At 63.3% G+C, this 115343-nt stretch carries 107 protein-coding genes, 1 pseudogene and 1 riboswitch (1 of these 109 running past the window's edge); of the genes and pseudogenes, 31 read left to right on the top strand and 77 right to left on the bottom strand.

Going from position 1 to position 115343, the window contains the following annotated elements:
* A protein-coding gene (locus KTJ78_RS12560; RefSeq protein WP_217136319.1) for a 5'-nucleotidase C-terminal domain-containing protein crosses the window boundary here: on the bottom strand, nt 1–1956 show its 5' portion. The gene continues 351 nt to the left of window position 1, outside the view; 1956 of the gene's 2307 nt are visible here — the first part of the coding sequence; it begins with the start codon at nt 1954–1956; its stop codon lies beyond the left edge, outside the window.
* A gap of 219 nt (nt 1957–2175) precedes the next feature.
* Nucleotides 2176–2315: riboswitch (FMN riboswitch) on the top strand.
* 24 nt (nt 2316–2339) lie between these two features.
* On the opposite strand from KTJ78_RS12560, the gene ribD reads away from it, so the two are divergent.
* The 4 genes from ribD (at nt 2340) to ribH (ending at nt 6016) form a co-directional block, all read left to right on the top strand.
* Nucleotides 2340–3503 carry a bifunctional diaminohydroxyphosphoribosylaminopyrimidine deaminase/5-amino-6-(5-phosphoribosylamino)uracil reductase RibD gene (gene ribD, locus KTJ78_RS12555; protein WP_369808094.1) on the top strand — a complete coding sequence of 388 codons (1164 nt, stop codon included), beginning with the start codon at nt 2340–2342 and terminating at the stop codon, nt 3501–3503.
* Nucleotides 3503–4165, top strand: a complete 663-nt coding sequence (locus KTJ78_RS12550) for a riboflavin synthase (protein WP_217136317.1) — start codon at nt 3503–3505, stop codon at nt 4163–4165. Before ribD ends, KTJ78_RS12550 begins: the two co-directional genes overlap by 1 nt.
* Nucleotides 4162–5478 (top strand): GTP cyclohydrolase II, encoded by a 1317-nt coding sequence (gene ribA, locus KTJ78_RS12545; protein WP_217136315.1) that lies wholly within the window; start codon nt 4162–4164, stop codon nt 5476–5478. The genes KTJ78_RS12550 and ribA overlap by 4 nt, the downstream gene beginning before the upstream one ends.
* Before the next feature lie 67 nt (nt 5479–5545).
* Nucleotides 5546–6016, top strand: a complete 471-nt coding sequence (gene ribH, locus KTJ78_RS12540) for a 6,7-dimethyl-8-ribityllumazine synthase (protein ID WP_217136313.1) — start codon at nt 5546–5548, stop codon at nt 6014–6016.
* Here the strand turns inward: ribH and KTJ78_RS12535 are convergent.
* The gene (locus tag KTJ78_RS12535; protein ID WP_254259678.1) at nt 6013–6597 is read right to left on the bottom strand and encodes a GNAT family N-acetyltransferase; all 585 of its coding nucleotides are present in this window, start codon (nt 6595–6597) and stop codon (nt 6013–6015) included. The two genes, ribH and KTJ78_RS12535, sit on opposite strands and share 4 nt — an antisense overlap.
* Nucleotides 6598–6832: 235 nt before the next feature.
* On the opposite strand from KTJ78_RS12535, the gene KTJ78_RS12530 reads away from it, so the two are divergent.
* Nucleotides 6833–8779: an ABC transporter ATP-binding protein gene (locus KTJ78_RS12530; RefSeq protein ID WP_254259693.1), complete on the top strand. Its 1947-nt coding sequence runs from the start codon at nt 6833–6835 to the stop codon at nt 8777–8779.
* Nucleotides 8780–8794: 15 nt separating this feature from the next.
* Here KTJ78_RS12530 and KTJ78_RS12525 read toward each other — a convergent pair whose 3' ends face one another.
* The 7 genes from KTJ78_RS12525 to KTJ78_RS12495 are packed head-to-tail and all read right to left on the bottom strand — an operon-like array spanning nt 8795 to nt 16032.
* A complete protein-coding gene (locus KTJ78_RS12525; RefSeq protein WP_217136307.1) occupies nt 8795–9448 on the bottom strand; it encodes a bifunctional 4-hydroxy-2-oxoglutarate aldolase/2-dehydro-3-deoxy-phosphogluconate aldolase in 654 nt (217 codons plus the stop codon).
* Entirely contained in the window at nt 9445–10809 is a 1365-nt protein-coding gene (locus KTJ78_RS12520; protein WP_217136306.1) for a serine hydrolase domain-containing protein, read from the bottom strand. Before KTJ78_RS12520 ends, KTJ78_RS12525 begins: the two co-directional genes overlap by 4 nt.
* A gap of 21 nt (nt 10810–10830) precedes the next feature.
* Nucleotides 10831–11700, bottom strand: a complete 870-nt coding sequence (locus tag KTJ78_RS12515; RefSeq protein ID WP_217136304.1) for an ABC transporter permease — start codon at nt 11698–11700, stop codon at nt 10831–10833.
* Complete coding sequence (locus KTJ78_RS12510) at nt 11697–12644, bottom strand: ABC transporter permease (RefSeq protein ID WP_217136302.1); 948 nt, start codon at nt 12642–12644, stop codon at nt 11697–11699. The genes KTJ78_RS12515 and KTJ78_RS12510 overlap by 4 nt, the downstream gene beginning before the upstream one ends.
* A complete protein-coding gene (locus tag KTJ78_RS12505) occupies nt 12641–13633 on the bottom strand; it encodes an oligopeptide/dipeptide ABC transporter ATP-binding protein (RefSeq protein ID WP_217136301.1) in 993 nt (330 codons plus the stop codon). Before KTJ78_RS12505 ends, KTJ78_RS12510 begins: the two co-directional genes overlap by 4 nt.
* Complete coding sequence (locus tag KTJ78_RS12500; protein ID WP_217136299.1) at nt 13630–14436, bottom strand: ABC transporter ATP-binding protein; 807 nt, start codon at nt 14434–14436, stop codon at nt 13630–13632. Before KTJ78_RS12500 ends, KTJ78_RS12505 begins: the two co-directional genes overlap by 4 nt.
* 51 nt (nt 14437–14487) lie before the next feature.
* Entirely contained in the window at nt 14488–16032 is a 1545-nt protein-coding gene (locus tag KTJ78_RS12495; protein ID WP_217136297.1) for an ABC transporter substrate-binding protein, read from the bottom strand.
* A gap of 185 nt (nt 16033–16217) precedes the next feature.
* Between KTJ78_RS12495 and KTJ78_RS12490 the strand changes: the two genes are divergently transcribed.
* The 5 genes from KTJ78_RS12490 to KTJ78_RS12470 are packed head-to-tail and all read left to right on the top strand — an operon-like array spanning nt 16218 to nt 21312.
* Complete coding sequence (locus KTJ78_RS12490) at nt 16218–17831, top strand: N-acyl-D-amino-acid deacylase family protein (protein ID WP_217136295.1); 1614 nt, start codon at nt 16218–16220, stop codon at nt 17829–17831.
* Entirely contained in the window at nt 17828–18637 is an 810-nt protein-coding gene (locus KTJ78_RS12485) for an IclR family transcriptional regulator (protein ID WP_217136293.1), read from the top strand. The genes KTJ78_RS12490 and KTJ78_RS12485 overlap by 4 nt, the downstream gene beginning before the upstream one ends.
* Nucleotides 18634–19896, top strand: coding sequence for an alanine racemase (locus KTJ78_RS12480; RefSeq protein ID WP_217136291.1), 1263 nt, complete (start codon nt 18634–18636; stop codon nt 19894–19896). Before KTJ78_RS12485 ends, KTJ78_RS12480 begins: the two co-directional genes overlap by 4 nt.
* Nucleotides 19893–20846, top strand: a complete 954-nt coding sequence (locus KTJ78_RS12475) for a sugar kinase (RefSeq protein ID WP_217136290.1) — start codon at nt 19893–19895, stop codon at nt 20844–20846. Before KTJ78_RS12480 ends, KTJ78_RS12475 begins: the two co-directional genes overlap by 4 nt.
* Nucleotides 20847–20904: 58 nt before the next feature.
* Nucleotides 20905–21312: a RidA family protein gene (locus KTJ78_RS12470; protein WP_217136288.1), complete on the top strand. Its 408-nt coding sequence runs from the start codon at nt 20905–20907 to the stop codon at nt 21310–21312.
* Nucleotides 21313–21324: 12 nt separating this feature from the next.
* On the opposite strand, the gene gap is transcribed toward KTJ78_RS12470, so the two are convergent.
* Both gap and KTJ78_RS12460 read right to left on the bottom strand, forming a co-directional pair.
* Entirely contained in the window at nt 21325–22350 is a 1026-nt protein-coding gene (gene gap / locus KTJ78_RS12465) for a type I glyceraldehyde-3-phosphate dehydrogenase (protein WP_217136286.1), read from the bottom strand.
* Nucleotides 22351–22485: 135 nt separating this feature from the next.
* Nucleotides 22486–23442, bottom strand: coding sequence for a GlxA family transcriptional regulator (locus KTJ78_RS12460; RefSeq protein ID WP_254259677.1), 957 nt, complete (start codon nt 23440–23442; stop codon nt 22486–22488).
* 183 nt (nt 23443–23625) lie between these two features.
* Between KTJ78_RS12460 and dcd the strand changes: the two genes are divergently transcribed.
* Nucleotides 23626–24231: a dCTP deaminase gene (dcd, locus tag KTJ78_RS12455; protein ID WP_217136284.1), complete on the top strand. Its 606-nt coding sequence runs from the start codon at nt 23626–23628 to the stop codon at nt 24229–24231.
* A gap of 59 nt (nt 24232–24290) precedes the next feature.
* On the opposite strand, the gene KTJ78_RS12450 is transcribed toward dcd, so the two are convergent.
* The 5 genes from KTJ78_RS12450 to speB form a co-directional block, all read right to left on the bottom strand.
* Entirely contained in the window at nt 24291–24722 is a 432-nt protein-coding gene (locus KTJ78_RS12450) for a hypothetical protein (RefSeq protein WP_217136282.1), read from the bottom strand.
* Between the two features lie 40 nt (nt 24723–24762).
* A complete protein-coding gene (locus KTJ78_RS12445) occupies nt 24763–25386 on the bottom strand; it encodes a cyclase family protein (RefSeq protein WP_217136281.1) in 624 nt (207 codons plus the stop codon).
* Nucleotides 25387–25777: 391 nt separating this feature from the next.
* Nucleotides 25778–27091, bottom strand: a complete 1314-nt coding sequence (locus tag KTJ78_RS12440) for a purine-cytosine permease family protein (protein WP_217136405.1) — start codon at nt 27089–27091, stop codon at nt 25778–25780.
* Between the two features lie 74 nt (nt 27092–27165).
* Nucleotides 27166–27585, bottom strand: a complete 420-nt coding sequence (locus KTJ78_RS12435; protein WP_217136279.1) for a YybH family protein — start codon at nt 27583–27585, stop codon at nt 27166–27168.
* 83 nt (nt 27586–27668) lie between these two features.
* Nucleotides 27669–28634 carry an agmatinase gene (speB, locus tag KTJ78_RS12430; protein ID WP_217136277.1) on the bottom strand — a complete coding sequence of 322 codons (966 nt, stop codon included), beginning with the start codon at nt 28632–28634 and terminating at the stop codon, nt 27669–27671.
* Between the two features lie 129 nt (nt 28635–28763).
* Here speB and KTJ78_RS12425 point away from each other — a divergent pair, with 129 nt between their 5' ends.
* Complete coding sequence (locus tag KTJ78_RS12425) at nt 28764–29345, top strand: helix-turn-helix domain-containing protein (protein ID WP_217136275.1); 582 nt, start codon at nt 28764–28766, stop codon at nt 29343–29345.
* 90 nt (nt 29346–29435) lie between these two features.
* Nucleotides 29436–31451 carry an NADPH-dependent 2,4-dienoyl-CoA reductase gene (locus KTJ78_RS12420; RefSeq protein WP_217136274.1) on the top strand — a complete coding sequence of 672 codons (2016 nt, stop codon included), beginning with the start codon at nt 29436–29438 and terminating at the stop codon, nt 31449–31451.
* 9 nt (nt 31452–31460) lie between these two features.
* Here the strand turns inward: KTJ78_RS12420 and KTJ78_RS12415 are convergent, their stop codons facing one another.
* From KTJ78_RS12415 to KTJ78_RS12355, 13 genes are all read right to left on the bottom strand, one after another.
* Complete coding sequence (locus KTJ78_RS12415; RefSeq protein WP_217136272.1) at nt 31461–33455, bottom strand: bifunctional copper resistance protein CopD/cytochrome c oxidase assembly protein; 1995 nt, start codon at nt 33453–33455, stop codon at nt 31461–31463.
* Nucleotides 33456–33624: 169 nt separating this feature from the next.
* Nucleotides 33625–33903: an HU family DNA-binding protein gene (locus KTJ78_RS12410; protein ID WP_217136269.1), complete on the bottom strand. Its 279-nt coding sequence runs from the start codon at nt 33901–33903 to the stop codon at nt 33625–33627.
* A 410-nt stretch (nt 33904–34313) separates the two neighbouring features.
* The gene (gene rpsN, locus KTJ78_RS12405; protein ID WP_217136267.1) at nt 34314–34619 is read right to left on the bottom strand and encodes a 30S ribosomal protein S14; all 306 of its coding nucleotides are present in this window, start codon (nt 34617–34619) and stop codon (nt 34314–34316) included.
* A gap of 3 nt (nt 34620–34622) precedes the next feature.
* Nucleotides 34623–34790, bottom strand: a complete 168-nt coding sequence (gene rpmG, locus KTJ78_RS12400; RefSeq protein WP_217136265.1) for a 50S ribosomal protein L33 — start codon at nt 34788–34790, stop codon at nt 34623–34625.
* Complete coding sequence (gene rpmB / locus KTJ78_RS12395; protein ID WP_217136263.1) at nt 34790–35026, bottom strand: 50S ribosomal protein L28; 237 nt, start codon at nt 35024–35026, stop codon at nt 34790–34792. The genes rpmG and rpmB overlap by 1 nt, the downstream gene beginning before the upstream one ends.
* A 157-nt stretch (nt 35027–35183) precedes the next feature.
* Nucleotides 35184–36350 (bottom strand): FAD-dependent oxidoreductase, encoded by a 1167-nt coding sequence (locus tag KTJ78_RS12390; protein WP_217136261.1) that lies wholly within the window; start codon nt 36348–36350, stop codon nt 35184–35186.
* A 6-nt stretch (nt 36351–36356) separates the two neighbouring features.
* Complete coding sequence (locus KTJ78_RS12385; RefSeq protein WP_369808093.1) at nt 36357–36710, bottom strand: cupin domain-containing protein; 354 nt, start codon at nt 36708–36710, stop codon at nt 36357–36359.
* Between the two features lie 74 nt (nt 36711–36784).
* Nucleotides 36785–38155: an NAD(P)/FAD-dependent oxidoreductase gene (locus tag KTJ78_RS12380; RefSeq protein ID WP_217136401.1), complete on the bottom strand. Its 1371-nt coding sequence runs from the start codon at nt 38153–38155 to the stop codon at nt 36785–36787.
* A gap of 39 nt (nt 38156–38194) precedes the next feature.
* A complete protein-coding gene (locus tag KTJ78_RS12375) occupies nt 38195–39205 on the bottom strand; it encodes an ABC transporter ATP-binding protein (RefSeq protein WP_217136259.1) in 1011 nt (336 codons plus the stop codon).
* Nucleotides 39198–39995 (bottom strand): ABC transporter permease, encoded by a 798-nt coding sequence (locus KTJ78_RS12370; RefSeq protein WP_217136257.1) that lies wholly within the window; start codon nt 39993–39995, stop codon nt 39198–39200. The genes KTJ78_RS12375 and KTJ78_RS12370 overlap by 8 nt, the downstream gene beginning before the upstream one ends.
* Nucleotides 39995–40855: an ABC transporter permease gene (locus KTJ78_RS12365; RefSeq protein ID WP_369808092.1), complete on the bottom strand. Its 861-nt coding sequence runs from the start codon at nt 40853–40855 to the stop codon at nt 39995–39997. Before KTJ78_RS12365 ends, KTJ78_RS12370 begins: the two co-directional genes overlap by 1 nt.
* Nucleotides 40856–40896: 41 nt before the next feature.
* Nucleotides 40897–42021, bottom strand: coding sequence for an ABC transporter substrate-binding protein (locus tag KTJ78_RS12360; protein WP_217136254.1), 1125 nt, complete (start codon nt 42019–42021; stop codon nt 40897–40899).
* A gap of 57 nt (nt 42022–42078) precedes the next feature.
* Nucleotides 42079–42843: a helix-turn-helix domain-containing protein gene (locus KTJ78_RS12355; protein WP_369808091.1), complete on the bottom strand. Its 765-nt coding sequence runs from the start codon at nt 42841–42843 to the stop codon at nt 42079–42081.
* 25 nt (nt 42844–42868) lie between these two features.
* On the opposite strand from KTJ78_RS12355, the gene KTJ78_RS12350 reads away from it, so the two are divergent.
* Both KTJ78_RS12350 and KTJ78_RS12345 read left to right on the top strand, forming a co-directional pair.
* Nucleotides 42869–43750, top strand: coding sequence for an EamA family transporter (locus KTJ78_RS12350; protein ID WP_217136251.1), 882 nt, complete (start codon nt 42869–42871; stop codon nt 43748–43750).
* 39 nt (nt 43751–43789) lie between these two features.
* Nucleotides 43790–44572: an SGNH/GDSL hydrolase family protein gene (locus KTJ78_RS12345; protein WP_217136249.1), complete on the top strand. Its 783-nt coding sequence runs from the start codon at nt 43790–43792 to the stop codon at nt 44570–44572.
* Here the strand turns inward: KTJ78_RS12345 and KTJ78_RS12340 are convergent.
* The 9 genes from KTJ78_RS12340 to KTJ78_RS12300 form a co-directional block, all read right to left on the bottom strand.
* Nucleotides 44569–45399 carry an amino acid ABC transporter permease gene (locus KTJ78_RS12340; protein ID WP_217136247.1) on the bottom strand — a complete coding sequence of 277 codons (831 nt, stop codon included), beginning with the start codon at nt 45397–45399 and terminating at the stop codon, nt 44569–44571. The two genes, KTJ78_RS12345 and KTJ78_RS12340, sit on opposite strands and share 4 nt — an antisense overlap.
* On the bottom strand, nt 45396–46046 hold the full coding sequence (locus KTJ78_RS12335) for an amino acid ABC transporter permease (protein WP_217136245.1): 651 nt from the start codon (nt 46044–46046) through the stop codon (nt 45396–45398). Before KTJ78_RS12335 ends, KTJ78_RS12340 begins: the two co-directional genes overlap by 4 nt.
* 64 nt (nt 46047–46110) lie before the next feature.
* Nucleotides 46111–46977: a glutamate ABC transporter substrate-binding protein gene (locus KTJ78_RS12330; protein ID WP_217136244.1), complete on the bottom strand. Its 867-nt coding sequence runs from the start codon at nt 46975–46977 to the stop codon at nt 46111–46113.
* Between the two features lie 65 nt (nt 46978–47042).
* Nucleotides 47043–47822 carry an amino acid ABC transporter ATP-binding protein gene (locus KTJ78_RS12325; protein WP_369808090.1) on the bottom strand — a complete coding sequence of 260 codons (780 nt, stop codon included), beginning with the start codon at nt 47820–47822 and terminating at the stop codon, nt 47043–47045.
* A 206-nt stretch (nt 47823–48028) separates the two neighbouring features.
* A complete protein-coding gene (locus KTJ78_RS12320; RefSeq protein WP_217136235.1) occupies nt 48029–48430 on the bottom strand; it encodes a Fur family transcriptional regulator in 402 nt (133 codons plus the stop codon).
* 57 nt (nt 48431–48487) lie between these two features.
* Nucleotides 48488–49969: a phytoene desaturase family protein gene (locus tag KTJ78_RS12315; protein WP_217136233.1), complete on the bottom strand. Its 1482-nt coding sequence runs from the start codon at nt 49967–49969 to the stop codon at nt 48488–48490.
* A 60-nt stretch (nt 49970–50029) separates the two neighbouring features.
* Nucleotides 50030–51736, bottom strand: coding sequence for a cytochrome b/b6 domain-containing protein (locus KTJ78_RS12310; RefSeq protein ID WP_217136231.1), 1707 nt, complete (start codon nt 51734–51736; stop codon nt 50030–50032).
* Nucleotides 51737–51738: 2 nt separating this feature from the next.
* Complete coding sequence (locus KTJ78_RS12305; RefSeq protein ID WP_217136229.1) at nt 51739–52707, bottom strand: electron transfer flavoprotein subunit alpha/FixB family protein; 969 nt, start codon at nt 52705–52707, stop codon at nt 51739–51741.
* 11 nt (nt 52708–52718) lie between these two features.
* Nucleotides 52719–53495: an electron transfer flavoprotein subunit beta/FixA family protein gene (locus tag KTJ78_RS12300; RefSeq protein WP_217136227.1), complete on the bottom strand. Its 777-nt coding sequence runs from the start codon at nt 53493–53495 to the stop codon at nt 52719–52721.
* A 146-nt stretch (nt 53496–53641) separates the two neighbouring features.
* Here KTJ78_RS12300 and KTJ78_RS12295 point away from each other — a divergent pair, with 146 nt between their 5' ends.
* Complete coding sequence (locus KTJ78_RS12295; RefSeq protein WP_217136225.1) at nt 53642–54187, top strand: MarR family winged helix-turn-helix transcriptional regulator; 546 nt, start codon at nt 53642–53644, stop codon at nt 54185–54187.
* Nucleotides 54188–54206: 19 nt separating this feature from the next.
* Here the strand turns inward: KTJ78_RS12295 and mmsB are convergent.
* The 9 genes and pseudogenes from mmsB to KTJ78_RS12250 all read right to left on the bottom strand — a co-directional run.
* Nucleotides 54207–55130 (bottom strand): annotated as a pseudogene (mmsB, locus tag KTJ78_RS12290) (3-hydroxyisobutyrate dehydrogenase); the annotation flags it as partial.
* Nucleotides 55115–56284, bottom strand: coding sequence for an acyl-CoA dehydrogenase family protein (locus KTJ78_RS12285; RefSeq protein ID WP_217136222.1), 1170 nt, complete (start codon nt 56282–56284; stop codon nt 55115–55117). The pseudogene mmsB and the gene KTJ78_RS12285, both read right to left, overlap by 16 nt.
* 12 nt (nt 56285–56296) lie before the next feature.
* Nucleotides 56297–57814 (bottom strand): CoA-acylating methylmalonate-semialdehyde dehydrogenase, encoded by a 1518-nt coding sequence (locus KTJ78_RS12280; protein WP_217136220.1) that lies wholly within the window; start codon nt 57812–57814, stop codon nt 56297–56299.
* A 105-nt stretch (nt 57815–57919) separates the two neighbouring features.
* On the bottom strand, nt 57920–59305 hold the full coding sequence (locus KTJ78_RS12275) for an MFS transporter (protein ID WP_217136217.1): 1386 nt from the start codon (nt 59303–59305) through the stop codon (nt 57920–57922).
* A 3-nt stretch (nt 59306–59308) separates the two neighbouring features.
* A complete protein-coding gene (locus KTJ78_RS12270) occupies nt 59309–60961 on the bottom strand; it encodes a dipeptide ABC transporter ATP-binding protein (protein WP_217136216.1) in 1653 nt (550 codons plus the stop codon).
* A 2-nt stretch (nt 60962–60963) separates the two neighbouring features.
* Entirely contained in the window at nt 60964–61851 is an 888-nt protein-coding gene (locus KTJ78_RS12265) for an ABC transporter permease (protein WP_217136215.1), read from the bottom strand.
* Nucleotides 61848–62816 carry an ABC transporter permease gene (locus KTJ78_RS12260; protein WP_254259676.1) on the bottom strand — a complete coding sequence of 323 codons (969 nt, stop codon included), beginning with the start codon at nt 62814–62816 and terminating at the stop codon, nt 61848–61850. The genes KTJ78_RS12265 and KTJ78_RS12260 overlap by 4 nt, the downstream gene beginning before the upstream one ends.
* A gap of 67 nt (nt 62817–62883) precedes the next feature.
* Nucleotides 62884–64500, bottom strand: a complete 1617-nt coding sequence (locus KTJ78_RS12255; RefSeq protein WP_217136213.1) for an ABC transporter substrate-binding protein — start codon at nt 64498–64500, stop codon at nt 62884–62886.
* Nucleotides 64501–64541: 41 nt separating this feature from the next.
* On the bottom strand, nt 64542–65774 hold the full coding sequence (locus KTJ78_RS12250) for a metal-dependent hydrolase family protein (protein WP_217136211.1): 1233 nt from the start codon (nt 65772–65774) through the stop codon (nt 64542–64544).
* A 157-nt stretch (nt 65775–65931) separates the two neighbouring features.
* Between KTJ78_RS12250 and KTJ78_RS12245 the strand changes: the two genes are divergently transcribed.
* Nucleotides 65932–66972 carry an Lrp/AsnC family transcriptional regulator gene (locus KTJ78_RS12245; RefSeq protein WP_369808095.1) on the top strand — a complete coding sequence of 347 codons (1041 nt, stop codon included), beginning with the start codon at nt 65932–65934 and terminating at the stop codon, nt 66970–66972.
* Between the two features lie 35 nt (nt 66973–67007).
* Here the strand turns inward: KTJ78_RS12245 and KTJ78_RS12240 are convergent, their stop codons facing one another.
* From KTJ78_RS12240 to KTJ78_RS12165, 16 genes are all read right to left on the bottom strand, one after another.
* Nucleotides 67008–68207 (bottom strand): thiolase family protein, encoded by a 1200-nt coding sequence (locus tag KTJ78_RS12240; protein WP_217136207.1) that lies wholly within the window; start codon nt 68205–68207, stop codon nt 67008–67010.
* 2 nt (nt 68208–68209) lie between these two features.
* Nucleotides 68210–69400 (bottom strand): bifunctional 2-methylcitrate synthase/citrate synthase, encoded by a 1191-nt coding sequence (locus KTJ78_RS12235; RefSeq protein WP_217136205.1) that lies wholly within the window; start codon nt 69398–69400, stop codon nt 68210–68212.
* A gap of 175 nt (nt 69401–69575) precedes the next feature.
* Nucleotides 69576–70475 carry a methylisocitrate lyase gene (gene prpB, locus KTJ78_RS12230; RefSeq protein WP_217136203.1) on the bottom strand — a complete coding sequence of 300 codons (900 nt, stop codon included), beginning with the start codon at nt 70473–70475 and terminating at the stop codon, nt 69576–69578.
* Nucleotides 70475–72001: an MmgE/PrpD family protein gene (locus KTJ78_RS12225; protein ID WP_217136201.1), complete on the bottom strand. Its 1527-nt coding sequence runs from the start codon at nt 71999–72001 to the stop codon at nt 70475–70477. The genes prpB and KTJ78_RS12225 overlap by 1 nt, the downstream gene beginning before the upstream one ends.
* Nucleotides 71998–72639: a GntR family transcriptional regulator gene (locus KTJ78_RS12220; RefSeq protein ID WP_217136387.1), complete on the bottom strand. Its 642-nt coding sequence runs from the start codon at nt 72637–72639 to the stop codon at nt 71998–72000. Before KTJ78_RS12220 ends, KTJ78_RS12225 begins: the two co-directional genes overlap by 4 nt.
* Nucleotides 72640–72976: 337 nt before the next feature.
* The gene (locus KTJ78_RS12215) at nt 72977–73429 is read right to left on the bottom strand and encodes a MaoC family dehydratase (protein WP_217136199.1); all 453 of its coding nucleotides are present in this window, start codon (nt 73427–73429) and stop codon (nt 72977–72979) included.
* Nucleotides 73426–74196, bottom strand: coding sequence for a 3-oxoacyl-ACP reductase FabG (fabG, locus tag KTJ78_RS12210; RefSeq protein WP_217136196.1), 771 nt, complete (start codon nt 74194–74196; stop codon nt 73426–73428). Before fabG ends, KTJ78_RS12215 begins: the two co-directional genes overlap by 4 nt.
* Before the next feature lie 73 nt (nt 74197–74269).
* Complete coding sequence (locus KTJ78_RS12205; RefSeq protein WP_217136195.1) at nt 74270–75487, bottom strand: acetyl-CoA C-acetyltransferase; 1218 nt, start codon at nt 75485–75487, stop codon at nt 74270–74272.
* Nucleotides 75488–75497: 10 nt separating this feature from the next.
* Entirely contained in the window at nt 75498–76154 is a 657-nt protein-coding gene (locus tag KTJ78_RS12200) for a TetR/AcrR family transcriptional regulator (protein WP_217136192.1), read from the bottom strand.
* 142 nt (nt 76155–76296) lie between these two features.
* Nucleotides 76297–76827, bottom strand: coding sequence for a hypothetical protein (locus tag KTJ78_RS12195; RefSeq protein WP_217136190.1), 531 nt, complete (start codon nt 76825–76827; stop codon nt 76297–76299).
* On the bottom strand, nt 76824–77852 hold the full coding sequence (locus KTJ78_RS12190) for an SdpI family protein (RefSeq protein WP_217136188.1): 1029 nt from the start codon (nt 77850–77852) through the stop codon (nt 76824–76826). The genes KTJ78_RS12195 and KTJ78_RS12190 overlap by 4 nt, the downstream gene beginning before the upstream one ends.
* Entirely contained in the window at nt 77849–78211 is a 363-nt protein-coding gene (locus KTJ78_RS12185; protein WP_217136186.1) for a GntR family transcriptional regulator, read from the bottom strand. Before KTJ78_RS12185 ends, KTJ78_RS12190 begins: the two co-directional genes overlap by 4 nt.
* A 23-nt stretch (nt 78212–78234) precedes the next feature.
* Entirely contained in the window at nt 78235–78684 is a 450-nt protein-coding gene (locus KTJ78_RS12180; RefSeq protein ID WP_217136184.1) for an SdpI family protein, read from the bottom strand.
* Nucleotides 78681–79640: a CPBP family intramembrane glutamic endopeptidase gene (locus KTJ78_RS12175; protein WP_254259675.1), complete on the bottom strand. Its 960-nt coding sequence runs from the start codon at nt 79638–79640 to the stop codon at nt 78681–78683. Before KTJ78_RS12175 ends, KTJ78_RS12180 begins: the two co-directional genes overlap by 4 nt.
* 69 nt (nt 79641–79709) lie before the next feature.
* Nucleotides 79710–80465: an enoyl-CoA hydratase/isomerase family protein gene (locus KTJ78_RS12170; RefSeq protein ID WP_217136182.1), complete on the bottom strand. Its 756-nt coding sequence runs from the start codon at nt 80463–80465 to the stop codon at nt 79710–79712.
* Between the two features lie 129 nt (nt 80466–80594).
* The gene (locus KTJ78_RS12165) at nt 80595–82121 is read right to left on the bottom strand and encodes a peptide MFS transporter (protein WP_217136180.1); all 1527 of its coding nucleotides are present in this window, start codon (nt 82119–82121) and stop codon (nt 80595–80597) included.
* A gap of 235 nt (nt 82122–82356) precedes the next feature.
* Between KTJ78_RS12165 and KTJ78_RS12160 the strand changes: the two genes are divergently transcribed.
* Genes KTJ78_RS12160 through KTJ78_RS12150 form a run of 3 tightly spaced genes read left to right on the top strand, consistent with a single transcriptional unit; the run spans nt 82357 to nt 85608 of the window.
* On the top strand, nt 82357–83100 hold the full coding sequence (locus KTJ78_RS12160; RefSeq protein ID WP_254259674.1) for a FadR/GntR family transcriptional regulator: 744 nt from the start codon (nt 82357–82359) through the stop codon (nt 83098–83100).
* Complete coding sequence (locus tag KTJ78_RS12155; protein WP_217136178.1) at nt 83097–84761, top strand: gamma-glutamyltransferase family protein; 1665 nt, start codon at nt 83097–83099, stop codon at nt 84759–84761. Before KTJ78_RS12160 ends, KTJ78_RS12155 begins: the two co-directional genes overlap by 4 nt.
* A 58-nt stretch (nt 84762–84819) precedes the next feature.
* A complete protein-coding gene (locus KTJ78_RS12150; protein WP_217136176.1) occupies nt 84820–85608 on the top strand; it encodes a sulfite exporter TauE/SafE family protein in 789 nt (262 codons plus the stop codon).
* A 282-nt stretch (nt 85609–85890) separates the two neighbouring features.
* Here the strand turns inward: KTJ78_RS12150 and KTJ78_RS12145 are convergent, their stop codons facing one another.
* The 8 genes from KTJ78_RS12145 to KTJ78_RS14025 all read right to left on the bottom strand — a co-directional run bounded on the left by KTJ78_RS12145 (nt 85891) and on the right by KTJ78_RS14025 (nt 95474).
* Nucleotides 85891–86352 carry an acyl-CoA thioesterase gene (locus KTJ78_RS12145; RefSeq protein WP_217136174.1) on the bottom strand — a complete coding sequence of 154 codons (462 nt, stop codon included), beginning with the start codon at nt 86350–86352 and terminating at the stop codon, nt 85891–85893.
* 129 nt (nt 86353–86481) lie between these two features.
* Nucleotides 86482–87930 carry a dihydrolipoamide acetyltransferase family protein gene (locus KTJ78_RS12140; RefSeq protein WP_217136172.1) on the bottom strand — a complete coding sequence of 483 codons (1449 nt, stop codon included), beginning with the start codon at nt 87928–87930 and terminating at the stop codon, nt 86482–86484.
* A 32-nt stretch (nt 87931–87962) separates the two neighbouring features.
* Complete coding sequence (locus KTJ78_RS12135; RefSeq protein ID WP_217136170.1) at nt 87963–89012, bottom strand: alpha-ketoacid dehydrogenase subunit beta; 1050 nt, start codon at nt 89010–89012, stop codon at nt 87963–87965.
* Complete coding sequence (locus KTJ78_RS12130; RefSeq protein ID WP_217136168.1) at nt 89009–90226, bottom strand: thiamine pyrophosphate-dependent enzyme; 1218 nt, start codon at nt 90224–90226, stop codon at nt 89009–89011. Before KTJ78_RS12130 ends, KTJ78_RS12135 begins: the two co-directional genes overlap by 4 nt.
* Before the next feature lie 5 nt (nt 90227–90231).
* Nucleotides 90232–91323 carry a histidinol-phosphate transaminase gene (locus KTJ78_RS12125; protein WP_217136167.1) on the bottom strand — a complete coding sequence of 364 codons (1092 nt, stop codon included), beginning with the start codon at nt 91321–91323 and terminating at the stop codon, nt 90232–90234.
* Nucleotides 91324–91387: 64 nt separating this feature from the next.
* The gene (locus KTJ78_RS12120) at nt 91388–92245 is read right to left on the bottom strand and encodes a siderophore-interacting protein (protein WP_217136165.1); all 858 of its coding nucleotides are present in this window, start codon (nt 92243–92245) and stop codon (nt 91388–91390) included.
* A complete protein-coding gene (locus KTJ78_RS12115; RefSeq protein ID WP_217136162.1) occupies nt 92242–93843 on the bottom strand; it encodes an ATP-binding cassette domain-containing protein in 1602 nt (533 codons plus the stop codon). Before KTJ78_RS12115 ends, KTJ78_RS12120 begins: the two co-directional genes overlap by 4 nt.
* Complete coding sequence (locus KTJ78_RS14025) at nt 93840–95474, bottom strand: ATP-binding cassette domain-containing protein (protein WP_217136160.1); 1635 nt, start codon at nt 95472–95474, stop codon at nt 93840–93842. Before KTJ78_RS14025 ends, KTJ78_RS12115 begins: the two co-directional genes overlap by 4 nt.
* A gap of 54 nt (nt 95475–95528) precedes the next feature.
* On the opposite strand from KTJ78_RS14025, the gene KTJ78_RS12105 reads away from it, so the two are divergent.
* The 4 genes from KTJ78_RS12105 to KTJ78_RS12090 are packed head-to-tail and all read left to right on the top strand — an operon-like array spanning nt 95529 to nt 99190.
* On the top strand, nt 95529–96128 hold the full coding sequence (locus KTJ78_RS12105) for a TetR/AcrR family transcriptional regulator (protein ID WP_217136158.1): 600 nt from the start codon (nt 95529–95531) through the stop codon (nt 96126–96128).
* Nucleotides 96129–96156: 28 nt separating this feature from the next.
* A complete protein-coding gene (locus tag KTJ78_RS12100; protein ID WP_217136156.1) occupies nt 96157–97176 on the top strand; it encodes an ABC transporter substrate-binding protein in 1020 nt (339 codons plus the stop codon).
* On the top strand, nt 97173–98192 hold the full coding sequence (locus KTJ78_RS12095; protein ID WP_217136154.1) for a FecCD family ABC transporter permease: 1020 nt from the start codon (nt 97173–97175) through the stop codon (nt 98190–98192). Before KTJ78_RS12100 ends, KTJ78_RS12095 begins: the two co-directional genes overlap by 4 nt.
* On the top strand, nt 98189–99190 hold the full coding sequence (locus KTJ78_RS12090) for a FecCD family ABC transporter permease (RefSeq protein ID WP_217136152.1): 1002 nt from the start codon (nt 98189–98191) through the stop codon (nt 99188–99190). The genes KTJ78_RS12095 and KTJ78_RS12090 overlap by 4 nt, the downstream gene beginning before the upstream one ends.
* A gap of 301 nt (nt 99191–99491) precedes the next feature.
* Here the strand turns inward: KTJ78_RS12090 and KTJ78_RS12085 are convergent, their stop codons facing one another.
* From KTJ78_RS12085 to KTJ78_RS12070, 4 genes are all read right to left on the bottom strand, one after another.
* The gene (locus tag KTJ78_RS12085; RefSeq protein ID WP_217136150.1) at nt 99492–100766 is read right to left on the bottom strand and encodes a PucR family transcriptional regulator; all 1275 of its coding nucleotides are present in this window, start codon (nt 100764–100766) and stop codon (nt 99492–99494) included.
* A complete protein-coding gene (locus KTJ78_RS12080; protein WP_217136148.1) occupies nt 100757–102211 on the bottom strand; it encodes a phytoene desaturase family protein in 1455 nt (484 codons plus the stop codon). Before KTJ78_RS12080 ends, KTJ78_RS12085 begins: the two co-directional genes overlap by 10 nt.
* A complete protein-coding gene (locus tag KTJ78_RS12075; protein ID WP_217136146.1) occupies nt 102208–104202 on the bottom strand; it encodes a DUF3556 domain-containing protein in 1995 nt (664 codons plus the stop codon). The genes KTJ78_RS12080 and KTJ78_RS12075 overlap by 4 nt, the downstream gene beginning before the upstream one ends.
* A 129-nt stretch (nt 104203–104331) precedes the next feature.
* Complete coding sequence (locus tag KTJ78_RS12070; RefSeq protein ID WP_217136144.1) at nt 104332–105894, bottom strand: class I adenylate-forming enzyme family protein; 1563 nt, start codon at nt 105892–105894, stop codon at nt 104332–104334.
* A gap of 175 nt (nt 105895–106069) precedes the next feature.
* On the opposite strand from KTJ78_RS12070, the gene KTJ78_RS12065 reads away from it, so the two are divergent.
* Nucleotides 106070–106711, top strand: coding sequence for a maleylpyruvate isomerase family mycothiol-dependent enzyme (locus tag KTJ78_RS12065; RefSeq protein ID WP_217136142.1), 642 nt, complete (start codon nt 106070–106072; stop codon nt 106709–106711).
* Here KTJ78_RS12065 and KTJ78_RS12060 read toward each other — a convergent pair.
* Nucleotides 106689–107762, bottom strand: a complete 1074-nt coding sequence (locus KTJ78_RS12060; RefSeq protein WP_217136140.1) for a glycerate kinase family protein — start codon at nt 107760–107762, stop codon at nt 106689–106691. The two genes, KTJ78_RS12065 and KTJ78_RS12060, sit on opposite strands and share 23 nt — an antisense overlap.
* Nucleotides 107763–108090: 328 nt before the next feature.
* Entirely contained in the window at nt 108091–108741 is a 651-nt protein-coding gene (locus KTJ78_RS12055) for a GntR family transcriptional regulator (RefSeq protein WP_217136139.1), read from the bottom strand.
* Between the two features lie 245 nt (nt 108742–108986).
* Here KTJ78_RS12055 and KTJ78_RS12050 point away from each other — a divergent pair, with 245 nt between their 5' ends.
* From KTJ78_RS12050 to KTJ78_RS12025, 6 genes are read left to right on the top strand one after another with little or no spacing between them, the layout of a single operon-like run.
* The gene (locus KTJ78_RS12050; RefSeq protein WP_217136137.1) at nt 108987–109904 is read left to right on the top strand and encodes an ABC transporter substrate-binding protein; all 918 of its coding nucleotides are present in this window, start codon (nt 108987–108989) and stop codon (nt 109902–109904) included.
* Between the two features lie 2 nt (nt 109905–109906).
* On the top strand, nt 109907–110875 hold the full coding sequence (locus KTJ78_RS12045) for an amino acid ABC transporter permease (protein WP_217136135.1): 969 nt from the start codon (nt 109907–109909) through the stop codon (nt 110873–110875).
* Nucleotides 110872–111657, top strand: coding sequence for an amino acid ABC transporter ATP-binding protein (locus tag KTJ78_RS12040; RefSeq protein WP_305853344.1), 786 nt, complete (start codon nt 110872–110874; stop codon nt 111655–111657). The genes KTJ78_RS12045 and KTJ78_RS12040 overlap by 4 nt, the downstream gene beginning before the upstream one ends.
* A gap of 3 nt (nt 111658–111660) precedes the next feature.
* Nucleotides 111661–112671, top strand: a complete 1011-nt coding sequence (locus KTJ78_RS12035; protein WP_217136133.1) for a C-terminal binding protein — start codon at nt 111661–111663, stop codon at nt 112669–112671.
* A 3-nt stretch (nt 112672–112674) separates the two neighbouring features.
* The gene (locus KTJ78_RS12030; RefSeq protein ID WP_217136131.1) at nt 112675–114327 is read left to right on the top strand and encodes a thiamine pyrophosphate-binding protein; all 1653 of its coding nucleotides are present in this window, start codon (nt 112675–112677) and stop codon (nt 114325–114327) included.
* Between the two features lie 46 nt (nt 114328–114373).
* Entirely contained in the window at nt 114374–115189 is an 816-nt protein-coding gene (locus tag KTJ78_RS12025; RefSeq protein ID WP_217136129.1) for an alpha/beta fold hydrolase, read from the top strand.
* The last annotated feature ends 154 nt before the right edge of the window (nt 115190–115343 follow it).

The following is a 115343-nucleotide window of genomic DNA, read 5'->3' as shown; positions in this document are numbered from 1 at the left end:
CTCGGTGCCCGAAGCATCGCTCGGCAGCTCAAAGCTGACCGTGGCCTTGCCGAGTTCGTCGTAGGCATGCTCAGGATCTTTCTCATCTGCAGGCCATTCGACAGAGACTGGAACCGTCGCGAGGGTCTGACCATCGAGCTCAACCGAAACATCGCCAGGGGCGGGCTCGTTTGTCGTGAAAGCGAGCGATGAGAGTTGCACCGTCACCGTTTCACCCGGAACAAACTGTTCGCCCGAGGGCTCACTCACCTGCACACCGACCGCACGTTGCGCGTAATCAGGGGTCGCGGTCTCAAATTCCTTGAACCAGTCAACCATCGAGGTCATGTCTACGACGCCGGTGTCAGCCACGTTCGTGCCCTCAGCAAACGTCACGAAGTTGTCGCCACCGGCAGCAAGAAACGAGTTGGCCGCGACGATGTACTCGGCAGTGGGGTCGAGTGGCGCGCCATTGAAGGTGACCGAGGTGATGTGCTCTCCCTGAGCGGCCTCGGGATCGTACGTGTAGGTAAAGCCCTTCGAAACGCCGAGCTTCAGGAAGGGGCGACTCGCCCCCTCTGGCTGCCACTGCTCTTCGAGAATGCTCTTGATCTGCTCGCCCGTGAGGGTAAGGGTGTTCATCGTGTTGGCGAAGGGCTGCACCTCAGCCGCCTCGCGGTAGGTCACGACACCGTCGCCCTCACCCATCGGGCTTCCCGCAAAGCGAATATCGGTACGAATGCCACCCGGGTTAATGAACGCCATCTCGGCGCCGGTGGTTGCCACCTGTACATCGGCCACAAAGTTACCGATCGTTGATTCGCCACCACGGTGTTCTGAGGTACCGTCGGCCTTGCGCGCACGGTTGAAGTCGCCAGTCACTTTACCCACCGGCTGCTTGCCCAGCTCTGCCGATTGCTCGGTGGCCTCATCGACGAGCTCGGCTACACTCGGCACGGCGGCGTACAACGGCCCGCCCGCGCCATCGGTGAGCGGCTTGTTCTCATAGTCGATCGAAACGAGTTCTTTGCTCTCTGGGTCAACCTCGAGCGACATGAGCCCAAAATTTTCACCGTACTGCCCGGCCGAGACGACAAGGCGACCTTCAATCTCGTGGTTGTACACGAGGTGGGTGTGCGCTGAGACAATCGCGTCGATATCACCGTTCACGCCGTAGGCAATTTCGCCGAGGGGTGAGTCTGGGGTGATGCTCGACAGTGCCGTCGTCTCGGCACCCTCGTGCACAAGCAGCACAATCACGTCGGCCTCGCCATTGCTGTCATCGCCATCGGTCAGTTCGGCAGCGGCCGCGTTAACCGAGTCAACGATGCTGCGCACCTCAATACCATCCATTCCCGCGGGCGGCAGCATCGAGGCAAGATCTTCGGTCACTGCACCGATAAAGCCCACGCGAACCCCGTCAAACTCCTTGACCCAGTGTGATTCAAGGGCGGTCTCACCGGTGTCGGTGAGGAACACGTTTGACGAGAGGTACTCCCAGTCGGCACGGTTGACCACGCGATCGCGCAGATCGGCCCAGCCCTGGTCGAACTCGTGGTTGCCAGCAGCGCTGACCTCGAGCCCGGCGGCGTTCAACGCATCAATCGTGGGGTTGTCCTGCTGAATAAACGAGGTAAAGGTTGTCGCGCCGATGAGGTCGCCCGCAGCGGCGAAGACCGTGTTGGGGTTACTATCGCGCACCTCTTGCACGGCACCAGCGAGCACAGCCGCGCCAGCCGAGGCACCATCAGCCTCGATACGGCCGTGAAAATCGTTAATGGTGACGACGTTAATCGAGACCGTTTCGGCCGGCTCCTCGGCCGCGAACACTGGGCTCGCTGCCACTCCCGTGAACGCGAGCGACGCAATGGCCGCGACCGCAACCAGGCCTGTGTGGCGCTTGCGGTCGCGCTCCCGTGTCACGAGGGCTCCGGCTCTGACCGCCCCCGCCCCCGTTTCGCTCTGTGTAGTCAGCATCGTTGGTAATCTCCTTCGCGATATGTGGCGTTCGAGTTGTGCGGCACACCTGGCGCGAGGGCCCTAAGACGGCCACACTCTTTTGAGCCTAGCCAGCACGTGACGCCCAAGCAATGAAACCCTTGGTGAACAGGCGCCGCAAAGCGCAATCCCTGTGCTCGTCGAGTCACAGTAGGTCTCGCGCTCGACGGCTGTCAGCATTCGGGAGTATGATGTGAATCGTGCTTCCGGGGTCGGTGAGAATCCGAACCGGCGGTGAGAGTCCGCGAGCTGGGTCATTCGATCTGGCAGATCTGGTGCAATTCCAGAACCGACGGTGATGAGCGTTTTCGCTCTAGTCCGGATGAGAGGGTGCACGCAGGCGATAGCTTTGCCGTACTCGGGTGAGCCGTCTGAACCCCGGCCAACCGTACCCAGAGGTTCAGATGCAGCAAGACCCGCAGGCCGCACGCCGCGAGGCGCTCGAAGAGGCAATGCGTCGTGCGCTCACGATCGCGAGGCGTGGCCCGAGCGACACCGTGAACCCGCAGGTTGGGTGCGTCATTCTTTCGCCCGCCCCAGACTTTCGTGTCGTGGCCGAGGGCTGGCACCGCGGCGTCGGCACCATGCACGCCGAGACTGACGCGCTCGCGCACCTCCCGGCAGAGTGGGCCGACCACGCGAAAGAGCTCACGGCAGTCGTGACGCTCGAACCCTGCAACCACACGGGCCACACTGGCCCCTGCGCGCTCGCTCTCATCGAGGCCGGTATTGGACACGTCGTGCACGCACTGCCCGACCCGGGCCAGCAGTCAAGCGGAGGAGCCGAACGGCTCCGCGAGGCTGGCGTCGAGGTGATCTCTGGCGTATGCGAGGCCGAGGCTCGCACCCTGCTCGCGGGTTGGCTCGCCAGGCAGCAGCACACGAAGCGTGACGGTGAGCCCGTCGCAAGGCCCCACGTCATCGCGAAGTGGGCCCAAACGCTCGATGGCCGCGCGGCAGCTGCCGACGGAACAAGCCAGTGGATCACCGGGCCCGCAGCCCGCGAACACGTGCACGCCGAACGCGCCTTAGCCGACGCCATTGCTGTCGCGACGGGAACGCTCTACGCCGACGACCCCTCGCTCACCGCCCGCGATGCCTCGGGTGAGCTCCTCGTCGAAGCTTCGCTGCAGCCCTTTCCCGTCGTCTTCGGCCACCGGGAGGTCCCGGCCGGTGCCGCGATTCGCAGGCACCCCGCGTTGCAGGGTCAGGTGAGCGGGGCACCGATCCGCCTCACGGGCGATGATCTCACCGCCGATCTCGCGACGCTCGGGGCCTCGGGCATTCGCACGCTCTACGTCGAGGGCGGGCCGACGCTCGTGAGCTCGCTGCTCGCCGCGGGCCTCGTTGACGAGCTGCACGTGTACCTCGCGCCGAAGCTGCTCGGCGGCGAGCGCGTCGCCATTCAAGAACTTGGAATTTCAAGCATCACCGATGCGTTACACCTCACGGTAACGGGGGTTACTCGCTTAGGCGACGACCTGCTCGTGACCGCGATACCCGAAAACAGAGGAAGTGATCTGTAGTGTTTACAGGACTCATCGAAGAGATTGGTGAGATCACCGCTATCGAACCGCAAACCGAGGCGATGCGCATCACGGTGCGTGGGCCGAAGGTGGTTTCTGACGCGAGCCACGGCGATTCAATTCAGGTGTCGGGCGTGTGCCTCACCGTGATTGAACAGACCGATTCGTCGTTCACCGCCGACGTCATGGCGCAGACGCTCAAGATGTCGACGCTCGGTGGGTTCGAGGTCGGCAGTCGCGTCAATCTCGAACGCGCGGCCCGTGTCGACACTCGGCTCGGCGGCCACATCGTGCAGGGGCACGTCGACGGCGTGGCAACACTCGTCTCGGTGACCCCGGGCGAGCATTGGCGCGTGCTGCGTTTTGCGCTCGACCGCGAGCTCGCTGCGCTGCTCGTCGACAAGGGCTCGGTCACCGTCTCGGGGGTCTCGCTCACCGTCTCAGAGATCTCGGGGCCGGGCGAGGCCGAGCAGTGGTTTGAGGTATCACTCATTCCCGAGACCCTCACGGCCACAACGCTTGGCGCACTCGCCCCCGGCGACGAGGTCAATATCGAAACCGACATTATCGCGCGGCACGTTTCACGCATGCTCGCCTTTACCAACAACTCCGCCGCGGCAGCCGCGGGCACCGATACCACCACCGAAGGGAACCGCTCATGAGCCTGTCAACCATCGAAGAGGCCATCAATGCGATCAAGCTGGGCAAGCCCGTCATTGTCGCCGACAACGAGAACCGCGAGAACGAGGGCGACTTCATTCTCTCGGCCGAGCTCGCAACCCAGGAGTGGGTCGCGTGGTCGGTGAAGTACTCGAGCGGGCTCCTGTGCGCACCGATGACCAACGAGATTGCCGACCGCATGGATCTGCCCATGATGGTGAAGCGCAACGAAGACGTGCGCACGACCGCTTACACCGTCACGGTCGACGCGGCCCACGGCGTTACGACCGGCATCAGCGCAGGCGACCGCGCCACGACGCTGCGCATTCTCGCTGACCCGAATTCGGTTCCCACCGATGTCAACCGCCCCGGCCACATTTTGCCGCTGCGCGCTGTTGACGGCGGTGTGCGCGAGCGCGACGGCCACACCGAGGCAGCCGTTGAGCTCATGAAGCTCGCCGGTCTCTCGCCCGTCGCGATGATTGGTGAGGTCGTTGCCGACGACGGCGAGATGATGCGCCTCCCCGCGCTCAAAGAGCTCTCGGCGAGCGCCGGGGTTCCGGTCATCACGATCGAGCAGCTCATCGCCTACCTCAACGAGCACGACCCTCAAGGGTCAACCGAGTGCGTGAAGAGCCCCCGTCGCGTGAGCCTTCGCGCTGACACGCTCGTGCCCACGACGCACGGCGACCTGCACATGCGCGCCTACCGCGACCGCACCTACGGCATCGACCACGTCGCACTCGTGTCGCCCAAGACCGACTTCAGCGCCGACTCGGTGCTCGTGCGCGTGCACTCGGAGTGCATCACGGGCGAGGCCTTCGGCTCACTCAAATGCGAGTGCGGCCCCCAGCTCGACGCCGCGCTCAACCTCATCGCAGCCGAGGGTGGCGTCGTCGTGTACCTGCGAGGCCAGGAGGGCCGCGGCATCGGGCTCGCGAACAAGCTTCGCGCCTACCAACTGCAGGAGCAGGGCATCGACACCCTCGACGCGAACATTCAGCTCGGCCTCCCCGCCGACTCGCGCGACTACACCGCGGCTGCCGACATCTTGACCGATCTCGGCATCTCGAGCGTGCGTTTGCTCACGAACAACCCCGACAAGGTCGAGCAGCTGAGCGCTCGCGGCATCACCGTGGCCGAGCAGGTGCCGCTCGTGGTCGGCGTGACCGATAGCAACGCCGCCTACCTGAGCGTCAAGCGCGACCGCATGGGCCACACGCTGCCTGCCGACGTCGCGGTTGCCGAGGCATCGGCCGTAGCAGGAGGCGGATCAGCCGCTGGCGCCCCGGTCACGAACTCGGCCGCCGAATAGTACTCTGCCGGGCCCCTTCCGCGGGGCCCGGCGCATTCACATCGAAACGACTTTCAGGAGGATCACCATGGCGGGTTCAGGAGCCCCATCACTCGCGATCGAGGCAGAGGGCCTTCGCGTCGCCGTGCTCGCAGGCAGCTGGCACGAAGAAATCATGAACGGGCTTATCGAGGGAGCCTGCAGCACACTGCAGAGCGCGGGCGCCGAGTTCGAGCTGCACCGCGTTGCCGGCGCCTTCGAGCTTCCGGTCGCCGCTCAGGCGGCCCTCGCCGGTGAGTTCGACGCGGTCGTTTGCCTCGGCGTCATCGTGCGCGGCGGAACCCCGCACTTCGACTACGTGTGCAACGCGGTGACCGACGGGCTCACCCGCGTTGCCCTCGACACGGGCAAGGCCGTTGGCTTTGGGGTGCTCACCGTCGATACCGACGAACAGGCGTTCCAACGCTCGGGGCTGCCCGGGTCGCAGGAGTCAAAGGGCCAGGAGGCCGCTGAGGCCGCGCTCAACACGGCGCTGCTCGTGTCGCAGCTGCGCGGCTAGCGACGAGCCGCCATTGCCAGGTACTCGTCGCGCAACATGCCCATGAGTACCTGGTCGTGAAACGCCGAGCGGTGGTAGACCGCCGCTCGGCGTACTCCCTCTTCAACGAAGCCGAGCGAGGCGTAGAGCCGACGGGCGCGAGTATTGAAGTGCCACACCTGCAACTCGACCTTGTTGACCCCCATCTCTTCAAAGGCGATGCGCAGTGCGGCTAGAACCGCGTCACGGCCGTGGCCGTTGCCCTGGTGCTCGGGGCCCACGATCACCGCGAGCGTGGCAATCATCGTGGGCGGGGTCACGCCCCAGAGTGAAACGTGACCAACGAACTCTCCCTCGTGATTGATGAGCGAGTAGCCGCACGCCGAAGGCGTGTCATTCTTGTTCCACATGAGAAACATCTCGGTGAGCGTGGCGTCATCGCCGACGGGCATACGGTCGGTTTGCATGAGCGTCACCGACGGTTCGCGCCACCACTCGCTGAGCTTCTCAGTGTCGCTCTCCCGAAACTGCCGAAGCCGCACGCTGCCCTCAGTAAAGAGGCCGCCGGCCCACGCTTCAAGGCTCTCAGCGTTTTCAGTCATTCACTCAACCATCCTTCAGGCCGCAGCACACCGCACAGCGGTCACTCGACTCCGTCGTCTCCCTGGCGCGGGGCGCCCGTATTCTCTGTGCACACTAACACAGCAATCTGGCCTTCCAAGAGACCCGAGACCGCGCATTTTCACCCCGGCCACGGAGCCGCACATCAGATCTATTGCAGGCAGATGGGGTAGCGTAGCGAGAGTGAACGACGCCCCCGATATAAGCAATGCCGCGCTGTCCACCGCTCCCCCCGCAGGGACCAAGAAACGCAGTTCGCGCCCCGGCCGAAAACGCGGTCGTGAAGGCGCCGCACCCAAGGGCCCGAGAGCGACCCTTGGCGAGCTTTTGCCGTATCTCTTTGAGCAGAAAGCGCTGCTCACCGTCATCATTGTGCTGAGCTTGCTCGGGGCGATCACCTCGCTTGCACAGCCACTCATCGTTGGCCAGGTCATCACGCGGGTGGGCGACGCAGAGCCGCTCGGTTGGCTCATCTGGGGCATCGTCGTACTCGTGCTCTTCTCGGCCCTCTTCAACAGCACGCAGCACTACCTATTGCAGCGCATGGGTGAGGGCGTTGTGCTCTCGAGCCGCCGCACGCTCATAGCCAAGATTTTGCACCTGCCCATTAGCGAGTTCGATCAGCGCCGCACGGGCGACCTCGTCTCACGCATCGGCTCTGACACGACGCTCCTGCGAGCGGTGCTCACCCAGGGGCTCGTCGAGGTCGTGGGCGGCGCCCTCATGTTTATTGGCGCACTCATCGCGATGCTCATCATCGACCCCGTGCTCTTTGCAATCACCTTCGGGGTGCTGCTCGTTGCCCTGCTACTCGTACTCGCGCTCGGCTCACGCATCGGCCCCGCCGTTGCCCGTTCACAGGAAAAGGTGGGCGACCTCGCGGCGAGTGTGGATCGCGCTATCTCGTCGATCCGCACCATTCGCGCGGCCGGCGCGACCGAGCGCGAGGCAGCGACGATCACCGAGCAGGCCGAGTCGGCCTACGGCTACGGCCTCAAGGTCGCGCGCATCTCGGCGTTCATCGTTCCGGTCTCGTTTATCGCGCTGCAGGTCTCATTTCTCGCCGTGCTCGGCGCTGGTGGCTACCGCGTCGCGACGGGAACGCTCGAAATCTCGAGCCTCGTCGTCTTTCTCATTTTTCTCTTCATGCTCGTGCAGCCGCTCGGCCTCGCCTTCGGCGCCATCAATGCGGCAAACCAGGCGCTCGGCGCGCTCGGCCGTATTCAAGAGATCACTCGGCTCAGCACCGAGACCGAGCACGACGCCGAGATCGCGGCCGCGACTCCCGAGGGGCGCATCGTGCCGCTCGAGGTGCCCACGAGCGGTGACGTGCCGGCGATCGCGCTCGACAACGTACACTTCACCTACCGATCGGCCGCACCGTTCAAGCTCAGCGATGTGCCAGAGGGTTCTGGCCGGCGCGCAATGCGTGACTACGAGGCCGCACCGGCCGAGATCGTCGAAACCCGCGTGCTCAAGGGCGTGACCTTCGCGGTGCCGCGGGGAGCACGCGTTGCGCTCGTAGGCCCGTCTGGTGCCGGCAAGTCGACCGTGCTCGGCCTCATCGAGCGCTTCTACGACCCCGATGAGGGCTCGCTGTCGCTGCACGGAACCGACCTTCGCGCGCTCGACCGAAAGGCCCTTCGCGCGCAGATCGGCTACGTCGAGCAAGACACCCCCATTCTCGCCGGAACCCTGCGCGAGAACCTACTCATCGGAGCACCTGATGCGAGCGACGCGGCCTGCACCCGGGTGCTCGAGGCCGTGAACCTCGGCACCATTCTCACCCGCGACGGTTCGCAGGGGCTCGACACCCAGGTCGGCGAAGACGGCATCATGCTTTCGGGCGGCGAGAAGCAGCGCCTCGCGATTGCGCGCGCGCTGCTCACGGCTCCGCCCATTCTGCTGCTCGACGAATCGACCGCATCGCTCGACGGCGTCAACGAGCGCCTCATGCGCGAGGCCCTCGACTCGGTCGCGACCGGGCGCACGCTCGTCGTGATCGCGCACCGGCTCTCGACCGTGGTTGACTCAGACCTCATCGTCGTGCTCGACGGCGGCGAGGTCATCGGCCAGGGCACCCACGCCGAACTTGTCGAGCAGGTGCCCCTGTACCGCGAACTCGCGCAGCACCAGCTGCTCGTGCCGGCCGACGCCGAGTAAGGACGCGACCGGAGCCTAGGCTTGCCCGCGTGCTCGCGCGAGCGCCTCAGTAAAGGAGGTTGCTCGCGCTTGCAGTACTGCCGCATCGCCCTGCTCAACCGCTGCACTCGGAGCGAGGTCGCTGCCTGCGCCCACGGCCACCGCACCAGCCGAAAACCAGTCGCCGAGGTTCGCGGGGGAAACCCCTCCCGTCGGCACAATTTTGGCATCTGGAAAGGGGCCAGCCAGTGCACGAATGCCCGCGGGGCCGGCCAGGCCACCGGGAAAGAACTTCACAATATCGGCTCCGGCATCGAGCACAGCCATCACCTCACTCGCGGTAAACGCACCGATCATCGTGAGCACCTCGCTCTCGACTGCCGCGGCCGTGACCGCGGTGCTGTGCCCGGGCGAGACGAGAAACTGGGCTCCGGCAGAGATTGCGTTGTCTACGTTCGCGACGCTCGTGAGGGTGCCCGCCCCAATCACCGCTTCGGCCCCGTACTCGTCTCGCAACTCAGAGATGACCCCGCTCGCGTCAGGAACGGTATAGGTTACCTCAATTGCACGAATGCCAGATTCGATGAGTACCCGAGAGGCGAAGAGTGCTCGCTGCGATGTCGAAGCTCGAACCACGGCGATAATACCGTGGCCTGAAATCTGTTGAAGTGTCCGGTGTCGGGCGGTCATGACGCCACCTTTTTCGCTATTCTCGACCCAATTCTCAGTGCAATAGCTTCACCTGACTCATCAACAATGTACGGTACCCAGTGATCGGGGTCGCTGCTGCGTGGCTCGGCCGAGAGCACTCCGTCGGCAACGGGCAGCAGGATCGGGCTTGAGAGCGGATCGATCGTGAACGAGCCATCTTGACGGTTCGCAGGTAGCGAGATGAGTTCGAAGCCGCTTCGGTCTGCGCGAATGCGCAAATCGACCTGCCCATAGAACCCGCAGTCATACAGCCCCTCGAGAAAGGCGTAGCGCTCTGGCTCGAAGTCGGGAATGTGCGGTGCTTCTTCTGGGCCGAAAAGCCCGTCAAGAATCAGCTGTTCAAGCTCCCGCACCAGCGGCTTGCCCTTCACTGAGTTACTGAGCAACACGATTGCAACATCGGCTTCTGGCAGCACCGTGAGCCTACTTGCGTAACCGATTGTCAGGCCGTCATGCCCGAGCGTTTGGAGGCCACGCTTTTCACTCTTCATCCACGCATACCCTATTGCGAGCCTCGGCTCGTGCCCCTGCTGCAGCGTGGTCGACCATTGCGTTTGGGCGTCTTGTTCGAGAGCAAATTCAACGTACGAGAGCAGCTCAGCCGGGGTGCTCAAAACACCACCGCCCGGAACATCCCACCCTGGCAGCTGCCAGCCAAGTTGCCAGCCCTCGTTTCTCGCGATGCGCGCTACCCCGTCAGTAATATCATGCGGGGCGGCAACGCGATGCGTGATGGCTTGGTCGGCGCGGGTGAAGGTACGCCCCATTGAAGCCGGATCAAGCACGCGCTCTTGCAACACCTCATGCCACGGCTTTCCGGTGAGGCGCTCGATCACGGCACCCGCAACCATAAAACCAGGCCCCGAGTACGAATAGTTCGTTCCGGGCGCAAACATGGGCACATCTGAGGCGAAGTGAGCGATCGAAGCCTGAATGCTGTCGTCGGCCCCGTGAGCGAGCAGTTGCCTGGCATTGCCGATCATGTACTGGGCGTCAATACCGGCAGAGTGTGTGAGCAGGTGCCGCATTGTGATGCGACGATCTAGCGGCCCGAGGTCAGCGAGCAGCGGCGCAACAGGTTTATCAATGTCGAGCATTCCCTCATTAACGAGTTGTGCCGCAACCACGCCCACAAATGTTTTTGATATTGACCCAACTTGAAAAATCGTGTCACCGGTCACGGGCAGGGGGTGCTCAAGATTCGTAACCCCCACTCCCAGCGTTACGGTTTCATCGCCGACGCGCAGCCCGATACCAACCCCGGGTACCTGATGGCGCTCGAGTAGCTCGGCAGCTCGGCTCTCAATTAGAGCCTGAATGTCGCTGGGTGATGAGTGCATTTCGTACTTCATGAGATGGGGTCACGCTTTCTGAGATTTGGGGTCGAGTAAGTCACGAATCGCATCACCGGCGAGGTTAATCGCGAGAATAAAGATGACAAACACCGCGGCTGGAGGCACGATGAGCCATGCGTCGCTCCCGATGTACTGCAACGAGTCAGAGATCATCGAGCCGAAGTCAGGATCTGGAGGCCGCACACCGAAGCCAAGAAAACTCAGCGCTGCATAAGCTCCAGAAGACATCGAGAGATTGATGGCCGAGATGACGATGAGCGGCGACGTGATGTTTGGCAGCACGTGTCTCGCCATGATGCTCATCTCGCTGCGCCCACAGAGCTTAGCGGCACTAATGTAGTTGCGGCTCATTACCTCTTGCGTCGCGCTACGAACGGTTCTCGCGAAACGAGGAATGAACACGATACCGATCGCGATAGCCGCGTTCATAAGGCCTCGGCCAAGAATGGCAAGCACGAGAATGGCGAGCAGGTACTCGGGAATGGCAAAGAGAAAGTCAATGATTCTCGAGACGATGCTATCGACTTTCCCGCCCCAAAAGCCCGCTGCTATGCCCAGCAGGGTACCGAGAATGAGAGCGAACCCGGTCGCAGCGAAGGCCGCGATAACCGCAGGCCGTATCGCGGTAAGCACACGCGACAATTGGTCTCTGCCGAGCGCATCGGTGCCGAAGAGAAACTCGCCCGAAGGCCGCAGCAACCGCTCGCCGACATTGAGTTCGTTCGGCGGGTAAGGAACAACCCATGGGCCAATGACCGCGAACAGGATAAAGAGGCCAATGACGCTAAAAGCGACGAGGCCAACGGGCGATGGTAGCTTGCGCTTCGCCCGTTCAGGCAAGGTATTGACGATTGTGGCGGTGAGTTCAGTGGTCATTTTCTCGCGATCCTTCGGTCGAGAGCGGGCACGAGCAAGTCAACGACGAGGTTGGCAAGAATGAATGAACCCGCGAGCACAATTGCCTGCGCGTTGAGCTGCACAAAGTCACGCGTGCTGATCGACTGCAGAATGCCTCGTCCGAGCCCGGGCAGGCTGAAGATTTGTTCAACGATGAGCAGACCGCCGATGAGCGCGCCAAAGGTGAACCCGATAAAGGTCAAGATTGGTGGCAGCGAGGCCCGCAACGCATAGCCATACGTGACGAGACGGTTTGAAAGACCATTCACGCGAGCGGCAGCCACGAAGGGCTGGTGCAGCACCTCGATCATCGACGCTCGGGTCATTTGCATCACGAGAGGTGCGGTAGGAATACCGACGCCGAGCGCTGGCAGAATCATCGTTTGGAGATTTCCGAGCGGGCTTTGCTCAAAACGAATGTACGTTGGCGAGTAAAGGTTCGTAAAGTAGTTCGTCGCCAGAATAATGGTGATGGTAGCGGTGATGAAGCCAGGAATGGCAAAGAGCAAGATCATCGGCACACGAATACCAACGTCGATGGCACTGCCAGCACGTTTGGCCGCGATGACACCGAGCGGCACGCCCAGCACGATCGCGACGAGCAGGCTCAACGCTGCAAGCTCAAACGATACGGGAATTTGCTGCTGCAACACCTCTATGGTTTGTAACCCAGTGACGGGAGAAGTGCCAAAGTCACCTCGCACGACGCCCCACAGCCACTCACCGTATTGCACGATGATCGGACGATCGAAGCCGAGCTCGTGCTCGATCTGTGCAATGCGTTCAGGTGAGGCCTGTGATCCCGCAATCACATGAGCGGGGCTCCCGTCAACAAGGCCGCGCCCAGCGAAGAAGATGAGCAAGCTCAAGACAAACACCACGCCGAGCGAGGCGAGAACGCGCCCCAAAATATATTTCGTCATGGCTGCTGGCTCTCTTTCTCGTGCCTTCGTGTCAGTTGCAGGCTGCCAGGAAAATGGCATCGAATTGCCCGGCCCGCATCATCGCTTTCAAGCGGGGGTGCTTCTTCGAAGCAGCGCTTCTGTGCAACCGGGCAGCGCGACGCAAAACGGCACCCCACGGGTAGGTCGACTGCACTCGGCGGGTCTCCCTCGAGAATGATGCGCTCGGCCACGAAGGGATCGCCAGGAATGCTCGGCTCGGCCGAGCGAAGGGCGACCGAATACGGGTGGCGCAACTGATCGTCGAACTCGTCAGCTGGCGCAAGTTCGACGATCTGGCCAAGGTACATCACCGCGATCCAGTCACTCACACCCCTCACCGCTCGCAGATCGTGCGAAATAAAGATGAAGGCTGCACCGGTGCGTTCCTGCAGCTCACGCAGCAACTCGATGACCTGCATTTGCAACGACGCGTCAAGCGAACTCACCGCCTCATCAAGCAAGATGAGTGTGGGGTCAGAAGCAATCGCACGAGCAATGCACACGCGCTGCTGCTGACCTCCCGAGAGTTCGTGCGGGTAACGGTGCATGAGTTGTTCATCGAGATCAACGAGCCCCATGAGCTCAGCGACACGATCGTTGCGTGCACGCTGCGACAGCTTTGGTAGCGCTTCAGCGATCGAGTCGCCCACCGAGCGTCTCGGGTTGAGCGCGCTCGACGGGTCTTGAAAAACGGCCTGCACGGCGCCGGTGTGGGCAGCAGCTGGCGATCCGCCCCAGGCAATGGTTCCGGCATCGGCCTTATCAAGGCCGATGAGAACCCGGCCGAGCGTCGATTTTCCGCACCCTGACTCGCCAACGACCCCGAGAGTTTCGCCCTCGCGAACTCGAACATCGATGCCGTCGACAGCGTGCAAAAAGCGTTTGGGCGCAAAGAGTTTGTCTTGCGGAAGAGCGAAGCGGCGTTCAATGCCGGTTGCTTCAAGCGCATACGCGCGGGAGTTGGTCATGGTGTTTTCACCTGCCCTGTTGATTCTGTCGTGGCCCCTTGCATACGAGCCGCGGCAAAGAGCTGTTTCGTGTAAGGGTGCGAAGGGTTGCGCAAAAGCTCTTCGGTCGACCCGTCTTCAACGATTTGGCCGTGCCTCATGACGATAATTCGGTCGCACACCTCGGTGACGACACCGATGTCGTGGGTGATGAGCACCATCGACATGCCTCTCGTATCGAGTTCGCGCTGAATGAGGTCAAGAATTTGTGCCTGCACGGTCACGTCAAGTGCTGTCCTGGGCTCGTCGGCGATGAGAAGCGTTGGTTCGTTGACCAGCGACATCGCGATGAGCACTCGCTGTCGCATGCCACCAGAAAGCTCGTGCGGAAACGCACGGCGTTTGATGTGCGGCTCTGGAATACCGACCTCGGCGAGGGCTTCTTCAATGAGCGGAATGCAGTCTCGTTTTGACACCGAGCGGTGCGCCTGAATCACATGCCTCACCTGGTCGCCAACACGCAACACGGGGCTCAAACTTGCGAGCGGGTCCTGCGGAATGCGCGCGATCTCGACACTGCGAAGCGCGCGAAACTGTGACTCACCGAGCGAGCTGATCTCACGGCCCTGAAACGTAATTTCACCGTCGACTCGTGACCCCTGTGGCAGGGCGTGCAGAATAGCTGAGGTGAGGGTGCTCTTACCTGAGCCCGATTCACCAACGATGCCCAGTCGCTCACCCTCGGCTACCGTCAGCGAAATATTCGATACGGCTGGCCGTTTACCGGCACGGTACGTGACCGATACGTTTTTGAGTTCTAGCATGCGAAGCCTTTCTACCGTGGGCCGGGCATGGCGCCCGGCCCACGGAGCGTGCTATTTGGTGACCTGTGAAAGGAAGGTACGGCTCTGGCTGGAGGGAATGTCGATTCCCTGTACGCCCGCCTCGTAGGCGACAAACATGTCACGTGCCAGCAGCGTTATCGTGGGGTACACGATCTCGGCTTCGTGGGTCGCCACGGCGCTCAAAGCGCTCTGGTATTCCTCTTCGCTCGCAGCGTTCCATGCCTCATCGATGAGGGTTTGCAGCGACGCTGGGACCTCGCCCTGGCGGCCGGGAACAGGGGCAACGTACTGGTATGGGTTTGCGTAGTACGACTGCGCGTTCCAGCTCAGCTCATACACCCCGAGATCGCCACGGGTCGCGCTCCACACCGCGGCTTCAAGCGGCTCAAGCGTCACGTTAAACCCTGCGTCGCCAAGCTGCTTTTGCATAATTGCAAGCAGGTCGTTTGTTCCCGGGTCATAACCGTTGATATAGATAAGACTGAGATCGAGACCATCTGCGTGGCCAGCCTCGGCGAGCAGTTCTTTTGCACGCTCGCTATCTTGCGTGTGGTTTGGCAGGTCGCTCACCTTCGGCGCCCACGCCAGGCTCGGTGGCAGGTAACCACTCGGTTGAGCGGCGCCGCCGTATGCCTGGTCGGCAAGCTCCTGGCGGTCGAACGCCAGCGCCATGGCCTTCAGCACGCGCTCGTCGTCGAAGGGCGCCTTCGTGTTGTTGATCTGCAAGAAGATTGTCGAGTCGGTATGAACGTTATCGACGGTGAAACCGTCACCCTTCAGCTCTTCGACTGACCCCTGATCAGGGAAGATAATGTCGACGTTGCCGGCTTTGAGGTTGCTCACCTGCGTGCCCATATTGGGAATGTACAGCAGCGAGAGCTCTTCTGCCTTGGTCTTCTCGCCCCAGTATTCATCGTTGCGTTCGAAGGTGAGGCTCGTTTCAGGCTCGTACGCGGTCTGTGCCCACGGGCCCGTGCCGATCATTTGCGTCGCGAGGTTGTCATCGGCCGACGAAGCGCTCATGATCGAGCAACCCCATACAAGCGGGTTGCCCATGTTGTTCACGAACCCAGCGTCGGGACTATCGAGCACGAACTTCACGTTCATGTCGTCAACCTTTTCGACGTGTGAAAGCGTTGGAAAGAGTTCGGTGTCGAAGCGGTCTGGGCTCTCTGAGAGCCGTTCGAAGCTGTACACCACATCGTCGGCATCGAGTGAGTCGCCGTTGTGAAAGGTTACCCCTTCGCGAAGCGTAAACGTGTACTCGGTGCGGTCGTCAGAGAGCGTGTACTCGGTTGCAAGCCCCGGCTTCACTTCGCCCTCGGCCGTGGTTGACATGAGGCATTCGTAGCTCAGTTGCCAAGCAAAGCGATCGGCAAAAAGCCCGGAGCGCTGCGGATCGAGGGTTGATGGCGCGGTTGTTTCGGCGACCGTGAGTCGCGTAGAACCCCCGTCGCCTTCACCCCCTCGGCCATTCCCGGTGTCTGGAGGGCTGCAAGCGGTGAGTAGGGCAAGACTTGTGATGCCGATACCCGCGACAAGTGTCGAGCGCAGCGAACGGTGTAAGGCTGACATGGGTTTCCTTCCGTCATTGGAAGCGGTTGGTTGGGAAGCTGAAGTCATGTGACTTGTTGGGAAACTATCAGGAAAATTTGTGCATTGCAACATCGGAGTTTGCATTGCAAAAAAATATGAGATGTGGCACAGTTAAATCACACGACGACACCGCCGTTCTCGACACCCATTCGAAAGAGATCTCTGTGACGAATTCGCAGGCACCAGAAACCCTCATCATTCGCAATGCCCGCTTTCCAAAGCGTGGTTCTGCGCTGCTCGAAACCGCAACCGTTGTTGTGACGAATGGTGTCGTAACTGAAATCCTGCCCGCGAACAGCCCCACGCTCCATGCCACGTCAAGCGCTTCGACGCACGTGATTGAAGCCGATGGTCGCGTTGCCATGCCGGGCTTCATTGACGCGCACAGTCATGCTGAAGGTGCCCTACACCGTGATGAGGTCGAGCACGGCCTGCTGCGCCAGGGCGTGACCGGCGTCGTGATAGGCCAAGACGGCGTTTCCTTTGCACCAACAACGCCCGAATCGGCGCCGCTCAACGAACGATACTTTTCAGCGATCAACGGCCCCCTGCCCCTTGGTTACGAAAACGGCATGAGCATTGCCAATGTACTCTCACATTTTTCTCGTGCGACACGACTCAACGCGGCCATGCTCGTTCCAGCCGGCACAGTGCGCAGCGCTGTGACCGGGTTTGCACAAGACCCCCTCACCGAACGGCAGCGCGACGAGGCCGCGCAGCTCGTTCGTGACGCACTCACCGAGGGCGCCGTGGGCATTTCACTCGGTCTCGAATATGTGCCAGGGGGCTTCGCCGACCCGAAAGAGCTCGCGACCTACGCTTCGATTGCGGCCGAAGAGCAAGTACCCCTCGTGGCCCATGTTCGTGGCTACGAGCTTGCTGCACCGGGCGGCCTTGGCGAGTGCATTGATCTTGCGAAAGTAAGCGGCGCACCCCTGCACATCTCACACCTACACGCACCCGCTGATATCGCCCTACCAATCATCGATCAGGCACGACACGACGGGGTTGACATCACCTTCGACTCGTACCCGTACCACCGGGGCAACACCATTCTTGCGATGCTCGCGCTGCCACCCGAGCTGCAGCAAGGAGGGCCTCAGCGTACGCTTGATGCCCTTGCCGACCGCTCTCAACGTGCCGCGCTCATAGCCGATTGGTTCCCAACGATCGAGCCCCTCTACGAGAAGCTCACCGTCTCGGTTGCCGCACACCGCGACTGGGCCTGGGCCGAGGGAAAGCGTCTCGGGGACATAGCTGAAAAAGCAGGGCTCTCGACCGCTGAGACGATCTGCGAGATGCTCGTCGCGACCGAGCTCGGCGTCGGCGCTGTCGTTAATCACGCGGCAAACCACGACAGCGAGAACCTTCGCACGATTGCAAACCACGAAGCGCACATGGGCGGCAGCGACGGCATTTATCTCGGAAGCCACCCGCACCCCCGCGGCTGGGGCAGCTTCGCTCGGATGCTGCGCCGCCACGTCATCGATTGGAAAGACTGGAATTGGGCCGATGCGGCCGACCACCTTTCTCACCGCGCAGCTGATCGCTTTGGGTTTGGTAACCGTGGCCGAGCCGAAATAGGTTCAGTTGCCGACTTCGTTCTCGTTGACCCAGAAAGTCTGAATGATGCCGCAACGTATGAGAGCCCAACCCTGCCTGCTCACGGCATGATGGAAGTAACCGTTACTGGCACGAGTGCTCTCTCGGGGGGAAAGCTCACGCAATTCACTCCCGGTCGAGCCATTCGTCGTTCGAGCAGGAGAAGAGCGTTATGAACCCCACCCCCGCACAGGCACCCCGAAACAATTCGGCATCGCTGAGGCGCGCACTCTCGATTTTGCAGCACCTCGGCGATGACGTTCACGGTGAGGGCCAAACCATTACGCAGGTTGCTGCAGCACTCGACCTGAACAAAAGCACGGTCACGAGGCTCTTACAGCCCCTCGTTGAGATGTCGTTCGTCGAGCAGGTGCCCGTCTCGGGCGCCTACCGGCTCAGCTGGCAAACCGCGCGTCTCGGGCAAACCTACCTGGCCGGGGTACAACCGAGCAAAGACATGCACCAGTTGCTCGTCGAGTTGAGCGCAGAAACGGCCGAGACGGTGCACTTTGTGCGTTCGGCAACGCCCCACGTGGTGTATATCGACAAGGTCGATAGCCCCCACGCAGTGCGCATGTTCTCACGCATCGGCAACACCCAACCGATGTATTCGACCAGCGTTGGCAAATGCATTCTCGCGCACGCGAGCGAAGAGGCCATAGCATCAGTGCTCGCCGCAGGGATGCCCGCCCGAACCTCAACAACGATCACCAACGAGCGTGAGCTTCGCCAAGAGCTCGCGCGTGTTCGTGAGCAGGGGTGGGCTATCGACGACGTCGAGAACGAAGAGGGTATTCGTTGCGTCGCAGCGCCAGTTTTTGATGCAAGCGGTGAGTGCTCTCATGCGCTGAGCGTCTCAGGGCCGGTCACCCGCGTGCCGAGCACCCGAGTGCCTGAGCTCGTGCCACTTGTTACACACACCGCCCGTGAGATTTCTCGTCGATTGGGCGCCATCATTCACGAAGGAAAGAGCTCCCAATGATTCCACCGTTATCGCTCAGCCTCACCAAGGGGCTCGGTCCCGCTCTCAACGCCGAGGCAAACCCGCAAGATCTCATTGGTTCATCGCTCTTTGATGAAAACCGTGATTTTCCGCAGCTCAGTCTTGACCAACAGGCTATCGAGCACAATATCGAAGCAATGATGCGCTACGTACGGGCACGTGGCATTCGCTTCGCACCCCACGGCAAGACGGCAATGTCGCCGCAGCTTGCCGAAGCACAGATGGCGGCTGGTGCCTGGGCGATCACCGCCGCTACCCCCACTCAACTGCGTGTATACCGATCTTTTGGTTTTCAACGCCTCTTGCTCGCAAACCAACTCGTCGAGCCGGGCGCAATCGCTTGGTTACGTACCGAGCTCGCCCAAGACGAGACCTTCTCATGCTTCGTCTACGCCGACTCGGTCGAGGGTCTCGAACTCCTCGCCGCGCCAGCGGGTGAAGCCACCTCTCGACCAATCGAGGTTCTTCTCGAGGTCGGTCATGCAGGCGGCCGCACCGGGACCCGTGGCTTCGCCGCGCTCGAAGCACTCGCAGCGAAGGCAGCGGTAACACCGGGGGTGCGTATCGCTGGTGTCGCCGCGTACGAGGGCACCCTAGGCGGCCCAGACAGCGAGGCGGCGGCCGAGCGCGTGTTGAGTTTCGCTCGTGAACTCGGAGAGAATGTTCACCGTCTCAAGGCGGCAGGCCTCTTGCCCTCCGACGCAATCGTGAGCATCGGGGGTAGCGCGTATTTTGCCGAGGCGCTTGACGGGCTCGAGCAGGCTTCCTTTCCCGCCGACCACGTTGTGCTGCGCAGCGGTGCTTACCTCACACACGACAGCGGTTTTTATGAGGGGCTCACGCCTCTTTCTCGAGGCAAGGCAGAAACCCCTAAATTTCTCGCCGCAATTCGAGTATGGGCCCCCATCATCAGCATTCCCGAGCCCGGCTTTGCGCTGGTACTGTGCGGTCGACGTGATGTTGGCTTCGACCAAGGGCTACCCGGTGTGCTTTCAACCCGGCTGCGAGACGGCTCTTCACCGCGTGGTATGAATGCGACGGTCACCGAACTCGCCGACCAGCATGCATTCATCAGCTTCGACCCCGCGCAGTTTAACGACACGACAGCACCCCGGGTCGGCGACCTCGTCGAGCTCGGCATCTCACACCCCTGCACAACGCTCGACCGCTGGAGCCTCGTGCCGCTCGTCGATGAGCGTCACACGGTTCGCGACCTGATTCGGATGTACTTCTCATGACCCACGCACACCCCGAGGTCGTCACCATCGGCGAATCGATGGGCCTTTTCTTCCCACCCTCTGGGCGACCGATCTCATCGCGCCCACCTTTTCACCTGTCATTCGGAGGAGCCGAATCAAACGTTGCGATAGGCCTCGCTCGCCTCGGTCACCGAGTCACCTGGGTGGGCAGGCTCGGGGATGACGAACTCGGCGAGTTCATCAATCGCGAGCTCACCGCAGAAGGAGTCACGACCCCGTCACTCTTTGGCCCCTCGCACACCGGCATCATGGTGAGGGGCCCCAAGGGCCTCGGCCGAACTGCCGTGCAGTATGCAAGGTCAGGCAGCGCTGGCGCGAGCCTCACGCCCGCTGACCTTCCCGTTGCCGATATCGTTTCAGCGCGAGTACTGCACCTCACGGGCATTACTGCCGCCTTAGGGCCCGGGCCGCTCGAAACCGTATTAGCGGCTGCGGCAGTCGCACGACAGGCCGGGGTCACAGTAACGCTCGACCTGAATTACCGCGCCTCACTCTGGTCTGAAGACGTCGCGACACCGGTGCTTCGCAAGCTCACCGCATCGGCAGACGTGGTCTTTGCAACGACCGACGAGGCAGCAGTGCTTCTCGGCCACCCCGTCACCGACATCGATGACGTTGCCGTGGCACGTGAGGTGGCAGCACTCGGCCCCTCACAGGTCATCATCAAACGGGGCGCCGAGGGCGCAATTGCGCTGAACGGCACCGTATACACGCAGCACCTTACCGAGGTGACCGAATGCGACCCGGTCGGTGCCGGCGATGCCTTCGCAGCGGGATACATTCATGGCCTCTTGACGAGTCTCGGGCCCCAAGAATGCCTCGACTTTGCGGGACTCGTCGCCGCCCACTCGGTCACCGTCGTTGGCGATTGGGAGGGGCTTCCCACTCTCGACGAGCTCGGCGCCGAACACCGCGATATTTTACGCTAAGCACAGGGGTGCCTCGAGCGCTCTATTTTCAGTTTGTCCACGATCAGAGGAGATTATTTTGGCGACAACATCAGTTATCTTGACCGACCAGGCACCGGCCCCGGCGCACGTTTTTTCGCAGGGCCTTCGCAAAGGTAACATGCTGCAGGTCTCGGGCCAGGGGCCCATGGACCCAGAAACAAACACCTATATCGCTGCTGGCGATGTCTATGCCCAAACGATGCGCACCCTCGAAAACGTGCGAGCGATTCTCGAGGCGGGAGGCGCCGGGGTCGAAGACGTGCTCATGTTTCGCGTGTACCTCACCGACCAGTCACTCTTCGCACGCATGAACGACGCCTATGGCGAGTTCGTCTCCAAGCATGTGCCGGGAGGCCAGCTGCCCTGTCGCACGACGGTCTTTACCGGGTTGCCCCACCCCGAAATGCTCGTCGAAATCGACGCCCTCGCGGTGATCTCGGGGTAGGGCCCTGGGCCTTTAGGCCCCGTTCTTCGCCACCTCTGCGATAGCGAGAGCCGTCTCAAGCATGCGGTTCGAGAAACCCCACTCATTGTCGTACCACCCGACGACTTTAACGTGATTGCCCACCTGGCGAACGAGCCCCGCGTCAATCACCACCGAGTGCGGGTCACCCACGATGTCAGACGAGACGAGCGGATCATGCGATACCGCCAAGATCCCTTCGAGCCTCGCCTGCTCAGCCTCGGCATAGGCCGCGACCACCTCTTCAACGCTCACCTCGCGCGAGACGTGCGCCGTGAGTTCAATGAGTGATCCGCTGGCAACAGGAACGCGGATCGCGTCGCCCGAAAGTTTTCCGTCAAGCTCGGGAATCACAGACCCGATCGCGCGAGCAGCACCCGTCGAGGTGGGCACGAGATTGAGACCGGCTGCTCGCGCCCGGCGCAGATCAGAGTGTGGGCCGTCAACGAGCATCTGATCACCGGTGTAGGCGTGAACCGTTGTCATCATGCCCTGCTCGATCGTCGCGAGATCGTGCAGTACCCGCGCGATCGGAGCGATGGCGTTCGTCGTGCACGAGCCGTTCGAGACGATCGTTGCCTGCCGGCCCCGAAGCGTTTCGTCGTTCACCCCCATCACAATGGTCGCGTCGGCGCCCTTCGATGGCGCGCTCACGAGCACGTGCTGGGCCCCGGCACGCAGGTGAGCCCTCGCGGCCTCGGCCTTCGTGAAGAACCCTGTCGACTCAAGCACCACATCAATGTCTAGGTCGCGCCAAGGGAGCTTGGCGGGGTCACGCTCGGCAAGCAACGTGATCTCGTGGCCAGCAACCCGCAATACGTCGTCGCCCTCAACGCTCACCGGCTCGCCAAGCATGCCATACACGCTGTCAGCACGAAGCAGCCAGGCAAGCGTCTCAGCCGGCATCAGGTCGTTCACCGCGACAACCTCGATCGCCTGCCCGAGCTCTTCACGCGCGAGCCAGGCCCGCAGCATGCCGCGCCCAATTCTGCCAAAACCATTAATTGCAATGCGTACCATGACACTCCTTCGTCCTTGCACGGTGTGATGGGCCGGGTGTTCTCAGCCTTCATAACCCATGATCGTGGCGTTCACCGAGAAGCGGCAGGTCTCACACAGACAAACTTGCGCAGTTTGCAGACAGCGTGGTCTCAGCTACCCCGTAAACAAGTATCGATACTCAAGCGGGGTCATCCCGAGCACTCGTTTAAAGTGGGCACGCATGCTCGCGGGAGTTCCAAACCCGGCTTCACCAGCAATCTGGTCAACCTGATGTTCACTCGCTTCGAGCAATTCACGGGCACGGTCGACTCGGGCGCGCATGATCCACTGCATGGGTGTGTACCCGGTCTCGGCGAGAAACTTTCGCGCGAACGTACGCTCGGTTACGTGGGCATGTGCCGCGAGCTGCCCGACCGTAAGGGGGTCGCTGAGCCGTTCGAGTGCCCACTGCCTCGTCGCAGCAAACTGTTCACCCCTCGCGTCGGGTACGCTACGCTCGATGAGCTGGGCTTGGCCACCGCTGCGGTACGGGGGTGCGATAACCCGTCTGGCCGCGTGGTTCGAGGCGCTCACCCCGAGGTCGGCACGCAAGATATGCAGGCACAGGTCGAGCCCCGCCGCACCCCCCGCCGATGTCAGCACAACACCCTCGTCAACAAACAAAACGTTCTCACGAGTGTCGACCTCTGGGTAACGCTCGGCGAAAACACCCGAATAGTGCCAGTGCGTGGTTGCCCGCTTTCCATCAAGCAGTCCGGCTTCGGCGAGCACGAAAGCGCCGGTCGAGATCGCCGCGATGCGGGCTCCCCGTTCGCTCGCCCTGCGCACCGCTTCGACGAGCCCTACTCCAGGACGTACCGTGTCAGGGGCGCCAAAGCCCGGCACAAAAATGGTTTCGGCCCACTCAAGCGCTTCAAGACCGTGCGTGACCGTATAGCTGAGACCGTCAGCCCCCTGCACAGCCCCGGGTACCGCCGTGCACACGCGCACCTCATAAGGCATGCTAGCCCGCGTCGAAAACACCTGTGCCGGGACCGCAACGTCAACCGCTTTCGAACCCTCAGAAACCACGATCGCGACCCTGTGCATTTGCCGTTCACCGACCATCATTGTTTCTTCTCACTCTCAGAGCATGCCCATTCACTACCCCTCTTCGAGAGTACCCGTGCTGGGGCGTTGAAGGGTACTCGTGCTGGGGCGTTCAAGGGTACTCATGCTGGTCGAGGTTGCACGCTCCACCCGCCAGATTCACACACCCAAGCGGCGCAACCCGCGAAACGCTAAGATTACAACGTGCTTCTTTCAGATCGTGACATCAAGGCAGAGCTCGCGTCTGGCCGCATCGCGCTCACCCCGAGCGACGTATCAATGGTGCAGCCCGCGAGCATCGACGTGCGCATCGACCGCTACTTCAGGCTCTTCAATAATCACAAGTACGCGGTGATCGACCCCTCGCAAGAGCAGCCCGAGCTCACGCAGCTCGTCGAAGTAGACCCAGACGAGGGGTTCATCCTTCATCCGGGCGAGTTCGTGCTCGCCTCGACCTACGAACAGGTCACACTGCCCGACGATATCGCCGCACGCCTCGAGGGCAAGAGCTCGCTCGGCCGACTGGGACTTCTCACCCACTCAACCGCGGGCTTTATCGACCCCGGCTTTGACGGTCACGTCACCCTCGAGCTCTCGAACATGGCGACGCTGCCCATTCGCCTCTGGCCCGGCATGAAGATCGGCCAGCTGTGCTTCTTCAAGCTCTCGTCAGAGGCTGAGAACCCCTACGGCGCCGGCGCCACCCACTCTCGCTACCTCGGCCAGAAGGGCCCGACCGCCTCGCGCTCGTACCTCAACTTTCACCGCACCGACGTCACCGTGACCGACGCGGGGGCTAACGGAAACTGACGCGGGCGCTGACGGGAGCTGACGGGCCGCGGGCCCGAGTAAGACCTCTCACAAGCTGCCTAGAGCAACATGTCAATGGTCGTGCGCAGATCAAACGGTTTACCCCGTTGAACCTGGACCGTGTCAACTGCAATCGAGGCAAGCGTTACGGCGCACACGATGCCCGCCCAGTACCAGTCTCCGGTGACCCCGGTCGCGATAAACGCTGCAGCATACGCCATCGCGGTGGCGCCATACCCAACTTTTTCAGAGGTTGTGAACGGTTTCGAAATCCCCAGCGTATCGTCGCTGATCGAGGCAGGGTCAGAGGCCAAGCGTTCCTGAAACCGTGCTGCAGCCCGAGCGAGCGACCAGACGCCACCAGCCACAATACACAGATATGCAACGCACGAGAGCGCCGCTACAACCCGTCCGATCAAAGCAAAGAATACGCCGAGAGCGGCAATGGGAACGGCAGCCAACAGAACCGCCATGGTTATACGCTGACGCATGCCGCCCTCCATCTTCCAACCTAACGCTACTCGACTCACATCAAAACGCGACCGCGCGCACCGGTGCCCCGTCGACGGCACCGAGACGCAGCGGAAAGATGCCGAGGCGTTCCCGGTCGCCAAGCGAGTCGAGGCCGCGCGCGTTCTCGACGATGAGGCCGTCTTGCCCGAGCACGACCGCGTGCACCGGGAAGTCAGCCGACGGGGTCTGGTCAGGGCTCAGCGTATCGACGACGAGCACGCGCATGCCGAGCTCCCAGAGCCTCTCGGCCGCTGCTTCGTCAACGAAGGGGTGCTCGAGGTACGCGGGCGTGCCGAAGTATCGGTGCCAGCCCGTCGCGATCGCGACGATGCGCGGAACCTCGGTGAGCGCACCGAGCCCCAGCTCGCCCGCGGTCAGCGCCCGGCCTGCCACGGCAACCCCCTCGGCGTGAATGACGAGCGCCTCGCCAACGAGCTCGTCAAGCGAAACCTCGGCGAGGGTGCGCACGCCCGCAACGGTGTGTGAGGGGGCGTCAAGGTGGGTTCCACTGTGGCTGCCGAGGTGCAGCTCGCTCACGGCCACCCCGTCACGCTCGAGCGTGAGGGCGTCGGCAATCGACACCTCGGGGTCACCCGGGTACACGGGCATCGCGGTACGCAGTTCGTGGCTGAGGTCGATCATGTACTGATCCTTTCATTGCATGCTGTGTGGGAGGGCGGGCCGGGGCGAGCGCGGGCCCGCCCCCCGCGAGACTCGCGCGGCGGCGTGCGTTCTGGGCCGATCCGCCCTCGAGAACATCGTTTTGGCCGCTACTTGACGAAAAGCAGGGTGTTTTCGAAGAAACACCCTGCTTTTCGTCAAGTGAACGCGAGCTCTGCAAACACGGGGGCGGAGCGGAGGCTCGGCAGCCCCGAAACGCGACAGCGCCGAAGCGCCGCACCCGCGAGGCCCCACCCGCCGCAGCGGATCAGCCCCGGCCACCGGCCCGGAGGCAAGCGGCGCCGGGCCGACGACCGCGACGACGGGACGACGACGGGCCGACCATGACGGGACGCCCCGCCCCACCCCGCCCCTACTCGTCGGCAAGCGTCGGGATGCTCACGGTCTCGCCGAGGTGTCCCTTATCGGTACCCGCAAACCGCGCCCTCGTCGAGAGGCTCAGCACGAGGTAGAGCAAGAACGAGACGACGAAGGCGGGAATGGTCGCGCCGATGGGGCTTGGCCAGACGTAGGTGAGCAGGTACGACGCGCCTGCTCCGACGATCCACACGCCAACCGCGACCCAGTTGACGCCGCGGGTGTACCAGTAGCGGCCGCCCGAGTCGCGAAGGATGTCGTGCATGTACGAGCGGCGCTTGATCAGGTAGTAGTCAACGATCATGATGGCGAAGACGGGCACGAAGAAAGCGCCGATCATCGTCAGGAAGTCGGTGAAGTGGTCGAGCAGACCGAGCAGGGTTGAGCCCGCGATCGAGGTTCCGCCGAGCACGAGCGCGGTGGGCAAGAACTTCAGACGCAGCTGCGGGCGGGCGTTGATGACCGAGGTGACCATGCCGTAGACGACCATCGTGTTCGTTGCCATGACCGAGAAGAAGATCACGAGTGCGAGTGGCGCACCGAAGCTGCCCACGATGACGGTCGGGTCGAACTCGGCCGCGTCTTTGCCCGAGAGGATGACGTAGCTGAAGGCGACGAGGCCGAGCGTCATGGCGCACACCGTTGACAGCGTGTAGCCGATGCCCGAGCCGATCATGCCGGCCTTCGAGTTGCGCGCGAGGCGGTTGAAGTCGGCCGACAGCACCGTCCACGAGATCGCGGTCGAGATGACGATATCGAGCACCGTGATGCCGCTGAGGCCGAGGCTCTCATCGACGGGGATCGCCTGGTATTCACCGAGCGAGAAGGTAGAGAAGGCCGTGTAAAACACGTAGCCCATGATCGCGAGAATGAGCAACGCCATCCACGGCTCAACCTTCGCGATGCCCTCGTGGCCGAAGATCGCGAGGCACACCACGAGGCTCTGGCAGAGCACCGAGAAGAGAATGGGGTTCGAGAAGCCGGTGAGCTCGGCGACCAAGAAGTTGACCGTGACGCCCGCGAGCATCGCCTGCACCCAGCTCCAGCCCATGAGAATGATGACGTTCGCTGCGACCGGCAGCAGCGATCCGCGAAGGCCAAAAGCACCGCGGGTTGCGGCCATGGTGGGCAGGCCGGTGCGGGTGCCGATGTTGCCGATGAGGGTGAGCACGATCATGCCGACGAGCGTGCCCGTGAGAATCATCGAGAAGGCGGTGCCAAACGAGACGCCCGGCACGAAGAGCGTGCCCGTGAGCAGCGTGGTCACGACGAGGTTCGCCGCGAGCCAGATCATGCCAATGCGGCCCATCGAGAGGGTTCCGCGTGCGGGCCCGGCGTCGTCGTTATTGGCCTGAAGGTAGGTTTCGAGGCGGCGGTAAATGTTCACGCGCTTGCCTCCCCGGTGTATGCCGAAAGGTGCTCGTGCACGGCGATGAGTCCATCGCCCTCGACACGAAACACGATGGTCTCTTGCTCGGTGTAGCTCTCTTCGGCACCGTCAGCAAAGACGGTCGTGTCGACGACGTGCGAGAAGACCGCACCGCCAGGATAGGTCGTGACGAGTGGCTTGCTCGAGGCGCAGCTCACAACGCGCCAGCCGCCCTCGATCCAGCTCGCCCACAACGCTTCGTAGTCGGCGCGGGTGTCGAGCCTCGCGGGCTCAGGGTGAAAGATAAATGAGGTCTCGGGGGCAAACGCGGCAAAGTAGCGCTCGGTGTCGGTCGCTTCGAAAGCGGCGACGATATCGGCCGACGCGTGAAGCACCTCGGCCTCGGTCGGGGTGCGGAAGGGCTGGTCTGTCATGGTGTCTCCGTTGACTCTGGAGGGTGGGCGAAACATGGGTGTGGGCGCACCGCATTCGGCACGCCCACAGCTGATGGTGTTGGTTACGCGTCGCGCTCGGCTGCCGTGCGGCGGGCCATCGCGGTGACGAGCTCGTACACAACATGGCTTGCGGCGACGGCGGTCACCTGGGCGTGGTCGTATGCAGGGGCTACCTCGACGACGTCGGCGCCAACAATGTTGAGGTCGGCGATGCCGCGCAGGGCGCGCAGCAGCTCGCGGCTCGTCAGGCCACCAGCCTCTGGCGTTCCGGTGCCGGGGGCGTGCGAGGGGTCGAGCACGTCGATGTCGATCGAGATGTAGAGGGGCTTGTCGCCAATGCGGGCGCGCATGCGGTCGATCGCCGCCTGAATGCCGTTCTCTTCGACGTACTCGCTCGTGATGACGCTGAAGCCGAGCATCGTGTCATCTTCGAGGTCTTTCTTGCTGTACAGGGGGCCGCGAATGCCGAAGTGCATGCTCGACTCCATGTCGATGAGGCCTTCTTCTGATGCGCGACGAAACGGGGTACCGTGCGTCGTGGGAGCCCCAAAGTAGGTATCCCACGTGTCGAGGTGCGCGTCGAAGTGCAGCACAACGACCGGGCCATGCTGCTTGTACGATGAACGCAGCAGCGGCAGAGCGATCGTGTGGTCACCACCAATGGTGACGATCTTTTCAACGCTCTCGTGCAGCTCGTTTGCTGCCTCCTCGATCTGCGTCACGGCCTCGTCGAGGTTGAAGGGGTTCGCGACGATGTCGCCAGCGTCGGCGACCTGCACGAGCTCGAACGGTGACGCGTCCTGAGCCGGGTTATAGGGGCGGATCAGCCGCGAGATCTCACGCACGTGAGTCGGGCCGAAGCGAGCGCCGGGGCGAAAGCTCACACCAGTATCGAAGGGCACGCCAACGATAGCGATGTCGGTCTTTTCTACCTCATCGATACGGGGCAATTTCGCGTACGTTGCGAAGCCAGCGTAGCGCGGGGTTTTGCTCGCGTCGACGGGGCCGACGTTCTGTTCTGGAACCACGGTGTCACCTTTCTTCAAGAGTTCTCAATACGAAACTTTTGTTACCTAACAGTAAACACCATCCTTGCAATGCGCGCAACGTCAGCCGCGCAGAAGACCCATAGAATAAGGGGAGACCCAGGAGGAAGCATGCGATCGATCCACGCCCACGCGAGCGACACCGAGCTTCGCATCGGCGCAAAACTGCGCTCGGCACGCAATGCCCAGCACATGACGATCGAGCAGCTCGCGACCGCGACCGGGCTTTCGAAGAGCTTCATCAGCCGCGTCGAGAATGACTCGACCTCGCCCTCGATCACGACGCTCGTGCAGTTGTGCCAGGTGCTCTCGGTGCCCGTCGGCGAGCTCTTCACCGAGACGAAGACGACACTCGTAAAGCTCGACACCGCGCCCCTCATCAACCTCGGTGGGCAAAACGTGGTCGAACGCCTCATCTCGGGCCGCGAAGAAAACCGCGCACAGATGATCCGCTCAACCGCCGAGCCACACGCCCACGGCGGTGAACGCCTCTACACGATCTCAAGCGAGCTCGAAATGATGCACGTCGTCACGGGGCGGGTCACCGTCACCTTCGCCTCACACGAGGTCGAGATGCAGGCGGGCGACACTCTCTCATTCAACGGGCGTGAGCCCCACACCTGGCGGGCACACGAAGAGGGTGCAGAGCTCGTCTGGACGCTGATTCCAGCGGCGTGGAGCGGATCAGCCTAGCGGTTGTCGATACCCACCACACGAATCGAGGTTTGTCGTAGGCCCTTGTTATGATCGGCTCAGCTAGAGCCCCGACAGAGAGGTCATCGCATGAGCGCCTACCCACACCTCAGTTCGCCGGTTACGATCGGCAATATCACCCTGCCCAACCGCACGGTCATGGGGTCGATGCACCTGGGCCTCGAAGAACATCCGCAGGGATTCGAACGCATGGCTGCTTTCTATGCCGAACGCGTGCGCGGCGGTACCTCTCTCATCGTCACGGGCGGCATCGGGCCCAATGAGGCGGGTGCGCTGACGCAGGGCGGTGCCACCATGACCTCTGAGCAAGACGTCGAGAAGCACCGGCTCGTGACCGACGCGGTGCACGAGGCCGGCGGCCACATCATCATGCAGCTCCTGCACGGCGGGCGCTATTCGACCCACCCCGATCTCGTTGCTCCCTCGGCGCTGCAGGCGCCCATCAACTGCTTCTCACCCCGCGCCATGACGGCCGAAGAAATCGAGAGCACCATCGTCGCGTTCGGCGAGGCGGCGAAGCTTGCGCTCGAGGCCGGCTACGACGGTGTCGAGGTCATGGGCTCAGAGGGCTACCTCATCAACGAGTTTTGCTCGCCCGCGACCAACCAGCGTGATGACGAGTGGGGCGGCACCTCTGAGAAGCGGCGCGCCTTCGCTCTCGCCGTCACCGAGCAGGTGCGCTCGGCCCTCGGCCCAGATGCGCTGCTCTCGTACCGTATCTCGGTCGCCGACCTCGTGCCGCACGGCATGAGCGTTGGCGAGACGCTCGAGCTCGCCCAGCAGCTCGAGCCGCTCGGCGTCGACATGTTCGTCACCGGCATCGGCTGGCATGAGGCGCGCGTTCCGACGATCGCCACGAGCGTTCCGCGCGCAGCCTTCATTGACTTCACCGAGGCGCTGCACTCGGTCGCCACGATTCCCGTCGTCGCGACGAACCGCATCAACACCCCCGAGGTTGCCGAAGAGATTCTCAGCGCCGGCCGCGCCGACCTCGTCGCGCTCGCGAGGCCCCTGCTCGCCGACCCCGAGTTCGCTGGCAAGGCAACCCGCGGTGAGGGCGACCGCATCAACACCTGCATCGCCTGCAACCAGGCCTGCCTCGACCATATTTTTGCCGGCAAGGTCGCCTCGTGCCTCGTGAACCCGAGAGCGGGTCGTGAGACCGAGCTCGTGCTCTTGCCCACTCGAACGAAGCGCAGCGTCGCCGTCGTTGGCGGCGGTGTCGCGGGCATGGCCGCGGCTACCTCGGCGGCATCACGAGGCTTCGCCGTGACCCTCTTCGAGGCACGTGACTCGGTTGGCGGCCAGTTCGACATGGCCATGCGCATTCCCGGGAAAGAAGAATTCACCGAAACCATTCGCTACTTCCTCGGCGAGCTCGACCGGCACGGCGTCACCGTCAAGCTCGGCGCGCAAGCGACCACGAACGACCTTGAGAACTTCGACGAGGTCATCATCGCGACCGGCGTCTCACCGCGCATTCCCGCGCTGCCCGGCGTCGACCTGCCCCACGTCGCCTCGTACGCCCAGGTGCTGCGCGGCGAGCACACCGCCGGCGAACGCGTCGTGATTCTCGGCGCGGGCGGCATCGGCTTCGACACCGCAGAGTTCCTCACCCAGAAGGGGCCCTCGCACGCCCTCGACGCGGCAGCCTTTCGCGAGAGCTGGGGCATCACCGAAGACCCAACCGTTCCAGGCGCGGTCGGCAAGCCGCAGGCCGTCGAGAGCGCCCGCGCCGTGACGATGCTGCAGCGCAAAGCGACCAAGGCGGGGGCCGGCCTCGGCCTCACCACGGGCTGGATCCACCGGGCCGAAATGCAACGCCGCGGCGTGCGCACCATGGTCGGCGTTCAGTACGACGAGATCGTCGCCGAGGGCATTCGCGTCACGGTCGAGGGCGAGCAGCAGCTCATCGAGGCCGACACCGTCGTGCTGTGCACCGGCCAAGAGTCGGTCATCACCCTCGCCCACGAACTCGACGCACTCGGCCGCAGCTACCACCTCATCGGCGGCGCAAAGCTCGCTGGCGAGCTCGATGCCAAGCGAGCCATTCGCGAGGGCACCGAGGTCGCCGCGGCGCTGTAACGACGCGCGTTACGGGCGCGTGATCTTCTCGTCGCGGGCAGCCTGCTTCTGCAGCATCTCGTTGTAGGCGAGGAGCTCGGCCTCGCCTGAACGGTCGGCGGCGCGGTCCTTACGCTTCTGCACGCGATCATCGTCACGCATCCACAGAATCGCGACGGCAACGGCAAGCGCGAGGGTCGGCAGCTCACCGATGCCCCAGGCGATCGATCCGCCCTGCGATTGGTCTTCGAGTGGCGGCAGGCCCCACGTTCGACCCATCGCACCGAACCACTCGGGCAGCATCATCGTGTTCATCGACATGATCGTCACGCCGAAGAAAGCGTGCGAGGCCATCGTCGCAAAGAGAATCACGAGGCGAATCGGGTAGCTCGAGCGGTACGGAACAGGGTCGATGCCGACCATCGCGAGCGCGAAAAGGTAGCCCGAAATCAAGAAGTGAATGATCATCCACTGGTGGCCGAGGTGCTCGCGCATCGCCCAGCCAAGAATCGGCGAGAAGTAGAACACCCAGAGCGAACCGGCAAAGATGACGGCCGCGACAACCGGGTTCGTGATGAACTTCGACCACGGCGTGTGAATGGCCCACATGACCCACTCACGTGCACCCCACGAGCCGTCGTGGCGCTTCGGAACCGCGCGCAAGAGCAGCGTCACCGGGCCAGCGAGCACAAGCAGCAGCGGAATGAGCATCGTGAGCATCATGTGCCCGAGCATGTGCACGCTAAAGAGGTAGCGCTCGTAGAGGTTCAGCGCTCCGTTCGTGGTGTAAAAGAGCACCGCGAGGCCAAGCAACCACGAGATCGTGCGGCCCACCGGCCACTTGTCGCCGCGCTTGCGCAGCACCCACACGCCCGCGAGGTACAGCACGGCGCCGAAGAGCGGAACCAGGGTCCAGAGCAGGTCAAACTTCCAGCCCGTGATGTAGCCCATCGGTGTGAGCTCGGGAGGCAGCGGATCGCCCGTGAGCCACTCAGCAGGCCCAATCGCGCCGCCAGACTCTGAGGCCGCCTCGATGGGAACCGGCGTTTGCGTGCGCCCGAGCGCCGCGGCAAGACCCGACGCGATGCCCATGACCGCGAGTTCAACGACAACGACCTGACCGAAGGCGCGCATGCCGCGATCGCTCGCGCCAATCTTGGGAATCATGATGAGGCGGTGCACCGCGCCAAAAATTCCGAGGGCGACGATGGCGCCCGTCTTCAGCATGACGACCAGACCGTAGCCGGTACCAAACAGGTCTTCCATGGTGCCGATGCGCAACATTGCGCTCACGATGCCCGAGAGGGCCACCGCGATAAAGGCGAAGAGGGCCAGGAACGAGTAGCGCTCGGTGATGATCTGAATGCGCTGCCGATCGACCACCCGCGAGACGACGATGAGGGCGACCAGGCCGCCGATCCACACCGCTGCTCCGAGCATGTGAATGAAGAGTGTGTTGACCGCCTGCGCGTGACCAGCGGCTCCCTGTGCATGGCCCTGCTGCGCGAGCGGGAAGAGCGTCAGCACCGAGACAACGAAAGCCGCGAGTACCCAACGGCGGTCTTGAACGGCAAAGCACATCACCGTTGAAATGGCCCCGAGCAACATCATGAGCACCCAGAGCCTACCAAGGTCAATCTCGGTAGCGAACTGAGCGAGACTTGCGCCAAAGCTCTCGTCGAACGAGAAGTCCTGGCCGGTCATGTCGAGGTACATGAACACGAAGGCCGCGGTCGATGCAGCTGTCAGCGTTGCCGCGGCTCCCGCCGCGAGATCGAGCACGGCGCGCAGTTCGGCGCCCTCACCTTTGAGCGCCCACACGGCGAGCAGCAGCGAGCCAATGAGCACGCCACCCGAGAGGTTCACGAGCATGCGCGCGAGCGGTACCGCGTACCGTACCACGTCGCCCGGATCGAGCATTGGGCGTGGAGCGCCCGCGCCACCCACCTGCATTCCGACGAAGCAGGCGATGACGCTCACGATGATGAGGGTAGCTGGGGCAAATACCCGAAGACTTCTTGGCACCCTTCCAGACTACTGCCAGGCTGCTTGAAACGCTCTGGGGGCGGCCCGGCTCAAGAAGCACAAAAGCCCCCAGAACATTCTGAAATGATCTCCGGCATGTGCGGCTTCGAGGCCGCGGGCGGAGCCCACTTCAGAATATTCCAGGGGCGCTTCGTGAAAGGAAGCGGTGTTACTTGACCGAAGCCTTGAGCTTCGAGCCAACCGATACCTTGACGCGCTTGCCAGCAGGAATCTGGATGCTCTCGCCGGTACGGGGGTTGTGGCCGGTGCGTGCAGCGGTTGCTACAGCCTCGAATGAGAGCCAGCCGGGGATCGAAACCTTGCCGCCATCAGCGACGGTCTCTGAGATAGCAGCGAAGACGCCGTCGAGCACGCTCGAAACGGTAGCCTGGCTCTGGCCGGTCTCGGCAGCAACCTTAGCGACAAGCTCAGTCTTGTTCAGTGACATTTTCTGTCCTTCCAAGGGCCCGACATTTCTGCCTTCTTGGGCCCTAACGTTTCTTCTTGGTTTCCCTCGCACATGACGAGGCTGATCAAGTGATCGCTACGAATCTACACCAGATTTCGCTGAAACATGCCACATTTCGCCAAAAATCTCGGCCTTTCGCAAAAACTGACGCCCTTCTGCGTCACATGCCTTCACACGCGCATGAGATCACCGAGAATCGCCCGAATTTTGGCCCTTTTCAGGCGATCCATGGCTATACTATGCCGCGGATCCGGGTGGTCACGATGCCCGCTCAGCCACCGGTCGAAACCCTGCCATCGATTACCGGGTCGCACCCGCGGCAGTGCTCAAAACACAAGAGGCGGAGCCCCGAAGGGATCCGCCTCTTGAATGAAGTCTCAGACTCGCTGTTACCAGCTCGACTTGGTGATGCCGGGAAGCTCGCCACGGTGAGCCATCTCACGGAAGCGAACACGGCTGATGCCGTACTTCGTGAGCACGCCACGGGGGCGGCCGTCGATGACGTCGCGTGAGCGAACGCGTACGGGTGACGCGTTGCGGGGGAGCTTCTGGAGCCCACGACGAGCTGCCTCGCGGCTCTCGTCGGTTCCGTTGGGATCGATGAGCGCTTTCTTGAGCTCGATGCGCTTCTCAGCGTAGCGAGCAACAACTTCCTGGCGCTGCTTGTTCTTAGCGATCATGCTTTTCTTCGCCATGGATTAACGCTCCTCTCGGAATTCAACGTGCTTGCGAATAACCGGATCGTACTTCTTGAGCACGAGGCGGTCGGGGTTGTTGCGACGGTTCTTGCGGGTCACGTACGTGAACCCGGTGCCTGCCGTCGAACGCAGCTTAATAATCGGACGTACGTCTTTATCTTTAGCCATTAGAGCTTCACCCCACGCTTCTGCAGATCTGCAACCACAGCCTCGATACCGCGTGCGTCAACAACCTTGATACCCCGAGTTGACAGGGTAAGGGTTACCTTGCGGCCGAGTGAGGGCACGAAGTAAGACTTCTTCTGAATGTTCGGATCGAACCGGCGCTTGGTGCGACGGTGCGAGTGCGAAATGCTGTGACCGAAGCCTGGAGTGGCTCCCGTCACCTGGCACACTGCTGCCATAATGATTCTCCTTGAATACCGTGAGACCGTTGCCGGCCTCACCCAAGATCTCTTGTCGGCGTATGAGGCGGTTGCCCCATACACGGCGTGTGCAGGTGGAAGCTACACAGCCAATCAACAAGACTACGGGAAAACACGCCCGGATTCAACAGCGCTTCTAATGACGCCCAATAGCCCCATACTCTGCACGAGGCACGCCGTGAGAAAAACGCTCTGGCGACCAGTGCTCTTGATATTCAGCGTTGCCCTGCCCTCCCCCGACCAGATCTGCGAGATACTCGCCCATAAACGCGGCATATTTAAAGCCCTCGCCCGAGTCGCCACACGCGACCACCACCTCTGGCGAAACTCGGCCGACAATAAAATCTCCGTCACCAGAGTCGGTCCAAGTACATACCTGCACGTCAAGCACCCGCGGGGCAACCGTCGCAATCGTTGCTCGCATACGCTCGACCGACTCCCTTGTGCGCTCAGCAGAGGGGTCACGACCAAGGTCATCACCAAGCGTCGCACCATGAAGAGCACGCAGAGGTCGATCAATACCGATTTTGTACCCCTTTGCCCCGTTCGACATGGCATACATGCCGGGGGCATCTGCCCTCGGGCAATCGACCAGCCCCGGCAGCCCTGGCGCCGGCGGTTGCTGCGATGCATCACCAAAATAGACCAGTTGTTCAAGGTATGGCTGTAACGGCAATTCAAGACCGAGACCGTGCAAGAGTTCTCTCGTTCCTGGCCCGGCCGCGAGCAGAAGCTGATCTGCCTGCACCCTTGTCATGCCGTCGATGAGCACCGAGGCGATTCCCGCCGATGCAGTGACCTCAGTAACCCGAGCGGCTGGCAAGAAGGTGCCTCCCGCAGCGGTAAAACAGCGCAGCGTCTCGCGGAGGAGCACGTCGGCAAAAACCACACCGGCATCATCGAGGTATATGGCGTCGCGGCCGTCAGGAATTAGACCGGGAAAAACCTCCCCCACGTCTTCTGCCAGCACCCTCGTGTGCGGCACCTCGATCGCGCGTAAGGCCGTGGTCACAGAGTCAAGCGAAACATCGTCTCGCCATACTAAACCGGTTCGCGAAAAAAGCGGCTCACCTACCCGTTCACTCAGCCGCTGCATGGCGGGCACGGTCTCAAGAATGGACCGAGCCCGCCACACCTGCGTGTCGGCTAGACGCCACAGCCTCGTCGAGCCGGCATTCGACGCAAATGCGTTTCCGGGCACGAAGCGTTCAATGAGCGTTACCGAGTAGCCCCGGTCTTGCAGCGCGAGCGCGGCCGGAAGCCCCCAGGCGCCAGCACCAACAACAATGACCCGATCACTCATCAGACGTCACGCGTCTTGAATGATCGTGAAGTGCTTGCGGAGCGGCTCGTGCACGACCCACGTACCCTTCCACCCTGACGGCATCACGATGACATCGCCCGGCCCGAAGCGCCACGGCTTCTCACCCTCAGCTTCGAGTGTGACGCTTCCAGAAACGATGGTGCATATTTCGGTGTAACCGTCACGAAACGCAGTGAAGGCACCCTCGGTGCATTCCCAAAGCCCCGTAGAAATATTGCCCTCGCTCCAAATGGGCAGCGAGGCCTCGGTGAGGCCTTCGGTGACCGCTGTTGGTTTTGGCCCGTGTGCGCCAAGCGCAACGGTATCGGTGCTGTTCAGGCCCTGAGTGTTGTGTGTCACGATACTCCTTTGTTCGATTCGTCTTTTATACCGCCGCACCGGCCCATAAACCCGGCCGCATGCGGCAACGAGCGTCAGCTACGCCCGGTGATCACGTCGGCGATGGTCGCAATGGGCGAGGTCGTCTTGCGCCCCTTGAGCTCGCTCGAGTCGGCCACCCCATAGGCAAAGTAAAGCCCCTTCGTGGCGAGCCATCGAAGCGGTTCAGGTTCCCACTTGCGCACCACGTGGTTAACCCACGGAAGGGTCGTAATGTCGGTGTCGCGCTCAAGAATAAGGTCGGCAATCGTTCGCCCTGCAAGGTTCGTCGTGGTTACTCCCGTACCCACGTACCCACCGCCCCAGGCAATACCCGTCGCTCTGTCGATGCCGACGGTTGCGGCCCAGTCACGGGGCACACCGAGAACTCCTGACCAGAGGTGTTCGACCTCGGCACCCTGCGTTGAGGGGAAGAAGCGGTGCATGATCGCGGCGAGCGTCTCGGCAGTGCGGTTGTTCGTAACACCATCAGAGTCTGTTCCTGACGACCAACGATATGGAACCCCTCTGCCACCTATCGCGATGCGGTCGTCAGCGGTGCGCTGGGCGTACATATATACGTGGGCAAAGTCTCCGAGCACCTCCCCCTTGTTCCAACGCAATTCATCCCACACAGCCGGCGAGAGCGGCTCGGTTGCGATGAGCGACGAGTTCATGGGCAGCCACAGACGTTTCAAACCCTTGAGGTTTGCAGTAAAGCCCTCGGTTGCTCGAACGATATGTTCAGCTCGCACGGTGCCGTGGTCAGTAACCACGGCACGGGGTCGCAGCTCAAGAGCGGTGGTTTGCTCATAAATCGTCACCCCGAGACTCTCAACGACACGGGCCAGCCCCGAAACGAGCTTCGCGGGCTGGATCCTGGCGGCATGCGGGTGCCAAACGGCCGCGGCCGTGTGCTCGACCCGAATCTTAGCCATCGCTTCCGCCCGTTCTAAGAGCTGCAGGTCAGCCGACTTCCACGTTTGCTCACTCTTGGCGAAGGCCCTGATGCGTGCCTCTTGCGCAGGAGTGTACGCAACATTAAATTCGCCGCCCTTAAGTATGTCGGCGTCGATACCCTCTTGCTTCGCAACGCGAATAACCTCATCAACGGTGTCGTTCATGGCCCGCTGAAAGCGTTCGGCGGCATCTCGACCGTGTGACTTCACATACTGCTCACGCCCGCCGGTGATCGCGTTGGTCAGCCAGCCACCATTACGGCCAGACGCCCCGTACCCCGCGAAACGCTGCTCAATGATTGCGATGTTGAGTTCTGGGGCAGCCTTCTTCAGATAATACGCTGTCCAGAGCCCCGTGTAACCAGCGCCAACGATCGCGACATCAACGTTCGCATCGCCAGAAAGTGCCGGTCTCGGGGTCGGGAGCCCAACCTGCCCCCACCAGTGTGAAACGTTGCCGTTCTTCATTGTCATCTTCTTTCGTTCTTCACGCTTGGTTGAATCGATTCACAGGGCGAACTCTGGGGCCTTTTCTGGCTCCCACGTCAGCACGGCCCGCTCGTTCTCGCCGACTAACCATGGCAACGACTGGTCGGTACGAACGACCCCAGCAGTCCCGTCGGGCAAAATCACCTCATACTTCCACCCTGCCCCGAGGTAGATAGCCTGGCGAACAATCACCCCGACCGATGGTTTGCCAGGGGCAACGTCGCTTTCTGAGGCCACGAGCACAGCCCGTTCTGGGCGAATAATGGTGACTCTGTTCCGTGACTCATCAACGATCGCAGTAGATTCGCCGATAAATTCAGCGACGAAACGGGTCGCCGGTTTCTCGTAGAGTTCGGTCGCTGACCCGACCTGCTCAACGCGCCCCTGATTGAACACGGTAATTCGATCAGAGAGGGTCAACGCTTCTTCTTGGTCATGAGTGACAAAGATAAAGGTTCTACCCACCTCACGGTGCACGCGCCGGAGCTCGAGCTGGAGCTGTTCACGAAGCTTTTTATCGAGTGCGCCAAGGGGTTCATCGAGCAGCAACACCCGCGGGTCAAACACCAGGGCCCGCGCAAGCGCAACTCGCTGCTGTTGGCCCCCGGAGAGCTCCTTCGGAAAACGCGATTCGTACCCTTCCAGTCCGGCCGTTTTCAGTGATTCGAGTACCCGTGTGCGCACCTCATGCTTGCTCACCTTTCGCTGCTGCAGGGGGAACGCGACGTTATCAAACACCGAGAGATGCGGGAAGAGTGCATAGTGCTGAAACACGATACCGAGATCGCGCTTGTGCACGGGCACATCGTCTACGAGATCACCGTCGATAAAAACGTTGCCAGAGGTGATGTCAGTGAACCCTGCGATGAGGTTCAGTGTCGTCGTTTTCCCAGACCCCGAAGGGCCCAAGAACGTCATGAACTCGCCTGGCTTCACGGTCAAAGAAACATCATCAAGCGCCACCGACTTTGGGTAGTGTTTGGTCAGCCGGGCGAGTTCGATCTCTGCACCGTTCGTTACGCTATGCATTTTTCTTCCTTCCTGCCAGCAACAGTGACAGCAGAACAATCGCGGTAGTAATAATGAGAATGACGGTCGCTGCCGCCGCGAGCGTGGGGTCGGTATCGCGAGTCACACTCGCGTACATGAGCACCGGCAGGGTCTCCAAGTACGGACTCTTGATGAACAGCGAAATCATGACCTCGTCAAAAGAAGTCACAAAGGCGAAGAGCGCACCCGATACCAGTCCAGGAACGATGTTCGGCAGTGTCACCTTCATGAAGGTTTTCACCGGCGAAGCGCCGAGACTTCGCGCTGCGAGTTCAAGCCGATCATCGAAGCCCGCAAACCCGGCAGTAATCGCAATCACGGTGAACGGGAGAGCCAGCACGGTGTGTGCGAAGAGAAAACCGTGCAGCGTTCCTACCCAGCCAAGCTTCAAGAACACCGCATAGATTCCGATCGCTAGAACAACGCCAGGTACGATCATGGGGGCGAGAAGCCCCGCGGTAATTCCCGTAACCGCTTTCTTGTTCGCCATGCCGCGCATTGCCATTGCCGCAAGCAGGCCAAGCACGGTCGCAACGACCGCGACAAGCACTCCAAGAAGCAGCGAGTTTCCAAGCGCACTGAGCCACTGTTGGTTCGTAAAGAATGATTCGTACCATCGCAAAGACCAACCGGTTGGCGGGAAAACGAGCGACGCTTTGTCGGTAAAGCTCAGTGGAATCACGATGAGCGTCGGAACGACAAGCCACAAGGCAACGAGTCCAGCGAGCAGCCAAAGAACAACTCGGGTGAATGGTTTCAATGTTTGCATCACAGCACCTTTACTGCCATGCCACGTTTATTTGCGGCCTTTGCAATAATCCCGATGAGCCCCAGGATAACCAGGGTGCCCAACAACAAGACAACACCCAGCGCGCCACCGCGCCCCCAGTTCAACAGGGAGCTCACCTGCGTGTAGATCGTCTGAGAGAGCATTCCGTCTGACGGCGACCCGAGAAGTGCCGGCGTCACGTAAAAACCGAGCGCCTGAATGAACACCAGCAGACCTCCCGCTGCTACGCCTGGAAGCGAAAGCGGCACAAATACCCGAAAAAACGCCACTGCGGGTCGGGCGCCGAGCGAGCGAGCTGCGGTCACCAGCCGCTGGTCGATGCCACTCATTACGGCGTACAACGGCAAAATCATGAAGGGCATCAGCACCTGTGTCAAGCCGATCATGACCCCGGTATTAGTGCGGATCAGCTGCAGCGGGCCAATTCCGATAAGGCCCAGCAGATCGTTGATCACGCCAGAATCCTGCAGCAACACGATCCACGCGAAGGTTCGAATCATCAGTGAGGTCCAGAACGGAATCAACGCAATAACGACGAGTGCGGTTCTTGCTTTGGGCCCCACGATCGTCATGAGAAAGGCATAAGGGTAGGCGAGCAGCAGGCATATGAGCATCGCACCAAACGCATTCGCGAAGGTTCTACCGATGACCTGCAGGTTGTTCTCGTTGCCGAATACCCATGCATAGTTGTCGAGGCCAAGCTCCGGGTCAGCAAAACTTCGCCAAACACTCTCGAGCAAGGGGTATGCAAAAACACCAATCAAGAGCGCATAGGCGGGCAGAAGTAACAGAAGGTTGGTGGCCTTGACGCGCCGCTTGCCAGAAGCGGCGCGTCCCACCGGAATATTTGTGGTTGTCACGCTCAGGCTTCCTTACCGCGTTAGCCTTGCTGCAACCAGTTGGCCCAGAGCTCAGCCTGCTCGTCAAAGTTGTCTGCCCACCATTGCGGGTCAGTCGTCACCATTTGCTCGGCAATTTCTGGGCGTGCAACGTCAAACTTCTTCGCATTCTCAGAAAAGTTCGGTTTCGCATCAGCGTGAATCGGCGAGTACGAGCTCTCTTCAGCCATGATCTCTTGTGCTTTCGCGCCGAGATAGTAGTTGAGCCATGCCATTGATGCTTTGGGGTTTTTGACGCCCTTCGGCACGCCAATCGCATCATTCACCACAAAGGCCTGGTTCCACACCGGGGCGTAGGGAGCTCCGTTTTCAATCGCCCCGTAAGCACGACCTGACCAGATGTGAACCATGTCGGCTTCGCCTGACTCGACCATCTGTTGCGACTCGGCACCCGTGGTCCAGAAAATCAGGTGGTCGCGAATGGTGTCGAGCTTCGCAAGAGCCCGCTCGGCATCAAGCGGGTACAGGTCTTCTGGTTTCACGCCGTCAGCAAGCAGCGCCGCCTCAATAATTCCGGGTCCAACGTCACCGGGCTCACCATTAATCGCGCGTTTGCCGGGGTATTTTTCGACGTCGAAGAAGTCCTGCCACCCCTGTGGCTCGTCGTCATACTTGTCAGTGTTATAAACAAAGAGCGACCCGTACTGCATCGCCGGTACGAAGCAGTCACCGACAAGTTCCTGGTTCTGAATGTTCGAAATATCGACGATCGAAAGGTCGAGATCCATAAACAGGCCGTCTTCGCCGCACTGGGCAGCAGCCCAGACGATATCGGCGTCTACCACGTCCCAGTTCACGTTTGCACTATCGACCTGTGCTTTAACCTTCGAGTATTCAGTAGGCCCGTCACTGAGCAACCGCACCCCAGAATCAGCTTCAAAGCTCTCCATTGCAGCGTTCTGCGCGTCTTGGAAAACGCCGCCCCATGAAACGAACGTGAGCGTAACGCCATCGAGCGCGTCCTGCTTCACCTCGCCAGCGACGGCCGGGCCCGAGCCTAGATCAATATCGACTGCCTGGTTGCCCGAGGCCGAGCATCCGGCAAGGAGGCCGATCCCAGCGATGATCGCTGTGGCTTTCAACCCTCTAACGGTGTTCTTATTCATCCCTACGCATCTCCTTTGATGATCGTAATTTTTGCCCGTCTTCGGGCCGCTCTGTTGTTACTCTGTCGGCGCCTCTGGCGCCGCTGCCATGCGGTGGAACGCTACCTCCTCTTCGTCGGGAGAGGGTGGGCTGGTAATCCAGATCACCTCTGCCATTTCCGTTGATAGGTTTTCGGCACGGTGCGGCACGCTGCTCAAGAACTCAATCGAGTCACCTTTTGACATCTCGTAGCGTTCAGCATCGAGTTCAAAGATGATCGTGCCCTCGGTCACGATAAAAAATTCTTGCGAATTACCGTGCACGTAGCCGTGCGGCCCAGTGGTTGCACCCGGGGCAAATTCGCCGGCGTACACTTCAACATTTTTGAGTGGCAGCCGGGAGATCACATACTTTTTGCCGCCTTCGAGGGGTAGCGTCGGCCGATCTTCTGCACGCAACACACCAGTCGTATGCACTTTTCCGTCTTCAAACAACTGCCCAAGTGCAACGCCCAGCGCATCAGCAATTTTGTGCAGTGAGGCGACGCTCGCATTGGTTCGCCCATTTTCAAGCTGGCTCAGAAAGCTCGAGCTAAGCCCCGCGGCCTCGGCAAGCGCGCGCAGGCTCATTCCTCGAAACGTGCGGTACTGCGCAATGCGCTCGCCCATTTTCGATGAAATGTCTTGCGGTGTCGCATTCGACGAGCGAGGCGTCTCGTATGGCATTGGGTGAACTCCATCGTTGACTCCACTGAACAGTGTGTTCAGTATAGGTGTATTGATAAGCATACAGACGTTCAGCAGAAACTCAAGGCTTTCATTACTCAGGCCCCGAATACCCACCCAAAACGCCCGATAACATAGCCTTATGACACATGAGCAGGGCGCCCGCGCGCAGGCATCGGGGCTCGCGCTCGTCATTCTGAGCCAGCTCTCGATGCAGTTTGGCGCGGGTATCGCAACCTTTCTCTTCCCTCACGTGGGCGCCACCGGAACCGTCATACTGCGACTGTTCATGTCGACCGCTATTCTCTTCTTGGTGCTCAGGCCGCGTCTTCGCGGGCTGAGCCGCAAAGCGTTGCTCGCGGCGGCCGGCCTCGGCGTTGCGCTCGCTTCGATGAACACGCTCATCTATCTCGCGTTCGACCGCATTCCACTCGGCGCGGCCGTGACCTTCGAGATGCTCGGTCCGCTCATGCTCGCGGTCATACTCGCGCGCAGGCTCTCAAGCTGGTTTCTCGCGCTCGTCGCGGGCATTGGCGTGTGGCTCGTGAGCGGCGCCTTCCCGTTTGGCCCGGGCGCAACGGAGGCTGCGGGCCTCGATCCGCTCGGCGTCGCCCTCGCCTTGCTCGCGGGCGCAAGCTGGGCCGGGTACATCGTCTTCACCCGCGCCACCGCCTCGCTCTTTCGCGGGGCCGACGGGCTCGCGATCGCAATGCTTTTTGCGTCAGTATGCATTACCCCGTTCATGATGACGGTCGACGACCTTTCCGCTTTTCTCAGCCCAACCGTGCTGCTACTCGGCCTCGTCGTCGCGCTCCTCTCTTCTGCCCTTCCCTACGGCATCGAGCAGCTCGCCATTCGCAAGCTGCCCACCTCGCTCTTTGCGATGCTCATGAGCCTCTCACCCGTCATGGCGACGCTCGCGGGGTTTGTGTTGCTCGGCCAGTCGATGAGTTTCGTCGAGCTCGCCGGCATCACCTGCGTTGTCACCGCGACCGCGGTTGCGCTACGGGGCCAAGCGCGGTGACGCACCACTTTCGCCGCGACGAGCGATACAGTAGAGCCTATGAGCGCGTTTGAGCTGCGCCACCCGATTCGGTACGTGGCGATTGGCGACAGTTTCACCGAGGGCATGGGCGACGAACGCCCCGATGGCACGTTACGCGGTTGGGCCGATCTTGTGGCGCAGGGTTTGGCCGACGCCACGGGCAAGACCGTGCTCTATGCAAACCTCGCCGTGCGGGGCCGTCTGCTCGACGCCATCATTGACGAACAGCTCGAACCGGCGCTCTCACTCAAGCCAACGCTGCTGAGTGTGAATGGCGGCGGCAACGACATGCTCCGACCCGGAACGAATCTCGAGTCGATTCTTGAGCGCACCCGCGGCGCCCTGTCACGCGTACAGGAAGCCGGCGTACAACCGCTGCTCCTCGCGGGACCGAACCCAACAGGCGGTATTCCGAGTGGCGGCACGGTCAAAGCCAAGGGCGACGCGCTCGTGGCCGCGGTCGGCGACATCACGGGCGACCTTGAAATTGCTTATACCGACAATTGGTCTGACCCCGAGTTACCGGGCCGCCAGTACTGGTCACACGACCGGTTACACTTAGGCCCCGTGGGCCACACTCGGGTCGCACACAACGTACTCGGCACGCTCTCACTTCCCGTACCCGCCGACTGGGTGACAGTGGCCGCCCCAATGCCAAAGCCGACCCTGCGGCAAAACCTTCGCTACGGTCGCGAACACGTTTTGCCGTGGATCGGCCGCCGGCTCACCGGCCGCTCAAGCGGCGACGGGCGCACGGGAAAGCACCTCGAGTGGATCGAAGTGCCTCCCCGCACCCGCTAGCCTGCGCGTTTCGCATCGAGCGTGCGTGCCGTACGGCGCCCGATCCACGAAACCGTGAGGTTGATCGTAAGGTAAATAACCACCGCGACAACCCAGAAGGCAAACATGTAGCGGTTGCCGAAGAAGGTTTCGAGCAACTTCGACTGTCTTGCCAGCTCGTCGTAGGCAACGATGTAGCCGAGCGAGGTATCTTTCAAGAGCACCACGATCTGCGCGATGATGATCGGCAACATCTGTTTGAACGCCTGCGGAAACTCAATGAGAAAGCGCGTCGCCGTCGGGGTGAGCCCAACTGAGAGGCCAGCCTCACGCTGTCCCTTGTTGAGCGAGACGATGCCCGCACGAAGCGCCTCGCCGATGATCGCGCCATTGTAAATCGCAAGCGCGACAACGACCGCGATGAACGACGTCGTCGATGCGACGAGCAGGATGAAAAGCATCATGAGCAGAACGGGCATGCCCCTGAAAAACTCGAGTACGATCGTGACGGGAATTCTGATCCACTTCGTATCGGCCATGCGGCCAAAAACAAAGAGTACGCCGATGATGAGGGCGCCGATCGTCGCGACGGCTGCAGCTCGGAGTGTGTTGAGCGCGCCCTGACCGAGCACCTGCCACACGCGACCGTCGGCAAGCACGTCCCACCTCGTCGGGTCGAACATGCCTGGGGTCTCAGCGCCGTTGGCAGAGATGCGGGGCTGGTACAGCTGCCAGCCGACCCACGCAAGCAGGCCAACGATGAGCAGCACGCCCACGATCGAAATGAGGCGTGAACGCTTCAGCGCCTTCGGGCCAGGAGCGTCATAGAGAACTGTTGCCTGTGTCATCGCAGCACCTGTACCTTCTTTTCAATCGCCCCGGCGATCAGCCCGAGCGGAACGGTGATGAGCAGGTAGAACGCAGCGACTCCCGCGAGAATCGCGAGTACCTCATTGCCGTGACTGTTCGTGAGCTGCCTCGCCACGCCAAAGAGTTCGACCACGAAAAAGCCACCGGCAACCGACGTGTTCTTGGTCAAAGCGATGAACACGTTGATGAGCGGCGGCACAACCATGCGCAGCGCCTGCGGCAAAATCACAATGGTGAGCGTCTGCCCAAAGGTGAGACCGATCGACCGTGATGCCTCAGCCTGCCCAACGGGAACACCGTTAATACCGCTGCGAAGTGCCTCGGCAACAAACGGCGAGGTGTAGATGGCGAGTGCGATCATCGCGAGCACCTCGTACGGTGGCCGGTTCGGCGCGATGAGCGGCAAGACGAACACGAAGAACATGAACATCAGCGTTAGCGGCACATTGCGAACGAGTTCTGTGTAGCCCGCCGCGAATACCCGCAGCGAGGGCACCGGCGAAATGCGCATCGCCGCAATGAGAAGCCCAATGACCATGGCACCGGCACCCCCGACGATCAGCAGTCGCAGGGTCATCAAGAAACCCTCGAGCACCGCATCGATATTTTCGAAAAGCACACCCACTGTGTTTTTCCTTCCGTGCATCGGGGCGGAGGCCTAAGCCTCCGCCCCGTACGTTGTTGACCGTCTAGTAGCGCTCAACCGCTGGCGGGGTTGGCGTGCTCAGCACGACACCCGCGGTGTTTTCCCAAGCCTTGGCCCAACGGCCGTCGTCGTAGGCCTTCTCAAGCGTGTCATTGATGAAGTTGCGGAACTCTTCGTCATCCTTCTTCAGCCCGATACCGTACGGCTCTTCAGTGAAGGGGTTCTCAACAACCTCGAACTCACCGGGGTTCTGGTCGGCGAGACCAGCGAGAATCACGTTGTCGGTCGAAACCGCAGCGGCCTTGCCTGCGCGAAGCGGCTCGAGGCAGTTCGAGTAAGTCTCGGTCGCCATCGTGTCTTTCACACCCTCGGTCTTGAGGTTTTCAAGCGAGGTCGAGCCCGTTACCGAGCAAACCGTCTTGTCGAGCACATCATCGATGCCCTTAACGTCGTCGGTGCCAGCGAGCACGAGCAGGTCCTGACCCGCGATGTAGTACGGTCCCGCGAACGAGATGACCTCTTTACGAGTGTCGTTAATCGTGTAGGTCGCGACCACAATGTCAACCTTGCCGTTTTCAATGAACGGCTCGCGGTTTGCCGAGACGGTTTCAACCCACTCGATGTCTTTCTCGGGGTCGAGACCGAGTTCAGCCGCAACAATCTTGGCAATCTCAATGTCGAAGCCTTCGGGGCTGTCAAGGCCCTTCAGCCCGAAGAGGGGCTGATCAAACTTGGTGCCAACGGTAATCTTGCCAGCATCTTGCAGCTTGGCCATCGTTGTACCAGCTTCGAACTCAACGGCCTCGGGCTTCGGGCCCGCTTCCTCGTTGTCGCCCTTGTCAGCTGAACAACCCGTGAGCAACAGTGCTCCCGCGGCGACGAGCACCGCTGCCTTTTTCATGATCTTCATACCATCGTTCCTTTCTCAAAACGCACCGGGTTACTGGTGCGCAATCACGTTTGGCCTCGTAAGCCCTAGTGGCCCAGAATCTTCGAGAGAAAATCCTTGGCACGTGAGGTTTGTGGGTTCGTGAAGAAGTCTTCTGGCTTCGCCTCTTCAACGATCTGGCCATCGGCCATAAAAATAATGCGGTCGGCTGCACGGCGCGCGAAACCCATCTCGTGCGTCACGGCGACCATCGTCATACCTTCGTTGGCGAGTGAGATCATCGTGTCGAGCACCTCGTTAATCATCTCGGGGTCGAGCGCTGACGTAGGTTCATCGAGAAGAATGAGCTTCGGGTTCATCGCGAGTGAACGCGCAATCGCAGCGCGCTGCTGCTGCCCGCCCGAGAGCTGCGATGGGAGCTTGCCAGCCTGGTTGGCGATGCCCACGCGCTCGAGCAACTGCATCGCCAGCTCTTCAGCTTCCTTCTTCTTCATGCCGCGCACCTTGATCGGCCCAAGGGTGACGTTTTCGAGAATCGTCTTGTGGGCAAACAAGTTGAACGACTGAAAGACCATGCCAACGTCTGCACGAAGCTTTGCGAGCTCCTTGCCTTCAGCAGGCAGCGGGATACCGTCAATCGTGATCTCGCCATCGTCGATCGTCTCAAGACGGTTAATGGCTCGGCACAGCGTTGATTTACCCGAGCCTGATGGGCCGAGCACAACAACGACCTCGCCACGCCCCACCGTGGTATTGATGTTATTGAGGACGTGAAGGTCGCCATAGTGTTTATTGACGTCCTTGATGATTACCAGGGGCTCGTGCTCTGAAACTACGCGCACAGCCGTTGTGTTGCCGTTAGTCATAACCTCATAGTGCGCGCGATAGCGAGTGCTTGCAAACCATGACACCCGCATAACGGTTACGGGATACACCCGACCTTTCCCTCTCACATAGTGAGTTTTGGGCCGCTATAACCAACAAATGGCGGCAACCATCGTGCCCCAATTGTTACCAACCTCAGGCCTGGTATTCCACATGCCGAATGCCAGATATAAGCACCAAGTGTCGGCTATTGGCAGTCTTGGCAGAGCCCGAAGATATCGATCTCGTGGCTCGGCTCGGTAAAACCGTGTTCACGCGCCACTCGCTGTGACCAGTCTTCAACAATTTGGGCGTTGATCTCTTCGGTACGGCCGCAGTTACGGCAAATCAGGTGGTGGTGGTGTCCCTTCACCTCACAGGCAAAGAAGAGTGTCTCGCCCGAGGGCGAAAGAATGGTGTCGGCTTCACTCGATTCGACAAGAGACGAGAGTGCGCGGTACACCGTCGCAAGACCGATAGCCGACCCCTGGTCACGCAAATCAGCGTGCAGCTGTTGCGCTGAGACGAACCCCTCGACGTGTTCAAGTGCGTCGCGAACAGCTGCTTGCTGCCAGGTTTTGCGTCTCGGAGTCTGTGGCTGAGTGGTCATAATACCCCCAAGGTTTGGCCTTTGGCGTACCACAATGCTACCCGACCACGCCTCACACTAGGCTTTGAAACGAAGATCTGGCGCATGCAGTCCATACTGTGCGCGAAGCGCCTCTTTCGCCGCATACCAGCCAGAGAGCCCGTGCACTCCTGGGCCTGGCGGAGTGGAAGACGAGGCAAGATACAGGCCTTCGACGGGCGAGCGCCACGGCTTCGCCTGAAGCGTCGGCCTAGCAATAAGTTGCGGCAGCGAGACCGCACCCGCACTGAAGTCACCACCGTGGTAATTACGGTTATACCGGCTGAGTTCATCGGCCGTTGTCTGCTTCACAGCGACGATTCGATCCCTGAATCCCGGGGCGAAGCGCTCGATCTGCCTGATCACTCGCTCACGCATGTCTTCGTTCGAGCCCGCGGGAACGTGCGTGTAGCTCCACACCGCGTGCACCCCAGCAGGGTTACGTTCGGGGTCGAAGGCCGTAGGCTGCGCGAGCAACACGTACGGTTGCCCGGGGTGACGCCCCTTCGCTACCTGCGCCTCGGCATGGGCCCCCTGCGCTCGAGTACCGCCGAGGTGCACGGTCGGCGCCTCGTGCACCCGCTCATCGCTCCAGGGAATCGGGCCGTCGAGCACGAAGTCAACCTTCGTCGCCCCATCGCCGTACGAAAAGCGCTCAAGCGACCTCCGGTATCGCTCAGGCAATTTCCTCGCTGCGATCCGCGCAAAGCCGCGGGCTGAGGTGTCGAAGAGAACCGTCTCAAAACCGTCAAGCTGCCCGATATCGTCAATCGCGACGCTCGTTTCGATGCGCCCGCCGTGAGCCAGCAGATCGGCGGCGAGCACGTCGGCGATGCGCTGCGATCCGCCAATGGGAACCGGCCAGCCGCTCGCGTGGCCGAGCGTGCCGAGCACGACACCAACCGCGGCGGTTGCGAGGTTTGGCATTGTGCCGATGCTGTGGGCCGCGACGCCAGAGATGAGCGCGGGAGCGGCCTCTTCGCGAAACCTGAGGTTCCACAACGGTGTTCCCTGCTCCGCTGTGCGCAGACCAGTCGCGACCGTCGCGAGAAGGTTTGTGGGCAGGCGCAGCATCGATCCACCAAGTGCAAAGTCGACCACGCCGTCGATCCGCTTCAACAGTGGCTCGTAGAGCCTACGGTAAGCATCGCCGTCGCGCCCGAGTTCGGCTGCCGTGCGATTCAGGTCGCGGTAGGCGATCGCGGCACGGTCACCAGCTGCACCATCAAGCGGGTTCGCGTACGAGGCATCGGGAACGGCAAAGCCCATGCGCTTCGTGAGCTCGAACTCACGAAAGAACCCCGTGGCGAGCGCCATCGGGTGAATCGCAGAGCAGACGTCATGCAGCACCCCCGGCTGCACGACCTCCATCGTTCTCGTACCGCCACCGATCGTCTCGGCGGCTTCGTACACGGTCACGTCGAGCCCAGCCCTCGCGAGAGTGACGGCCGCGGCAAGTCCGTTCGGCCCAGAACCGACAACGGCGGCGCGGGCAGAGGGTGGTCGTCGGCTAGTCGTCATGTGTTTGAGTGTACAGCCGCTCCGCTCACGACGAGGGAGCGGCCGTACAGTGCAACCCGTTTAGCGGTTACTGACCTTGCCAAACGCGCCGGCAATCGGGGCCAGCACGAGCGGCTTGCAGGCGAACCATCCCGCGACCGTAATCGCGATTGAAAGCGCAAACAGCCAGAAGCCCGTCCAGTTAACCACGTCGGTGCCGGCAAACATGTGGTTCAGGTTGCGCAGCGCCCCCGTCGCGAAGACGAGAAAGACGTGAATGAGAATGAAGAGCACAAAGAAGAGCATCGTCGGGAAGTGCACGGCGCGAGCAAGCGGCGCCGGGAACATCTTGTTGAGCTTCTCGGCGTCCTTCGGCCACCACTCGCTCATGCGCACACCGGTAATGATGGCGATGGGCGACGCAACGAACACGACGAGGAAGTACATGATCTGCTGCAGACTGTTGTAGTTGACCCAGCCGTTTTCGACGGGCCAGTCGAGCGTCATGTACTGCAGCAACGAAGAGGCAGCGTTCGGGAACACTTCCCAGCTCGTCGGCACGATGCGCACCCAGTGGCCCGAAGCGAAGAGCAGCACCACGAAGATGAGCCCGTTCACGATCCACAGAATGTCGAGCGAGGTGTGCAGCCACAGGTTGATGCTGATCTTCTTGCCGCCCTTCTTGGGCGTCCAGAAGGCTGGCGGCTGCTGCTGCGTGCGCACGAGCAGACCAGAGCGAATGATGAGCACCATCAGGAAGATGTTGAAGAAGTGCCCCCAGCGTGCCCATGCCGGGAAGCCAGGCTCGCTCGATTCGGGCAGTTCGTACTCACCCGGGTAGCGCTCGAGCCACTCGGGAACCCCTGGAAGCGTTGTCACGCCCCTCGCCGCGAGCACGAGAATCGCAGCGGCGACGATCGCGCCAAGACCGCCGAGCACGACAACCTTGACCCACCAGGCAAGTTGTTTGCCGCGGATCATGACCGGTTCGCGCTTTGGCTTGGCCGGTGCCGCCTTGGCCGCCGGCTGCGTGGCTGGTTTCTGAGCCTGAGCCACCGGTTGGGCCTGTGCGGCGGCGGGCTGCGCCTGTGCCGCTGGCTGGACAGTGGGCTCAGCCTGTGCCGCTGGGGCTGGTGCTGGTGCTGCGACCGGGGCTGCGGGCTGCGCTGCCGGGGCCTGCGCGGCGGGTGCTGCCGCTGGGGCCGCCGGAGCAACCGGAACCGCCTGCAGCGCGACGCCCTCGGGCGGCCACGGCTCGCCACCTGCCACTCGCGGTAAGCCGCGACGCAGTGCGACCTCCCTGAGCTCAGCGGGGGCAGCGGTCGCAGCGGCAGCGGGAGCCGCGGTCGGCGTAGCTGCTGCGGGAGCCGCCTCGGCCGCCGCTGTCGCTACCGGCGCTTCTGCGGCTGGTGCTGCTGCGACAGGAGCCGCTGTGGGGGCAGCCGCCGGAGCGGCGCCGGGGGGCGTGCCACCAGCCGGCCAAGGTTCGCCACCAGCGACGCGGGGCAAGCCCTGTCGCAATACCTGAGCCGAGCCTGCCTGCGGGGCCGGGGCTACCGACTGGGCCGGGGCTTCCTGCTCGGGAGCCTGCTGCGCTACGGGCGCCTGAGCGTTCGTTTCTTGCACCGCTTGCGCCGGGGCGGGCGCCGCGACGGGAGCGTCAGCGACCGGTGCCGGGGTGGCCTGAACGGTCGCCTCGGTCGTGGCCAACACTCCGCCCGCGGGCCACGGTTCTGCGCCAGGGGTGCGCGGCAGTCCTTGCCGCACCTGGCCCGTGTACGTTGCCATGGCTACTTCTTTCGTGCTTCAAGCGCGGCGATGAGCTGCGGCACCACCTCGAAGAGATCACCAACAACGCCAAAGTCTGCCACCTCGAAGATGGGTGCGTCAGCGTCTTTGTTAATCGCAACGATGGTTTTCGCGGTCTGCATGCCAGCGCGGTGCTGAATGGCGCCCGAGATGCCGAGGGCGATGTACAGCTGTGGCGAAACCGAAACACCGGTCTGCCCCACCTGATAGGTATGGGGCACCCAGCCAGCGTCGACCGCGGCGCGTGATGCGCCCACGGCGGCACCGAGCTGATCGGCGAGCTGTTCAACGAGCGAGAACTGTTCCTGCGAGCCGAGGCCGCGGCCGCCCGAAACGACCGTTGCCGCCCCGAGCAGCTCTGGGCGAGACGACACCGCGGTCTCCTCTTCGAACGACTCGATCGTCCCGGCAGGCTTGCCCGAAGCATTGACCGTGAGCGTCTCTTGCACGAGCGTCTGTGCTGCTGCGCGAGCATCGACCGAACCCTGACGGAGCGTCACAACCGGTGCGCCAAACGTCGCCGTCGAGGTGGTGTTATAGGCACCGCCGTATACCGAGTGCGAGGCGACAACGCCGAGGTCATCGCGGGCAATGCCGATCGCATCGACCGAGATCGCGCGCTTCGTGCGCACCGCGAGGCGAGCAGCCGCGTCACGACCGTCGACCGACTGCGAAATCACGATCGCGTCGGGCTGCACGAGATCGGCAGCCTGAGCAAGTGCGTCAACGAGCGGAACCCCGAGGGCACCCTCCGGGGCCTCGGCTACGAGCACCTGTACAGCACCGAGCTCGGCGAGCGCCGCAGCGTGAGCCGCGTCACCGACGATAAGCGCAACCGGGGTGCCTACCTGTGAGGCGGCACCGATGAGTTCTGCCGCACTCTTGGCGAGCGCACCCGAGGGGGTCGTCTCAGCGAGAACGAGAATTGAGTCCTGAGCAAAATCAGCCATTGTAACGCTCCCTATACCAGTCGGTTCTCGGCCAGGAACTCGGCGAGCTTCTCGCCCGCGTCGCCCTCGTCGGTAATCTTGATGCCGGCCTCGCGAGGCGGCTTTTCAGCGACCGTGAGCATGATCGAGCGGGCAACCTCTGGGTTGTCTGCTGCGACCTCGAGATCGGCCAGTGTGAGGGTTTCAAGCGGCTTCTTCTTCGCCGCCATGATGCCCTTGAAGTTCGGGAAGCGGGGGTCGGGAAGCGTCTCGGTAATCGACACCACCGCGGGAAGCGAGGCGCTCACGCGCTGCACTCCGCCGTCAACCGGGCGCGATCCGCTGACCTTGCCATCGGCAATTTCGAGCGATGAGAGGCCCGAGAGATAAGCCGCGCCAAGATTCTCGGCGACTGCCGCTGGCACCATGCCACTCGCGCCGTCGGTCGAGACGTTGCCCGCGATGACGAGGTCAAACCCTGCACGGCGGATCGCTGCCGAGAGCGCCTCTGCCGTCAACGTCACGTCTGCGCCCAGGAGCGCCTCATCGGCGATGTGGATCGCGCTGCCGGCGCCCATCGCAAGAGCCTTGCGCACGGTCGCGACTGATCCGTCTGGTGCGAGGGCGAGAGCCACGACCTCGGTGCCCTCGTTCGCCTCTGCGTACGTGAGGGCGGCCTCCATGGCACGCTCGGTAATTTCATCGAGCACGGCGTCACTCGCCGCACGATCTGCTAGACCGGTTTCTAGGTTGAGCTTACGGTCACCGTAGGTGTCTGGCACCTCTTTGACCAAGACGATCAACTTCATCGTTTCTCCATTCAGTCTTTCCCACAATTATCTTAGCTCGTCTCATATGGAGGTATACAAATAGACCCGTTGCACAGTCACGTACAAATAATGGAATATATGCTCGCTATGGTTATTGAGAACGAAAACGAACCGAGGAGCGGCTGATGAAGCGAAACCGGCCGATGCGCATCGACCCCATTGCTGAGGCGAAACGTCAGTGGACGAACCACGGCTGGGAAGAAGCTTCACCCGGCATGGCCGCATATACCTCGATCATGAGGGTGCACCAGCTCATGCTCTCTGACGTCGAGCAGGTACTGAAGCCCCTCAGTCTTTCCTTTGCACGGTACGAGCTGCTTCGCCTGCTCGCCTTTTCCCGCGAGGGCCGCATGCCGATGTCGAGCGTTGTCTCGAGGCTGCAGGTACACCCCGCGAGCGTGACGAGCATCGTCGACCGTCTCGTGCTTGATGGCTACATGAAACGCGAGTCGCACCCCACTGACGGCAGGGCGACGATGCTCGTCATAACCCCCGCTGGCAGCGACATTTGCGACAGGGCCACCGCAGCGCTCAACCGTGAATCGTTTGAGCCCTTCGATATGCCAGAGGAAGACACCAACGCGCTCATCGGCATTCTCGCCCGTTACCGCAAGCGCGCTGGCGACTTCGAAGACCCGACGCCGAAGCCTGAGTCACTCGAAGAGTTCTAGGCCCAGGCGCCGCCAAGAGCTATGCTCCCGGTTCTTCGGCACCCTCACGAATAGCGTGAATGATGCCTGAGAAGTCGGTCGTTGCGCCATCACCCTCGGCATACGCCGCATAGATGCGCTCTGCGTGCAGCCCGAGAGCCGCCTGCATACCCGTCGTCTCAATCGCGTGGCGTGCAAGACCCAGATCTTTGGCCATGAGCGCGCCGCTAAAACCAGGCTGGTAGTCACGATTCGCCGGCGAGGTCGGGACAGGCCCTGGTACCGGGCAGTTCGTCGTGAGCGCCCAGCACTGGCCCGAGGCATTCGCCGCCACGTCAAACAGTGCCTCGTGGCTCAAACCCAGCTGCTCGCCGAGCACGAAAGCCTCGGCGACGGCGATCTGCGAGATGCCGAGAATCATGTTGTTGCACACCTTCGCGGCCTGGCCGAGCCCCGACGATCCGCAATGCACAATGCGTTTGCCCATGACCTCCAGGAGGGGCAGCGCCTCGCTAAAGTCGCGCTGCTCGCCGCCCACCATGAAGGCGAGCGTTGCCTGCTCAGCCCCAACGACACCGCCCGAAACCGGCGCATCAAGGGCACGATGGCCAGCTTCACGCACCGCATCGGCGGCCTGACGCGACTCTTCGACCGAGATGGTCGAGCAGTCAAGAAAGAGCGTGCCCGGCTTTGCCTCGGCAAGGAGCCCCGGGGCCTCTGCGCTGCCGTAGACCGCGAGCACATGCTTGCCTGCCGGCAGCATCGTGATCACGATATCGGCTTCGCGGGTTGCCTGCTCTGCCGAGTCAGCAATTTCGACTCCACGGTCACGAGCGGCGTCGCGCAGCTCAGCAACGAGGTCGAAGCCGAGCACGCGGTGCCCTGCACCGGCAAGGTTCGCGGCCATGGGTGCGCCCATGTGCCCCAGCCCTACAAAAGCGATCGTGGTCATGCGCGTTGCTCCTTTCTTTTGCCCGCCAGCATGCTCTTGCCAACGATGGTGTTCATGATTTCGTTCGTACCCTCGAGAATCTGGTGCACCCTGAGGTCGCGCACGACGCGCTCTATGCCGTACTCCTGCAGGTAGCCGTAGCCGCCGTGCAGCTGCAGTGCGCTGTTTGCCACCTCGAAGCAGGCATCAGTCGCGAAGCGCTTCGCCATGGCACAGGCCACCGCAACCTCTGGATGATCATGATCCATGTAGGCCGCCGCCCGCTGCAGCATCGCGCGCGAAGCCTGCAGCTTCGTCTCCATATCGGCGAGCACAAACACCACCGACTGCAGTTCTGAGAGCGGGGCGCCGAAGGCCTCGCGCTCCTGCACGTAGGTCAGCGCACGGTCGGCCGCCCACTGTGCACCGCCGAGTGAGCAGGCCGCAATGTTGATGCGGCCACCGTTGAGGCCGCGCATCGCGAAGGTAAAGCCCTCGCCCTCTTGCCCCAGAAGGTTCGCCACGGGAACCCGAACGTCATCGAAGATGACCTGTCTGGTCGGCTGTGCGTTCCACCCCATCTTGCGCTCGTTCGGGCCGAACGAGAGGCCCTCACTCTCTGCTGGAACGATAAACGCACTCACTCCCTTTGGCCCGGGGCCTCCGGTACGGGCCATGACGAGGTACACCTGCGTCGCCCCGGCCCCCGAGATGAACTGCTTCGTGCCGTTCAACACGTAGTGGTCGCCGTCTCGAACCGCCGACGTCGCCAACGCAGCCGCGTCAGAGCCCGCGCCAGGCTCCGTCAGGCAGTAACTGCAGAGATCGTTCATCGCGACGATGCCTGGCAGCCACTGCTCTCGTTGCTCGGCGTTGCCGAACGTATCGATCATCCACGCCACCATATTGTGAATGGAGATGTAGGCGGCGACCGCGATGTCGCCCTTCGCGAGCTCCTCAAAGATTGCGATTGCGTCACTGCGAGTGAGCCCAATGCCGTAGTCATCAGAAACGTAGAGGCCGCCGAGGCCAAGCTCGCCCGCCTGCCTCAGGGTTTCAACGGGAAAGATCTTTTCGGCGTCTCGCTCACTCGCGTAAGGCACGAGCTCTGCCTGCGTGAAGTCACGCACCGCGTCGATGATCGCGTTGCGCTCTTCATTGTCGCCTGGGGTTTGCGTCCAGTGCATGGCTGAGCCCCCTTAATCCATTGTCGGCATGACGAAACTTGCGCCACCCGAGGCTTGCTCTTTGGCACCCGATGGCCAGCGGCTCGTGACCGTCTTCGTCTTCGTGTAGAAACGGAAACCGTCGGTACCGTGCTGGTTCAAATCGCCAAAGCCAGACTTCTTCCATCCGCCGAAGGTGTAGTAGGCGATCGGCACCGGAATCGGCACGTTCACGCCAACCATGCCCACGTTGACTCGAGCGCTGAAGTCGCGTGCCGTATCACCGTCGCGGGTAAAAATCGCCACGCCGTTGCCGTACTCGTGATCGGTCGCGAGCGCGAGCGCCTCTTCGTAGTCGCCGGCACGCACAACAGCGAGCACGGGGCCGAAGATCTCTTCGCGGTAAATCGCCATATCGCGAGTGACCCTGTCAAACAGCGTGGGCCCAAGGTAGAAGCCATTCTCGTAGCCCTCGAGCGTAAATCCACGCCCGTCGACCACGAGGCTCGCGCCCTCGTCGATGCCCTGCTGAATGTAGCCCTCGACGCGTTCTTTCGCCTGGCTCGTGACGAGCGGGCCATAGTCGGCCTCCTCATCGAACGAGTGACCCACCTTGAGCTCTGCAACGCGCTCGGTCAGCTTCGCGACGAGCGCGTTCGCGGTCTCTTCGCCGACCGGAACGGCAACTGAAATCGCCATGCAGCGCTCACCGGCCGACCCGTAGCCAGCACCGAGCAGCGCATCGACGGCGTCGTCGAGATCGGCATCGGGCATGATGATGAGGTGGTTCTTCGCTCCGCCAAAGCACTGCGCACGCTTGCCGTTTGCCGCCGCCCGCTCGTAAATGTACTGCGCGATGGGGGTCGAGCCAACAAAGCCGATCGCCTGCACGCGCTCGTCGTCGAGCAAAATATCAACGGCTTCTTTATCGCCATTGATGACAGTGAAGATGCCGTCTGGCAGACCCGCCTCTTTCCAAAGCTCCGCCAGACGCAGTGGAACCGAGGGGTCACGCTCTGATGGCTTCAAGATAAAGGCATTGCCCGAAGCAATGGCTGGCCCGCACTTCCACAGGGGAATCATCGCGGGAAAGTTAAAGGGAGTAATACCGGCAACAACGCCGAGCGGCTGCCGCATCGAGAACACATCGATACCGGTGCCCGCGGCCGAGCTGTACTCGCCCTTCAACAGATGCGGTGCGCCGATCGAAAACTCGATCACCTCAGCGCCACGCTGAATATCACCCATCGAGTCAGCGACCGTCTTGCCGTGCTCACGTGAGAGGGTTCGAGCGAGCTCGGGGCTCTCGGCGTTCAGCAGTTGCAAGAACTTCATGAACACCCGGGCACGCTTCTGCGGGTTCGTCGCTGCCCACCCGGGCTGCGCGGCCTCGGCCGTCGCGATTGCGCGCTCAACCTCCTGCTTACTCGCGAGGGGCACACGTGCCTGCACCGCACCGGTGCTCGGGTTCCATACGTCACTGAATCGGCCTGATGAGCCAAACACATGCGCGCCCTGAATAAAGTGAGTGAGTTCGGGTAGATCAGTCACGGTACTCCTTTTATGTCATCGTCGACAACAACTCGAAAGTAGTTGGGGTTCCAACTATATCGGTTGCAGGCCAATAATGACAGGTATCGCCGCGAAGACGCTCCTTCACGCTCTGACCCGGGCCCCCACCCCCTCGCGAGGCAGCAACAGACAGGCGGCGAGCGCCAGCACCGAAGCGAACCCCAAAAAGCCAAAGACCAGCTGGAACCCACCCTGAAAGGCGCCCGATTGAGCGAGCGGCATGCCCACCAAGACGGCGCACACCTGGCCCCCAAGCGCACCACCAATATTGCGAATCATGTTATTCATGCCGGTTACGGCGCCGGTCTCACTCGCCGGAATCGCCGGCATGATGAGGTTGGTGATCTGCGCGAAAAAGAGCCCGACCCCGAGACCACCCACGACCGAGAGCACGATGATCGCGGTGAATGAGTTGTTCCAGAACGCGAGACCTCCGAAGCCCAGCGTCGAAAGAATCGCGCCACCCAACACCCCTGAGCGTGAGCCAAAGCGATGAGCCACATAGCCAGCAATACTTCCCGTCACGAGAAACACGAGTGTTTCGGGCAAGAGCACGAGGCCGGTGACCGTCACTGATGCGCCCAGGCCGTACCCCGTTGAGGCAGGGGCCTGCAAAAAAGCAACGAGAAACGTGTTCGACGCAAACATGACGATACCGAAAAGAAACGCGACCACGTTGCCAATCATGACGGTTCGGTGTCGCATCGTACGAAGGTTAATGAGCGGGTAGTGACACCGGTTCTCCCACATAAACCAGAGGAGGAACGAGACAAGAAAACCTGCGGTAAGGCTGAGCACCGGCACGCTCAGCCAGCCAGCCTCGTTACCGATGGTGCTTGCGTACAGCAACTGCACGATCCACACGGTCAGCAGCACGATACCGATCCAGTCGGTTGGCTGCTTGCGACCGGAGTCACCCACGGGAATGACCACGAAGACGGCGAGGGTTACAAGCGCGCCGACCGAAGAGATGATCCAGAACAGTGAGTGGTACCCAAACAACTCGGTAACCGGGCCCACAACGAGCACCCCGATACCACTGCCCACAGCCATGACCGATGAGAGACCACCAATCGCGCCTGCAACCTTGAGAGGCGCAAATCGCTCGCGAATAATGCCGTATGCGAGCGGGAAAATTCCCCCTCCAAGCCCCTGCAACATTCGAGCGGCGACAAGCCATCCGAAGCTGTCGGTCATTGCCGCAACAACAGCACCCGAGCAAAAGGCAACCATGGTGATGCGTAGCATCACGCCGCGGCCGAAACGGTCGCCAAGTTGACCGATGAGTGGCGTCGCAACCGCAGCGACCACAAGATACCCGGTGATGAGCCACGTCACCTGTTCCTGCCCGATACCAAAGCGATCACGGAGAAAGGGCATCAACGGGGTGACAATCGACTGCAACAGCGAAAAGAACAGCGTCGCGGTGATGAGCACCCCGTAGATGCCCCGTGTTGGCTTCTGCCCCATCGCCTAGAGCAAGTCTTTGCCGGGGATAGAACCAAGCAACTGCTTTGTATATTCGTGTTGCGGGTGCAAGAAAAGCTGTTCGGCCTCGCCCCGCTCGACAACTTCACCACGACGCATGACAAGCACCTCACTCGCGATAAGCCTCACCACAGCAAGGTCGTGAGAGATGAAGAGGTAGCTCAAACCAAGCTCACGCTGCAACTCAGTGAGCAACTCGAGAATCTGTGCCTGCACAAGCACGTCAAGCGCCGACACCGGTTCGTCACAGATCACCACTTCTGGATTAAGCGCGAGTGATCGAGCAATGGCGATGCGTTGCCGCTGCCCGCCCGAGAGTTCAGATGAGTAACGGTCAAGGTAGCTTTCGGGCAGCGAGACGAGGTCGAGCAACTCGCGCGCCCGTGTTTTACGCTCTTGCGCGGTGCCAATGCGATGCACAAGCAAGGGTTCCATGAGTACCTGCTCGATCGAGGCCATGGGGTTAATTGACGAGTAGGGATCTTGGAAAATTGGCTGCATTCGACGCCTTGCTTTTTTCAGCTCGGCTCCGCTCAACGACGCAACGTTTGTCCCGGCAAAATCGATCGATCCGCTATCGGGGGTTTCGAGACGGAGCACCATGCGGGCCGTCGTCGATTTGCCCGAGCCAGACTCACCGACGATGGCGAGCGTCTCAGCCGGCGCAAGGTCGAAGCTGACGTCGTTGACCGCCATAAACTTGCTTCGTTTGCGTGTTGACGAGTCTCGAACGGTGTAGCTTTTACGCAGTTCACGCACCGAAAGAATGGGCGGCGTCGTGTGCGTCATCGACTGGCTCTGAGCTGGTTCAGCTCTGCCAGCGAGCCTCGCCGTTGCGAGCGATGGAGCCGACATCACGAGACGCTGGGTATATTCATGCTGCGGGTTCTGCAAAATCTCCCGGGCCTGCCCCTGTTCTACGACCTCGCCACGATACATGACGATCACTTTCTCGCACCGTTCTGCCGCAAGACCAAGATCGTGCGTGATAAGAATCATCGACGTGCCGAGCTCAGTAGTAAGCCGCTCAAGATTATCGAGAATCTGACGTTGCACGGTCACGTCGAGGGCCGAGGTTGGTTCATCGGCAATGAGTAGCTCAGGCTCACACGAGAGTCCAATGCCGATCAGGACGCGCTGACGCATCCCTCCAGAAAACTCGTGCGGATACTGCCCGAGACGGGCCGAAGCGTCTGAGAGTCCCGCTTTTTCGAGAGCGTCGATCGCCCGAGCCTTTGCGTTGGCCTTCGTTGCCTTTTTGTGGATCAGCAACGTTTCAGTGATCTGATTGCCCACGGTCAGGACCGGGTTCAGGTTTGACATGGGATCTTGGGGCACGAGACCGATGCGTGATCCGCGAATCTTTTGAAATTCTTTCTCGCTCATCTTTGCGAGGTCTCGGCCCTGGAACATGATTTCACCGTTAACGACTTTGCCGTTACCCGCGAGCAAGCCAAGCACCGCGTTCATCGCGGTAGTCTTGCCAGAACCAGACTCACCAACAATCGCGAGAGTCTCGCCTCGGCGTAGATCAAAGGAAACGTGCTCAATCGCATTGACGGTGCCCATCTCGGTCTCAAAATCAACCGCGAGGTCTTTCACCGAGAGAATCATATCTGCGTGTTCGTTCGTAGTCATCGCTACACCCCCGAGATCTTCACGGCACGCGAATCGTTGTAGCGCATGCCAATAATGGTTGCCGACAGCACGAGCATAAGAATCATGAGCGACGGAAACATGGTTTGCCACCAGGCCGAGACGAGCACCCCGTCGCGCTGCGCGCTCTGCAAGATGCGGCCCCATGACCAGGTGTTCGGGTCGCCAAGACCCAAGAAGCTGAGGCCTGCCTCAGAGATCACCGCGCGGGCACCGGTGAGCAGCGCGTTGACGATGAGCAACGGGCTCACCATGGGGAGCACCTCTTTCCACATGATGCGCCCCGATGAGGTGCCCAGCGCCCTCGCACCGTCAACGAAAGGCAGTTCAACGACCGTGAGCGCGTTCGAACGAATCAGACGAGTAATCTCAGGCCATGAGAAAAACCCAATCACGAGAGTAAGCGTCACGATGCTCGGCCCCACGAGTGCGGTAACCACGATCATGAGGGGCAGCACGGGAAGTGAGAGCATCACATCGGTAATCGTTGTGATGATCGGGTCAAGCCGCTTAAAGTATGCGGCGAGCACACCGAGCGCAGCGCCGATGGTCACCGCGATGAGCCCGGCGCACAAGGCAACCAAAAGACTCATCCTGGTGCCCCACACCACCTGAGCGAAGACGTCGAGCCCGAGACCATCAGTGCCAAACCAGTGCGCGGCCGATGGCGGTTGCAAAACGTCAGGACCGTAACCGGTTGGATACGGCACAACCATTGGGCCAAAAATGCCGAGCAGGGCAAAGGCCACCACGATACCCATCGTGATCCACCCCACTGGGGCTGAGAAAAAACGTTTCCACGTACGCTGGCGAGGCGTCAAGCGTTTCGGGCTCAGAGGAGCCTGAAAGAGTCCGGTTGCTGAGGCGGTCATGCCCGCACCCCCGTTCGAATCTTCGGGTCAAGCCCGATGCAAATGAGGTCTGTAATAAGGTTCGCGACAACCACCGTGATCGCGAGAATAATGAAAGCTCCCTGCAAGACGGGAAAGTCTTGTCGCAGGACAGACTGGTAAATGAGCGAGCCGACGCCCGGGTATGCAAACACGGTTTCAGTGAGCACCGCGCCGCCAATAAGCGTGCCAAGTTGCAGGCCCATGAGTGTTACGGCTGGAATGATCGCATTGCGCAAACCATGTTTCCAGATAATCGTCTGGCGCGGAACGCCACGACTGCGGGCGCTCCGAATATAGTCAGATCCGAGAATTTGAGCCATATTCGTACGCACTGTGAGCGCATAGGGACCAATCTGAATGAAGGCAAGCGAGGCGAGTGGAAGCGCTAAGTGCCGCATGACACTGCCGAAGGCCCCCGAGGTTCCCTCAAGGTCTGACGAGACGGCACCACCGATCGGAAACCAGCCAAGGTTCAGCGAGAAGATCACGAGCAGTAAGACCGCCACGCTCGGCACAAACATTGCTTGGCCTGCGAGCCCGAAGAAACGCAGCCCCTGGTCTGGCCAGCCACCAGCCCGAACCGCAGCGTAGACACCGAGCGGAATGCCGATGAGTGCCGTCACCACGAATGCTGAGCCGGCGAGCAACAGCGTCCACGGAATGCGCGACATGAGCACACCCGTAACATCTGACTGCGAATAGAACGAAGTGCCGAGATTGCCCTGCAGAAGCTGCCACAAGAAATAGACGTACTGCACGATAAGGGGCTTGTCGAGCCCATAATCTTCAAGCATCTTCGCTTCGAGTGCCGGGTCGTTCACCCCCTCGAGCATGAGCTGAGTAGGACCACCGGGAAGCAGCCGAAGCAAGAAGAAGGTGAGAGTGACCGCGATGAGCACGGCGAGAATAGCCCGCCCAATGCGGGTGAGAACGTATCGAAACATTGAAATTCCTCAGGTCGATATGGGGCGTGACGAATACCACTCGCCACGCCCCATAGAGAAGCCGTTGCTACTTGTTTTGCGTGACCTGGGCGAGCGAGTAACCGTCGACCATGGTTGACGTCTCGACCGCAGTCGGCACGTAGCCGGTGAAGCGGCTCGTATTCGACGCACTGTTCAGGTGCTCGACGTACAACGGCAGCATGAACGCTTGCTCATGGATATGCTTCGCGGCAGCTTTGACCGCGTCGATATAGTCCTGCTCGTTCGTCGCGGTTTGCGCTTTCGCAAGCAGGTCGGCCCCGACCGGGTCTTCGGTGAAGTTATAGTTCAGGCCCGAAGGGTTACTCGGGTCAAACTGCATGAAGAGGTTCGAGCTCGGTGAGTTGAGCTGATTGAGCTTGTGAATATAAAGGTCAAACTCACCCGCTTTCGCAGACGCAAGCGAAGTAGCACGCTCGGCACACTTGATGTCTACCGTAATATCGGCTGGGGCAAGCATGTCTCGCACGAGCTGCGCGCTCTTTGCGTGGTTAGCGTTGCCCTGGTCGCAGGTGAGCACCAACGTCGGGCTTTCGTAGCCGGCGTCAGCGAGTACCTTCTTGACCTCATCGGCCGTGCTCTTGTGAGCCGTAATATCTGGCTGGTACTCGGTGAAGGCCGGAATAACCGGCCCGACGCCAGTCTCGGCCTGCCCCTGCAGCACGTTGGTCACGATAGCGTCAGTGTCGATCAGCCCCGAAATTGCAGCACGCACCTCGGGAACGCTGAGCGGCCCCTCAGAGGCGTTGAACGTGAGCTTGGTGAAGTTCAGTGCCGTGTCAGCCTTCGTGATCTCAATGTTCTTCTGTTTCTCAAGCTCACCGAGTGCAGACGAGGGTACAACCGGGGCCATCAGGTCGATATCGTTGTTTCGCAGTGCCAGCTGCATCGTGTTGATATCACCGTAAATCTGAAATTCGATGCCCTTAACAGCGTCATTTCCTTCGGCACGTAGCGGGTAATGCTCGTTCGGAACAAAGGTGTACCGTTGCCCCGCAACGACCTTGTCGAGCGTGTAGGCGCCACCCGAAACCCAGCGCTCGGGCTCGTTCTCAATGCTGAACTCTTGCAGGTTTGGCACGTCTTCAAACACGTGCTTTGGCAGCACCGAGGTACTCTGGGCCATATCGATGCCCCAGCCGTATGAAGGCTGCCTGAGCTGAATGACCGCCGTGTGGTCATCTTCAATCGTGGTTGATTCGTAGTTGCCAATGAACGATACGCCCGAGAGCAATTTGTCGTCGCGCATACGGTCCAGCGTGAACTCGACGTCAGCAACGGTGATCGGTGTGCCATCACTCCACGCGAAGTCGGGATTCAACTTCATAGTGACTTGCGAGCCGTCTTCAGAAGGCTCGACCGAATCAGCGAGGTGCGGAACGTACTGACCGTCAGAGGTCGCCCGCAGGAGAATCGGGTACATCTGGCTCATCACCCAGATGTCGGTGATCGAAACTGAGCTGATCGGGGTCCAGTTCACGACCTCGGTGCTCGTACCGATGCGCACCATGCCGTTACCGAGGTCACCGCCTCCTGATGAGTTGCCGTCTTGGCCGCCAGGGTCAGCCGAGCACGCGGTGAGCACCAGCGCCGAGGCCGCGAGCATTGCGACTCCGGCCTTTTTCCAGAAATGTGAACGCTTCATTGCGTTTCCTTTCGAGTGTAAAGGTGGGGTATTTTTCAGTTCTATTTGACCTGTTTGCCGGCTTGGAACACGTGGGTGATGTTCGCTGGGTCGCCCAAGCCGTGTGGGTTCGTGATGGGGTTAATCGAGGTCACGGCAAGGTCAGCGATCATGCCCTGGCGGATCACACCGCGGGTTTCGTGTACCCCGAGTAGCCGCGCGGCCGACGAGGTACCCGCCTGAATTGCCGTCATCGGGTCAAGCCCCAGATCGACCATGAGGCCAATCTCTCGCAGGTTCTGCCCGTGAGGCACCACGCCGCAGTCGGTACCGAGCGCGACCTTTACCCCGGCCGCGAAGGCCTTTGACACGTTCTCTTGAAGCTGCGCCCGTACTCGATTCTTCTTTTCAACCGCATACGGCGTCGCCTTTTTGGGGTCGGGCGGGGTGGTGCCCGTGGTCAGCGTGGGTACGAGCCAAGCATCTTTCTCAAGCATGAGTTCGATGCCTTCGTCATCGATGAGATAGCCGTGCTCGATGCTCTTGATGCCCGCCCGCAGCGCATTCTTAATGCCTTCTGCACCCTGGGCATGGGCCGCCACATAAATGCCTCGATTATTAGCCTCTTGCACGATAGCGTGCATCTCATCGATACCAAGGCCCACGTGTTCTGGGGCGTCACGGGGGCTCCAAACACCGCCCGTGGCCATAACCTTGATCACACCTGCGCCAACGCGAATGAGCTCTCTCGAGACGCGTTTCGCTTCGGTTACGTCATCAGCAATGTTCGGCAGCACTCCGTCGCGGCCCGCGTGGTACCCAAACGGAACGCTGAGAGTACGAAAATCAGAGTGCCCTGCGGTTGGCCCAACGGCCGAAACCGCGGTTACGATGTTCGGGCCGCGCACGAGCCCCTGCTGCACGGCAAGAACTGCCGAGTAGTCGGTTCCGGCAAGATCTCGCACCATGGTGACGCCCGCGTCGAGGGTCACCCCCAGGTTCCACACACCGCGATAGATGCCCATGGTTTCGGGCTCGTGGAGTGTGCTTGCTGGGTTGAGGCCACCGGTCGACGAGAGGTGCACGTGGGCATCCATAAAGCCCGGCAACAGGGTCTTGCCAGTGAGATCAATTTCGGTGTCTGCAGCTCCAGGCGCTTCGGCCTCAGCGCTCGGCCCCACCCACACGATACATTCGTCTTCGATGATTACGGTGAATTGCTGGTGAACTTCGATAGAATCACCATCAACCACAGTGGCGTTTGTTAAGAAAGTACGCGCTTGACGTTCTGACATTCGTTCCTCCTGGCTTCATTGCATGGATTCGCTTAGTGATGTGGGCTTATCCTGACGAAACATTGCAGTTGCCGTCTTACTGCGTTGCGAAGTCGCTGGAAAGTACCGATTGGTCTCATAAGAAACCGGATAATCTACCGATTGGGAGTTGCACATTGTGGTAAAACAGATATCCCTCGACGACATCGATGGCAAGATTCTTCACGCCCTGCAAATCTGGCCGCGAGCGGCATGGTCAGATATTGGTCGTATTCTCACGATTGACCCGATGACCGCGTCACGCCGCTGGGCGAGACTCACTGACGCTGGCGTAGCGTGGCTTTCGTCATATCAAATGGGGCAAACCACGTTCGCCCTCGACCTCAACCCCAAAGCCCCGCTGCTCAACGCTGTGATCGAACTTCAGGTCAAGGCGAAGTTTCTGGTTCGAACTATCGAGAGCCTCAAACGCTTCCCTGAGCTCCGTATGATGCGTCTCACACTCGGTGAATGGAACGTCTCGCTCGATTGGACTGGAAGCCGCATGGACGAGCTTGAGCGGTTCATTCACGACCGTCTCGCCCAGATACGAGGTATTCGCGCAACTCGTTCGTTCACCGTTGTTCAGGTGCCCATCGAGGGATCGTCATGGCGTTATGACGCACTGAGCTCCGAACAAGAAGAGGCGGTTATCAGGCTCATGCGCGAAGACCTCTACGATGCTTCGCCCCCGACTGAACGCTGGCATGAAATCGATAATCTCATTGCTGACTTCATTCGCGAAGACGCCCGTATGAGCTTTACTGAGATGGCGAAACGAGCAAACACCACGGTCGTTCGGGTAAAGCGCCACCTTACCCATCTGCTTCGCGACAGAGACCTGGTGATTCGCTGCGATCTCTCTCGCAGCTATTCGCAGCGCCCGGTCACTCTTCGCGTGTTCGCGCAGGTGCCACCCAACGAGCTTCGCAGCGCTTTTCAGGGCCTTGCACGGCTGCCCGAGGTACGCTCCTGCTCACTGCTCGTGGGCAAGTACAACCTCATGATCAATGCTTGGCTCGGGTCTATGCAAGACGTTCCCACGTTTGAGGCACGTCTGGCCCAAGACATTCCCCAGCTCACCGTCACTGAGCGCGACATCGTGGTGCGCCTCATCAGGCATGGTTGGGTCGACATGAATGAACGAGGGTTAAAAAACGTGATGCCGCCGCAACCCTAAGTTGCGACGGCATCACGGGGAGCACACTATGCGGGCTAAGCGTCGTACCGGCGAATAAGCGCCGCGAGCGCCTGGCCGCCGCCAATGCACATCGTCACGACCGCGTACTCGAGGTCGCGGCGGTGCAGGTCAAGCGCAGCACGCACGGTGAGAATCGCGCCGGTCGCGCCGACCGGGTGGCCGAGGGCGATCGCGCCGCCGTAGGGGTTCACCTTTTCGGGGTCGAGGCCCGCGTCACGCACGACAGCAACCGCCTGGGCGGCGAAGGCCTCGTTGACCTCGAACACGTCGACGTCAGCCGGAGTGAGCCCGGTGCGCTTCCAGAGCTTCTCGAGCGCGATCACGGGGGCATAGCCCATGAGCTCGGGTTCGAGGGCCGCGGTCGCGACCGCTTCGAGGGTCACGAGACCCTTGAAGCCGCGCTCGCGCACGTCTGACTCGCGCATGAGCACGGTTGCGGCGCCACCGTCGTTGATGCCCGACGAGTTGCCCGCGGTCACTGAGCCCTCGGGGTCGAAGGCTGGGCGCAGACCACCGAGCACCTCAAGCGTTGTGCTCGGCTTCGGGTGCTCGTCGGTCGAGACCTCGACCGGCTTGCGGCCGCCCGACGAGACCGCGACGATCTCTTCGGCAAACGCGGCCTTCGCGGCTGCCGAGTCAGCACGACGCTGCGACTCGAGCGCGAACTCGTCTTGCATCTCACGGCTAATGCCGTACTTGTTGGCGACGTTCACCGCGGTGAAACCCATGTGCTTCTTGCTGAACGGATCGGTAAGAATCGCGAGGGTGCCGTCGAGCAGCTTCCGGTCTCCAAGGCGAGCATTGCCACGGGAACCGAACTCGATGAACGGCGTGCGCGACATCGACTCGTTGCCGCCGGCTACGGCGACGTCGAGGCCGCCCTCGCCTCCATCCCACAGGAGTTCTTGCGCTGCCGACCAGATGGCCTGCAGACCCGATCCGCACAAGCGGTTCACGTTGAACGCAGGAACCGAGCGGTCGAGGCCTGCTTCGAGTGCCACGCGACGCGCGTTGTAGGCGTCGGGGCCAACCTGCGAGATGCAGCCCATGACGACCTCGCCAACCTCGGCGGGCGCAACCCCGGAGCGCTTCAACGCCTCGACGGTGGCTGCCGCTCCGAGCTCGTACGCATCGACCTCGGCGAGCGATCCGCCGAATGAACCGATGGGGGTGCGGGCACCGCCAACGATGACGACTTTCTCTTTCGCGGCCATGGCTATGCCCCGGCCTCTGCCTCGCGCTGCTGCGCCTCAAGATCGGCAGCGGTCGCGACGTAGCCATCGATGTGGCGCTCGTCGGGTCCGTTGTACGCCGAGAGTGGGCGAATGAGCGCGTTCGACTGGGTCTGCTCCATAATGTGCGCGGTCCAACCCGTCACGCGTGAGGCGATGAAGAGCGGGGTGAAGGTGAGCACGTCGAAGCCGATGAGGTCATACGCCGGGCCCGAGGGGTAGTCGAGGTTCGGGTAGATGCCCTTGCGGCTCACGAACTCACCTTCGAGCGCGTCGTACATCGCGAGCACGTCGGGGCGCTCGTAGTGATCGACGAGGCGGTCGAGCGCCTGCTTCATCGTGGGCACGCGCGAGTCGCCGCGCTTGTACACGCGGTGGCCGAAACCCATGATCTTGCGCTTCTCGGCGAGTGCCTTGTCGAGCCACGGCACAACGTTGTCGGCCGACTCGATCTCGTTGAAAATGTGCAGCACGGCCTCGTTCGCCCCACCGTGCAGCGGGCCCTTGAGCGCGCCGATCGCACCGACGACGGCCGAGTAGAGGTCTGAGAGCGTCGAGGTGATGACGCGTGCAGTGAAGGTCGACGCGTTGAACGAGTGCTCTGCGTAAAGAATCATCGACTGGTTGAAAGCCTCAACCACGACGGGTTCGGCCTCTTCACCAAAGGTCATCCACAGGAAGTTCGCTGCGTAGTCGAGGTCGTCGCGGGCGGGCACGATCGCTTCGCCACGGCGGCGGCGCTGCCCGTACGCAACAATCGCGGGCAGGGCTGCAAAGAGGCGGATCGAGCGGTCGAGATTCTCTTCAGGACTTCCCGCGGCGTCGAGCACCGATCCCGAGCCAGAGGTATCTGAGGCACCGATCACCGAGACTGCAGTGCGCACCTCGTCCATCGGGTGAGCATCGAGCGGCAAAAGGTCGATCGCGGCCTTGACGTTCGGCGCGAGCTCACGGTGCTGGCGCTCTTTGGCGCGCAAAGCTGCGAGCTGCGTGTCGGTCGGCAGCTCACCATTCCACAGCAGAAACGCGACGGCCTCGAACGGCTGGGTCGCCGCGAGCTCCTGCACGGGGTAGCCGCGGTAGAGCAAGCTGTTGGTCTCGGGGTTGACCTTCGAGACGGCCGTGTAATCAACGGTGACGCCTGCGAGGCCCTTATGAATTTCGGCTTCTGCCATGATCGCTCCTTTGCGTAAGGTGTCGTACTACGCGTACTTCGGTGAGGGGTTGGCCGATCGTTTCCCTCATGCCACCGTATCGCGGAGTGACCCGGTAAAGCGAGAAAAACGACCGAGCGGTGCCGGGGGCGCAGCGCTCCTCCGCTACGCCCCCGGCACCGCGGGGTCTTCGGTGTTACTTCTTGACCTCGAAGTTGAACACGCTGGTGTCGAAGTGGTTATATGCCTCGTAATCGATGAGCTCGTAGAGGTCAGCACGGTGCTGCATCTCGTCAAGCTTCGAGGTGAGGTGGCCCTCTTCGTTGAGCGTATCGAGCGCGCGGCCCGTCGCACCCATCGCGATGCGCAGCATCGAAACCGGCCAGATGACGATGTTCACGCCGATTGCGGCGAGCTCTTCACTCGAGAAGAGGTCGCTCTTACCGAACTCGGTCATGTTCGCGAGAATCGGCACATCGAGGGCGTCGCGCATGGCCTTGAACTCGTCGAGCGAGCGCATGGCCTCGGGGAAGATCGCGTCGGCGCCAGCCTCGACGAGGGCCTTCGCGCGGGCAATCGCCGCGTCCATGCCCTCGGCTGCACGAATGTCGGTGCGGGCCATGATGAGAAAGTTCTCGTCACGGCGCGCGTCGACGGCGGCGCGAATGCGCTTGATGGCGGTGTCTTCGTCAACGACAGCCTTGCCATCGAGGTGACCGCAGCGCTTCGGGTTGATCTGGTCTTCGATGTGGCAGCCAGCGAGCCCCGCATCTTCGAGCGTCTGAATCGTGCGGGCCACGTTCATGGGCTCGCCGAAGCCGGTGTCGGCATCAACGATCGCGGGCAGCTCGGTCATGCGCGCGATCTGCTGCGCGCGGCCAGCAACCTCGGTGAGGGTCGTGAGCCCAATGTCGGGCAGGCCGAGATCGGCCGAGAGCACGGCTCCCGAGATGTAAACCCCGTCGAAGCCCTTCTCTTCAATCAATCTTGCCGAGAGCGGATTGAACGCGCCGGGAAAGCGCAGCAGCTCGCCCGAGTTCAGCTTCTCTCGAAAGATGCGGCGCTTCTCGGCCGGGGTGGTCTTTGCATACAGCATTAGAAGAGTCCCTTCGGTGCTGCTGCGAGGTCGAGCAGGCCCGACTTCGCAACGATGTTGAGTTCCTGCACCTCGGCGGCGCTGAGCTCGGGCAGGCGCTGAACGAGCTCAAGGAAGCGCTCAATCTCAGCCTGCTCAAGTACCGGCTCGGCGAGCAGACGGAACTTGGCAATGTAGTTCTCACGCACGAACGGCTTTGCGCCGAGGGGGTGTGCGTCGGCTACAGCGATCTCGTCGACGATCTTGGTGCCGTCGGTGAGCACGATCTCAACGCGGCCGCCGAAGGCCTTCTCGTTGGGGTCGATTGAGTGGTAGCGGCGGGTCCACTCGGCGTCTTCCGCCGTCGTGATCTTGTTCCACAGCGTTACCGTGTCTTCGCGACCCGCACGCTCAGGCGTGTACGAGTCGACGTGGTGCCAGCCACCGTCTTGCAGCGCGACCGCGAAGATGTAGGGAATCGAGTGGTCGAGCGTTTCACGTGAAGCGGTCGGGTCATACTTCTGCGGATCGTTCGCGCCCGAGCCAATCACGTAGTGCGTGTGGTGGCTCGTGTGAATGACGATCGACTCGACTGCCGCGCCGCCCTGCAGCTCAGGGTGCTCGGTGTGCAGCTTGCGCGCGAGGTCGATGAGGGCCTGCGCCTGGTACTCGGCCGAGTGCTCCTTGGTGTAGGTGTCGAGAATCGCTCGCTTCGCCTCGCCCTTCGCGGGAAGTGGCACCTCGTAGGCAGCCTCGGGGCCGTCGAGCAGCCACGCGATGACGCTGTCTTCACCCTCGTAGATGGGGCTTGGTGAGGTCTGCCCGCGCATTGCGCGGTCGACTGCTTCAACGGCCATCTTGCCGGCGAACGCGGGAGCGTGTGCCTTCCAGGTCGAGATCTCACCCTTGCGGCTCTGGCGGGTCGCGGTCGTGGTGTGCAGTGCCTGCGAAACGGCCTGGTAAATGGTCGTTGCGTCGAGCCCGAGCAGGGTGCCGATGCCGGCAGCCGCTGAGGGGCCGAGGTGTGCGACGTGGTCGATCTTGTGCTTGTGCAGGCAGATCGCACGCACGAGATCAACCTGAATCTCGTAGCCGGTCGCGATGCCGCGAACGAGCGCGCGGCCGTCGGCACCGACGTGCTGGGCTACCGCGAGAATCGGAGGAATGTTATCGCCCGGGTGCGAGTACTCCGCTGCCAGGAAGGTGTCGTGGTAGTCGAGCTCGCGAACCGCGACGCCGTTTGCCCACGCGGCCCACTCGGGGCTCGTGCGCTCTGCGTTTTCAACGCCGAAGATCGTCGCGCCCTTGCCTCCGGTCGAGGCGGGGTGCGAGAGGGCCTGTGCGCGTGACGCGATGATGGGGCCACGGTTCAGCGAAGCGGCAGCCACCGACGCGTTGTCGATGATGCGGTTGATGATCATGTCAACGACATCGGCCTCGACCTCGACGGGGTCGACGGCGACCTCTGCGATTTTCCAGGCGAGCTGGCCCTCGCGGGGCAGATCCTCTTCACTCTTGTATACGCGTACGTGATGATTCACGGTCATGATGCTGCTCCTTCTGCTAGCGATTGAAGAATTGAAGTCAGTGCGTTGTGCAGGTGCACGTGCGTCGCGTGGGCCGCGAGGTCGGGGTCGCCCGCCGCGATGGCCTCGGCGATGAGTCGGTGCTCGGCGACCGAGCTCTCGAGCCGCATGTGGTTGTCGCGGGCGAGCTGCCTGGCTCGCACGAGATGGGTGCGGATCACTCGCAACGCCGACACGAGATACGAGTTGTCGACCGCGACGTCGAGCGCCCGATCGAAGCGCCGAATGAGCTCGTAGTACTCATCGATGTTCGTTTCGCTCGACACCTGTACGGCGCCGAAGTCGGCAGCGAGACTCGCAAACTCGTCGCGGTCTGCCCGCTGGGCGCCGAGCCTCGCCGCGGTCTCCTCGAGTGCACGACGCGCCTCGAACAGCCGGCGAATGTCGGCGGCGTCGAACCCCGTCACGACGGTCGTGCGCGGTGACTGCTGCTTCGCGAGCCCGTCGGCGATAAGCCTGCCGATCGCCTCACGCATGGGCGTGCGGCTGACGCCGAGCCGCGTGGCCTGCTCGACCTCGCCGAGCACGGTGCCGGGGGCGAGCTCGCCACTCTGAATTTCAGACACCAGTGTTGCGTAGGCTCTGTCGCCCGCCCGCATTTCCTTCACTAGCTTCATACCTCCAGTGTATACACTAATGCGCAAAAGTACAGCGGTTCATGAAGAATTCACGTTTAGCGCATACACAGGGTGGGCGTTCGCGGACGAGGGTGCGGCTGGCGGTACGACGCTACGGGTGCGGCGGGTGCGGGCGCGGCCGGCCGGCGCTGCGGCCGTTTGCACCCCTTTTTCGCGTTTACTTGACGAAAAGCAGGGTGTTTTCGCTGAAACACCCTGCTTTTCGTCAAGTGGATCGGCGGCGGGCAGGCGCGACCGCCCAAAGCGAACGACGTCGACACAACGTCGCGACCAGATACGGCGCGGGCGACCCAACCGACTACGGGACGACCAGCACAACCGGCTCGGCGACGCACGCGGGGCGATCCGCACCCTCGATCTCGATCGTGACCGCGAAGACGATCTGCACGCCTCGGTCGCTGGGCTCGACCGAGGCGATGCGACCGTGCGCACGCACTCGCGAGCCCACGGGAACGGGCGCCGGGAAGCGCACCCGATTGAGCCCATAGTTGAGCAGCATCGTCACGCCCTCGATACGGTAGAGCTCGCCGAGCATCGCCGAGATGAGGCTCAGCGTGAGGTATCCGTGGGCAATCGTCGAGCCGGCCGGCGTCTCGGCCGCGCGCTCGGGATCGACGTGGATCCACTGCCGGTCATTGGTTGTTTCGGCGAACGCGTCGATGCGAGCCTGGTCGATCGTGTGCCACGCTGAGAAGCCGAGGTCGTCGCCCGCGGCGGCCTCGAGCGCGGCGGCGCCGGTGAAGACCCTCATGATGTCGGCCCGCCCGCGACGTAGAGCACCTGACCCGAGGTGTAGCTCGCGCCCTCGCTCACGAAGAACGCGACGGCGTGGGCAATGTCTTCGGGGCGGCCGGTGCGCGCGACCGGAATCTGCTTGGCAGCCGCGGCGAGGAAGTCGTCGAGCGGCATGCCGACGCGCTCGGCGGTCTGGGCAATCATGTCGGTCTCGATGAAACCGGGGGCGATCGCGTTGACAGTGACGCCGAACTTGCCGAGCTCAATCGCGAGGGTCTTCGTGAAGCCCTGCAGCCCGGCCTTCGCCGCCGAGTAGTTCGCCTGGCCTCGGTTGCCGAGCGCCGAGGTGCTCGAGAGGTTGACGATGCGCCCCCAGCCAGCCTCGGTCATGTGGCTTTGTACGGCGCGGCTCATGAGGAAGGATCCGCGCAGGTGCACGGTCATGACCGAATCCCAGTCGTCGGCCGTCATCTTAAACAGCATATTGTCGCGAATGATGCCTGCGTTGTTGACGAGCACGGTCGGGGCGCCGAGCTCTGCGGCGACGCGCGCCACGGCGTCAGCAGCCGACTGTTCATCGCCGACGTTCGCCCCGACGGCGAGCGCCCTGCCCCCGGCAGCGGTGATCGCGTCGACCGTTTCGGCGCAGGCGGCCTCGTCGAGGTCGAGCACGGCAACGGCAAAACCCTCTGAAGCGAGGCGTTTCGCGGTGCTCGCGCCGATGCCCCGCGCGGCCCCGGTCACGATTGCGGTCTTGGTGTTCGTGGTCGTCGTGGTGGTCATAGATACTCCTTTGTACGGTACAGATCGTGGTGTGGGGTGCTAGCGCGGCCATGCGACCGCAGGCCGCGGCGCGTTACGAGAGACGCTCGATCACCATCGCCATGCCCATTCCGCCGCCAACGCACATGGTCTCGAGGCCGAACTGCTTGTCGTGCCACTGCAACGAGTTGATGAGCGTACTCGTGATGCGCGCGCCCGTCATGCCGAAGGGGTGGCCGACGGCGATCGCGCCGCCGTTGACGTTCAGGCGATCTTCGTCGATGCCGAGCGCTCTGGCCGAGCCAATAACCTGGGCGGCGAAGGCCTCGTTGATTTCGACGAGGTCAATGTCGCCCATGCTGAGCCCGGCGAGGCTGAGCGCCCGCTTCGAGGCTTCGACCGGGCCGAGACCCATGATCTCGGGCGAGAGGCCCGAGACGCCGGTGCTCACGATGCGAGCGAGCGGCGTGAGGCCGAGTTCTTTCGCCTTGGTGTCACTCATGATGACGAGCGCGGCGGCCCCGTCGTTGAGGGGGCAGCAGTTGCCCGCGGTCACGGTGCCGTCTGGGCGAAATACCGGCTGAAGCTCACTCACCGCCTCGAGGGTCACGCCAGCGCGCGGGCCGTCGTCGCGGCTCACGACGCTGCCGTCGGGCAACGTGACCGGGGTAATGTCGCGCTCCCAGAAGCCGCTCGCGATCGCCTGCTCAGCGAGGTTCTGGCTGCGCACCCCAAAGCGATCCTGGTCGGCGCGGCTGATGCCCTCTGACTGGGCGACGTTCTCGGCCGTCTGCCCCATCGCAATGTACACGTCGGGCAGTTCGCCAGACTCGCGCGGGTCGATCCACCGCTCACCGCCCGCGGCAAAGCGCTCGGTGCGCTTCATCGCGTCGGCGAAGAGCGGGTTTTCGGTTCCGGGGCTCGAATCGGCCGCGCCGTTGCCGAAGCGGCTCACGGTCTCGACGCCGGCCGAGATGAACACGTCGCCCTCGCCCGCGCGAATCGCGTGCATCGCCATGCGCGTCGTTTGGAGGCTGCTCGAGCAGTAGCGGTTCACGGTTGTGCCGGGCACCGAGTCCATGCCCGAGAGCACCGCCACGACGCGCGCCATGTTGAAGCCGCCCTCGCCGGCTGGCGATCCGGTGCCGAGCATGAGGTCGTCAATGTCGTTCGGGTCAAGCCCCGGAACCTTCGCGAGCGCCGCCTGCACCATTTGCACGGTGAGGTCGTCGGGTCGCATGTCGATGAGCGAGCCCTTGAACGCACGGCCAATCGGCGAACGGGCGGTTGAAACGATAACGGCTTCTGGCATGGTGACTCCTCTAGTCGGTTTCTGTGTCGTCAGGCGCGCTTCGCTGCGCGTCCTGTTCATTCAGTCCCATTCCCGAGATCCAAATCTCGGCGATGGTGCGCGTTGCATCGGCGGTTGACACGTCGGTCAGCCCGCTCCCGTTCATCGCGAAGCGCTGAAAGGCATAAAACTCGGTCATGCTGCCGAGCATCTCGGCCGCAATCTGCGGATCAATATCGTCGCGGATCACCCCCAGCCGCACCCCACGTCGCAACGAGCGGGCGATGCGTGCGTAGAAGGCTCGCTTCGTCTCGTCCCAGAACGCGGCGACCTGAGCGTCGGTTTGCGACATCTCGACGAGCACCCCGAGCACAGCCCGGTGCTCGTCGTAAAACTCGAAGTACTTGTGCGTCGATTCGAGCACCGAACGCTTCGGGTCTGATTCGTCGAAGGGGCTGCGAATAAACTCGGCCATCTCGTCGATCATTTCGCGCATGAGTTCGAGCGTGATCTGGTGGCGATCGGTGAAGTAGCGGTAGAACGCGCCGGCCGAGAGCCCCGCGTTCGAGGTGATGTCGGTGATGCGCATGTTGGCGTAGCCCTGGGTGGCGAGGAGCTGCTCGGCAGATCGCAGCAGCCTGAGCCTCGTCTCGCGGCCCTTCTCGGTGAGGGTGCGTTGCTCAGTCATCAAGCCTCCCTTGGCCGATACCCCGGGCCCTCAGACAGTCGTCGCCGGGCCAACCCGTAAAAGTGAAAACACTTTCACGTTTGCACGCTACCGCAGAGCGGCGGCGTTCACAAGGGCCCCGGGAGGCATCGCCGGTGGCCTCTCAGCTACGCTGCAGCGGCCGGGCCCGTGGCAGCGTCCAGAGCGCTAGCACCAGCCACAGCGCAAAACCGCCGAACACCCCGAGCATTCCGGGGCCAGCACCACGCTCGACGACCTGCTCGGTCGTGAGGCCTCGGGCGACGGCCAGCGAGAGCACGAGCCCCGTCATGACGGCCCCGGTGACCCCGACGAGGGCAGCGCTAAAGCCTCGCGACAGCCTGGTCCACTGCCACCCCCAGGCCATTGCTACGGTGCCGAGCATTGCCGCGAGCGCCGCGAAGCTCGCGCCGAACACCCACGACGAGATGATGTCGGCCGGGGCCGAGAAGCTCGTCGCGCCGCCTCCCTGCCAGTGCGAAGGAATCTCACCGGGCAGGTCTTGCCACGACAGCGCGAGACGCCACCCGAGCAGCACGATGAGGGCCGGCGCGACCACCCCGGCGAGCACAATGCGCGCCTTCTCGAGGGTTGAGAGCCCAGACCCCGCGGCGCCGTTCGTTCCGGGGCCGCCGACCCCTGCCCCGCCGGTCACTCGCCCACCTCAGAGGTCGCGTTCGTGCCGAGGCCTTTGCCATCGCCCCGCCGCTTGCTCGCGTCAAGGAGCCCTTGCATAACGCTCACCGGCTCTTCGGGGCGTTCGAGCGTCACGGCAAAGAGCTTGCCGTTGGCCTGCGTCACCACGAACCCCGGCCCCTGTTTGAGCACGATCGCCGAGCGGCCCGGGGCGATGCGATAGCCCCAGCCGCCCCACTCGCCCGGGTTGATCTCGGCGACCTCGGCCTTCACGATCTGCGCCGGTGAGAGCCGCTTGATCGGAAACCCGAAGAGGCCAGACGTGACCCTGAGGCCCCGCCAATCGACACTCACCCGGTACACGCAAAAGGCCGCGACCAAGAGTACGACGAGCACCGCAACAATGACGCTCCAGTGCAGGTGCGAGATGCCCTCGGTCATGATCACCGGAATATAGATGGCAGCCTGCAGCACCGTGAGCAGAATCGTCATGATGACGAACATTTTCGAGACAATGGTGCGGCTCCATGAGGCAACCTCGCCGGGCTCGAGTTCAACCGGCTCGACCTCAGCATCGGCGACAACCTCGATCGCGGGGTTGTCGATCTTGGGGTAGATCACGAGTGGCAACAGGCCGTACGCCGGGGCAAGCATGAGCAGCGCAAACCATGCACCGAGCTCGACCGTGTAGGGATCGGTGACGCCACGGGAGGGAGCGGCCGAGGTGATCCACATCGCAAGCGGGTAAAAGGCGACCGCCCCAATCACACCCGCGGTCGCTCGCTGCACCCACTTGCCCCGCACGGGAGCCACGATCATCACGGTTCCGACGATGGCCGCGGCGAGCGAGATGCCGAGCATCCAGCCGAAGAACGGGCCGGCAGCACTCGCACCGTCGGCCGGACCGCTCGCGCCCCAGTGCGTGGGTAACTCGGCTGGCAGCTCGGCGATCCACAGCGATCTTGTCACGATCAGGGCTACCGCTGGCAGCCACATCGTGAACACAATGAACAGCTTTCGCGTGGTGCTCATGCGAGCGGTCATGCGGGGTCTCCCATCATTCGGTCAATACTCCGGTGTATCTCGCTCGCCGAGAGACCGAGCTTCTTGGCCTCGTCGACCAGCTGGGTGGTCAGTTCGTTGATGCGCACGAGCATGGCGTTGGCATCATTGCACACGAAGGCACCCCGGCCCTGGCGCATCTCGATGATGCCCTCATCGCGCAGTTGCTGGTAGGCGCGCAGCACGGTGTGCATGTTGATCTTGAGCGAGCGCGCGAGGTCGCGGGCAGGCGGCAGGCGCTCGCCCGCCTCGAGCTCGCCAGAGGCAACCGCGGCGCGCACCTGCACCGCGATCTGCTCGGCAAGCGACACCTCGGCGTCAGGCCGCAGTCGAAAAAGCATGTTCTATACCCTCACTCGAGTCGTCATGAGACGGTGAACCAGTCTGAAAAACGCATGCGGGCCTCGGCATCGCTCCACCCGAGCACCGCGGCAGCCGCGCGGTTGCCGCGCACGCAGGCGCGAAGCGACCAGACGATGCACCAGAGCGATGAGCCGAGGATCACGACAGCCATACCCCACGCAAGCGTGTCTGCCGAGACCGGCCCGAAGACGCCGAGCGAAACGGCTGCGCCTGCGAGGCATGCGACTGCGGCCGCCCAGAGCCCGTAGCCTGCGCGGCGAGTGAGCGGTGCGCCCTCTCGTTGCGCTACGAACCAGGCCTCGTCAGAGACCAGGGCAGCTTTCGTGCGAATACCGACCAGGTAGTTTCGTTCGAGCTCACCGCGAGCGCTTCGCCCAGCGAGCCGAACCATGAACAGGCCAGCGCCGCCGAGCCCAAGCACCCCAACCATCACCCCAATGACGGCGGTCACTGGGCGTCGCCCTGCGCCGGCGTGGGATCGCCTGCTGTCTGATCTTCGAGTGAAGCCGCATCGGCACGAGGGGCAAACTTGCCCGCCGCGACGATCGCGATGAGGGCGATACCGGGAATGATCCACCCGCTCCAGCCGGTCACGTTGGCGTGCAGGGGGTTGTAGGTTCCGTTTTCAGCAATGAAGACGAATACGAGCGTTGCCGCGGCGTTGAGCGAGCTGTGCGCAAGCGCCGCCGGCCACACCGAGCCGCCTCGCAAGCGGAGCCAGCCGAAAATGCCGCCCACAATCGTGCTCATCACGACCATGGCGACGAGCGCGAGCCAGCCGGGCGTGCCCGGATAGTTGTAGCCGAGCAGTACCGCGGGGGCGTGCCAGAGGCCCCAGATCACGCCCGAGATCACGATCGCTGGCCACGGGCCAAAGCGCATGAGCTTGGGCAGGAGCCAACCGCGCCAGCCGATCTCTTCGCCGAGAGCCGGGATGAGGTTGATGAAGAGCACCGCGATGATGAAGTTCACGAACTGCAGGGCCACGAGCGCGCCTATGGGCATGGGCAGTTCGCTCACGCCGACCTGCGCGAGCTGCATCTCGGTGAGCTGCTGAAAGCCCGAGAAGGTGATGAAGTCGGCGGGAAAAACGCCGAAGAGTGAGCCGAGCCAGAGGCCGCCAACGCAGATGATGACCGGAATGAAGAGCGCACCAACGAGGCTCAGCACGAGCGGCTTCACGGGCTTCAAAGGAACGAGGCCGAGCGCCCGCGCCTTGTGCTTCGGCCGCTCGATAAAAAAGACGACGACGAGCGCGGCGACGGTCGGCACGAACATTGTGATGACGAGTATCAGTCTCGCCGACGGCTCTTCGAGACCGTTGCCCAGCCAGAGCGGCAGCGCGAGCAGCCACGCAAGGCCATAGGTGATGATGAGAAAGACGGTGAGTGAGCGGCGCAGCGACATGTTCTATATGTTATGCGAACAATGTCTCATTTGTCGAGAACGTTTCTGCGCCGCCCCTCAGCACCGCCACTAGCGGGCTGCGAAAGCCGCGATGCGCTTCTCACCCTCGGGGGTGATCGCCGCGACACCGATCGTGCGCGCCTCGTCGGCAATCTGCTCGCGGAACGAGCGGCCAGCAGCGGCACGCACGAGACGCTTCGCCTCACCGTAGGCGTAAGCATTCTGCACCCAGTGCTCGGCGATCGCCTCGGCACGTGCGAGCACGGCGTCGTCGGCGACCTTCTCGGCCGCGAGGCCCCACTCGACGGCCTCGTCGGCGCTCAAGAGGTTATCTTGCAGCACGAGCTGCAGCGCCCGTCGCTCGCCGACCGCGCGGGCAAGCTGAGCCGAGACCGAGAGATCTGGGGTCAGGCCGACGCCCGCATAAATGCTGCCCACCTTCGACGACTCGCCAATGACCGCGTAGTCGCTCGAGAGCAGAATGCCGAGCCCGCCACCCGCAGTGACGCCGTGTGCCGCGGCGACCACGGGCTTCGCCGACTCAACGAGGGCGAGAATGCCATCGTTAATGCGGCCCGCGAGTACCTGCATCGACTCACGCCGGTCTTGCATCTCGGCCATCGCGCGAACGTCGCCGCCCGCACAGAAGGCGCGACCCTCACCAGCCACGAGAATCGCCTTGACCTCGCTCGTCTGCGTCGCGAGCTCGCAGGCCTCGGCCCACCCCTCTGCGACCTCTGGGTCGAACGCGTTGAGGCGTTCTGGCCGGTTCAAGGTGATTCGGGCAATCCCGTTTTCAATGTTTAGCAGCACTGCGTTACTCATGTGCCCGATCCTACGTGATCACCAAGCCAAGCGACATTCATTTGAGCGATTGGCTCTCGGCCAGGGGCCTCGAAGAGCCAATCGCTCAAGGGTTTCACCAATGTGAACGGCAAACGCCGCGTCGACAGGCTAGACCGTTTCGCGGCGTCCCATCGCCCGATCAACGACGCGGTAGACGATGCCCAGCACGACGATCGCGGCGAGCGAGACGATCGCAACGGTCGTGAAGTACTGGGCCTCTGCGCCCTCGCGGTACGACTGCGAGATCCAGCCAGAGAAGGTCGACCCGCCCGCCATCGTGAGAAAATACAGGGCCGTCATCTGCGAGTTCACGGCCTTCGGCGCGAGCTCTGCCGTGAACGACAGCGCCGACGGAGCGAAGAGCGACTCACCAAACGCAAAGAAGATCATGACGAGCAGCGCGATGACGAGCGGCATCGAGGTGCCCTCGCCGAGGCTGAACGGAACGATGAATGCCGCACCAAACGACATCGCGATGACGCCGATCACGAGTTTCGTGACTGGGGTCATGCGCGCCGCACGGCTCTTCGTCCAGAGCACGGCGAGCAGCGCCGTGATGGCGGCAACCGCGAGGCTCTCAAGGGTGACGATGAGCGTCGGAGGCATCGTGAACGAGCCGATCGTGAGGTTAATCTTGGTGTCGGCAAAGACCGCGAACGCGGTGAAGAGCTGAAAGAGCAGCGTCCAGAACACGAGGCTCATGAGGAACACCGGAATGTAGCGCACGACACCGCGGCGCTCAGCCGTGGTCACCTTGCGGTTCGTGAAGAGCATCGCGAAGAGGCCGATGGCAGCGACGAGCACGACGAGCGCGACGACGTTGCTGATATTTTCAGCGCGGATCACGCCAAAGACGACCCCGAGCGCAATCGCGGCGACGATCGCGACCGCGATGATGATCCACTTCGTGCGATCTGCCTTGGGCAGTGGGTTCGGCACGGTTGCGGTGCTCGCGGGCAGGCGCCCCATGCCAAACACGTACTGCGTGAGGCCAGCGGCCATACCGATCGCGGCGGCGAAGAATGCGGCATGGAAGCCCCACGACTGGTGCAGCCAGCCGGTGATGAGTGGGCCCGCGAAGGCGCCGATCGTGATGCCCATGTAGTAGATCGAGTAGCCCGCGTCGCGGCGTGCGCCGCCGTTCGGGTAGAGCTCGCCGACCATCATGGTCGTGTTGACCTTGAGGCCACCAGTGCCAATGACGATGAGTGCGAGGCCGATCACGAGGCCCGTGAGCCCGGGAACAATCGCGAGCATAATGTGGCCAGCGAGAATCGAGCTGCCGCCAATGAGCACAACGTATTTGGGGGCGAGCACGCGGTCAGCGATCCACGCGCCGACGATCTGCGCGATGTAGACCAGGCCGCCGTACGAGCCGGCGATGCCGAGCGCGACGGGCTGCGGAAGGCCGAGGCCACCCTCGCCCATCGAGTAGTACAGGTAGTAGGCGAGCAGCACCTGCAGCCCGTAGAAGCTGAAGCGCTCCCACATTTCGACGCCAGAGAGCGTGATGAGACCGCTCGGTTTTGCGTCTTCAACCACCACGCCAAGGGCGCGAGTCACACCGGTCGACTGCTCAGCGGCAGGCTTCACAAGCCCTTGTGATGGTTGATCGTCGGGCAAAGGTTTCGTCATTGATCCTCCAGGATGCTTCGCGGGTGTAACCGCACATTCCGTTGATGGGTGTATGGCCACGGCTCGTGTGTTTTGCATTCAAGACCGTGAATGTTAGTCTCGTTCGTAAGATGGTCTGACCAACAGCTCGAACGATAAGTGAACTTACCCGGTTCGAGCGGGTTCTGTCAATTGCGTATTTGCCCAGGCTTTGAAAGAGTGTTTTGGGGCTCATCGCACCATCAACCGACCCCACATGCGAAAGGAAGTGACGATGGACTGGAGCCAGCTCAAGAAAGCGACGACGCTTTCGCTGCCCGATCGTCTCTCAGTCGATCTCGAACGACTCATACTCGACGGGCAGCTCGCCCCAGGCGACCGGCTCCCACCCGAACGCGAGCTCGCAGAGCAGCTCGGCGTCTCGCGCGTCTCGATTCGCGAGGCACTGCGCGAGCTCGAAAACCGCGGGCTCATCGACCGCCGCCCAGGCCGCGGCACCATCGTCTTAAGCCCCGGCGAGCAAAGCCCCATGGCCGACCTCATCGCGTCGGCCGTGAGCGGCGTCGACCCCGAGATCACCGACATCATGGAGCTGCGCGCGATCGTCGAGCCGCCCATCGCCCGCATCACCGCAGGCCGCGCGACCGACCGCGACGTCGAACAGTTGCGCAGCCTCGTCGAGGCGATGGAAAAGGATGTCACGAAAGAGCGCTACGCCGAACTCGACCGCGCCTTTCACCAGTCGATCGCGCAGTACACGCACAACCCGCTGCTCGCGCTCATCAACACGCACATCGCCCAGCAGATCGCGCCAAGCCGCGCGAGCCGCTACCAGACCCGCGAACGCCGCCACGCGTCGAGCGTCGCCCACCGCCGTATTTTCGAGGCCATCGAGGCCCGCGACGGCGCACTCGCCGAAGAAGAGGCCCGTGCCCACGTCGTCGACATTGCCCAGCAAATTCAGCTCGCGGGCACCGAAGGAGAAGAGGAAGCCAAGTGACGAACCCCGCCCCCCTGGGTGCCATCTCGACCTCACACCACCTCGCGACCGAGGCCGGCGCAGCCGTTATCGAAGCCGGAGGCAACGCGATTGACGCCGCCATCACGGCTGCCGCGACCCTGTGTGTCGTGTACCCGAACAACGTTGCGCTCGGCGGCGACCTCGTCGCAATCGTACGCAGCCCAGACGGCAAGATCCGCTTCCTCAACGCGACCGGCACGGCCCCCTCGGGCCAGAGCCTCGAGGCGCTGCGCGAAAAGCACGGCGACGCGCTGCCCCTGCGCGGCATCGACACCGTAACCGTTCCCGGCGGCATTCGCGGCTGGCAGGCCCTACACGAGCTCGGCGCCACCCGCGACTGGGCCGAGCACCTCACCCCCGCCATCGGCTTTGCCTCAGACGGCTTCCCGAACTCACGCTCGGTGGCCCGCGAACTCATCAATGCGCAGGCCACCCTCGGCCAGGACGCTGGCGCGCAACCCATTTTTTACCCGGGCGGATCGCCTCTGCCCGAGGGCGCCCCACTCGTGCAGCCGGCCCTCGCCGAGTCGCTGCGTGAGCTCGCGGCCGGCGGCCCCGACGCCTTCTACGAGGGTGCCCTCGCCGAACGGTGGATCGCGGGCCTCGCGCGCCTCGGCAGCACCATCACCCTTGAAGACACCAAGGCCTACGCCCCGTTCTGGGACGAGCCGATTGAAACGAGCTTCCAGGGCCTACGCGTGCTCACCGGCCCGCCCAACACCTCGGGCTTCATGCTGCTGCGTGCGCTCGACGCGATCAGCGCTGGCATCGACGATCCGCTCGGCGCTGGCGCTGGCGCGCTCGCCCAGGCCTTCTTCGAGAGCAACCTCGTGCGCACCGCTTCGCTCTCAGACCCAACCTTTGGCGGAGCAACCGGGACCGAACTCGTTGCGGCGGCCGCTCCCGCCGAAGCGCTGCTCGCCGAAGCGAAGGCCTCGGGTGACACCGTTGGCTTCTCGGCCGTCACCGCCGACGGCTGGGCCGTCTCGTTCATCAACTCGGTGTACTGGGATTTCGGAGCCCACATTCTCGAGCCCGACACCGGCATCATCTTTCAAAACCGCGGAACCTCGTTCTCTCTCGACCCCGCCTCGCCGAACGCCTTCGAGCCCGGCAAGCGCCCCCGCCACACCCTCATGCCCGTCATGGTCATGCGCGGCGAAGAGCTCGCATACGTTCCCGCAACCATGGGCGGATCGGCCCAGCCCCAAATCCACGCGCAACTCCTGCAGCGCATGGCCGCCGAGGGCGCCGACCCCCATACCGCGACCCATGCGCCGCGCTGGATGGTCGAGGAGCTCACGACCGACGGCGCGCCGACCGTGCTCGTCGAGAACGACGTGCCCGAAGAGGCCAAGAACTCGATGACGGCCGCGGGCTTCACCCTGCGCGTTGTGCCCGCCTACGACGAGGAGCTCGGCCACTCAAACGTCGTGCGCCTCGACGGGGCAAGCGACGCCTCGAACGGCGTGACCGGGTATACGGCCGCGAGCGATCCGCGTTCTGACGGCTCGGCGATCGTCGTGCACCGTTCAGGCCACGCCGAGGGCTCGGGCGAAGCCTGGGGCTCGGGAGAAGGCCCCGGCGCTGGCGAAGGCACGAACGCTGGCGAAGGCTCAGGCACGGTCGGCGACGGGTAGCGCTGGGCACGCGCCCACGCAGCCCCACGCACCGACCACACGACAGGAACGTCACCCTATGAACACCACTGAATTCACCAAACCCAACCCCTCGGCACCACTGCTCATCGTTCTCGGAGCGATCACGGGCCTGCTCTCCGGCCTCTTCGGCATCGGCGGCGGCGTCGTGCTCGTGCCCATGCTCGTGCTCTTTCTCGGGTTTCAGCAGCGCCTCGCGGCGGGCACCTCGGTTGCCGCGATCCTTCCCGCAGCCATCATCGGCGGCATTAGCTACGGCGTGCAGGGCAACGTCGACTGGCTCGCCGCGGTACTACTCGCCGTCGGCATCGTCATCGGCGCGCAGATAGGCAGCTACCTGCTGTCGCGCGTACCGACCGGGTTTTTGCGCTGGCTCTTCATGATCTTCCTGCTCGGTGTCGTCGTGAGCCTCTGGTTCGTCGTGCCGCAGCGTGACGCCCAGATCGACATCGACCTGCTCACCGGCGCGCTGCTCGTCGTGCTCGGCCTCGTGACCGGCATTCTCTCAGGCCTACTCGGCGTTGGCGGCGGCGTTGTCGTCGTGCCCGCCCTCATGTTCTTCTTCGGCGCGAGCGACCTCATCGCCAAGGGAACCTCGCTCATCATGCTCATTCCCGGATCGATCTCAGGCACCCTCGGTAACGTCAAGCGAGGCAACGTCGACCTGCGCTCGGCCCTCTTCCTCGGCGTGACCGCCGGTGTGCTCTCACCCGTCGGCTCACTCATCGCCGTGTACATTTCGCCCTTCTGGTCGAACGTCGCCTTCTCGATTCTGCTGGCCTACGTGCTCGGGCAGATGGTCTTCAAGGCGCTGCGCTCGAAGAAGTAGCGGGTGGTGGGGCCCTGCAGCTGGACGGGCCTGCAGCTGGCCGGGCCTGGCGAGCCTGGGCCTATGGCTTTTCTGGCTGCTCGCTGGCCCGATCCGCGCCCCCGGCTCCTGCCGCCCAAATTGTTTGCACTTTTGGGCGGTTTTGGCGTGTTTTGGGGCGAAAAGTGCAAACAATTTCGCGAGTCAGCTCTCAGAGGCCCAAAACCGGGGCCCGGGCCGGGCACGAGGGCAGGCAACGAGGCCGGGCAGGCAGGCGCGCCAGGGCGGGCCGGGCGTGATCCGCTAGCTCGCCGCGGCGATCATCGCGCGCACCGACTCGGGAACCGAGACCGGGGTGCGTGTCTCGCCGTCGACGAAGACCTGCACCCAGCGTCCGAGCGCGCAGATGTCGCCAACCACGCCGTCGGGGGCGTCGAAGAGACCGAGCTCGAAGGTGATGCTCGAGTGTCCGAGGCGGGCGACGCGCACGCCCACGATGAGGGGCCTCGGGTAGGCCGTTTCGCGAAAGTAGCGGCAGGCAGACTCCGCGACGAACTGCAGCGTTGCGTCGTGCGAGAGCGTCGGCCCGAGTTGCTCGAGAAACCAGTCATTAATCGCGTTGTCGAAGTACTCGTAATAGGCGGCATTGTTCAGGTGCCCCCACGCGTCGTTGTCACGCCAGCGAGTCGTGAACTCGCGGGTGAGCATGAAATCTTCGGGGCGAAGTGCCCGCTGATCTTCTTTGGCCAGCTCCCAGTAGTGCATAGGCTCCACTGTACTGTCAGCGCCGCGGGGCGTCGAGCCCGTGTGGCTGGTGGATAGCCCCGCACCCGTGCGGCCAAGCCCGAAGGCCGGCCGCACGAGTGTCGTGGCACGTGGCGCGCGCGGTGGCTGCTAGTCGAGCAGTAGCGCGGGCTCCTCGAGCACCGAAGCCACGTCGGCGACGAAGTTCGAGATGACGTCGCCGTCGACGACGCGGTGATCGAATGATCCGCCAACGGTCGTGACCATGCGGGGGCGCACCTCGCCGTCAACGACCCAGGGCTTCTCTTTGATCGAGCCCATCGCCATGATCGCGGTCTCGCCGGGGTTCAAGATCGGCAGGCCGAAGTCGACGCCAAAGACGCCGACGTTCGTGATCGTGATCGTGCCATGCTGCATCTCGGCGGGCTGTGTGAGGCCAGCGCGGGCGCGGTCGGTGAGAGTCTCGATCGCCTGAGCCATCTCGCGAAGGCTGAGCAGGTGCGCATCTTTAATGTTCGGAACCACCAGGCCACGCGGGGTCGCCGCGGCGATGCCGAGGTTCACGTAGTTGCGGCGAACGATCTCGGTGTCGGCCCACGCCGAGTTGATCTCGGGGTTGCGCGCGAGCGCCCAGGTCACGGCCTTCGCCATGATGAGCAGCGGCGAAACGCGCACGCCCTCGAACGAGCCCGAGGTCTTGAGCCGCTTCACGAACTCCATCGTGCGCGTCGCATCGATGTCGACGTACACGCCGGTGTGCGGCGCCGAGAACTTGCTCTCGACCATGGCCTGCGCGACGACCTTGCGAATACCCTTCACTGGCACGCGCTCTTCGCGTTCGCCGTTCGAGGTGAACTGTGGTGTGGCGGGGCGCGGAGCGGTGGGCACGCCAGCCATACCCGAGCCAACAGCCGCCGCGGGGGCAGCACTCGCGTGGCCAAGCACGTCGTCTCGCAGCACCTGACCGTGCGCGCCCGTCGGGGTCACGCTTGAGAGGTTGATGCCGAGATCTTTGGCGAGTTTGCGAACGGGCGGCTTTGCGAGAACCTTGCCCGGCGCTGGGACCTCGGGGGTGGAGCCGGTCGCGGGTGCCGCAGCCGCGGTCTGGGCAGCGGCCGCCTGAGCGGGAGCAGCCCCCGGTGCCGCTGCTGGAGCGGCGGCAGGAGCAGCGGGTGCGGCAGCCTGGCGCGCGCCGCGGCGGCTCTTGACCGCGCCGCCCGTGCCGTAGCCGACGAGCACGGCGCCGGAGTTGTCGTCATCGCCAGAGGCCTCGGTTGCCGCAGGTGCCGCGGCAGGGGCGGCAGCCTGCGCCGCGGGGGCCTCGGCGCCGCCGTCTGAAGCGGGATCCGCGTCCTGGCCATCGCCCTGCATGCGAAGAATCGGCGTTCCCACGGGAACCGTGGTGCCGATGTCGACGAGCAGCTCGGCGACGACGCCCTCGAAGGGCGAGGGCAGTTCGACGAGCGATTTTGCGGTCTCAATTTCGCAGATCACCTGGTTCAGGTGCACCTCGTCGCCGGGCTTCACTGCCCACGTGACGATCTCTGCCTCGGTCAGCCCCTCGCCCACGTCGGGCAGGGCAAATTCATTATTGCTCACGATTTCCTCGTTATTTCTGCGCGGTGGGCGCGCTAGCAATTCATTGCGCGGTCGACGGCTTCAAGCACGCGATCGGCGTCGGGCAGGTACTGCTTTTCGAGGCCCGCGGGCGGGAACGGCAGGTCGTAGCCGCTCACCCTGAGCACCGGCGCTTCGAGCGAGAAGAAGCACTTCTCGCTGAGCGTTGCAGCGATTTCTGAGCCGACGCTCGCGTTTTCTGGCGCTTCTTGGGCGACGACCGCGCGGCCGGTCTTCTGCACCGAGGCCACGAGTGGCCCGTAGTCGAGGGGTGAGATCGTGCGCAGGTCGATCACCTCGGCGCTCACGCCCTCGCTCTCAGCGATCTCGGCCGCCTGCATGAGCGTCGTGACCATGGCGCCGAAGCCGATGAGCGTGATGTCGCTGCCCTCGCGGGCGACGAGCGAGCTGTGCATCGGGGCGCCGGGTGCGTCTTTGCGCACCTCACCCTTTTGCCAGTACTTCGCCTTGGGCTCCATGAAGATCACGGGATCGTTCGAACGAATCGCCTCTTGAATCATCCAGTAAGCGTCGTTTGCGTTTGCGGGGCTCACAACCCTGAGGCCCGCGGTGTGGGCAAAGTATGCCTCGGGGCTCTCCTGGTGGTGCTCGACGGCGCCGATGTGGCCGCCGTAGGGCAAGCGGATCACGACGGGCATATCGATCGTGCCCTCTGAGCGATTGCGAATCTTCGCGAGCTGCGTCGTGATCTGGTTGAAGGCGGGAAAGACGAAGCCGTCAAACTGAATCTCGACGACGGGCCTGAAGCCGTTCATGGCGAGGCCGATGGCCGAGCCGACGATGCCGGCCTCTGCGAGCGGGGTGTCGAGCACGCGTGCGGTGCCGAACTCCTTCTGCAGGCCGTCGGTCACGCGAAAGACGCCGCCGAGCGTGCCGATGTCTTCGCCGAGCAGCACGACGTGGTCGTCGTTACGCATCGCGTCGCGTAGGCCAGCGTTAATGGCCCTCGCGATCGCGAGCGATTCGGTTTCGGGAGCGGCAGCGGGGGCCGTGCCCGTGGTCGCTGCCCCTGGGGCGGTGAGTGCGGTGGTGTTCTGACTCATGCTGCGCGGTTTCCCTTCTGGCCTGAGCCACTCGCTACTGGCGCGGGTGATGGCGCCGCCGCCTGGTCGTCGTATGACGCCTCGTACTGCAGCGCCCATTCGCGCTGCTCATCAATGCGGGGGTGCTGTTCGGCGTACACGTGGTCGAACATTTCGGTCGTGTCGATCGGGGGCAGCGCGAGAATCTCGTCGCGAATGGTGCGAGCGTGGGCCGTGGCCTCGGCGTCGACCGTCTCAAAGAATTCCTCGGGCACACCCTTGCTACGTAGGTAACCTGCGAGGCGCACGATCGGGTCTTTCTGGCGCCACGAATCGAGCTCTTCGTTCTCGCGGTAGCGCGTGGGGTCATCGCTCGTGGTGTGGGCGCCGATGCGGTAGGTGAGCGCCTCGATGTATGAGGGCCCGTGACCCTCACGAGCGTGGCGCATGAACCGCTTGCCCACGGCGTAGGCCGCGAGCGCGTCGTTGCCGTCGATCTGCACGGCGGGAATACCGAAGCCAACCGCACGACGGTAAATCGGGGTGCGTGACTGGCGTGCAACGGGCACCGAGATCGCGTACTGGTTGTTTTGCACCACAAAGACAGTGGGTGACTGGTAGCTCTGGGCAAACACGAGTGCCTCGTTGGCATCGCCCTGGCTCGTCGTGCCGTCGCCGTAGAAGCTGATCACGGCCGCGTCGGTCGGAGTACCTGCTTCACCCGGGTCGAGGGCGTTATCGCCGGCCTTCAACTTGGCCTCGAGCACCATGCCGAGCGCGAAGCCCTGCGAGTGCTGTGCCTGCGCGCCGAGCACGAGGGTGTAGAGGTGAAAGTTGCCGTTTTTCGGGTCATTCACGTCCCAGCCACCGTGGGTCAGGCCGCGAAACTGCGCCGCGAGGTCAAGCATCGAGACGCCGCGCACGTCGGCCACGAGGTGCTCGCGGTAAGCGGGAAACAGATGGTCTTGGGGCTCGGCAGCGAAGGCGAGACCCGCCTGGCAGCCCTCTTGCCCCAGGCTCGGTGCCCACAGGGCGAGTTGCCCCTGACGTTGCAGGTTGGTGCACTCGGTATCGAAGGCTCGGGCGCGCACCATTGCGCGGTACCACTCTTGCACCTCTTCGGTGTCAAGTGCCTCGATCTCTGCGAGATATTCTTGAGCGCTTTCGCTCGGCGCGAAGGTTCCTTCGGCGTCGAGAAAGCGAATGGGTTCTGGATCATTGATGTCGATCCTCATAGGTGTCACGCTCCCTGTTGGAATGCTGCGGTAATTCGGAGCACTTCGTGGGTGCTCTCTTCTTCGCCGACAGAGATGCGCACACCTTCACCAGCGAAGTTACGTACAAGGGTCCCTTGTTCTGCAAAGGCTAAAGCCAATTCCTGCGAATTGTCTCTTAGCGGTAACCAGACAAAGTTTGACTGCGATTCGGCGACCTCGTAACCCTGTTCACGAAGCCCCTGGACGAGCCGTTCGCGCCGCTCAACGAGCACCGCAATGTTCTCTTTCAACTGCCGTGTCGACTCGGCTTCGAGCGAGGCGAGCGCTGCCGCCTCAGCCTGCGGCGACACCGAGAGCGGAATGCCGACGACGCGGCAGGCCTCCCAGATCATGGGGTGGCCGACGCCGTAGCCAGCACGCAGACCAGCGAGGCCGTAGGCCTTCGAGAAGGTGCGCAACACGACGAGGTTTTCGTACTTGCCAACCTCTTCGTCGCCGCGCACGGCCTCAGGATCGGTCACGAACTCGGCGTAGGCCTCGTCGAGCACGACGAGCACGTTCGAGGGCACACGCTGCATGAAGCTCGCGAACTGCTGTTTCGTGACGATGGGCCCGGTCGGGTTGTTGGGCGTGCACACCATGATGGCGCGGGTGCGCTCATCGATCGCATCGGCCATGGCGTCGAGGTTGTGCGTTCCGTCATCGTTGCCGCGAACGCCGCGACCCTCGCCGCCGGCCACGAGGGCGAGCATCGGGTAGCCCTCAAAACTGGGCCAGGGGTAAATGAAGTTGTCGCCCTGGGCGACGGTTGCTTGCACGAGCTGATACAGAATCGACACTGACCCTGCACCGACGTGCACGCGCTGCATGCTCGTGGCCGGGTCGAGCCCGTAGAGCTCACCGATCTTGGCCTTGAGCTCTGGCAGCGCTGCATTGGCGTAGCGGTTGACCTGGGCTTCAGCGATGGCCCGCTGCACTGCGGGCAAAGGAGGGAATGGGTTTTCGTTACTTGAGAGCTTGTAGCCCTTCTTCTCTGGCGTCGCGCCCTGCTTGTAAGCGGGAACCGCGAGCACTTCTGGTCGGATATGCACGGGAGGGGTATTCGAGGCTTCCATACCCATGAGTGTAGTTCGCACTACCGACATTGGGCGTTATATTTTGGGGGCCAAACTACCTCGTTCACGGGGCAACTTTTCTCGCATCGGCGGCCGATTCAACCTCACCACGAACGCTCGGGTCGGCAAGATCAGCCTGGCGAGCCGCCGCCTCGGCGAAGGCCTCACCGATGAGCCGGTCCCGGGCTGTGCTGTCACGCCCCGCCTTCCAGTAAGCCGCCGCGAAAAGGTGGTCGCGCGGGTGACCAGCCTCGCGCAGTTGCCGGCGCAGGCGGGCGACGATTTCGGCCTCGGCCGCGATCCACGATTGCAGCGGATCGCCGGGCTCAATGGGCTCGGCACGAACGAGACCGGCAACCCGTTCTTCGTTCCACTCGTTTCCCCTCAGCAGCGTGACGCGAAGGCCGGGGTGCGCTGGCAGGAGCTCCCGCGACCGCTCGGCAGCGGGGGTTTCGGCGATGAGCGAGATGCGGTGGTCGCGGGGAATCGCCGCCACAATCGAGGCGGCAGCGGGCAGCGCGCTCGAGTCGGCGACGATGAGGTGCCGCGTGACCCCGTCGCCAAGCGCGTGCTCCCGGCGCACAGCGTACACCTCGACGGTGTCACCGGGCTTGGCAGCGGCGATCCACGGCCCCACAATGCCACCATCGTGCCGCAGCACCTCGATCTCGATGCTCGTGGGCGATGGCCGCCTCGCAACCGTCATGGCGCGCAGCTCGGGGGCCTCGCCGGCACCGGGCACGGCGATCTTGACCGCGTCGGCGGGCAAGGTCGGGGCGTAGTCGGCGAGCGCCTCACTCTCGAGGGTGACGCAGGTGTAGCCGGGCGTCGCCTCCGTGAGCGAGGTGATGGTCGCGGTCGCGATGACGGGGCTGCGCGAGGCCTGGCTCAGCTCGCGAATGCGGTGTCGAAGCGTGGTCATGCGAGATCTGCTCTTTCGTCGAGGGTGATCGTGTGGGTTGGGCGCCAGACGGCGGGGTCGCGGTGGGTGACGATAAGCAGGGTCGATTCGCGCGCTGAGAAGGCCTCGGCGACGCGGCGTTCGGTGGCCTCGTCGAGCGCTGCCGTTGCCTCGTCGAGCACGACGATGGGCGCCTGTTTGACGAGTGCTCGGGCAATCGCGACGCGCTGGCGTTCGCCGCCGGAGAGGCGCTCACCGCGGGTTCCGACCTGCTGCGAAAGCCCCTCGGGATCCCTCGCGAGCACCTCGCCGAGGCAGGCATCGTGCGCTGCCCGCAACACCTCGTCGTCACTCGCCTCGGGGTCGCCGAGCCGAATGTTCTCGGCGAGGGTGCCCGTGAACACCGTCGGCTCCTGGGGCACGTAGGCGATGCGGCTCGTGATCTCGCCCTCGCCCAGGCTCGTGAGGGGCGCACCGCCGAGCCTCACGGCGCCCGTCGTCGGGTCGTCGAAGCGCATGATGAGACCGAGCAGGGTGCTCTTGCCCGCCCCGCTCGGCCCGGCGATGTGCACGCGCGAGGCCTCGTCGATCGTGGCGCTCACGGGGCGCAGTCGGCCATCCTGACCTGCCTGGGCGAGCTCGATGCGGTTGCCCTCGGCACGCTCCGGCTTCGCCGCCGCAGGAAGCGAGGGGGCCGCCGCAACGCTCGCGTAGGCGCCGAGGCTCGCGCGCGTGTCGGTGATCGCGATGCCGATGAGCGCGAGGTCGTCGATCGGCGCGCTCGCACGGGCTGTCAGGATGACGAGGGCGAGGGCCGTGGCGGGGGCGAAGCCCTGCGGGGCGAAGCCCAGCAGGCACAGCACGCCAGCGAGCGGCGCGGCGGCGGCGAGCGCCGAGATGAACGTCGCGGGGGCCGCAGCGCCGTTCGTCGCGGCCATATCTCGCTCGGCAGCGCCCCAGGCGCGCTCGGCCCGGTGCAGCGCCCCGGCGGGGCCAGCGGTCACCCGCATGAGTTCGAGGTGCTCGACGAGTTCGAGCGTCGCGGCCGTTGCAGCCGCCTCGCTCTCGTGCCTCGCGGCATCGGCCCTTGCGAGCGAACGCTGCGCAAACACCTGTGCGGTGAGCGCGACGACGAGCAACGCGGCAACGAGCAACGCCTCGCCCCCGCCAATCACGAACCAGATCGCCCCGACGCTCGCGAGCGGAATGAGCGGGGCAAGAATGAGCGTTTGCAGCTGGTGCGCGGGAACCCCCATGAGCGAGGGAATCGCCCAGCCGGCGACCTGGGTCACGAGCGAGCGGTTCCCTGACCCAAACCACGAGAGCTTTGCCCTGGCCAACGTCGCTCCGAGGCTTTCGTAGAGGTCGCCCGCGATGAAGGCACCGGCGAGGTAGCCCGAACGCGTCACGACGACCGTGACCACGAGCGCGACGCTCGCGGCCGCGAGCACCGGGGCGACGCCCCAGCCGTCACGAATCGCGAGGGCGAGCACGGTGTAGGCGGCGACCTCGGTGAGGGCGACGAGCACCCACCCGAGGGCAACGGCCGCGACCCTGCGGCGGGCGGGCGCCGGCAGCGTGCCGAGCAGTGGTCTGAACGTGCGGGTGGTCTCGGTCATCGTGCGCTCCCTTTCGATTCGTCGCGTGCGGCCGCGTGCGTCGCGGGCTGCACCCGGCACTCAACATCAGCCCTGGCCGCGAGCGCCGCGTCGTGAGTGACGGCGACCACGGTCTTGCCCTGCTCGTGGGCCAGCCGTTCCAGCTCGGCCCACACCGCCTCGCCGGTCGCCCGGTCGAGGGCGCTCGTCGGTTCGTCGACGAGTAGGCAGGGGGCGTCGGCGAGAAAGGCTCTCGCGAGGGCGACGCGCTGCCGCTGGCCGCCCGAGAGCTCGCGGGCGTTCGTGTCGAGACCGACCCCGGAGTCTGGGCCGAGTTGCGCTCGAAAAAGCGCCTCGCGGCATTCCTCGTCGCCCGCGCCGGGCCGAGCAAGCAGCAGGTTCTCGCGCACCGTCGCTGGCAGCACCCCGAGGCCTTGCGGCACGAGTGAGAGGGTCGCGAGGCGCGCCTCGTCGCTCAGCTCGCGCACCGGAACCCCGCCGAGTGTCGCCTCGCCCGCGGCCGGTGTGACGACGCCCGCGAGCACGCGCAGGAGCGTGCTCTTGCCCGCCCCGCTCGGCCCCGTGACCGCGGTGAGCCTCCCCGGCGCGAAGGTCGCGTCGAGTCCTTCGACGAGCGGGCGTTCTCCCGCGAGCACCGTGATGCCACGCAGCATGGCTCCGGTCGGGAGCTCCGGGGCTTTCTCGGTGCCCGTCCCGAGCGTGGGCTCTGCGAGAAAGGCCGCGATGCGCGTGGCCGCAACGCGCCCGCTCGCGACGTAGTCGAGGCCGTGGCCGAGCTTCAGGGCCGGGGTCACGAGCGCGAGGCTCAGCAGCAGCATGGCGGCGAGCGTTTGGGTATCGTGCCCGAAGCCCACGGCGTAGGCGATCGCGTAGCTCGCCGCGGCCTGCAGCAGCGCGACGGCAACCGCGGCGGGAGTCGCCACGCGCTTCACCCAGGCCACCATGCCGGTCGTGAAGCGGCCTGCGGCACGCTCGAACTCGGCGAGCGACCCGGCCCCCGCACCGTAGCTGCGGTAAATGTGAATGCCGCGGGCGTACTCGTCGACCGCCTGCGTGATCTCACCCATGACGATGCCACGCTCGGCGCCGTGTTTTGCCGAAAGCTTCGGAATGACCGTCAGGTAGAGCACCGCCGCGAGCACGCCAGGCACGAGCGCAGCGAGGGCCGTGGGGCCCGCGAGCGCGACGAGCAGCGCAACCGCGCCGAGAGGCACGACGATCATCGTCGCGATCTCGCCCGGCAGGTGCGCGACCATGTGGTGCAATGCCGCGATCTCGTCGGCGACGAGGCGGCGCAGCTGGTCGCTCGTGAGCTCGCTGAGCCGTGTCGAAGGAAGGCGCATCATGTGGGCAGCGACCTCGCGGCGAAGTCTCGCCTCGAAGCGCGCCTCGGCGTGGTGCGAGAGCCACGATGCGAGGGCCCCAAGCAGTGCCGCGACGACGAACAGCCCGCAGGCGACGAGGGCTCTCTGGCCGCTCGCCTCGCCGATCATGAGCACCGTGCAGTAGGTCGCGGCGAGCGTTGCTAGCGCCGCGAGTACGGCGGTGCCCACAGCAGCGCCGAGCGTTGGCAGCGCCGGCCTGAGCGCAGCCCGAAGGTTCTGGTTTGGCCTTGGTGTTGGTGTTGTCACATCAGAAAGTATACGCGTATAGTTAGGGCGTCCTAACTTTCATCGGAGGTATGCGTGAGCAAGCTGCAACACGAAGCAATCATCGCCGAGGCCATGCGCCTGATCGAGCGCGACGGCGAGGCCGCCCTCTCGATGCGCACCCTCGCGACGGGGCTCGGCGTCACGCCCATGGCCCTCTACCGTTACTTCGCAAACCGCGACGAGCTGCTCCTCGCGCTCGTCGATCGCGTCTCGCGCACCATCGAATTTCCTGAGCCAACAGGCGATCCCGTCGATAGCGCGGTTGACCTCGCCCTCTGCCTGCATGATTTCTTGGCGGATCACCCGTGGATGATCCGCCTCATTTCATCGGGCCGCCTCGCGAGCCCGGCTGGCCTCACCTTTCCCGAGGGGTTCATCGCCTGCGCGCACCGAGCCGGTCACACCGACGACGAAGCCTTCATCTTTTACCGCACGATGTTCGCGACGATTCTCGGCACCGCGACCATCACCAACGCAAAGCGCGAGAGCGGCCCGGCGCACCTGCCTGACCCTGCGGCGGCCGAGCAGGTGCCGCTCGTCACGAAGCTCGCCCCGCGCTGGGCCGAGCTCGACGCCACCGCCACGCCCGCCGCAATCCTGCGCGCGGCAGCCCAAACACTCACCATCGCATAGCCCACACCACGAAGCAGAAAGAACACGCATGACCCGCACCAAACCCCTTTTCCCCGCGCTCTCGGCACTCGTTGCCGGGGCACTCTTGCTGAGCGGCTGCTCGGCAAGCACCGACGACACCGCCAAGGCTGACGACACCACGACGACCGAAGCCCAGGGCTTTCCCGTCACCCTCAAGAACGTCTACGGTGAGGTCACGATCGACGAGAAACCAGAGCGCGTCGCAACGCTCGGCTACGCCGACGTCGCACTCGCGAGCGCCCTCGGGGCGAACGTTGTCGTGGCCCCCGAGTCGTTCACGAGCATCGCCGGGGCTGGCGACGAGAAAAACCTGCCCTACATCGATCCGCTCGGCGACGACACCACCTGGGTCAACCCGATGAACATCAACGTCGAGCAGGTCGCACAGGCGAAGCCCGACGTCATTCTCGCGACGGCCGCCTTCACGGTCGACGAGAAGCTCTACGAGCAGCTCAGCGACATCGCGCCCGTCGTGACCTACAGCGAGGCGCTCTACTCGGCAACGAGCGAGGAATCGGCTCTGCGCGTCGGCGAAGCGCTCGGCGACACCGAGGGTGCGCAGAAGCTCATCGACGCGGCCGACAAGGCCATCGAAGACATCACCGAAGAGCTGCCCGGCCTCGAGGGCGGAACCTTCTTGTACGGCCAGGCGCGCGACGGCGTCGTCGTCATGCTCGTCGAAGAGGCCAACGTGACCGCTCGCTTCATGCAGCGCCTCGGTCTCGTCTCGCTGCCGGCCGTCACCGACCTCGGCGGGCAGGGCTCGGTGCCCGGCTCAATCGACGTGAGCTTCGAGCAAGCGCCGCTCTTCAACGACGCCGGCGCGCTCTTCATGACCTTCCAGTCAGATGCGCTGCAAGAGAAGTTCGAGAAAGATCCCATCGTTTCGGCCCAGCCCATCATGAGCGAGCGCTACGTGCCCGTCGGGCTTGAAGCCGCGACCGCACTGCAAGACCCGAACGTGACCTCGGTGCCGTGGCTGCTCGACGAGCTTCGCCCCGGCCTCGAACTCATCTCGGCCAAGTGATCCCCTCGCTCCGGGAAGGTGGGCGCTCAGCTGCACCGCACGCACTTCGCCTTCTCGGGGCGGGGCTCACCCTCGCGGCGCTCGTCGTCGCACTCGGCATCGTGAGCGTGCTCGTCGGCTCCCGCCCCATCACCCCCGCCGAGTTCGGCGAGCTGGTGTCGGGCACCGCGAGCGACGACCTCACGCTGCTCGTGTGGCAGGTGCGCGTGCCCCGCACGCTCGCCGCCATACTCGTCGGGTCGGCGCTCGGAGCCGCGGGCGCCCTCATGCAGGGCATGACCCGCAACCCGCTCGCCGACCCGGGCCTTCTGGGAGTGAGCGCCGGCTCGGCCTTCGCGGTCGTCTTAGCGATGAGTTTCTGGGGCGTGACCTCGGCGACCGGCATCGCGACGGCAGCGGTCGTGGGCGCGGCAATCGTGACCGCGATCGTGCTCGGCCTCGGCCTCAGGGGCCGGGCCCAGGGTTCGCAGCTCATTCTCGCCGGAGTCGCCTTCAGCATGACCATCGCGGGCGTGCAGTCGGCCATGACTCTCATCAACCCCAGGCTGCTCGACGCCATGCGGGCTTGGTCGGCCGGCTCGCTCGCGAGCCCCAATCAGGCGGTCATCGCCCAGAGCCTCCCGGTGCTCGGCCTCGGCATCGTCATCGCCCTCATGCTTGCGAGGCCCCTCGGCGCCCTCGCGCTCGGCGACGAACTCGCGAGCAGCCTTGGCACCCACCCCATGCTCACCCGCGCGGGAACCGGCGTTGCGACCGCCCTACTCGTGGGCGGGGCCACCGCGATCGCCGGCCCCATCGGCTTCGTTGGCCTCATGGTGCCGCACCTCGTGCGCCCCTTCACCGGGCCGAACACCACGCGCGTACTGCTCATGAGCGTGCTCGCGGGCCCCGTGCTCGTGCTCGCCGCCGACACCCTCGCCCGCGTCGTGCTGTGGCCGGGCGAGCTGCCGGTCGGCGTCGTTGCCGCCGCGATCGGCGCCCCCGTACTGCTCATCTTGCTCAGGAAGAAACGATGAAGCCCCGCACCCAGAACACCCCGATACTGCGGTGGATCATCGCCAGCGCCCTCCTGGTCGCCATTCTTCTCGCGGCCCTCGCCGCGGGCGATCTCGCGCTCACCCCCGCCGAGGTGTGGTCTGGCATCACCGGCAAGGGCAGCGAGTTTACGCAGACCGTCGTGCGCAACTGGCGCATGCCCCGCGCGCTCACCGCCATCGCCTTTGGCGCGGCGCTCGGCGCTGCCGGAGCAATCTTTCAGTCGCTCACCCGAAACCCCCTCGGAAGCCCCGACGTCGTCGGCTTCAACACCGGCGCCTTCACGGGCGTGCTCATCCTGCTCGCGCTCGTGCCCGCCCCCACCTTCGCCGCGCTCGCCACCTCGTCGCTCGCGGGAGGGCTCGTCACCGCGGCCATCGTGCTCGCCCTCACGAGCGGCAGCCTCTCGGGCCGCAACTTCTTGCTCACCGGCATCGCGGTCGGCGCGATCCTCGGTGCCCTCAACACCTGGCTGCTCTACAAAACCGACACCGCGACGGCAACCACCGGCTCGATCTGGGCCGCCGGAACCCTCGACAACGTGCGTTGGTCGCAGGCCACCCCGGCCCTCATCGTGCTCGCCATCACCGGCATCATCACGGCGGTGCTCAGCTCGAAGCTGCGCATTCTCACCCTCGGCGACGACCTCGCCACCGCCCTCGGCATGCGCGTGCGCCTCACGAAGGGCGCCCTCATCGGCTGCGCCGTGCTACTCACCGCCATCACCACCGCGGTCGCCGGCCCCATTCTGTTCGTCGCCCTCGCCGCACCCCACCTCGCCCGAACGCTGCTGCCGCGCCAGGCGCCCATCGCGGCGGCCGCCCTCGTCGGAGCGCTCCTCTTGAGCGCCGCCGACTGGGTCGCGGCCCACGCCTTCGCGCCAACCCAGATCCCGGTCGGCGCCGTGACCGTGACGCTCGGCGGCGCCTACCTGACGCTGTCGCTGCTGCGCCGCGAGGGGCGGGGCGCGGGGCGATAGCGCTGCGGCGGGTGCGGGGCGGCCGGTTGCCGGGTGGCCGGGCGCTGCTCCGGGCGAAATGGTGCCGCTAACGGGTGGCGAGTGGGCTGAGGCTGGCGGATCCGCCGCTGAAACCGGATACGGCATCTACTTGACGAAAAGCAGGGTGTTTCGGCGATAACACCCTGCTTTTCGTCAAGTAGACCGCAAACGGGCAGGAAACGGCCCGAGCGCGCGTCGAGCGCAGCCGAGCGCGAGCCGGACGCGAGCCGAGCGCGAGCGGGGGGGGCGGGGGGCGCAGCCCGAAGCACCGCGCCCCCGCTCAGCCACCCAAAAGGTCGAAGAGCTTCAGCGCGAGCGAGATCTCGAGGCCGTTCGTGCGCTTGGCGCCGCGCTCCTGCTCAAAGCGGGCGACGCGCTGCCGCACGGTGTTGCGGTGCAGGCCGAGCAGTTCGGCGGTGCGCGACGAGTTCTCGCCCGTGGCGTAGAAGGTGGCGAGGGTTTCGCGCAGGGCCGCCGTGGCCTCGCCCTCGGTTGCGACCTGGCCGAGCACCTCCTTGGTCCAGGTGAGAGCGCTCTGGGTGTCGTGCATGATGAGCGAGAGAAAGCCCACGTCGGGGTCGGTGAACGAGACCAGGCGGGCCTCGCGGTAGCGTTGGGCACCGAGGGCGACGTGGCGGGCCTTCGCCGCCTGCTCATGGCTGCGCTTAAACCCCTCGATACCGTTCGCCGAGCCGCCGATCGCAAAGCGAATGTTGCGGGCCTCGTCTGAGTCGGCGAACTCAGCGAGCCGCCGCAAGAGGCTCGGCGTGAGCTCAGGGTCGGGAAGCGCAACCCACGCCCAGGCAGTTGAGCGGTCAGAGGCCGTGATGAGCGGCGGCTTGGTCGAGTGCACGAGCGACGCAATGCGTCGCAGGAGTTGGTCGATGCGCTGCTGGTCTTCGGTGTCGGGGGTCTCGAACTCGAGCCACGCGATGATCGCGAGGTGCTGCTGCTCGAGCGAGTAGCGGGTCTTTGCCTCGAAGCCAGCCGCCGATGCTGGTTCGCCTCGCAGAACCTTGAGCACGGCGGCGGCGTTCGTGACCGCCCTCGCCGTCCACCACTTCTGCTGTTCGACGACGTGCACCTCAACGACATACTGCAAAATCCAGTCGAAATAGTTGTGCACGACGTCGGTCACGAGACGCACAATGTTCATCTGCATCTCTTTGTCTTCAAGCTGCAGCTGGTCGACCGCGTCGATGCCCCGCCTCACGCACATCGACTGGCCGAGGTAGTACGCGCGGGTCAGCGAACCGAGCGGAACGTCACGCTGCGCGAGCCGCACCGCATACTCGACCGCGCCCGTGTTCGGCTGCATCGAGTCGACGCCGATGTCGTTCGTGAGAATGTGGCCGAGGGTCCAAACGTTCCCATCGATGCTGGCGTGCAGCATCTCGATGAGTTGCGGGTCTTGGTCGAGCCCCGCAACCCGTTCAGAAAGGAGCTCGGTCATCTCGTCAACAATGCGCGGCCCCATCTCTTGCAGGTTGCGGCCTGCCTGCGCGACCAACTCCCGCATGTGCAGATCACCCATCGTCGCCCCCACTACCGGCATGGCTCGTGCACCTCGGTGTGCACGGCGCTTCGGTGCTGCAAAAACTGCAGCGCTCGCTGAGCTGAATTATACCCGCCCATGCCGTGAATCCCGGGCCCGGGAGGGGTCGCGGCCGAGCACAAATACACCCCTGGGATGCCTGTGTCGTAAGGGTGTGCGCTGAGGCGCGGCCCGAGCAGAAACTGCAGGGGCGACTTCGCGCCGGTGAGAATATCGCCGCCGAGAAAGTTCTCGTTCTCGGCCTCACTCTCGGCCGTCGTGCGCGAACTGAGCGCGACGATGCGCTCACGAAACCCCGGCGCAAAGCGCTCGATCTGGGCGATGATCGCCTCGGTCGCGTCGCCGGAGTAGCCCGCGGGAACGTGCGCGTAGGCATAGATGGGCACGATCGATCCGCTCGCTCGCGTCGGGTCGGCGGCCGCCTGCTGGCCGACGAGCACGAAGGGGCGAGCGGGCATGCGCCCCGCTCCGACCTCGCGTTCGGTCGCGACGATTTCTTCGGCGGATCCGCCGAGGTGCACCGTTCCCGCCTGCGAGACGCGCTCGTCGAGCCAGGGCACGCCGCCGTCGACCGCGAAGTCGACTTTGAACGCGGCGGGGCCCGGTTTGAAGCGGCGAAAGGCAGCCCGGGCTCGCGCCGGCTGCTGCTCGGCGAGAATGCCCGCGGTGATTCGGGGGTGCACGTCAAGCATCGTGATGTCACGGGGCGGCAGCTCGTAAAGGCGGTTCACCCGCTGCCCCGTCTCGAAGCGCACACCCATGCCGCGAAGCATCTCGATGTGGGCGTCGGTGAAGCGGCCGGTGCCGCCCTCGATCACGGGCCAGCCAACCGCGTGGCCGGCGATGATGATGCCCGCTCCGATGCCCGTCACGAGCGGCTGCGTGAGCGGCTGACAAGCGTGAGCGGCAACGCCCATGAAAAGGGCCCGAGCTCGCTCGTCGCGAAAGAGCTTACCCACGAGCGATGGTGGCGGGCCTGCGACGAGCCCCATGCGGGCGAGCAGGAGCGGGTGCCGTGGCACCCTCAGCATGGGCGACATGATGACGCCAGAGAGCCGGTCAAACGCCCGGGCCGATGGACCGAAGGCCCCCGCCCAGCGGGCGCCGTCACGGCCGAGCCCCGCCGCGGTCTCATCGACCGAGGTGTGCAAGAAACCCGGCTCGGCGCCGTCGAGCGGGTGAGCCGCATCGATCGGCGCCCGCGCCCAGCGCACCCCCATCGCCTCGAGATCGAGGGTCTTGAAGAAGGGCGAGCCGGGCGCCATGGGGTGCACGGCAGCGCAGTGGTCTTGCACGAGACCCGAGATGGGCGACTCGGTCGAGCGGGCACCGCCGCCGAGCTGCTCGGCAGCCTCGACGACGGTGACCTGAACGCCAGCGCGGGCGAGCACGGTCGCGGCGGCGAGCCCGTTCGGTCCGCTGCCAACAACGACCGCTGTGGTCATCGCTTCACTCCCTCCGTGAGCGCTTCTTCAGCCTCGGCCACGACGTTCACGAGGTCGGTATTCGCGACGTCAATGCCGCCGGTGCCGTCGGTGAGCGGCGGCTCGGCGTCAGGGCCGATGATATCGGTTGCGGTGAAGCGCAACTTGTCGAAGTCTGGCGAACGCCAGGTGACGGTGAGGGGCAACGGGCCGTCGGGAAGCCAGGGCTGCGCCTGCGCGGCATCCTTCACCTGCCAGCGGCCCCGCTCAACAACGCCGAGGGCCGCGTCGATGAGCTTGTACTCCTGATAGCCGTGCCAGAGCGGCTCAGACTCAGCCCAGGCGACAATGAACTCGCCGGGCTCGAAGTGGGCTTGCTCCTGAATCGCCGCGATGAGCTCTTCGTCGTGAAAGTGTCCCTCGCCGAAGTTGAAGCCGATCATCGCGTTGCAGGCGAACTCGCCCTCGCGCACCCGGCGGTGGTCGATGTCGGGCACGTTTTGCAGCATGATCGAGAAGAGCCCGCGACCCTGCGTGTGTAGCGCGCGCCATGCGAGCGACACCTCGAGAAAGGTCTCGGCCTGCTTGTACGGCAGCCCCATTGCCTGGAACTGGTCGATCTGATCGAGGGTCGGGCGGTATACCCGGTGCAGTTTCTTCTCGGCATCGGGGTGAATCGCCCAGAGTCCCGTCGCCCAGTTGCCGCCGTACTGTCTAAGCGCCGCAAGAAACGATACCTTGTCGGGTCGAATGCTCCCGAAGATCACGAAGAAGACGGGCACGGCGATGACCGAAAACGGCATCCACGGCTGTGACATGTCGAACACGCTGAAACCGGCCGAGTTCGGGTAGCCGATGAAAAAGACCACGGCACAGATGGCGAAGAGGAGGTTCCACTCGAGTGGCACCGCAATCGGGAAGGTCGAGATGATGAAGAGGCAGAACCCGACCATGAGCAGCGTCGCAAGCGTCACGGTGACCTGGCCGCCGAATGCCTGACCGACGACAAAGAGCATGGTGAGTGGCGCTGCGATCTCGACGATTGTACCGAGCACGTGTGCAAAGAAGTGCGCGATGGGGCCGGGAAGCAGGTTGTCGTTGTCGTAATCCTGGTAGGCCTTCTTCTTGAGCCAGCGTGGCGGCCAGAAGGGCGTGTTGCTGAGCATCGGTGGAATCACCGGGCTGAAGTGCCGGTTGAGCTTCGAGAAGCCCGCGCCTACCCACACCGTCACGAGGAAGATTTTGAGCGCGATCACCATGTCGGTCACCTCGAACAGGTTGGGGAACACGATGAAGCACACGACGGGCAGCAGGTACTGCTCAGAACGTGCCGCGAGGAAGATAATCTTGTCGCGCATGCCGATGAGGCACAGGAAGATGACGGCGCTGATGAGCGGGGTGGTCTGAATGAGCATGAAGCTCTCGGCATTGTTCGCAAGCCACGACGGTACCCCGTTCGCTGGGTCGGTGAGCAACGCCTGAAAGCGAGCGAGCGCCGGCAGGTCTGCCGCCGTCTGCCCAGGCGAGAGCAGAGCGAGACCCATCGAGAAGAGGAACCCCCAGTACAGAAACACGTCGAAGATCGTGCGCCGGTTGCCGCCGCGCCACGGGATCCACTTATACGGGCTCAGCTTGATCGTGCCTGGTCGTGACCAGAACAGAATGCCGCCCGTGTAGGGGCCAAATTTGCCGGCGAGCGGGCCCCAGGACCCCGCCACCCCAATCGCGTCGAGCAGCATCGCCATGACAAGGTACTTCTGGTACACGATCGGGTTGGTCCACCACGAAGCCACATCGAGGGGGTTCAGTCCCGAGGTGAGCGTGATTACGAGAGCACCGCCAAGCAGCCACCCGCCAAAGAGCTTCACGAGGTACATGACCGAGATCTTGCGCGCCGCACCAAAACCCCACTCACCCCACTCCTTCGACACAAACTTGATGCGCTCTTGAAACGTGCTGCGCAAAAACTCATCGGGCTCGATATTCGGAAGCCTCGGTTGGTGATATCCCATGACAACTCCTTTGGTGACAGGTGTATGAATGCTGAACGAAAATGGGCATGCGGCGGCCAAGGCACCGCAAGTGAGGCCGACACCCCGCGTTCGCTTCGGGGCGGCCTAGAAAAACCGTGGCGCGTCGCGCTACACGCCGACTCCGGCGGTCGCGGCGGCGCTCTCGCTCACCGCGGCGGCGTTGTGTGGGGCGCCCACGTCGTTCGCCGACCCAATCGGCACTGTCTGCCGCCTGAGTTCTGGCTTATCGACCTTGCCGACGGGGTTTCTCGGCAGGTCGCTCACGACCTCGAGCCTCGCGGGCACCTTGATTTTCATGAGGCCAGCCGAGCAGTGGGCAAGCAACTCGGCAGCGGTCGCCTCGCTGCCGGACTGCGTGACGACGTAGGCAACGGGAACCTCACCCAACGTTGGGTGTGGTGCGCCGACGACGGCCGATTCGAGCACTGCCTGGTGAGTCGCGAGATGCGCCTCGATCTCTTTCGGGTAAATGTTCTCGCCGCCACGAATGATCATGTCTTTGATGCGGTCGACGATGCTCAGATAACCGTCTTCGTCGAGCACGCCGACGTCGCCCGTGCGCAGCCAGCCGTCAACGACGGTCTCGGCGGTCGCCTCTGGCCTGCCGAGGTAACCGCGCATGACCGTGGCGCCCTTGATGCGCACCTCGCCGCGCTCACCCACCGCAACCTCGGCTCCATGCTCATCGGTGAGCTTGAGCTCCTGGCCCACCACCACGGGCCCCACGGTTCCGAGCTTCTGTGGCCCGCGCAGGGGGTTGCCCGCCGAAACACAGGTCGCCTCGGTGAGGCCGTAGCCCTCGATGATGAGCAGCCCGAAACGTTCGGCACACAACTGCAGCAGCTCGCGAGACACCGGAGCCGCCCCGCAAATCACGAAGCGGATCGAGCTGAAGTCGGTACTCACGTCGCTCGGCAACTGCACGAGCCGCGCGAGAATCGCGGGCACGACCGAGAAGTACGTCGGCCGGTGCTTCTCGATCGCCTCAAGGAAGGCGACCGGCGCAAACCGCCTCAAGATGATCGTCGATCCGCCAACCGACATGGGTGCCAGCCAGCTCACGCAAATCGCGTTGACGTGAAAGAAGGGCAGCACGACGAGCGCGCGCTCTTCGGCGGTCATCTCGGCGTGAGCGGCCATGCCGCGCGCCATCGCGTCAAGGTTGGCGTGGTCGAGCATGACGCCCTTCGGCTGGCCCGTCGATCCGCTCGTGTAAATGAGCAGCGCGATGCTCTCGGGGTCGATCTCTATAGTCCCGGCGTCACCCGATCGCTCGGTGCGCATCGCGGCAACGTCGAGCACCGGCACGGCCGAACCCGGCGCGGTGAGGCCCGGCAGCCGGTCGAGAATGCTGCGCTCGGTGAGCAGCAGCTTCGCCGCCGAATCTTCGAGCTGGTAGCTCAGCTCTCGCTCGGTGAACGTCGGGTTGATCGGGGTCGCGGTGACCCCCGCGATCCACGCCCCGAGCATGCCGATGACAAGCTCGATGCTGTTCTCGAGCATGATGCCGAGCACCTCGCCCTCGGCCACCCCGAGCTCAGCGAGCTGCTCGGCAAAGGCGAGCGCCAAGTCTTCGACCTCGGCGTAGCTCAGTATGCGATCTTCGTCTCCGAGGCAGTCGTTTCGTGTGCCCGCGGCGGGCGACTCCCAAAGCAAATGTGTCAGCGTCATTGCCGTCCCTTCTGAGCCGATCGCCAGTGATCAGCTTCCCAATGGCATTGCCCCATGGTACGAGCAGTGGGCCGCGCGGTTCAGGGACGTTGTTGGCCCAGTTCGCGTATTGGGGTGTGCAGTTTGCACCCCGCCGCGCTATTCTCAAACTCACCACCCGCCAAAGGAGCCCCTCATGCCGCCAAGCACCGCCGAAATCTGGTCGTTCGTTCACGACGAGCGCGGCAGGCTCGCTGACGATCTCGCGCACCTCACCGACGACCAGTGGGCCACCCCCTCGCTCTGCGCCGGGTGGAGCGTGCACGACGTTCTCGCCCACCTCGTCGACACCGCTCACACGGGCAAGCTCGCCTTCGTGGGCAGCATGATCGCGAGCGGCGGCAACTTCGATCGTGCCAACGAGCGGGGCGTGAAGCGGCACCAGGGTGCGACGGGCGCGCACACGCTCGAGGCCTTTCGCGCGGCTCGCACCCTCACGAAGTCGCCGCCCGCAAGCCCAAGTACCCGACTCGTCGAGGCCATCGCGCACGGCGAAGACATTCGGCGCCCCCTCGGCATCTCGCACGAGTACGAGGCCTGGGCAATACACGACGCCATCGACTCCCTCGTGCGCACGCCGGCCTCGTTTGGCGGCTGCCGCGAGCTGGCGACGCGGGTGCGTCTCGTGACCAATGGCGGCGGATCATCCTGGGGTGAAGGCCCCGAGGTGACGGCGAGCGCCCTCGACCTGCTGCTCACGGCGACGGGTCGCGAGGTCGGCGAGGGCAGGCTCTCAGGCCCGGGCGTCGCGCTCGTTAGCGAGCATCTCGCGCGCTGAGGCGGTTGAAGAGGGTCGCCTCTGGCGCCGCGTCCTGCGTTGCCTCTCGCGCCGCCTCGCGAATCTCGTCGAGCGTCGAAGCGGTCATCGCTCCGGCAAACCCCATGCGCTCGGCCAGCGCTTCGCCACCTTCGGCCAACTGACCCGCGATGACCGCGCAGGCGACCCCGATCCCCCGGCTCGCGCGCAGCACCCCAGCAACGACCTTGCCGCTTTCAGACTGCCCGTCGAAACGCCCCTCGCCGGTGAGCACGAGGTCGGCCCCTCGCGCCGCTTCTTCGAAGCCGACGAGCCCGAGCAGCGAGTCGATGCCGCTCACGAGTTCTGCCCCGCACGCGGCCCAAAGGGCACCCGAAAGCCCCCCGCCGGCGCCGGTGTATGCAACCCCGATCGGGCTCCTCGGAAGCGTCTCGGCATACCCGCGCAACCGCTCCGTCACCCCGTCAATCTCTCCCGGCAGCACGCCCTTCTGCGGCCCGAACACCTCAGCCGCCTGCTCGTAGGGAGTCTCGACGTCGGTGAGCACGGCGATGGTGGCGCCGGCATGCCTGGCCCCCTCGCCGCTTGCCACGGGCCCGAAGCCCGCCTCGCTCAGGGCCTCGATCGCTCCGCGCCCGCCGTCACTCGTTGAGCTGCCGCCAACCGCGACCGTCACCGAGCGGCACCCGGCACGCAGCGCATGGGCGATCTGCAGGCCCGTCCCGCGGGTCGAAGCGCGCAGAGCATCGAAGCCCTCGAGCTTCGCAAACTGGATACCGCTCGCGACCGCCATCTCGACGTAGGCGTGGTCGCCCACCCGTAAATAGTGCGCGGTCAGCGGGTCACCCATGGGGTCAACCGTGCTCGTCTCGACGTACTCGCCGCCGAGCACCGCGTGGATCGTCGCAATCGTCCCCTCACCCCCGTCAGCGATCGGCAGGCAGATCGCGCTGCCGCCCGCCGCGCGCACCCCGTCGCGCATTGCCTCGGCGACCTCGGCCGCCGTGTGCGTTCCCTTAAACGAGTCGGGCGCGCACACCACGATCGCCGCCCTGCCTGCCTGCTCCGTCACACTGGCCTCCTGCGCCGCTTCGTCCGGGCCGCGCGTCGGCCCCTTCACCTATTACAGCAACAAACCGTGCCCGCTGGGTGGGTTTTACGGGCGTACAGCGTAATGCTTCTTCGCTCTGGCCCGTTCTCGGGCGGTTCTCGCCGACCGCCCGTCCCGCTCGCCCGCTCGCCCATTCGCCCGCGCGCCCGCTCGCCCGCTCGCCCGCTCGCCCGCTCGCCCGTCGAAAGGTCAAAAAGTGTCGATTTTCGCTCGATTTTCGACACTTTTTGACCTTTCGATGAGGGGGGGCACGAGGGTAAGTGGGCGGTCGAGCACGCGCAGTGCCACGTTAGGCCTCGTGCAATGCCACCTCACGCAGCGAGTGCAGGAACGACGATTCGTGGCGTTCAATATGCTCGAGAATGAGCCGCTGGGCGTCGAGAGCGTTACGGCCCACGACCGCGTCGTGAATCGCCTGATGCTCATACACCGTCGCGGCGACCTCGGCCGCCTGAGAGGCGTCATGACGCTGCAACTGCAAGAGCGCGTAGGCCGTCTGATTGCCGCTCTGCTCGTAAAACTTGTCGATGCCGGGACTACCGATCAGGGCAATGATGCTCGCGTGGAAGCCCACGTCGGCGCGAGCGAGCTCAGGGCTCAAGAGGCCGCCAGCCGCGGCATCACGAATGCCCTCCATCGCCACCGTGACCCTCGCGAGCTGCTCTTCTGAGGCGACCGACACGAACCTCGCGCCCTCGAGCTCGAGCACGCGCCGAATTCGGTACAGGTCGTGCACGTCGGCCATGGTGAATACCTTCACGTGTGCGCCCTGGTTGTGCTTGTGAACCACAAGGCCCTCGCTCGCGAGCAGCAGGAGCGCCTCGCGCACGGTGCGTCTCGAGACCTCAAAAAATTGCGCCAGCGCTATCTCACGAAGCGGTGTGCCACTTGAGAGAGAGCCCTCGAATATTTGCGAACGCAGGTCATCTGCGACCGCCACAGCGGTTCTTCCCAATCAACTGCCTTTCAATAACGCTTGCCCGTGGTCAACCTTATGCAAGGGCACCACAAATGTTACACAGTTTCTAGAGAATGATCACCAATTTTATTTGATTTCACCTTCCCTATTGATAATTGGTGATCAATCTCATAATGTAATGCCCCAAGGAACACGTCGGGTTCCGAAACCACTCAACGAGGAGATTCACCGTGCGAAACCGCAGAACCGTGCGAAACCACAGAACCGTGCGAAACCACAGACTTTTGTTTGGTGGCATTGCCGCCATAGCCGCAACGACCCTTGTCGCACTGACCGGGTGCTCGGCAGACAACGACACCGCCAAAGATCCGGCAGCCCCCGCAGAGACCAAGACCGAGGTGGTTGACGAGATTCGGGAGCTCTTGCCGAAGCGCATTCAAGATGCCGGCGTCATCAAGGTTGGCACCGAGGCCTACTACCCGCCGTATGACTACTTCGGTGATGATGAAGAGACCATCGTTGGGCTTGATCCTGATTTGTTGCACGCGCTCGGCGGCATTCTCGGGGTCGAGTTTGCTATCGAGAACATGGCGTTTGACGGGCTCCTCCCGGCGCTCGAGGCGGGACGATTCGACATGGTGTCTGGCGCCCTCGGCACGACCGAAGAACGCATCGCTAAGTATGATTTCGTCACCTACTTCTCAGCGACGCAGGGCATCACGACCGTTGCCGAGAACCCGAAGGGCATCAAGGGTAAAGACAACCTGTGCGGCTTGAATGTTGCGGTGCTCGACGCCTCGTACCAGCTGAGTCTGCTCGAGTCGTTCAACGACAATGAGTGCGCCTCGAACCCCATGAAAATTCAGGCGTTCCAGTCTGACTCAGACGCACTCATGCAGTTGCAGAACGGCCGCGCAGACGCGCACATCGCCCAGTACCCGGTCGCGGTCTACAACGCGACGACGTTTGGTGATGGCAAGAAGTTTGCGGTCGTCAACGATGAAACCTTCGGGGCGCAGCTGCTCGGCAAGATCTTCAGAAAAGATGAGCAGGAACTTCGTGACGCTGTTCAGGCCGCGATGAACGAGCTCATTCGTTCAGGAGCCTACGGCGACATTCTTGAAGAGCACGGCCTCGCGCTCGGCGCGGTCGAAACCTCAGAGATCAACGTGGTGGCTGAATAATCATGACCGCCGAAACTTCGTCGCCACGGCGCAGCGAACCGTTTGCCAATGCCGGCTCAATGACGGGCCCCATCAACGCGGTGCCCGTTCGCAAGCCAGGCCAGATCATCGCGGGAACCATTATCGCTGTCGTGGTCGGCTGGCTTGTCTTCACCGTCGCAACCAACCCCAACTTCAACTGGGGCATTGTGGCCAAGAACCTCACCGCCCCGAGCATTCTGCGCGGGCTCGCTACTACCAGCACCCTGACGGTTCTCGCGATGCTCATCGGCATCGTCCTCGGCATGCTGCTGGCCGTCGCGAGGCTCTCAAAGAACTCCGTGTTGCGCAGCGTCTCGCTCGCATACATTTGGCTCTTTCGCGGCACGCCGCTGCTCGTGCAATTGCTGCTCTGGTTCAACCTCGCCCTCTTCTTTCCACGAATCGGCTTCGGTGACTTCTCGGTCGACACCAATGCACTCATCACGGCGTTTGTTGCCGCGCTTCTTGGCCTCGGTCTCAATGAGGGCGCGTACATGGCCGAGATCATGCGCAGTGGCATTCAAGCGGTTGACGCGGGCCAGGCCGAAGCCGCCTCTGCCCTCGGCATGCGACGTTCGCTTGTGATGCGGCGCATCATCTTGCCTCAGGCGATGCGGGTCATCATTCCCCCGACCGGCAACAACCTCATCACCATGCTCAAGATGACCTCGCTCGTAACGGTCATCGCGGCCCCCGACCTCCTCAACCGCGCCCAGGCGATCTCGGCCAAAAACTTCTACGTGTTTGAGCTGCTTATCGTCGCGAGCATCTGGTACATGCTGCTCACGACCATCTTTACACTCCTCCAAATGCAGTTGGAGCGCCGCTTCGCGAAGGGAACCGTCGCAACGGGAGCAAAGATGCGCAAACGCATCGTCAAGAATCTTGCCCCCGGAAGGGTAACCAACACCGAACTCATCGAAGCCATCGGCGAACGGAGAACACCATGACCGAGACCATACGTGACGCAAGCATCCCAATGGTGAGAGCACTCAATGTGCACAAGTCGTTCGGCGATCATGAGGTCTTGCGCGGCATCGACTTTGAAGTACCAAAGGGCAGCGTCGTCTCGCTCCTAGGGGCGAGCGGGAGCGGCAAGTCGACCTTTCTTCGCTGCATCAACACTCTGGAGCGCCTCAATGAGGGCCGCATCTGGGTCGACGGCGAGCTCGTCGGTTACCGCGTGCGGGGCGACAAACTGCACGACCTAACCGAGGCAGAGGAGGCCATGCAGCGCCGCAAGACGGGCATGGTATTTCAACGGTTCAATCTTTTTGCGCACATGACAGCCCTCGAAAATATCATCGAGGCGCCGATCCGCGTCTTGCAAAAGTCTCGCGCAGAGGCGATCGAGCACGCGCACCAGCTACTCGAGCGGGTTGGCCTGAGCGATAAATACGGCCACTACCCGGTGCAGCTCTCTGGCGGACAGCAACAACGCGTGGCGATCGCGCGAGCGCTCGCGATGCAGCCCGAGCTCATGCTCTTCGATGAACCAACATCGGCCCTCGATCCCGAGCTCGTGGGCGAAGTGCTCGACGTGATGCGTGAACTCGCCGAAAGTGGCATGACGATGATCGTGGTCACCCACGAGATCGGCTTCGCGCGCGAAGTGTGCGACAAGGTGGCCTTCTTGCACGCGGGCCGCATCGTCGAAGAGGGCGACCCCCAACAGGTACTCGTTCACCCCGAGCACGAGCGCACTCAATCATTTCTCTCAAAGGTCTTATAACCCATGTCTACCCCACCACTCGCACTCTTCACCGACCTCACCGACCTCTCGATCGAACCCGCCAAACGCATTCTTGCCGAGCACGGGTTTCGCAGCGAGGTGCTCGAGGTCGACGCGTCGGGCGTCGTTGCTACCCACCAGCGTGAGGCGGTCGCACTCATTGTCGGGTATCGGCAGCTGACCGCCGATCTGCTCGCGCAGTTCGGGAGCCTCGGCATCATTGGCACGACGAGCAACGGTTTCGACATGATCGACCTCGATCACGCCCGCGAACGCGGCATTTGGGTCACGAACGTTGGGCACGCAGCGACCGAAGAAGTCGCGGTTCACACGATGTCGCTGATTCTCGCCGCCGAGCGGCACCTGGGAGCCATGCAGCACATCGCCCGTGAAGGGGGCTGGACCACCGAGGTCACGCTCACCCCTCGGAGGCTCAGCACCCTGACGCTCGGCATCGTTGGTTTTGGCAAAATTGGTCAGGCCGTTGCCGAACTCGCCAAGCCGTTCTTCGCCTCGGTAATCGTGCACGACCCCTCACAAACGGGTGTGCTCGGCGAGGTCACCGCGCTACCACTCGACGAGGTCGTCGCGGGTTCAGACGTACTCTCGCTGCACCTGCCACTCACCGCCGAGACCCACCACATCATCGATGCCAAAGCGCTCGCGAGCATGCGACCCGGCGCGACCCTCGTCAATGTTTCGCGCGGCGAACTCGTTGACGAGACCGCCCTCCTTGAGGCTCTCGATACCGAAAGGCTCTCGGCAGCGTGCTTTGACGTGCTCGACACCGAGCCGCCCAGCCCGCAGCACCCCATGCGCACCCACCCGCGAGTGCTGCTCACGCCCCACGTGGCTTTTCTTTCGAGCGGATCGCTCACGCAGTACGAAGAAACCGCTGCGCTCAGAATCGCCGAGTGGCACGAGAACGGCAGCCCCAGCGAGTGGGTCCTGCGAGGCGCCGAGCACTCACCCATGACCAAGACATTGCACGACGCACACAGTAAGGAACAGTGAACTATGAACGGCACCCCACGCATTGGCGGCGACCTGGCGCTCGAAGCCATCACCGCCCTCGGCGCGACAGCGGTCGTCGGCCTTCCCGGCCAACACGCCCTCGGCCTCTTTGACGCGCTGCGCCGCAGCTCGCTCACCTACCTCAGCTCGCGGGTCGAGAATAACGCCGGTTTCATGGCCGAGGGGCTTGCCCGATCGACCGGAACCGTCGCCCCGCTCCTGCTCTCAACGGGCCCAGGGGCGCTCACCTCGCTCGCGGCGCTCCAAGAGGCCAAGCTCTCGTCGACACCGGTGCTCGCGATCGCCGCTCAGGTTCCGGTCGCAGGGCTTGGCGGTGGCCGCCATGGCTTTCTGCACGAGTTGCCTGAGCAGAGCGCGGCCTTCGCCCAGGTGGTCAAGCACGTTCGAACGGTGCGCACGATCTCGCAGATCGTTCCCGCGATTCACGAGGCCTGGCAGATCGCAGAGTCGGCTCCTGCTGGCCCCGTTCTCGTCGAGATTCCGCAGGACATTCTGCTCGAATCGGCCGATGCGCTTCCCGCTGTCGCCCACCTCACCTCTACTCCTCAGACACCGGCGGTGCCAGCCGAGCTCGTTGCTGCCGCTGCGGCGACCCTGTCGAGCGCCGAGAGGCCCGTCATTTTTGCGGGCGGCGGGGTGAAAACCCCGGCCGCTCGCGAGGCACTGCGTGAACTCGCCGAGCGCCTTGGAGCACCCGTCGCGACCACGTTCGGGGGCAAAAGTGCCTTCGCCTGGGACCACCCGCTGAGCTTACAGAGCTGGATCGAAGACCGTCACACCACCGATGCCCTCGAACAGGCCGACGTCTTACTCGCCGTCGGTACGGGCCTTGGCGAACTCTCAAGCAACTATTTCACGTTGCAACCGGGCGGATCATTCATACACATCGAGGCCGACCTTGGCAAAGTCACCTCAAACCACCCCGGTCTCGGCATTCATGCGGCTGCCGAAGACGCTCTGCCGGCGATCGTTGATCTCGTATCGGTTACCGACAGCGAGGCCAGGCAGGAGCGTGGCGCCCAGTGGGCAGGCTCGGTGCGTGAGCGGGTTCAGCAGCGCATCGACTCGCAGCCCCTGGCCAAGGAGCGGCAACTGCTCGAGGGCTTGCGCGCTGCCGTTGCGAGCGACGTCGACACGTTCTGGGACATGACGGTTCTTGCGTACTGGGCCTGGTCGGCCTGGGACCCTCGCGGGGGTCTCTTCGCATCGGCCCAGGGCGCCGGAGGGCTCGGCTACGGGCTTCCCGCCGCGATGGGCGCAGCACTCGGCATTGAAGTAGCGGGCGACACACGGCCGGTTCTCGCGGTTTCAGGCGACGGCGGTGCCATGTACAGCATCGCTGAGCTCGCGACGCTGGCTCAGCACCAGCTCGATGTCACCTGGCTCATCATCGACGACGGCGGCTACGGCATCTTGCGTGACTACATGGAGGCAGCGTTTGGCGCCTCAACCGCAACCGAACTGAGCCGCCCTAATTTCGTCGAACTCGTTCAGTCCTTCGGCATCGAGGCCGAAATCGTCGAGGTGGCTGACGCCCCGCAAGCGGTCGCCGAATCGCTCGCAGCCAAGGGCCCCCGGGTAATCGTCGTTGAGACGCACCTCGACCTCTTCGCGCCAACCCACCTCGACGCCTAATTCACCCCTTCATAACACCCACCTCACAGGTTTAGGAGAACACCTCATGCCAACGTTCATTGCTTCAGATGAGACCTCGATTTACTACGAAGATTTCGGAGAGGGAACGCCGATCGTCTTTATTTGCTCCGGCAACGCGACCCACTCAATGTGGGAGGAGCAGGTGGCGGGGCTCGCTCCCAAGCACCGCACCATCACCTTCGATTGGCGTGGCACCGGCCTTTCTGGCCGACCTCGCTCGGGATACACCGCAGAACGCGCCGCCGAAGATCTTGCCGAGCTGCTTGAACAGGTGGTTGCCGCTCCCGCCGTACTGGTCGGGCATGGCATGGGCGGGCACCTCGCAATTCTTGTTGCGGCGAAGCACCCCGAGCTTGTGTCGGGCCTCGCCGTTGCAAGTTCAGGCCCCTGGTACGCCGGTGAGCGCGACGGTCTCGTCGGCGGAATGTCGATGGAGTTCATCGAGGGTTCAGTCTCGGGAACCGGCCTCACCTACCCAGATGTCATGGCAAAGATGACCGATACGTACCTCTTCAAGAACCCGGTGAGCGACATCGTGCGCACCGCAACCATCTTGCAGCAGCTCGAATGGCCCCTCTACGTGCTCGACGCGTACGACATCAACATGCGCGATCTCGACCACCGCGCCTACCTCGGTGACATCACCCAGCCAACCGTGATTCTGCACTCAAAGCACGACACGAAGCAGCGTTTCGAGGGCGCGTCGGTGCTCCAGGAGGCGATCCCGAACGCCGAACTCGTGGTCTTTGAAGACAGTGCCCACGCGATTCAGGCCGAAGAGATCGAACTGTTCAACGCCTCGCTCGAACGTCTCGTCGACCGGGCAAACGCGGCGGCGTAGCCGCTTCCCCTTCGTGGGGCCACTTTCGCACGCCGTGTGGTCATTTTCACACACCACGTGGTCAAAAGGTGTCGATTTCCCTCTTTGCCAGGCTGGTTGTGAGTCACTCACCCATCTATTGAAGAGGAGCCCCTGGTTTGTCTATCGTGCCCGG

The sequence above is a fragment of the Leucobacter chinensis genome, from assembly GCF_019049105.1.
Taxonomy (GTDB): domain Bacteria; phylum Actinomycetota; class Actinomycetes; order Actinomycetales; family Microbacteriaceae; genus Leucobacter_A; species Leucobacter_A chinensis.
Note: the sequence above shows the minus strand (reverse complement) of the source record. Positions and strands in the feature narration are given on the sequence as shown.

Coding starts and splice junctions, on each gene's coding strand:
- ribA (WP_217136315.1), top strand. CDS start 4,162: ATGAGCCTGTCAACCATCGAAGAGGCCATCAATGCGATCAAGCTGGGC.
- ribH (WP_217136313.1), top strand. CDS start 5,546: ATGGCGGGTTCAGGAGCCCCATCACTCGCGATCGAGGCAGAGGGCCTT.
- KTJ78_RS12535 (WP_254259678.1), bottom strand. CDS start 6,597: ATGACTGAAAACGCTGAGAGCCTTGAAGCGTGGGCCGGCGGCCTCTTT.
- KTJ78_RS12525 (WP_217136307.1), bottom strand. CDS start 9,448: ATGACCGCCCGACACCGGACACTTCAACAGATTTCAGGCCACGGTATT.
- KTJ78_RS12520 (WP_217136306.1), bottom strand. CDS start 10,809: ATGCACTCATCACCCAGCGACATTCAGGCTCTAATTGAGAGCCGAGCT.
- KTJ78_RS12515 (WP_217136304.1), bottom strand. CDS start 11,700: ATGACCACTGAACTCACCGCCACAATCGTCAATACCTTGCCTGAACGG.
- KTJ78_RS12510 (WP_217136302.1), bottom strand. CDS start 12,644: ATGACGAAATATATTTTGGGGCGCGTTCTCGCCTCGCTCGGCGTGGTG.
- KTJ78_RS12505 (WP_217136301.1), bottom strand. CDS start 13,633: ATGACCAACTCCCGCGCGTATGCGCTTGAAGCAACCGGCATTGAACGC.
- KTJ78_RS12500 (WP_217136299.1), bottom strand. CDS start 14,436: ATGCTAGAACTCAAAAACGTATCGGTCACGTACCGTGCCGGTAAACGG.
- KTJ78_RS12495 (WP_217136297.1), bottom strand. CDS start 16,032: ATGTCAGCCTTACACCGTTCGCTGCGCTCGACACTTGTCGCGGGTATC.
- KTJ78_RS12485 (WP_217136293.1), top strand. CDS start 17,828: ATGAACCCCACCCCCGCACAGGCACCCCGAAACAATTCGGCATCGCTG.
- KTJ78_RS12480 (WP_217136291.1), top strand. CDS start 18,634: ATGATTCCACCGTTATCGCTCAGCCTCACCAAGGGGCTCGGTCCCGCT.
- KTJ78_RS12475 (WP_217136290.1), top strand. CDS start 19,893: ATGACCCACGCACACCCCGAGGTCGTCACCATCGGCGAATCGATGGGC.
- gap (WP_217136286.1), bottom strand. CDS start 22,350: ATGGTACGCATTGCAATTAATGGTTTTGGCAGAATTGGGCGCGGCATG.
- KTJ78_RS12460 (WP_254259677.1), bottom strand. CDS start 23,442: ATGATGGTCGGTGAACGGCAAATGCACAGGGTCGCGATCGTGGTTTCT.
- KTJ78_RS12450 (WP_217136282.1), bottom strand. CDS start 24,722: ATGCGTCAGCGTATAACCATGGCGGTTCTGTTGGCTGCCGTTCCCATT.
- KTJ78_RS12445 (WP_217136281.1), bottom strand. CDS start 25,386: ATGATCGACCTCAGCCACGAACTGCGTACCGCGATGCCCGTGTACCCG.
- KTJ78_RS12440 (WP_217136405.1), bottom strand. CDS start 27,091: ATGGGCCGCATTGGCATGATCTGGCTCGCGGCGAACCTCGTCGTGACC.
- KTJ78_RS12435 (WP_217136279.1), bottom strand. CDS start 27,585: ATGACAGACCAGCCCTTCCGCACCCCGACCGAGGCCGAGGTGCTTCAC.
- KTJ78_RS12425 (WP_217136275.1), top strand. CDS start 28,764: ATGCGATCGATCCACGCCCACGCGAGCGACACCGAGCTTCGCATCGGC.
- KTJ78_RS12420 (WP_217136274.1), top strand. CDS start 29,436: ATGAGCGCCTACCCACACCTCAGTTCGCCGGTTACGATCGGCAATATC.
- KTJ78_RS12410 (WP_217136269.1), bottom strand. CDS start 33,903: ATGTCACTGAACAAGACTGAGCTTGTCGCTAAGGTTGCTGCCGAGACC.
- rpsN (WP_217136267.1), bottom strand. CDS start 34,619: ATGGCGAAGAAAAGCATGATCGCTAAGAACAAGCAGCGCCAGGAAGTT.
- rpmG (WP_217136265.1), bottom strand. CDS start 34,790: ATGGCTAAAGATAAAGACGTACGTCCGATTATTAAGCTGCGTTCGACG.
- rpmB (WP_217136263.1), bottom strand. CDS start 35,026: ATGGCAGCAGTGTGCCAGGTGACGGGAGCCACTCCAGGCTTCGGTCAC.
- KTJ78_RS12390 (WP_217136261.1), bottom strand. CDS start 36,350: ATGAGTGATCGGGTCATTGTTGTTGGTGCTGGCGCCTGGGGGCTTCCG.
- KTJ78_RS12380 (WP_217136401.1), bottom strand. CDS start 38,155: ATGAAGAACGGCAACGTTTCACACTGGTGGGGGCAGGTTGGGCTCCCG.
- KTJ78_RS12375 (WP_217136259.1), bottom strand. CDS start 39,205: ATGCATAGCGTAACGAACGGTGCAGAGATCGAACTCGCCCGGCTGACC.
- KTJ78_RS12370 (WP_217136257.1), bottom strand. CDS start 39,995: ATGCAAACATTGAAACCATTCACCCGAGTTGTTCTTTGGCTGCTCGCT.
- KTJ78_RS12360 (WP_217136254.1), bottom strand. CDS start 42,021: ATGAATAAGAACACCGTTAGAGGGTTGAAAGCCACAGCGATCATCGCT.
- KTJ78_RS12350 (WP_217136251.1), top strand. CDS start 42,869: ATGACACATGAGCAGGGCGCCCGCGCGCAGGCATCGGGGCTCGCGCTC.
- KTJ78_RS12345 (WP_217136249.1), top strand. CDS start 43,790: ATGAGCGCGTTTGAGCTGCGCCACCCGATTCGGTACGTGGCGATTGGC.
- KTJ78_RS12340 (WP_217136247.1), bottom strand. CDS start 45,399: ATGACACAGGCAACAGTTCTCTATGACGCTCCTGGCCCGAAGGCGCTG.
- KTJ78_RS12330 (WP_217136244.1), bottom strand. CDS start 46,977: ATGAAGATCATGAAAAAGGCAGCGGTGCTCGTCGCCGCGGGAGCACTG.
- KTJ78_RS12325 (WP_369808090.1), bottom strand. CDS start 47,822: ATGACTAACGGCAACACAACGGCTGTGCGCGTAGTTTCAGAGCACGAG.
- KTJ78_RS12320 (WP_217136235.1), bottom strand. CDS start 48,430: ATGACCACTCAGCCACAGACTCCGAGACGCAAAACCTGGCAGCAAGCA.
- KTJ78_RS12315 (WP_217136233.1), bottom strand. CDS start 49,969: ATGACGACTAGCCGACGACCACCCTCTGCCCGCGCCGCCGTTGTCGGT.
- KTJ78_RS12310 (WP_217136231.1), bottom strand. CDS start 51,736: ATGGCAACGTACACGGGCCAGGTGCGGCAAGGACTGCCGCGCACCCCT.
- KTJ78_RS12305 (WP_217136229.1), bottom strand. CDS start 52,707: ATGGCTGATTTTGCTCAGGACTCAATTCTCGTTCTCGCTGAGACGACC.
- KTJ78_RS12300 (WP_217136227.1), bottom strand. CDS start 53,495: ATGAAGTTGATCGTCTTGGTCAAAGAGGTGCCAGACACCTACGGTGAC.
- KTJ78_RS12295 (WP_217136225.1), top strand. CDS start 53,642: ATGAAGCGAAACCGGCCGATGCGCATCGACCCCATTGCTGAGGCGAAA.
- KTJ78_RS12285 (WP_217136222.1), bottom strand. CDS start 56,284: ATGCACTGGACGCAAACCCCAGGCGACAATGAAGAGCGCAACGCGATC.
- KTJ78_RS12275 (WP_217136217.1), bottom strand. CDS start 59,305: ATGGGGCAGAAGCCAACACGGGGCATCTACGGGGTGCTCATCACCGCG.
- KTJ78_RS12270 (WP_217136216.1), bottom strand. CDS start 60,961: ATGACTACGAACGAACACGCAGATATGATTCTCTCGGTGAAAGACCTC.
- KTJ78_RS12265 (WP_217136215.1), bottom strand. CDS start 61,851: ATGACCGCCTCAGCAACCGGACTCTTTCAGGCTCCTCTGAGCCCGAAA.
- KTJ78_RS12260 (WP_254259676.1), bottom strand. CDS start 62,816: ATGTTTCGATACGTTCTCACCCGCATTGGGCGGGCTATTCTCGCCGTG.
- KTJ78_RS12255 (WP_217136213.1), bottom strand. CDS start 64,500: ATGAAGCGTTCACATTTCTGGAAAAAGGCCGGAGTCGCAATGCTCGCG.
- KTJ78_RS12250 (WP_217136211.1), bottom strand. CDS start 65,774: ATGTCAGAACGTCAAGCGCGTACTTTCTTAACAAACGCCACTGTGGTT.
- KTJ78_RS12240 (WP_217136207.1), bottom strand. CDS start 68,207: ATGGCCGCGAAAGAGAAAGTCGTCATCGTTGGCGGTGCCCGCACCCCC.
- KTJ78_RS12235 (WP_217136205.1), bottom strand. CDS start 69,400: ATGGCAGAAGCCGAAATTCATAAGGGCCTCGCAGGCGTCACCGTTGAT.
- prpB (WP_217136203.1), bottom strand. CDS start 70,475: ATGCTGTATGCAAAGACCACCCCGGCCGAGAAGCGCCGCATCTTTCGA.
- KTJ78_RS12225 (WP_217136201.1), bottom strand. CDS start 72,001: ATGACCGTGAATCATCACGTACGCGTATACAAGAGTGAAGAGGATCTG.
- KTJ78_RS12220 (WP_217136387.1), bottom strand. CDS start 72,639: ATGCGGGCGGGCGACAGAGCCTACGCAACACTGGTGTCTGAAATTCAG.
- KTJ78_RS12215 (WP_217136199.1), bottom strand. CDS start 73,429: ATGAGGGTCTTCACCGGCGCCGCCGCGCTCGAGGCCGCCGCGGGCGAC.
- fabG (WP_217136196.1), bottom strand. CDS start 74,196: ATGACCACCACGACGACCACGAACACCAAGACCGCAATCGTGACCGGG.
- KTJ78_RS12205 (WP_217136195.1), bottom strand. CDS start 75,487: ATGCCAGAAGCCGTTATCGTTTCAACCGCCCGTTCGCCGATTGGCCGT.
- KTJ78_RS12200 (WP_217136192.1), bottom strand. CDS start 76,154: ATGACTGAGCAACGCACCCTCACCGAGAAGGGCCGCGAGACGAGGCTC.
- KTJ78_RS12190 (WP_217136188.1), bottom strand. CDS start 77,852: ATGACCGCTCGCATGAGCACCACGCGAAAGCTGTTCATTGTGTTCACG.
- KTJ78_RS12185 (WP_217136186.1), bottom strand. CDS start 78,211: ATGCTTTTTCGACTGCGGCCTGACGCCGAGGTGTCGCTTGCCGAGCAG.
- KTJ78_RS12175 (WP_254259675.1), bottom strand. CDS start 79,640: ATGTCGCTGCGCCGCTCACTCACCGTCTTTCTCATCATCACCTATGGC.
- KTJ78_RS12170 (WP_217136182.1), bottom strand. CDS start 80,465: ATGAGTAACGCAGTGCTGCTAAACATTGAAAACGGGATTGCCCGAATC.
- KTJ78_RS12165 (WP_217136180.1), bottom strand. CDS start 82,121: ATGACGAAACCTTTGCCCGACGATCAACCATCACAAGGGCTTGTGAAG.
- KTJ78_RS12160 (WP_254259674.1), top strand. CDS start 82,357: ATGCGAAAGGAAGTGACGATGGACTGGAGCCAGCTCAAGAAAGCGACG.
- KTJ78_RS12150 (WP_217136176.1), top strand. CDS start 84,820: ATGAACACCACTGAATTCACCAAACCCAACCCCTCGGCACCACTGCTC.
- KTJ78_RS12145 (WP_217136174.1), bottom strand. CDS start 86,352: ATGCACTACTGGGAGCTGGCCAAAGAAGATCAGCGGGCACTTCGCCCC.
- KTJ78_RS12135 (WP_217136170.1), bottom strand. CDS start 89,012: ATGAGTCAGAACACCACCGCACTCACCGCCCCAGGGGCAGCGACCACG.
- KTJ78_RS12130 (WP_217136168.1), bottom strand. CDS start 90,226: ATGAGGATCGACATCAATGATCCAGAACCCATTCGCTTTCTCGACGCC.
- KTJ78_RS12125 (WP_217136167.1), bottom strand. CDS start 91,323: ATGGAAGCCTCGAATACCCCTCCCGTGCATATCCGACCAGAAGTGCTC.
- KTJ78_RS12120 (WP_217136165.1), bottom strand. CDS start 92,245: ATGACCACGCTTCGACACCGCATTCGCGAGCTGAGCCAGGCCTCGCGC.
- KTJ78_RS12115 (WP_217136162.1), bottom strand. CDS start 93,843: ATGACCGAGACCACCCGCACGTTCAGACCACTGCTCGGCACGCTGCCG.
- KTJ78_RS12100 (WP_217136156.1), top strand. CDS start 96,157: ATGACCCGCACCAAACCCCTTTTCCCCGCGCTCTCGGCACTCGTTGCC.
- KTJ78_RS12090 (WP_217136152.1), top strand. CDS start 98,189: ATGAAGCCCCGCACCCAGAACACCCCGATACTGCGGTGGATCATCGCC.
- KTJ78_RS12085 (WP_217136150.1), bottom strand. CDS start 100,766: ATGCCGGTAGTGGGGGCGACGATGGGTGATCTGCACATGCGGGAGTTG.
- KTJ78_RS12080 (WP_217136148.1), bottom strand. CDS start 102,211: ATGACCACAGCGGTCGTTGTTGGCAGCGGACCGAACGGGCTCGCCGCC.
- KTJ78_RS12075 (WP_217136146.1), bottom strand. CDS start 104,202: ATGGGATATCACCAACCGAGGCTTCCGAATATCGAGCCCGATGAGTTT.
- KTJ78_RS12070 (WP_217136144.1), bottom strand. CDS start 105,894: ATGACGCTGACACATTTGCTTTGGGAGTCGCCCGCCGCGGGCACACGA.
- KTJ78_RS12065 (WP_217136142.1), top strand. CDS start 106,070: ATGCCGCCAAGCACCGCCGAAATCTGGTCGTTCGTTCACGACGAGCGC.
- KTJ78_RS12045 (WP_217136135.1), top strand. CDS start 109,907: ATGACCGCCGAAACTTCGTCGCCACGGCGCAGCGAACCGTTTGCCAAT.
- KTJ78_RS12040 (WP_305853344.1), top strand. CDS start 110,872: ATGACCGAGACCATACGTGACGCAAGCATCCCAATGGTGAGAGCACTC.
- KTJ78_RS12035 (WP_217136133.1), top strand. CDS start 111,661: ATGTCTACCCCACCACTCGCACTCTTCACCGACCTCACCGACCTCTCG.
- KTJ78_RS12030 (WP_217136131.1), top strand. CDS start 112,675: ATGAACGGCACCCCACGCATTGGCGGCGACCTGGCGCTCGAAGCCATC.
- KTJ78_RS12025 (WP_217136129.1), top strand. CDS start 114,374: ATGCCAACGTTCATTGCTTCAGATGAGACCTCGATTTACTACGAAGAT.